Raw genomic sequence first — 115,343 nt, forward strand, 5'->3', positions numbered from 1 at the left:
ATTATGGGCCCGGTGCCTGCGTTGCAGGCTAAGCGCGGCGGACGCTATCGCTGGCAGCTGCTGTTGCAGCACCCGTCGCGTGTTCGACTACAGCAGCTGCTTAAAAGCAGTCTGCCGTTAGTTTCCACCCTGCCGCTGTCGCGTAAGGTGAAATGGACGCTGGATATTGACCCAACGGAAAGCTAACGCTCCCTGCTTGTAAGGTTTGCGAGCTGGATCGAAAAACCTCGAATAAGTCACATTTTTTATGCAATTAAGGTAACGGCACCTCATACAATCTGTTAAAAATGTGATGGCCGTCAGCTTTAATCGCAACAAGCGCAGCAGGCGACAGACGACATATTATTATTCAGGCCGGTGTAAGGAGATAAGCGTTGGAGCAGAACCAGGAGTCGACGGCAGCTACTATGAAAGATGTGGCTGAGCGTGCGGGGGTTTCAACCGCCACCGTATCCCGCGCACTGATGAACCCTGAAAAGGTCTCAGCGACAACCCGCCAAAAAGTTGAGCAGGCGGTAATTGAAGTGGGCTACTCTCCTCATGCTCTGGCGCGCAATGCCAAACGCAGCGAATCACGCACTATTCTGGTTATCGTTCCCGATATCTGCGATCCCTTTTTTAGCGAAATCATTCGTGGCGTTGAAGTAACGGCGGCCGCTGAAGGCTATCTGGTGCTGATCGGCGACTGCGCGCATCAGAATCAGCAGGAAAAAACCTTTCTGAGTCTAATGCTGACGCGCCAGATTGACGGCATGGTGCTGCTCGGCTCCCAGGTGCCTTTCGATACCGGCGTGGAAGAGCAGCGCGGTTTACCGCCGATGGTCATGGCCAATGAATTCTCGCCCGATCTCGAATTGCCGACGGTACATATCGATAACCTGACCGCCGCCTTTGAGGCGGTGAACCATCTGTGGCAGCTGGGCCATCGCCGCATCGCCTGCATTGCCGGCCCGGAAGAGATGCCGCTCAGCCACTACCGTTTGCAGGGCTATATCCAGGCGCTGCGCCGGCATGGACAGGCGATTGAACCACGCTACATTGTGCGCGGCGATTTTACTTTTGAAGCCGGCTCCGCGGCGTTTAAGCGGCTGATGGCATTACCGCAGCCGCCTCAGGCGCTGTTTTGCCATAACGATATTATGGCGCTGGGCGCGATGTCGCAGGCGAAAAGCATGGGGCTGCGCATCCCGCAGGATATCTCTCTGGTTGGTTTTGATGATATCGAACTCTCACGTTACAGTGATCCACCACTGACCACTATTGCGCAGCCGCGCTTTGCTCTGGGACGCGAAGCGATGCTGCTGTTGCTGGAGCAGCTGCAGGGACGCACCGTGAATAACGGCTCGCGCCTGCTGGAGTTTGAACTCAAACTGCGCGGAAGCACAATGCACGCCAGCTAAGCGCATCCACGCTCCTGATCGGTCAGTTTCAGCAGATTCTTAAACGACTCACCGCTGGTCAAACTTCCAGCCCTTGAGTAACATGGCGGGCTAATAGCTGGATAGCTAAAGCGTTGCGCTAACTTAGCGCGTTTTATCCAGCGGGCATTTTCTTCTTTGAATTAGCGGAACGATTAGTGGCACAAAAAGATTATGTAGGCCGCGGGCGTTCGACAGGGACGCGTCGCAAGAAAAGTAATAGCCGCAGCAAGAAACGCAACGGCAGCTCCGGCGTTTCAAAAATAATGATAGGGCTGGCGGTAGCGGTGCTGGTGGCATTCGCGGGCGGGCTGTGGTTTATCGCCCACCATAAAAAAGAAGAGACGCCGGTAATCCCGGATCATAAGGTCAGCGGCAACGGGCTGCCGCCGAAGCCGGAAGAGCGTTGGAAATATATTAAAGAGCTGGAAAACCGTCAGCTTAGCGTGCCCACACCAAAAGAGCCTTCCGCTGGCGGCGAAGTTCAGTCGCAGACTCAGCTTACTGATGAGCAGCGTCAACTGCTGGAGCAAATGCAGGCCGATATGCGCCAGGCACCGACTCAGCTAAACGAAGTCCCGTGGAATGAACAAACGCCGATGCAGCGCCAGCAGACGCTACAGCGTCAGCAACAGCAGCTGCAACAACAGCAGTTACAGCAGCAGCGCCTTGAACAACAGCAGCGCGCTCAACAGCAGCAGCGCCTTGAGCAGCAGCAACGTCTACAGCAACAGCGTGTTCAGCAGCAGCAAACTACTCAGCAAACCCATATGCTGCCGCAAAATGGATCTCAGTCGGTAAACGCGCCGAAGTCGCAGGATAACAGCCGCGTTAAACCGCAGGAAACGGCTAAAGCCAAAGCGGTGGAGAAAGAGAAGTCGCAGCGCTGGATGGTGCAGTGCGGCTCGTTTAAAGGCAGCGAGCAGGCGGAATCAATACGCGCCCAATTGGCCTTTGAAGGTTTTGAAAGCCGGATCACCAACGGCGGCGGCTGGAACCGTGTGGTTATCGGGCCTTACAACAGCCGCGCCAGCGCCGACAGCACGCTGAAACGCCTGCGCAGTTCCGGTCATTCTGGCTGTATTCCTCTCGCCGTTGGGGGTTGAAACCCTCCAAACCTGCCCCATATCTTGTTGCATTATGCTTCGCGCCACGCAGCGCGAAGCGCTTTTTCCACTGTAACAAGGGGTCTGCCCGTGACAACGATAGTAAGTGTACGACGCAACGGCCACGTAGTAATTGGCGGTGATGGCCAGGCTACGCTCGGTAATACCGTAATGAAAGGCAACGTCAAAAAAGTGCGCCGTCTCTACAATGATAAGGTGATTGCGGGTTTTGCTGGCGGTACAGCCGATGCCTTTACGCTGTTTGAACTTTTCGAGCGCAAGCTGGAAATGCATCAGGGCCATTTGGTTAAAGCCGCGGTGGAACTTGCTAAAGACTGGCGTACCGACCGCATGCTGCGCAAGCTTGAAGCGCTGCTGGCGGTGGCGGATGAAAACGCCTCTCTGATTATTACCGGTAATGGTGATGTCATCCAACCTGAAAACGATCTGATCGCGATTGGCTCCGGCGGCCCGTACGCTCAGGCGGCGGCACGCGCCCTGCTGGAAAATACCGAGCTTAGCGCTCGCGACATTACCGAAAAAGCGTTGGGTATTGCAGGTGACATTTGCATCTATACCAACCACAATCTGACTATTGAAGAATTAGCGTCCAAGGCGTAAGGATCGAAACTATGTCTGAAATGACTCCGCGCGAGATTGTCAGCGAACTGAACAGATTTATTATCGGCCAGGATGGCGCCAAACGTGCTGTGGCGATCGCCCTGCGCAACCGCTGGCGTCGTATGCAGCTGGACGAAGATCTGCGCCATGAAGTTACGCCGAAAAATATTCTGATGATTGGCCCGACCGGCGTAGGTAAAACCGAAATCGCCCGTCGCCTGGCCAAACTGGCTAACGCGCCTTTTATCAAGGTAGAAGCCACCAAGTTCACCGAAGTTGGCTACGTAGGTAAAGAAGTGGATTCTATTATTCGCGACTTGACCGATGCGGCGATGAAAATGGTACGCATGCAGGCGATTGAACGAAATCGCTACCGCGCAGAAGAGATGGCTGAAGAGCGCATCCTCGACGTGCTGATCCCACCGGCTAAAAATAACTGGGGCCAGCCGGAGCAAAATGCTGAGCCATCCGCCGCCCGCCAGTCCTTCCGTAAAAAACTGCGCGAAGGCCAGCTGGATGACAAAGAGATTGAAATCAATCTGGCCGCCGCGCCGATGGGCGTGGAAATCATGGCGCCTCCAGGCATGGAAGAGATGACCAGCCAGCTGCAGTCGATGTTTCAGAACCTGGGCGGCCAAAAGCAGAAGCCGCGCAAGCTGAAGATCAAAGAGGCGATGAAGCTGCTGGTGGAAGAGGAAGCGGCCAAGTTGGTTAACCCGGAAGAGCTGAAAGAAGAGGCGATCGAAGCGGTTGAGCAACACGGTATCGTGTTTATCGATGAGATCGACAAAATCTGTAAGCGTGGCGAAACCTCAGGCCCGGACGTGTCACGTGAAGGCGTGCAGCGCGATCTGCTGCCGCTGGTGGAAGGTTGTACCGTTTCTACCAAGCATGGCATGGTGAAAACTGACCATATTCTGTTTATCGCTTCCGGCGCCTTCCAGGTTGCCAGCCCATCGGATCTGATCCCGGAACTGCAGGGCCGTCTGCCGATTCGCGTAGAACTGCAGCCGCTCACCGTGAATGATTTCGAACGCATCCTGACCGAGCCAAGCGCTTCCGTTACCGTTCAGTATAAAGCGCTGATGGGGACCGAAGGCGTGAATATCAGCTTCACCGAAGATGGCATTCGCCGTATCGCCGAAGCGGCCTGGCAGGTTAACGAAACCACCGAAAACATTGGTGCGCGTCGTCTGCATACGGTACTGGAGCGTCTGATGGAAGATATCTCCTATGATGCCAGCGATCGCAACGGCGACAGCATTACCATTGATGCCGCGTATGTTTCGCAGCATCTGGATCAGCTGGTGGCGGACGAAGACCTTAGCCGCTTCATTCTGTAACCGCTGTTTTTTCTTAATAAGGAGGCTACGGCCTCCTTTTTTTATTTCCGCGATGCCCTCGTTAAACCACGCCGACTTGACGAAGATTAAGATGTTTTTCACCAGCCGCCGTAGACTCCTTCTACCCCTTTTTGATTAAACTCAGCGGCGGTCTCGCTTATGGAACATATTCAACGGGCAACGTTCTTTCACTTCCGCGCCTGGCTGGAAAGCCTGCGTTTACGCACTCTGCCGCTGGCTTTCGCCTCTATTCTCACCGGCTCCGCGCTGGCCTGGTGGCAAGGAACATTCAGCCTGCCTGTCGCCCTGCTCTGCTTCTTCACCAGCGGCCTGTTGCAGGTGTTATCTAATCTGGCTAATGATTATGGCGATGCGGTAAAAGGCAGCGACGGCAGCACGCGTCTGGGCCCGCTGCGCGGCATCCAAAAAGGCGCGATAACCTTAGCGCAGCTGCGAGCGGCGATGATTATCGCTACCGGGATGGCGCTGGTTTGCGGCATCTTACTGATTGGCTATGCCTGCAATACGCTAAGCGATATGTTTAGCTTTCTGCTGCTGGGCGCGCTGGCGGTTGTCGCGGCGATCGCCTACACCGTGGGCAAAAAGCCTTATGGCTACCTGGGCCTGGGCGATTTATCGGTGCTGATATTTTTCGGCTGGCTGGCCGTTAGCGGCAGCTTTTACCTGCAAAGCCACTTTATCGAGCCGCTGGTGCTGCTGCCTGCGACAGCCTGCGGCCTGCTGGCGGCGGCGGTACTGAATATTAATAACCTGCGCGATATTGAAACCGATCGTCAATGCGGCAAGATGACGCTGGCGGTACGTCTGGGGGCCGATAACGCCCGGCGCTATCATATTTTGCTGCTGAGCGGCGCACTGCTCTGTTTTGCCACCTTTGCCTGCCTGGGGCGCCCAGGCTGGGGAAGCTGGCTTTTCCTGCTCGCTGTGCCGCTGTTCTGGCAGCAGGGACGCTATATTCTGCGTGAAACCTCGCCCGTCGCCATGCGTCCTATGCTGGAGAAGACAGTCAAAGCGGCGCTATTAGCGAACGTACTGTTTTCTATAGGGATGCTGCTTTGATTGATGTACCGCAACTTTTCTACCGTTGATGATTTTGCCAACAACTTAAATAAAGCGATATACTTAGCGCTCCTGTGGCAAACAGACGAAAACCCTATGAAATACGATACTTCCGAACTCTGCGACATCTATCACGAAGATGTAAACGTGGTAGAGCCCCTTTTCTCCAATTTTGGAGGTCGCACCTCGTTTGGCGGCCAAATCACGACAGTGAAATGTTTCGAGGACAACGGCCTGTTATACGACTTGCTGGAAGAAAATGGCCGGGGTCGTGTGCTGCTGGTAGACGGTGGCGGATCGGTACGGCGCGCATTGGTTGATGCTGCGCTGGCGCAACTGGCGGTGCAAAACGAGTGGGAAGGCATCGTGGTTTACGGTTCGGTTCGTCAGGTTGACGATTTGGAAGAGCTGGATATTGGCATCCAGGCTATCGCCGCTATTCCGGTTGGCGCCGCGGGCGAAGGCATCGGCGAAAGCGACATCCGCGTTAATTTCGGCGGCGTCACCTTCTTTTCCGGCGACCATCTTTATGCAGACAATACCGGTATTATCCTGTCGGAGGATCCGCTGGATATTGAATAGTGGATTCCTACCCCGCTCCAGAGCTTTTCGCCAGGGCGGATAACGGACAGCAAAAACGGGTGCCTGGGCACCCGTTTTTTATGTTCGATGAAAGCAGCATCCGTGCGGATTAGACTTCTTCCATCTTACCTAACAAAGCCCGCAGGCGTTCCTGCCACTGAACCTGCTCTTCTTTCAGGTGCTGATTTTCACGCACCAGCGCTTCACTGTTTCCCGAGGCCTGCTGTACTTCATGTTTCAGGCTATTGTTCTGTTCTTTCAGCTCTTCAATTTCCATCTGCAGCAGCGTGATGGTATCAATCGCCTGCTGTACTTTTGCTTCCAGTTTCTCGAATACTTCAAATGACATTCTATGACTTCTCCTAATCGCAAGGCGTAGATGATGCCAGCCGCAGACGACGAGACATCACAAAAATTCGTAAAAGACCCTAACACTCCGATTGTAAGTAGCCACACAGCCCAAGTCCAGCGGCGAACCGTTGTGAAGCGCAGTATGTAACAATTTTCAGCATATGCCGAAAGCCGCGTAACGGTTAATCCGCAATAATGGCGCATTTGTTAACAAAACGAGCGTAACGCACGACCAGCGAGCGCAAAAACGCGATTAAATAGCGGGTAAAGACGCGAAAACGCGCATTTTTTTGATGCACCACACAGTTTTAACGTTCGCTATTTCTCGTTTATGCGCGTTAACGATAAATTCACAACAGCCCTACAATTGTTCGGGCAGCTCAATGGAATGAAAACAACGATTGATAAAATTTAACCTCGCCTTCAGGAATCTCATTATGAGTCAGACAGCAACGAGCACACTTAAAGGTCAGTGCATTGCCGAATTTCTTGGAACCGGCATGATCATCTTCTTCGGCGCTGGCTGTGTCGCCGCAATGAAGCTGGCCGGCGCCGCTTTCGGCCAGTGGGAAATCTGTATTATCTGGGGCCTCGCCGTTTCCATGGCTGCCTATATGACCGCAGGCGTTTCAGGCGCGCATCTGAATCCTGCTGTCACCGTCGCGCTTTGTCTGTTCGCCAACTTTGAAGGGCGCAAGGTCGTACCTTACATTGTGGCGCAGATCGCCGGTGCCTTTAGCGCCGCAGCGCTGGTGTACGGGCTTTATTACAATTTGTTTATCGATTATGAAGCCAGCCATCAATTAATGCGCGGCAGCGTAGAAAGCCTCGATCTGGCAGGTATTTTCTCCACCTATCCTAATCCGCATATCAGCGTAGGTCAGGCGTTTTTAGTTGAGATGGTGATCACCGCCGTCCTGATGTCGGTCATTATGGCGCTGACCGATGACGGCAACGGCGTACCGCGTGGCCCGCTCGCTCCGTTACTGATCGGCCTGCTGGTCGCCGTTATCGGCGGCGCGATGGGCCCGCTGACCGGCTTCGCGCTGAATCCGGCGCGTGACTTCGGCCCAAAAATTTTCGCCTGGCTGGCAGGCTGGGGCAACGTTGCCTTTACCGGTGGCCGTGATATCCCTTATTTCCTCGTGCCGATTTTTGGCCCGCTGGTCGGTGCCTGCCTGGGCGCATGGGGTTATCGCTCACTGATTTGCCGTCATCTGCCCTGCAACCTTAACATCACGCAGGATATTAAAGCGGGAAAGCCGGTCGCACGCGCTGAGCAACGTAAAGCGTAACAGTGTTCAATCTTTGCACATCAGGAATTGATTATGTCTACAGATAAAAAATATATTGTCGCGCTCGATCAGGGCACCACCAGCTCCCGCGCCGTAGTTCTCGACCATGACGCCAACATCGTAGCCGTCTCTCAACGCGAATTTACCCAGATCTACCCGAAAGCGGGCTGGGTTGAACATGATCCGATGGATATCTGGGCTTCTCAAAGCTCCACGCTGGTTGAAGTCCTGGCGCATGCCGATATTCGTTCCGACCAGATTGCCGCTATCGGCATTACCAACCAACGCGAAACGGCCATTGTCTGGGATAAAGAATCCGGCAAGCCGATTTATAATGCGATTGTCTGGCAAGATCCGCGCACGGCCGACTACTGTGAAAAGCTGAAAAAAGAGGGGCTGGAAGAGTATATCCAGCACACCACCGGTCTGGTCATCAACCCTTACTTCTCCGGCACTAAAGTAAAATGGATTCTTGATCATGTCGAAGGCGCCCGCGAGCGCGCGAAGCGTGGCGAACTGCTTTTCGGCACCGTAGATACCTGGCTTATCTGGAAAATGACTCAGGGTCGGGTGCATATTACCGACCATACCAACGCCTCACGTACCATGATGTACAACATTCATAAGCTGGAATGGGATCAGCGCATGCTGGATATCCTCGACATTCCGCGTGAAATGCTGCCAGAAGTGAAGTCTTCTTCTGAAGTGTATGGTCAAACGAATATCGGCGGTAAAGGCGGCACGCGTATTCCTATCGCCGGTATCGCTGGCGATCAACAGGCGGCGCTGTATGGTCAGCTCTGTGTGCTGCCGGGTATGGCGAAGAACACCTACGGTACCGGCTGCTTTATGTTGATGAACACCGGCGCCGAAGCGGTAACTTCTACGCATGGCCTGTTAACCACCATCGCCTGCGGTCCGCGCGGCGAAGTAAACTATGCGCTGGAAGGTGCGGTATTTATCGGCGGCGCAGCGATTCAATGGCTGCGCGATGAGATGAAGCTGATCAGCGATTCTGCCGACTCAGAATATTTCGCGATGAAAGTAAAAGATTCAAACGGCGTATATATGGTTCCCGCTTTTACCGGCCTCGGCGCGCCTTACTGGGATCCCTATGCGCGCGGCGCACTGTTCGGCCTGACGCGCGGCGCCAACGCCAACCATATTATTCGCGCGACGCTGGAATCGATCGCCTGGCAGACGCGCGACGTGCTGGAAGCGATGCAGAACGACGCCAATACGCGCCTGCAGTCGCTGCGCGTTGACGGCGGCGCGGTCGCTAATAACTTCCTGATGCAATTCCAGTCCGATATCCTCGGCACGCGCGTAGAGCGGCCGGAAGTGCGTGAAGTTACTGCGCTGGGAGCAGCTTATCTTGCCGGTCTGGCGGTGGGCTTCTGGAAAGATCTGGATGAAGTGCGTGCTAAAGCAGTGATTGAACGCGAATTCCGCCCCAGCATTGAAACCACCGAGCGTAACTATCGCTATGCCGGCTGGCGGAAAGCCGTGGCCCGCGCTCAGGCCTGGGAAGAACACGACGAATAATGCTGTAGGCCCGCGTCGCCGGTCGGCGCGGGCTTTTCTCTCCCCTTCTCCCCGCTGTGATACACTTTCGCCTCATTTGTTTTTTCAGAGGCTGGTCATGAAACGAGAACTCGCCATTGAATTTTCCCGCGTTACCGAAGCTGCCGCTCTGGCAGGCTATAAATGGCTAGGTCGCGGCGATAAAAATCAGGCTGACGGCGCCGCCGTCAATGCCATGCGCATTATGCTCAATAAGGTTAATATCGACGGTCAGATTGTCATCGGAGAAGGCGAAATCGATGAGGCCCCGATGCTCTATATCGGTGAGAAAGTCGGCACTGGCAATGGCGATGCCGTCGATATCGCTGTCGATCCGATTGAAGGCACGCGTATGACCGCCATGGGTCAGGCGAATGCGCTGGCGGTGCTGGCGGTCGGCGACCGCGGAACCTTCCTGCATGCGCCCGATATGTATATGGAAAAGCTAATTGTCGGCCCGGGCGCGAAAGGTCATATCGATCTTAACCTGCCGCTGGAAACTAACCTGAAAAACATTGCCGCCGCGTTAGGTAAAACGCTCGACGCGCTAACGGTGACTATTCTGGCGAAGCCGCGGCATGATGAGGTAATTAAGCAGATGCAGCAGCTGGGCGTGCGCATCTTCGCGATTCCTGACGGCGATGTCGCCGCGTCCATTCTGACCTGTATGCCCGATAGTGAAGTGGATGTGCTGTATGGCATCGGCGGCGCGCCGGAAGGGGTGGTATCCGCGGCGGTGATCCGTGCGCTGGATGGCGATATGCAGGGCCGTTTGCTGCCCCGGCATGAGGTAAAAGGTGAAAGCGAAGAAAACCGTCGTCTGGGCGAGCAGGAGCTGGCGCGTTGCCAGGAGATGGGTATCAACGCCCGTCAGGCGCTGACGCTGGATATGATGGCGCGCAACGACAACGTGATTTTCGCCGCTACCGGCATTACCAGCGGCGACCTGCTGAAAGGCATTACGCGCCAGGGAAATATCGCTACCAGTGAAACCTTGCTGATCCGCGGTAAATCACGGACCATCCGCCGTATCCAGTCGATTCATTATCTCGACCGTAAGGATACGGCGCTGCATCAGTGGATTTTGTAAAGATCAAACCGCCTGCGGTTCAGGGTCTTTGGACAGCGGCCACCAGCACAGCAGCATTAGCACGGCGGTCGCGCACATTAACATCCCCAGACTAAACTGGCTGTTTTGCGGCAGCATCGCTGACAGCCAGGCAACCAGCCCGGAGCCCAGGTTCTGCAGCCCGCCGATGAGCGCGCCAGCCGTACCCGCCAGCCAGGCGTAGGGCTCCATCGCACCGGATGTCGCCAGCGGAAACATCATTCCTGCGCCAAAGAAAAACAGTGATGCCGGCACCAACAGCGTCCAGATATTCATAATGCCAAACCAGGCGGGCAGCCACATCAGAACGCCGGCCAGCAGGCAGCTGTTTACCGCATACCACATCAGCGTATGGAAGCTTTTCTCATCACGTCCTGCAAACCAGGCGCCGAAAAAGGCCGCCGGGATCGGCAGAATAAACAGAATGCTGATCGTCATCGCATCCAGCCCCAGCACGCCGCCCATCAGGATGCCGCAGCTTGCCTCATAGACGGCAATTCCCGCCAGCGCGCCAATAAGCATAACCAAATAACGTACAAAGATGCGATCGCTCAGCAGCGGACGATAACGTGAAAATAACGGTCGCATCTCGCCCGTCGGAGGCCGGGTTTCCGGCAGCCAGCGCGCCATTGCGCCCGTTACCAGCAGACACAGCAGCAGCAGAAAGGCAAAGCAGGCGTGCCAGCCAAACAGATGCGTCAGCGTCGCGCCAATCATTGGCGCCGCCAGCGGGCTGACAAGAATCCCCATATTCAACAGGCTGTTTGCCTGACGCAGCGCGCTACCGGCATAGAGATCACGCGGCATGGTGCGCGCCATCACGCCCGCCACGCCGGTGCCTAAGCCCTGTAGCGCGCTGGCGGCAATCAGCCAGTCAACGGAAGGCGCCAACAGCGCACCCAGCGCGCCGAGCATAAAAATAGCCATGCCCGCCAGGATCACCGGCTTGCGTCCTACGCTATCGGAGAGCGGCCCGTAAATAAGTTGTGAACCGCCATATGTCATCAGGTATGCGGCCATGACGCGTTGCATTACGCCATCACGTACGTTAAAAGATGCAGCAATGTCAGCCATTGCCGGGACATAAATGGTTTGCGCCATTTGTCCTACCGCCACCAATACAATCAGCATCAGTAACAGATGTCCGTTTTCTATCTTTTTCATAGCCACTTAAAAGAAAGTTACAGGATAAAAGCCCACTATTCGGATGTTATGTAGCAAATTAGCAGGCATTACAGGTTTGATGGCGGCAAAAATACCAGTTTGCCTGAAGAAAGGAATCCGGCACGAATAAGTTTTTTTACCATTCTGCCAGCAGAAATTGCCCATCTTTGTAAAACTAACTATACGGCCGCACAAACTGATAGCGCCTTTTGTCGCTCAGAGCTTTTCTGAGTCCAGCAGGCTGGAAAAAGCGCCCCTGAGTGGCGAAGATAAGCGCAGAGCTAACTGGAAAGAGGATAAGTCATGGCTGAATGGGTTAACGGCAACGTTACGGAGGTTACACACTGGACGGACAGTTTGTTCAGCATCACGGTTAATGCTCCCGTCACGCCCTTTACCGCCGGCCAGTTCGCCAAGCTGGCGTTAGAGATTGACGGAGAACGGGTACAGCGCGCCTATTCCTATGTTAATGCGCCCGCTAACCCCGCGCTGGAATTTTACCTGGTGAACGTTCCGGAAGGTAAATTAAGCCCAAGGCTGCACGCCTTACAGCCCGGCGATCAGGTGATGGTAACCAAAGAGGCCGCCGGCTTTTTTGTGCTGGAAGAGATCCCCGAATGCCAAACCCTGTGGATGCTAGCCACCGGCACCGCTATCGGCCCTTATCTTTCGATTTTGCAACAGGGCGAAGGACTGGCGCGTTTCCAGAGTCTGGTACTGGTGCATGCCGCGCGCTACGCTGCGGACTTAAGCTATCTGCCGCTGATGCAGCAGCTGGAACAGCGCTATCAAGGCCAGCTGCGTATCCAGACGGTAGTCAGCCGTGAAGAGCGTCCCGGCTCGTTAACCGGCCGCATCCCGGCGTTGATTGCCAGTGGCGCACTGGAACAGGCGGTGGGGCTGCCGATGGATGCCGATAGCAGCCATATTATGCTGTGCGGCAATCCGCAGATGGTGCGTGATACCCAACAGCTGCTGAAAGAGACGCGAGCGATGAACAAACATCTGCGGCGTAAACCCGGCCATATCACCAGCGAACATTACTGGTGAGGGCTTTTTTCTGCGCCGCGCTTGCGAAAATAATTGACCCGCTGCGCGGCCTGGCCATAGCGGTTTTCCCCCGCCGAACCGCTCAGCAGGCCTAATTCGCAAAGCATGCCGATAAGGATAAGCGTCGGCACAAAGCGCCCCAGACCTGTATGCCAGCCCGTGCCCAGCACGCCCCAGTTACCTGCCAGCAATATCCAGGCGACCACCAGCAACAGCGCCCAATAGCCGCGTTTGTTACGATCGTGCAGACGCTTCACCAGCACGGCGCTGGCGGGCCACAATAAACAGACCACGCCGAAGGCCGCCATCTGGTTATCCAGTAGATCGTTTGCCGCCAGCGTAAAAAGCGCGGTCATGGTCAACAGCCAGACGATCTGCCAAATCCAGAAGTCTCGCCGTCCCAAACGACCACGATAAGAAAAACACCATTGCTGTAGCGTCATGCTTTCGTCCCGAGGAAAACTAAAAAGGGTTGCCGCAGTTTTTGACTTTGGCGGGTAAAAACCGTTCTAATCTGGGCTGAGTTTACTGGACGGGGCAGAAAAAATGAAGAAAGCGCCAGGCTCTTTGCTGACGCCCATCCCGATACTGTTGGCACTGTTGACGGGCACCGCAGCGCATGCCGTCGAGGTATCGTCGCGTAGTGAAGCGTTACCCACTGCGCCTTATTTGCTGCCAGGCGCGCCAACGTTTGATATGAGTATTGCGCAGTTTCGGGAAAAATATAATACGGCAAATCCTGATTTACCGCTTAGCGAATACCGGGCGATCGACAGCCGGCTGGATAAAAGCACCCTCACGCGGGCAGCCAGTAAAATCAGCGAAACGCTCTATGCTTCCACGGCGCTGGAACCCGGTACCGGGAAAATAAAAACGTTGCAGATTACCTGGCTGCCGATCCCCGGTCCTGAGGAAAAAGCGGCCCAGGAAAAAGCGCTGGCGTATATGACGGCGCTGATGCGCTTTTTCTCACCGACGCGTTCAGTCGAAGATAGCCGCAAGCGGTTAGATGAACTGCTGAGCAAAGGTAAAGGTGCGCGCTATTATGTGCAAACCGAAGGAGCGTTACGCTTCGTGGTCGCCGACAACGGCGACAAGGGGCTGACCTTCGCCGTAGAGCCGATTAAGCTCTCGCTTACGGTGCCGTAAGGGTTGCGCCAAAAATGACGAAAAGCAAAGCCATTCAGGGTTAACATCTCTATACTGTCTGGCAGACATCGCTGCCCTTCGGGCAGTGTACTTTACTGGTATTGCGTTACACGTGGAGGATATGATGCGACATCCATTAGTTATGGGTAACTGGAAGCTGAACGGCAACAAAAAGATGGTCAGCGATCTGATCGACGGCCTGCGTAAAGAACTGAATGCCGTTCAGGGTTGTGGCGTTGCCATCGCCCCGCCAGTGATGTATCTGGATCAGGCGCAGCAGGCGCTGGCCGACAGCCAGATCGTACTGGGTGCCCAGAACGTTGATGTTAACCTGTCTGGCGCATTTACCGGTGAAGTCTCTGCCGAAATGCTGAAGGATATTGGCGCTCGCTATATCATTATCGGCCATTCAGAACGCCGTACTTATCACAAAGAAAGCGATGAGTTTATTGCGAAAAAATTCGCTGTGCTGAAAGAAGCGGGTCTGATTCCGGTACTGTGCATCGGTGAAACCGAAGCAGAAAACGAAGCGGGTAAAACCGAAGAAGTGTGCGCTCGTCAAATTGATGCGGTGCTGGAAAGCCAGGGCGCAGCTGCCTTTAACGGCGCGGTGATTGCCTATGAACCGATCTGGGCGATTGGTACCGGCAAATCAGCTACTTCAGCGCAGGCGCAGGCGGTACATAAGTTCATTCGTGAACATATTGCGAAGAAAGACGCGAAAGTCGCCGAGCAGGTTATTATCCAGTACGGTGGCTCCGTTAACGATAAAAATGCCGCAGAGCTTTTTGCGCAACCGGATATCGACGGTGCGCTGGTTGGCGGTGCTTCACTGAAAGCTGACGCATTTGCCGTCATCGTCAAGGCCGCTGCCGCAGCGAAAGCCTGATGTTCAACGGGCGGCGCTGCCGCCCGTTTCCTGTGACGTCTTAATGCAAAATCGTACAGCTGTGATCCTGCAACTCCTCTGCTGAAGCTCGATTCATCCTCAGCCAGTCACGCTCAATTGCCATTAATGCCAGCCGTCCATCGGATAAGCTTGCCAGCGCCAAACCATATTTACCCATCTCCTGCTGCGCCTGCGGCACTTCCCGCATAAAACGAATAAAACTGCTCTGCTGCGCCAGTTCATCCGGCGTTATGGTGCGGATTAGCCAGCGATGCTGATGCAGCGTTTGCGGCTGCCAGCGCGCGTTCAGCTGCGGCGTTAGCCTGTCCAGCTGCTGTCGCGCCTCACGACTCAGGCAGGAAATATGAATATGTAGCTGGTTTTGCGTGCGGCCATACTCAGAATTAATGGTTAATGAGATCGCGCTATCGGGAACCGCGGCGCCGCGGCGCATCGTCAGCAGCTGACGCTGTTGCCAGGCCAGCGCAACAAAGTTGGGCGTAGCGGGATCCCCTAACGCCGGGCTTTCGATGCCGCAGATACGGGCAACGGGCATTAACAGATACTGTAAAGGACCGTTACGATCTTTCATCGTGACATAGCCAGCGGCCATATCAACGCGCTGACAGGGGCTGGGATCGTTTTTTTGCTGCTGACCCGGCACGCACTGCTGGCTAATGATCTGCCACAGCGCATTGCCGTTATGATGAAAACGCCACGCCGCGAAGGCCAGCGCGATAAGAATAAAGACGATAACAAGCGTAACAATTTTCCGAGCGCGTGCAGGCACTGGCATAGCGACTCCTCCTGATGACCGCTGACAATTCTCGTTACCTTAACGAGAATCGCCACGCTAAATCATCGGAGGATAACGTGCTAGCGTTTCATTACCTGGTCGTAGGTGCCGCCTTCAGCAAAGTGCGTTTTCTGCGCCTGCGTCCAGCCGCCAAACTTATTATCGATAGTGAACAGTTTTAATGGCGTAAAGGTGCTAGCGTATTTCTTCGCCACTTCGGCATCACGTGGACGATAGAAGTTTTGCGCGGCAATGGCCTGTCCTTCCGGCGAATAGAGGTAATTCAGATAGTCATTGGCCGCTTTGCGCGTGTCGCGGTCATCGACCACCCGATCGACAACGGAGACGGTCGGCTCGGCAAGAATAGACTCGCTGGGAGTAACAATCTCAAACTGGTCTTTACCCAGCTTGTTTACCGCCAGATAAGCTTCATTTTCCCAGGCGATCAACACATCGCCAATGCCGCGTTCAACAAAGGTATTGGTTGCGCCGCGCGCGCCTGAATCCTGAACTTCTACGTTCTTATACAGCGCTTTGACAAACTCCAGCGCCTTATTCTGATCGCCATGGTTCTGATCCAGGGCGTAGCCCCAGGCGGCCAGATAGTTCCAGCGGGCGCCGCCAGAGGTTTTGGGATTCGGCGTAATAACCGCAACGCCTGGCTTAAGCAGATCGGGCCAGTCGTGGATCTGCTTGGGGTTGCCCTTACGCACCAGGAAAACGATAGTGGACGTATAAGGCGCAGAGTTATTCGGCAGGCGTTTTATCCACTCTTTATTTACCCGGCCGCGTTCGGCAATAGCATCAATATCGGATGCCAGCGCCAGCGTCACCACATCGGCTCGGATGCCGTTGATTACCGAGGTTGCCTGTTTGCCAGAGCCGCCATGCGACTGGCGAATAACGATATTATCGCCGGTTTCCTGCTTGTAGTGCGCGCTGAACGCTTTGTTATATTGTTCATACAGTTCACGCGTCGGATCGTAAGAAACGTTTAACAGTTCGATATTTTTTGCCAGTACGTTGGTTGATGCCAGTAAAACGGCCAGCCCTACACTCCACTTATTCATCGCACGCTCTCCCGGAAGTTATTAACGAAAGCGTGACATAAAGCTTACGGTGTTTTAAAGAATTAAAAATCGGAGGTTATTACTTTATGGAATATAGGTGGGGAGAATAAGGCGCTGTGTGGACAGCGCCCTGAAAAGCATTAGTAGAGTTTTTTTGCGGTTTCCAGCCAGTCGCGCTTGAACGGGCGCTTCATGTTTTCAATGGCATCGATAATGTCGTGATGCACCATCTTCTCATTCTGGATACCCACGCAGCGGCCACCGTAGCCCTGCAGCAGCAGTTCAATCGCGTAGGCGCCCATACGTGAAGCCAGGATGCGGTCATAAGCGACCGGCGCGCCACCGCGCTGAATGTGGCCCAGCACCGTAGCGCGAGTTTCACGTTTAGTTTCCGCTTCGATATACTTCGCCAGCTCATCGATATCACAGATATGCTCGGTGATTGCCACGATAGCGTGCTTTTTACCTTTCTCAATACCGGCTTTAATTTCCTGTACCAGTTCTTCACGGGTATAAGGGATCTCCGGCAGTACGATAAACTCACAGCCGCCCGCAATCGCTGCCGCCAGCGTCAGGTCGCCACAGTAACGGCCCATCACTTCAACGATGGAAATACGCTGATGCGAAGAAGAGGTATCACGCAAGCGGTCAATCGCTTCAACGACCGTTTCCAGCGCAGTGAAATAGCCAATGGTATAGTCGGTGCCGGCAACGTCGTTATCGATGGTGCCCGGCAGACCGATACACGGAAAGCCCATTTCCGTCAGGCGTTTCGCCCCCATATAGGAACCGTCGCCGCCAATCACCACCAGCGCATCGATATTGCGCTTTTTCATGTTCTCAATCGCGACCTGACGGGTTTCCTCATTACGGAATTCCGGAAAGCGCGCGGAGCCCAAAAAGGTGCCGCCGCGGTTAATCATGTCAGAAACGCTGTAGCGGTCGAGGTTGATCATGCGGTCTTCATACAAGCCGAGATAGCCATCATAAATGCCACAAACTTCCAGTCCTTCACTCAGGGCGGAGCGGACTACACCGCGAATAGCTGCGTTCATCCCTGGGGCGTCGCCGCCGCTTGTCAGTACACCGATTTTCTTGATCATGGCTACCTCTGGACTCAATACTTAATGATGAATTCGTTACGCCGGAAAGGTTCGACGCCCGCTCAGTGTCCGATCTTACCGACTCATAATGGCAAATAGTATATCAAACCCCTGCTGCTGAATTGATTCAGGTCAGACTAGTTTCGGGTAAAATCTTTTACACAATGTGACTTTTCGCCTCGCTCAAAAGCCAGGCTGATATTATTTCACACTTCTGCCTATAAAAAACCCTGCGGCTCGGTACGAGCCACAGAACAGGGATCCTGATGGATAATGATATCAGAGCCAGGAAACTGCTTTAAAAGCGCTTGTTCAACCTGCTCCGCCACGCGATGCGCCTGAATTAATGGCAAATTGTCTTCTATTTCCAGATGGACCTGAATAAAGCGGGTCGGACCGGATTGTCGGGTGCGCAAATCGTGTGCGCCCTGCACGCCGGGCCAGGTGGTGATAATTTTAACAATCTCTTGCCGCTCCGCATCGGGCAACGCGCGGTCAAGCAAGGACTGTACGGCATCATAGCCCATCCGTAACGCGCTAAACAGAATCCAGGCGCCAATACCTAACGCAAAGAGCGCATCAGCGCGGGTAAAGCCATACCAGCTCAGGGCTAACGCCAGCAGAATGGCACCATTCATCAATACGTCAGACTGATAATGCAACATATCGGCACGGATTGCCTGACTTTGCGTTTTACGCACCACCCAGCGCTGGAAAGTGACCAGCAGCAGCGTGGAAACCAAAGCCACCAGCGTCACCACCATGCCGACCAGCGGCGCATGCAGCACACCAGGATTGGCTAAATGCTGAATACCGGTCAGGAACAGAAACAGGGCGGAGCCGGAAATAAACATGCTTTGCGCCAGCGCCGCCAGCGATTCTGCTTTACCATGACCAAAGGTATGTTCCGCATCCGCAGGCTGCAATGAATAGCGCACCACTAAAAGATTAGTTAAAGAGGCGGCAGTATCCACCAGCGAATCGACCAGCGCCGCCAGTACGCTAACCGAGCCGGTATACCACCAGGCGAATATTTTGATCAGTAACAGCAGCACTGCCAGCATCGTTGCTGCCAGCGCCGCCCGGTTAACCAGCCGCGCATAGGAAGCTATCATCCGCACCCCACTAAAAATAAAAGCTAAGTATAAGGGCTATAGCGCAAAAAGTGGCAGGATACCGACTCTGCCCTGACAGTCACTGAGGGTAAAGCCTGCGCAGGATTAAATAAATAAACCAAACTATTATAAGATTTTTGCTGATGACTGAAAAATCATCTTTGGATATTAACACCCATTCTGGCCACCCTTTTAAATCAGGCTAATCCGCCATATAAAAAGCGTTACTGCGTGTTATTCCTATCAGTAAAAGGTTTATCACGCAGCAATGCTATATACTCAAAATAGCATCTCTCGCAAAGCTCATCATCAGTGGCGGTTAAACGCGCCAGCAAACTCTGCATAACGCCGCAGCCAGGGCAATATTTCAGTGAAAGAAAGCGCATAAACTTAAGATGTCATCCATTTTTAAAATTAAGCTGTAACAGCGGCTATTTCATAGCGCTGGTTTATTTATGCCAACCTGCCAGCCAGCGTTAGTATAAATTTCACTAACCAATTGTTCTACGGCTGAAGAAACCGACTCAACTGAAATATCTTTTACCTGTTTCCCTTCATGCAGAAGGATATGTTTTACCCCTATAGGTTACCATCGTTTATATTTCTCCGGCCGTGATTCAAATAAAGCGACAACGGGAATTTGTAGTGCAGACGCAAAATGTACCGGGGCACTATCAGCAGAAACAATCAGGTTAAGATGGGTCATCGCCGCCGCCAGATCGGCAACAGTTGACGTTGTTACCCGCAGCACATTGTCACCATTCATCCAACTAAAAGAAAAGTGGTCCCGTGGCGCAAGGAAAATGATTACTTCATAAGTTCCTGCCAGTTTTTCTGTCAGCGCCTGCCACTTATCCCATGACCAGCGACGATCGGCGCTATTATTTGAGACAAACAATCCTATTTTGGGCTTTGAATTATTTTTAAGCCGCTTGCGCCAGAGAGTGATAAGATCAGTACGTGGATAAATGCGAAGATGTAGTCGGTCAGGATGGGGCTTCGTCAGCTCGGGTAAAAGATTAAAACCGGAAAAGGCTTCATGTTCCATCGTCCGGCTATCAATGTGATGTTGAACCCGATCGTCAAACTCGGTATCGGCATCATGCCATCGGCAATCCGGGACACGCAGCAGCTTAGCAAACCGAATAGAACTCTTGTTCATCCCTCCATTAGGTATAATAAGTAAATCGAACTTAAGTTTCCGCAAGGTAACAATCAGCTTGATTCTATCTATAATCGCGTTCAAAAAACCCGACCTGAGATTTTTTTGATGCTCCTTTGAGTAAACATAATAATGAATTTCGTCAATGTCATTATTATTATCGAGAACGTGCGCATTATATTTATTAGCAAGGACATGGATTTCTGCTTGCGGCCAACGGCTCCGTAAGGACTGTAGTAACGGTGTGGTGCAAATCATGTCACCGAGAAAATCAATGCGAATAACTAAAATCCTTCTTATCTCTTTTTGATCCATTAGGCTTCCTTTAATTACATTACCCATTGTCCTTATACGGCCACCTTAGATAAAACCTCTTACTCATTTATCCTTAGATGATTCAGGAATAACAGGTCTAAAACCGGAACAGGAATAACCGTCTCGGGCGTTTCTGAAAAATATAATTCTCTTTATACCTTATGAGCAAGTTAGTTATTGTAAAACCGCTCGCAAATTCACTTTAAAACCTTATTCACTAGTTACAGTGCAAAACGACAAAGTTTGTCATAATAATTAAATTATAAGATCACTATAAAGACCATTAGCTATAAAATTTATAACTTCTACGAAACATCTTCCTCATGATTTAACGTTCCCTGCCGACGTTATGCTGGCGCTAACGCCCAAAGTAACGGCTAATTTCAATCATTATGGATAAAGGGTATTTTTAAATATTATAATATTGGTGGCGTTTCCCAGAACAAGGGTAAATGGCAGGCGTTAATGGCATGCGCTAGTACTTTTGCAGAGTGAAACGGGTTGTTAAGTAGACAGAAGAAATTGATGTGATCAGGCAAAGCTCAACTGGATGATCCGTTCCTGCAATTCTGAGTCAGGCTTCATCCGACAGGTTATCAGGCGCCTGTGTTAGCCAGTTAGCCAGTTAGCCAGTTAGCCAGTTAGCCAGTTAGCCAGCGGGTAGTAAATCACGGGCAAAAAAAACCCCCTCATCATGAGGGGGAAGACAGGGATGGTGTCTATGGCAAGGAAAACAGGGATACTATGTTACTGGTTACTGCCGGCACTACTCACTTCATGCAGCGGTGAAACCTGCTGCAGATTCGTCAGCCTGCGCAACTCACTCATCCGTTGCTCATGCTTCTGTTGCAAAACAGCCTGTTGCTGCGGCGTTAGCAAGTGATACATCTGATTGCGAATCCGGGCCATCTCGACCTGCCGCGCAACCTGCTCCTGTGCTAACTTTTCTGCCTGAGCCTTTACGGCTGTTTCATTAAACTTTTCTGCAATGACCAGATTATGCAGAGTTTCTAAATCATTTACGTTTACGGGAGGGCGCTCATGTTGCGTTTGCTGCATTAGATCCCGCATCTGCTGACGCTGTTGTTCCGAAAGCTTAATGCCGTCAAACATATGGCTTTGCGAATTTTGCGCTATGCTGCCAGTCATTAATTCGCCCGGCGGATGCATCCCGTCAATCGTCGTAACGTCTGCTGCCCATGCGCTGGAGTAACTAAAAACCACCGAGGCTGAAGCAAAGACGACGGCGGTTACTTTGCGCATCGTTTACTCCCACATTCGTTTGCATCATTTGATTCAACGAGGTCCAGCCTACAGAGATAGCTGCAAACTAGCGTCAGGGGGTGTAAAACTACGTAAAGCGATGGAATGGGGTGGGCGATCACGCTATTTTGCCTGCGGAGGGCTTTAGAAAATGAATAAAATCCTGTTGGTTGATGATGACCGCGAATTAACTTCGCTGCTTAAAGAACTACTTGAAATGGAAGGGTTTAATATCGTTGTCGCCTCAGATGGAGAACAGGCGCTCAGCCTGCTTGATGACTCCATCGATCTGTTATTACTGGATGTCATGATGCCCAAGAAGAACGGCATCGATACCTTAAAAGAGCTGCGTCAGCAGTACCAGACCCCGGTCATTATGTTGACCGCGCGCGGCAGCGAGCTGGACCGCGTTTTAGGCCTTGAACTGGGTGCCGATGACTATCTACCAAAGCCTTTCAACGATCGCGAGCTGGTGGCGCGCATCCGGGCTATTTTACGCCGTTCCAGCTGGAGCGAACAGCAGCAACAGCATGACAACAGTTCCCCAACGCTGGAAGTTGATTGCCTGCGCCTTAATCCGGGCCGTCAGGAAGCCAGCTTCGATAACGTTACGCTGGATCTTACCGGTACTGAATTTACCCTGCTCTATCTGCTGGCGCAGCATCTGGGTCAGGTGGTATCGCGCGAGCACCTCAGCCAGGAAGTGCTGGGTAAACGCCTGACACCGTTCGACCGCGCCATTGATATGCATATCTCTAATCTGCGCCGTAAGCTGCCTGAACGCCGCGATGGACATCCCTGGTTTAAAACGCTGCGCGGCCGTGGGTATTTGATGGTCTCCGCGTCATGATAAGCAGCCTGACCACCCGCATCTTTGCCATCTTCTGGTTAACGCTGGCGTTGGTTCTGATGCTGGTGCTAATGCTTCCCAAGCTTGATTCGCGACAGCTCACGTCGCTGCTGGAAAATGAGCAGCGACAGGGCATCATGATTGAGCAGCATGTTGAGGCGGAGCTTATGCAGGATCCGCCCAATGATTTGATGTGGTGGCGTCGGTTGTTTCGCGCTATCGACAAATGGGCGCCGCCCGGGCAACGTCTGCTGCTGGTAACCAGCGAAGGTCGCGTTATCGGCGCTCAGCATAATGAAATGCAGATTATCCGTAACTTTATCGGGCAATCCGACAATGCCGATCATCCCCAGAAAAAGAAATATGGCCGCGTCGAGCTGGTAGGGCCGTTTGCCGTACGTGATGGTGAAGATAATTATCAGCTCTACCTGATGCGCCCGGCCAGCAGCTCCCAGCTGGATTTCATCAACCTGCTGTTTGATCGCCCGCTCCTGTTGCTGATTGTTACCATGCTGATCAGCTCCCCGCTGCTGCTGTGGCTGGCCTGGAGCCTGGCGAAACCGGCGCGTAAGTTAAAACATGCGGCAGATGAAGTCGCGAGCGGCAACCTGCGCCAGCATCCGGAACTGGAAGCGGGACCGCAGGAGTTTCTGGCCGCAGGCTCAAGCTTTAATCAGATGGTCAGCGCGCTGGAACGTATGATGACCACCCAGCAGCGTCTGCTTTCCGATATCTCTCACGAGCTGCGCACGCCGTTAACGCGCCTGCAGCTGGCCACCGCGCTGATGCGTCGTCGTTATGGCGAAGGCAAAGAGCTGGGGCGCATTGAGCTGGAGGCCCAGCGTCTGGACGGCATGATTAACGATTTATTAGTGCTGTCGCGCACCCAGCATAAAAATGCGTTAGTGAGCGAAGCGATGAAGGCCAACCATCTGTGGAATGGCGTGCTGGAAGATGCCAAATTCGAAGCGGAGCAGATGGGTAAAAAACTGGAGGTGCCCTATCCTCCTGGTCCGTGGCCGCTGTATGGTAACCCTCACGCGCTGGAAAGCGCGCTGGAAAATATAGTTCGCAATGCGTTGCGCTACTCTCACTCGCATATTTCCGTGAGCTTCTCGGTAGATAACCAGGGTATTACGGTTCATGTGGATGATGATGGTCCCGGCGTTAGCCCGGAAGATCGCGAACAGATATTCCGTCCCTTCTATCGCACCGACGAGGCGCGCGACCGCGAATCGGGCGGCACCGGCCTGGGCCTGGCGATTGTCGAAACGGCGGTTCAACAGCATCGCGGTTGGGTGAAAGCGGATGACAGCCCGCTTGGCGGTCTGCGGCTGACTGTCTGGCTGCCGCTGTACTCTGTGCGCTAATTTGTTATGCTTCGGCCCTCGTTATCGGGGGCCTTATGCTGAACATCGTCTTATTTGAACCTGAAATTCCGCCTAATACCGGCAATATCATCCGCCTGTGCGCCAATACCGGCTTCCAGCTGCATCTGATTGAGCCGCTTGGCTTTGCCTGGGATGACAAGCGTCTGCGCCGCGCCGGGCTGGATTACCATGAATTTACTGCAATTAAACGCCACGCCAGCTTCGAAGCTTTTTGCACCAGCGAAAAGCCTGAGCGTCTGTTTGCGCTGACCACGAAAGGTACGCCTGCGCACAGCGCGGTAAGCTATCAGGTGGGCGATTATTTGCTGTTTGGGCCTGAAAGTCGGGGATTGCCCGCCACGATTCTGGAAGCGTTGCCGCCACAGCAGAAAATTCGTATTCCGATGCTGGCGCAAAGCCGCAGCATGAACCTGTCGAATGCGGTTTCAGTGGTAGTATATGAAGCCTGGCGGCAGCTGGATTATCGCGGCGCCCTGCTAAAAAGCTGACGCCGTCGCAAGGCGACGTTAAATGCCGTCGCCGAACTCGAAACCGGGGATGGTGCCGTTAAAATGCTGATCCATATCCATGGATGGCTTATCGCTGGCCGGTTTGCCAACGATGCGTGCCGGCACGCCAGCAGCGGTGGTATGCGGCGGCACCGGCTGCAACACCACCGAACCGGCGCCGATTTTCGCGCCGCGACCGACTTCAATATTGCCCAGAATTTTCGCGCCAGCGCCAATCATCACCCCTTCACGAATTTTAGGATGGCGATCGCCGCTGGTTTTGCCCGTCCCACCCAGGGTAACCGACTGCAGGATAGAGACATCGTTCTCAACTACTGCTGTTTCACCTATCACGATGCCGGTCGCGTGGTCGAGCATAATGCCGCAGCCGATACGCGCGGCCGGATGGATATCAACGGCAAAAGAGACGGAAATTTCGTTTTGCAGATAGACCGCCAATGCACGACGGCCCTCGTTCCACAGCCAGTGACCGATACGATAGGCCTGCAGCGCATGGAAACCTTTCAAATAGAGCAGTGGCGTTGAGTATTTATCTATCGCCGGATCGCGCTGGCGAACGGCCAGAATATCGCGGGCCGCAGCGGCAATCATGGAAGGATCGTGGCGATACGCCTCTTCCACAATCTCGCGAATAGCAATGGCAGGCATAATGGCATTCGCCAGCTTGTTAGCCAGCATATAACTTAGCGCGCCGCCGAGGTTCTCATGTTTAAGCAATGTCGCGTGAAAAAAGCTGGCCAGCATGGGTTCACAATCTGCAAGGGCACGCCCTTCCGCTTTAATGTTATTCCAGACCAGTTGTAACTCTTCATCCGACATTGCTCTCTCCCGATAAAAAAATAGCGTCCGGTTCGCCCGAGACGCCACAGGTATTCAGCCGGGTCTCCCGCCTCAGCGACTGCCGTTTTCATCCTTGCGGGTACGTCCCAGCAGATTCAATGCTGCCTCGCGCGCCGATTTTTCGCAATACAATACCTGATAAATTTGCTCGGTTATTGGCATTTCAACGCCATAGCGTGCCGCCAACGCGCGCACTTCTTTGGTGTTGCGGTAGCCTTCTACGACCTGACCTATCTGCGCCTGAGCGCTTTCCACATCTTCGCCCTGGCCCAGCATGATGCCGAAACGGCGGTTACGAGACTGATTATCAGTACAGGTCAGCACCAAATCGCCCAGCCCCGCCATGCCCATAAAGGTAGTGGCATCGGCGCCTAGTGCCTCGCCAAGCCGGCTCATCTCCGCCAGCCCACGGGTAATCAATGCGGTACGCGCGTTCGCCCCAAAGCCGATGCCGTCAGAAATACCCGCGCCGATGGCGATAACGTTTTTCACCGCGCCACCCAGCTGCACGCCGATAAAGTCAGGGTTGTTATAGACGCGGAAGCTCTTGCCGCAGTGCAACAACTGTTGCAGATCGTCAGCAAACTGCGGATCGGTCGCGGCCAGCGCAATAGCGGTAGGCAGCCCCGCCGCCAGCTCTTTCGCGAAGGTCGGGCCGGAGATCACCGCCAACGGCAGCGTATCGCCAACGATATCGCGCGCCACATCCTGCAGTAAACGCCCGGTCTCGCGCTCCAGCCCTTTGGTCGCCCAAACAATACGCGAGTCGGCGCGCAAATGCGGCTTAATCTGCTGCAGCACGTCGCCAAAAACATGGCTAGGCACCACAATCAGCAAGTCACGGCTGGCGGCAACGGCCTGAGTGAGGTCGGGTTCGGTAGAAAGGGTGGCAGGAAAAGGCACGTCCGGCAGAAAAGCCACGTTGCAACGATCGGCTTCCAGCTGGGCCAGATGTTGAGGATTATGGCCCCACAACAGCACCTGGTGGCCGTTGCGGGCTAAGGTAATTGCCAGTGCGGTGCCGTATGATCCGGCACCGAGCACGGTAACTGCTGCGTTACGCGTATTCATCAGGCATCCTGACGAGGTTCGCCGCCTTCTTGCTGCTGCAGGTAGTTCATAAACAGCGCATCGAAGTTAACCGGCGCAAGGTTAAGCTGCGGGAAGGTGCCGCGTGAAACCAGACTGGTGATGCACTCACGGGCGTACGGGAACAAAATATTCGGGCAGTAAGCGCCAAGGCAATGCGCCATCTGGGTGCCTTCGATGCCGGAAATAGTAAAGATACCCGCCTGCTGCACTTCGCACAGGAATGCGGTTTCCGTACCGACGGAGGCGGTTACCGTTACGCGCAGCACCACTTCATAGATGCCTTCAGCCAGCTGGCTGGAAGCGGTATCCAGATCCAGTTTGACTTCCGGCTCCCACTCTTTCTGAAAAACCTGCGGCGCGTTAGGCGCTTCGAAAGAAATATCTTTCGTATAGATACGCTGGATCTGGAATGACATTTCGCTGGTGTTTTGTTCTGACATTGTTATTGAGTCCTGTAAGTTAAAAAAATCCATCGTGGCGCCAGTTAAGCCTTTATTTCAGCAAAGGATCAAGACCTTCGCGGCTATCCAGCGCATAAAGATCGTCACAACCGCCGATGTGTTGTGCGTCGATAAAAATCTGCGGTACGGTAGTCCGGCCGCTGCGTTTAATCATTTCTTCGCGTTTATCCGCATCGCCATCAATCGGGATCTCCTGGAAAACCACGCCTTTCTGAGTCAGCAGCGCTTTTGCCCGGTGGCAGTAAGGACAGGTTGCTTTGGTATAGATCTCTACATTAGCCATTTTCAGCACCTTTTAAAGTTATTTACCGCGTACCAGCGGCAGATTTTCACTGCTCCAGCCAGCAATACCATCTTTCAGTACGCTGACCTGCTCGAAACCTGCTGCGCTCAGCTGAGATGCAGCTTCAAAAGCGGAGGTCCCTGTCGCGCAGACTACAATTATGGGCTGAGCTTTATGCTTTTCCAATTCGCTGAAAGCGCCCTTTTTGATATCCGCCGCCAGAATATTATGCGCACCGGAAATATGACCTTTACGAAACTCGTCGCGGGAGCGGGTATCCACAACCACCGCATCTTCCTTGTTAATCAGGCGAGTCGCTTCGCCACGGCTGATGGTTTTAACTTTGGAAAACATGCCTTTAAACGTGGTCACGATCACCAAAACCAGCAATACGACCCATGCCAGACAAAGAATGGGGTGATTGCTTGCGAATTGCATAATTTCTTGCATGAGGGGTAACAACTCCCGACAGGGTTAATAAGCGAAAAATAGGTTTCTGAGTATACCTACGCCACCTCGCATGTACAGCCGCGAAGCGGTAAGAGTGTTGTTTTCTGCCGTATAAAACCGAAAAAATTTGCCGCGGCGCAAACAATACCTAAACCCGACCAAGAAAAGAGACGGCAAAGGCGGCAATTATCCGCTAATGTCCTTTTAATAAAGCGAATTGCGCCTCTCGCTACCCGTTATGCGGCGAAAGAAAGCGGTTTGAAACGAACAGAAACGCAAAAGCATTGCCCATCGCTGGCAAGCGGCTATTCATCATGGAATAATCGACGCCTTATGAGGGAAAAAGCATCAGTTTTACATTCATGGACTTCAGGTAACTTTATGGCCGGTTACGCGCCGTTACGCAGCAACCTGTCCGCACTCTCCGTCAGCCTGTTATGCGCTGGCGTACTGCTGTTGCCGCTGCATGCCAGCGCCGCGGATGATAATAAATCCCAGCTTAAATCTATTCAGCAAGACATCGCTGAAAAAGAGAAAAGCGTTCGCTTACAGAAAGAACAACGCAGCAAACTACTGGATCAGCTGCAAAGCCAGGAAAAAATCATTGCCGAAGCCAGCCGTAAGCTGCGGCAAACCCAGCAGCAGCTGACCCGCCTGAACAAAGAGATCGACGCGCTCAACCACTCTATCGCCCAACTGCAAAAACAGCAGACGCAGCAGGAAAACCTGCTGGCGCAGCAGCTTGATGCGGCTTTCCGTCAGGGCAAGCATAGCGGCCTGCAACTTTTGCTCAGCGGCGAAGAGAGCCAGCGCAGCGAGCGCATCCTTTCTTATTTTGGTTATCTCAACGAAGCGCGGCAAAAAAGCATCGATGAGCTGCAGAAAACGCGGCGCGATCTGGCGATGCAAAAAGCAGATTTACTGAACAAACAGAACCAACAGAAATCCTTGTTGAGCGAACAGCAAACGCAGCAGACCCGCCTGGAGCAGGCGCGTGTCGCGCGCAAGAAAACGCTCTCGACGCTGGAAAGCGCGCTGGAAAAAGATCAGGCCGACCTGGTTGAGATGCGTCAGAACGAAAGCCGCCTACAGGATAAAATTGCCCGCGCCGAACGCGAAGCAAAAGCGCGCGCCGAACGTGAGGCGCGTGAGGCGGAGCAGGTGCGTAAACGCCAGGCGCAGGCGAAAGCTAAAGGCTCTACCTATAAACCCACCGAAAGCGAGCGTTCGCTGATGTCGCGCACCGGTGGTCTGGGCCGTCCCGGCGGTCAGGCATTCTGGCCGGTGCGGGGCCATATTCAACATCGTTTCGGTGAAGCGCTGCAGGGCGAGCTGCGCTGGAAAGGGCTGGTGATCGATGCGCCGGAAGGTACCGAAGTTAAAGCCATCGCCGACGGGCGCGTGCTGATGGCCGACTGGCTGCAAGGCTACGGGCTGGTCGTGGTGGTCGAACATGGTAAAGGCGACATGAGCCTGTACGGCTATAACCAGAGCGCGTTGGTTACTACCGGCGCGCAGGTGAAGGCCGGACAGCCGATCGCGCTGGTCGGCACCAGCGGCGGCCGCGGCACGCCGTCACTCTATTTCGAAATCCGTCGTCAGGGACAGGCGGTCAATCCACTCCCGTGGTTAGGAAGATAAGTGTTGTTTTCAGTTAAAAAAATGGCCGCAGCGCTAAGCGGCCTGCTGTTCGCCTGCTCGGCGAATGCCGGTAAGCTGGCGATTGTGATTGATGATTTCGGCTATCGGCCACAGCAGGAAAATCAGGTGCTGCAGATGCCGAACGCCATTTCGGTAGCGGTGCTGCCCACAGCTCCGCACGCGCGTGAAATGGCGACCAAAGCCCACCAGCACGGGCACGAAGTGCTGATTCATCTGCCGATGGCGCCGCTCAGCAAGCAGCCGCTGGAGCGCGATACGCTCCAGCCGGAAATGAGCCCGGAGGAAATTGCGCGCATTATTCATAACGCGGTAAGCAACGTGCCTTACGCCGTCGGCATGAATAATCATATGGGCAGTAAGATGACCTCCAGCCTGCCGGGCATGCAAAAAGTGATGCAGGTGCTGGATCACTATAGCTTTTACTTTCTCGACAGCATGACCATCGGCAATAGCCAGGCCACGCGCGCTGCCGCCGGCACGCGGGTAAAAGTGATTAAGCGCCGCGTGTTCCTTGATGATAATCAGAACGAAGCGGAGATTCGTAAACAGTTTAATCGCGCGGTGCATCTGGCGCAGCGCAACGGTTCAGCGATTGCGATTGGTCATCCTCATCCCTCTACGGTTCGCGTTCTGCAACAGATGCTGCCCAACCTGCCTGCCGACGTGACGCTGGTGCGCCCCAGTCAGCTCTTGAATGAGCCGCAGTCGACGAGCCATAGCGCGCCTGCGCCAGCAGCGCCGAAAGCGATGCCGAAACCGCGTAATCCGTTCCGCGGCGTTGCGGTCTGCCGCCCGGCGCAGCCGTTAGCGCCAGTCCCGGCAACGCGCGCGCTAAGCGTGATTACTGAGAGCGTGGAGCAAAGCCCGGTGGTGAAAAAGATCGGCAGTCTGTTTTGATATATTGGCCATCGTCAGGACGGCAGTAAATCCTTATAATGCCGCCCTGATCATTTCCTCCTTCGTGAGCGTAAGGATATGGCGCGATGACGCAAGCTCGACAAAAAATCCTGTTGCTGGATAACGGCAGAGAATGGGGCGGCGGCACGAACAGTATGCTGGAGCTGCTGAAGCGCATCGATCGCGAGCGTTTCGATATTACCTGCTGTTTTTATTACAATTACCAGCGCGGCGAGGGTGAAACCATCGAGTCGGTGCTGAACGCCATCGGCATTCCGGTCATCTTTATTCCGCAGCGCAAACAGCCCGTTTCGGCCAAGCTGCAAAAAGAGCTGCTGCGCTCACTGCTGTTTTTCAGCCGCTCGCTGAAAAAGCGCGTGGTCGATATTATCGATCGCCGCTGGCGCGTTGCGCCTAATGCGCGCAGGCTGCGTGAACTGCTGCTTCAGGGCAATTTCACGACGCTGTATATGAATAACCAGCCCAGCACCAACGTCGAAGGTTATCTGGCGGTCGCCGATCTTCCTGTGGGTCTGGTGCAGCATTGCCGCATTGAGCCGCTGCTGACGCCGCAGCTGGTGCGAATGATCAATCAGCGGGTCGATAAGGTGATTGCCGTTTCTCACGGCGTTTGCCAAACGCTGCGTGCCAGCGGCGTGGACGCCTCCCGCTGCTTTACGGTTTCTAACGCCATTGATATTCATCAACCCCTGCCCGATCGTCATACGGTACGTGCTCGCCTTGGCCTGCCGGAAGACCGCTTTTTATTCGGCAGCATCGGCTCGCTGATTGTCCGCAAGGCAACGCACCATACCCTGCAGGCGCTGAGCGCCTTGCAATGCGCCTGCCCACAGATTAACTGGCATATGGTGGTGGTCGGGGCGGGTCCCGAGTTGAACAGCCTGCAACAGCTGGCGACGCGCGAAGGCATTGCCGATCGCGTAACGTTTACCGGCTTTCGCAATAATGCGCTTGATTATCTGGCGGCCATGGATGTTTTTGTACTGGCCTCTAAAAGTGAAGGCCTGCCACGCGTAGTGCTGGAGGCGATGCTGGTTAACACGGCAGTGATTGGCTCGAACGTCGTGGGCACCGCCGAGCTGGTCGATGATGGCCAGACCGGGCTGCTGTTTGAATATGGCGACACCGTGCGCCTTTGCGCGCATATGCAGGCGCTCAGTCAGGATAATGCTCTACGCCAGCAGCTGATTTCACAGGCGAATGCCAACGTTAAAGCCCACTACGCTATTGAAAACTATGTTGCGGGCGTCGAGGCCCTGCTGCAAAGCGTGGCAAAGGAATCTTTTTCTCATGTTTAATTTTTTGAATCCTCAATACCGTTATATCCAGTCGCGCCACAATATTCCCTATACGCAGGCGGATGTGCAGGGCGATATGCCGGTCACCTCGATTGTTATTCCCTGCACCGGCGCAGATTTTATTGAGGAGGCGGAGCTCAGCGCGCTGTTCGCTTCGCGCTATGCCAGCCAGGCAGAAGAGATTGTAATTGTCAGCGATCAGCCCGCCGCGCTTTTCCGCAATTTGCCACCGAAGGCGCGCGTGGTGACGCTGACGGTGCCGGATCGTGAAGAAAGTTATCGTTACCGACAAATCTATCGTAGCCGGTTGATCAAAATTCAGGCGCCCCTCTATGCAGCAACTGAAAATATTTTGATGATTGACTCGGATTTAAACTTATTAAAAATGCCGAATATTTGTCCGAAAGAGAGACATATTTATTCCAGTTTTCGACAAGGGAAAATGGCAGCCAAACTAGAGGTCGGAACAGCAGAAAATAAACCGACCTATTACCGAAACAGTATTCGCCCTTACCTGGTCGATCACGTTAATAGTGCTTTTCTCGTAGCAACGTGGAAAACCTGGAAACGGCTTTGTCCGTTATGGAAAGCTCTTTTTGACGATACATGGCATTTAATGGACGATACGCAGCCCCCTACCGATCAGTTACCATTAGCGCTGTTGCTTGATATGCTGGATTTAAAAACGGTCAATCTGGGAGACTGGGTAAACTGGCCGGTTTCCAAACGTATCGGCGGGCAAGAATCCGTCATCCCAAAAGAGGTAATTGGCGCGCACGGTGGATTCCCGCTGAGCGAATGGCAGAAATATCTTCAGTCTGCTGATGCGATGTTGCTATTTAAAGGACAGGACTATACGCGCAAAGTGCGCTACCTGACCGATGCGGAAAAGAAACAGTAAGCGTATGGCTGCCCGCCTTCTGCTGATGCGGGCAGCCATTAATGATTAATCCCAGCTCAGCACCACTTTGCCTGAGCGACCAGAGCGCATCTCATCAAACCCCTGCTGGAATTCATCAATACTGTAGCGGTGGGTAATAATCGGCTGCAGGTCGAGACCCGACTGGATCAGCGCGGCCATTTTGTACCAGGTTTCAAACATCTCCCGACCATAAATTCCTTTAATAAATAATCCCTTAAAGATGACCTGATTCCAGTCAATCGCCATATCGGACGGCGGAATGCCCAGCAGTGCGATACGTCCGCCGTGGTTCATCGCTTCCAGCATGGCGCGGAAGGCAGGCGGCGCGCCGGACATTTCCAGCCCGACATCAAAACCTTCAGTCATGCCCAGCTCGCCCATCACCTGCGACAGCGATTCACGGCTTACGTTAACCGCACGGGTAACGCCCATCTGACGCGCCAGCCCCAGACGATACTCATTGACGTCGGTAATCACCACGTGACGTGCGCCGACATGTTTACACACTGCCGCCGCCATAATACCAATTGGCCCGGCGCCGGTAATCAGTACATCCTCGCCGACCAAATCAAAAGAGAGGGCGGTATGCACCGCATTGCCGAAGGGATCGAATATCGCCGCCAGCTCATCGGAAATGTTATCGGGGATCTTAAAGGCGTTAAACGCCGGGATTACCAAATATTCAGCGAAACAGCCCTGGCGGTTCACGCCCACGCCAACCGTATTCCGACAGAGGTGCGTGCGCCCGGCGCGGCAGTTACGGCAGTGTCCGCAGGTGATATGCCCCTCTCCCGATACGCGATCGCCCACCTTGAAGCCTTTGACCTCCTGCCCCACCGCAACCACTTCGCCCACATATTCATGGCCGACAATCATTGGCACCGGAATAGTTTTTCGCGACCACTCATCCCAGTTATAAATATGGATATCGGTGCCGCAGATAGCGGTTTTACGGATTTTTATCAGCAAGTCGTTATGGCCCGGTTCTGGAATGGGCGCATCCGTTACCATCCATATCCCTTCCGTCGCCTTGAGTTTTGCCAATGCTTTCATCACGACTCTCCTCAGACGATGACGCCAAGCTGTTTACCAATGCGCGTAAAGGCATCAACCGCACGCTCAAGCTGCTGGCGCGTATGCCCGGCGGAAATTTGCGTACGAATACGCGCCTGTCCCTGCGGTACCACCGGATAGAAAAAGCCGGTCACGTAGATGCCTTCGTCCTGTAACAAACGCGCGAACACCTGCGCAACCTTCGCCTCGCCCAGCATCACCGGAATAATGGCATGATCGGCGCCAGCCAGCGTAAAGCCAGCATCGGTCAACGCCTGGCGAAAGTAGCGGGCGTTATCCCACAGACGCTGCCGCAGCCCGTCGCCATCGCTCAGCATATCCAGCACCCGCAGCGATGCGCTGACGATCGCCGGCGCCAGCGAGTTGGAAAACAGATAGGGGCGCGAACGCTGACGCAGCCACTCCACCACCTCTTTTTTCGCCGCCGTATAGCCACCGGAGGCGCCGCCGAGCGCTTTACCCAACGTGCCGGTTATGATATCCACGCGGCCCATCACCTCGCAGTATTCATGCGTACCGCGGCCGCCCGTGCCCACAACCCCCACTGCATGTGAATCGTCCACCATCACCAACGCATCAAACTCATCGGCGAGATCGCAAATACCGCGCAGATTGGCGATAACGCCATCCATAGAAAACACGCCATCGGTAGCGATAAGGATATGACGGGCGCCCGCCGCTCGCGCCTCTTCAAGCCGGGCGCGCAGCTCTGCCATATCGTTATTGGCATAACGGTAGCGCCGCGCCTTACACAGGCGTACGCCGTCAATAATTGACGCGTGGTTCAGCGCATCGGAAATCACCGCATCTTCCGCTGCCAGCAGGGTTTCAAACAGCCCGCCGTTAGCATCAAAACAGGAGGAATAGAGAATTGCATCTTCCATGCCGAGAAATTCAGCCAGCCGCTGCTCCAGCTGTTTGTGAATATCCTGCGTGCCACAGATAAAGCGCACCGATGCCATGCCGAAACCGTGGCTGTTCATCCCTTCCTGGGCCGCCAAAATTAATGCCGGATGATTGGCCAGCCCAAGATAGTTATTGGCACAAAAATTCACCACTTCCTGTCCCGCATCGAGGCGAATATCGGCCTGCTGCGCCGAGGTAATAATACGCTCTCGCTTGAACAATCCTTCCTGTTGCGTCTCTGTTAACTGTTGCTCGATTTGACGATAAAAATCCGCAGGCATTTTTATTCTCCGTTACCGGCTTATAGTCGGCACATCATACTGAACGCTTAATAAGCAAACGATATTTGCCGCAACAGAATGTCAATTTTGCAGCATATATCACGCCTGATAAGGGAGTTACATTTCGTTACGGACTCCTCTGGCTGCCTGTATGCCGATGAAATGTTATGATGATAATTATTTAGGTGTGGAACTCCCCGTTCCGCCTCACTGTTAAAGGTTAAGCACATGATTATTGTGACTGGCGGCGCCGGCATGATCGGCAGCAATATTGTTAAAGCGCTCAACGAGGAAGGTATTACCGATATTCTGGTGGTGGATAACCTAAAAGACGGCACCAAATTCGTTAATCTGGTCGACCTTGATATCGCTGATTACATGGATAAAGAGGATTTCATCGCCAGCATCATGGCCGGAGATGATTTGGGTGATATCGATGCGGTTTTCCATGAAGGCGCCTGCTCTGCAACTACCGAGTGGGATGGCAAGTACATGATGGAGAACAACTATCAGTACTCCAAAGAGCTGCTGCACTTCTGCCTGGAGCGCGAAATTCCGTTTCTCTATGCCTCCTCTGCGGCTACCTACGGCGGACGCAACGATAACTTTATCGAGGAGCGTCAGTATGAGCAGCCGCTGAACGTGTATGGCTACTCGAAAATGCTGTTCGATCACTATGTGCGTCAAATTCTGCCGGAAGCGGATTCTCAGATTTGCGGCTTCCGCTACTTCAACGTTTACGGACCGCGCGAAGGTCATAAAGGCAGCATGGCCAGCGTCGCTTTCCATCTGAATACGCAGTTAAACAACGGCGAAAACCCCAAACTGTTTGAAGGCAGTGATAACTTCAAACGCGACTTTATTCACGTTAGCGATGTCGCTGCGGTGAATCTGTGGTTCTGGAAACAGGGCGTATCCGGCATCTTTAACTGCGGAACCGGCCGCGCCGAATCGTTCCAGGCCGTGGCGGATGCCGCGCTGGCGTACCACCAGAAAGGTGCGATCGAATACATTCCTTTCCCGGAAAAACTCAAGGGACGTTATCAGGCCTATACCAAAGCGGATCTCACTAATCTGCGCGCGGCAGGCTATGACAAACCGTTTAAAACCGTGGCCGAAGGCGTGGCTGATTACATGGCCTGGCTGAACCGCGACGCATAAGGAAGGCGCACCCGGCATGAAAATACTGGTAATCGGCCCTTCCTGGGTCGGCGATATGATGATGTCGCAAAGTCTCTATCGCACGCTGAAGGCCGAGCATCCTGATGCCGAAATTGATGTGATGGCACCCGCCTGGTGCCGTCCGTTGCTGTCGCGCATGCCGGAAGTCAACGAAGCGCTGGCAATGCCATTGGGACACGGCGCGCTGGCACTGAGCGAGCGCTATCGTCTTGGCAAAGCGCTGCGGCATAAAAAGTATCAGCGCGCTTATGTGCTGCCCGGTTCGTTTAAATCAGCGCTGGTGCCTTTTTTTGCCGGCATTCCGCAACGTACCGGCTGGCGCGGTGAAATGCGCTATGGCCTGTTAAACGATCTGCGCGTGCTGGATAAGCCTGCTTTTCCGCTGATGGTAGAGCGCTATGTCGCATTGGCCTATGACGCCGGACGGATGAAAAGCGCCCGCGATCTGCCGCAGCCTTTACTGTGGCCACGCCTGCAGGTGGAAGAGCAGGAAAAAATCGAAACCGCAGCGCAATTTTCCCTTACCGCCGAGCGGCCGATAATCGGATTCTGCCCGGGCGCGGAATTCGGTCCCGCCAAGCGCTGGCCGCACTATCACTATGCCGCGCTGGCGCAGCAGCTTATCGCGGCCGGTTATCAGGTGGTGCTGTTTGGCTCGGCGAAAGATCGGGAAACCGGCGAACAGATCCGTCAAACGTTGGATGAAGCCGGACGCCGCTATTGTCATAACCTGGCCGGTGAAACCAAACTGGAACAGGCGGTAATTCTGCTGGCGCACTGTCATGCGGTGGTGACTAATGACTCCGGACTGATGCATATCGCCGCCGCGCTGAACCGCCCGCTGGTGGCGCTGTACGGGCCCAGCAGCCCTGATTTTACCCCGCCGTTATCGCAGCAGGCGCGCGTTATTCGCCTGATTACCGGTTATCATAAGGTGCGTAAAGGCGAGGCGGAACAGGGCTATCATCAAAGCCTGATTGATATCCAACCCACGCGCGTTATGGAAGAACTCACGGCGTTATTAAGCCAGCAGGAGCGTGCATGAAGGTACTGATTGTTAAAACCTCTTCAATGGGGGACGTACTTCATACGCTACCGGCGTTGACCGATGCCATGCGGGAAATTCCTGATATTCGCTTTGACTGGGTAGTTGAGGAAAACTTCGCCCAAATCCCCGCCTGGCACCCGGCGGTAGATCGTGTGCTGCCGGTCGCGATTCGCCGCTGGCGTAAACACTGGTTCGGTAGCCAGCAACGTGAAGAACGCGTCGCGTTTAAACGGGCGCTACAGGCTCGTGAATATGATGTGGTGATTGATGCGCAGGGTTTGATTAAAAGCGCAGCGCTGGTGACCCGGCTGGCAAAAGGCGTCAAGCATGGCCAGGATAGCCGCAGCGCGCGTGAGCCTTTCGCCAGTTGGTGGTATGACAAACGTCACGAAATAGATAAGCGTCAACATGCCGTAGAGCGTACCCGCGAGCTGTTTGCTAAAAGCCTTGGCTATGAAAAACCGCAAACGCAGGGCGATTACGCCATCGCCTCGCATTTTCTGGCCCATCCGCCGGCGGATACGGGACGTTATCTGGTTTTTCTGCATGCCACTACGCGAGATAATAAACACTGGCCGGAAAGCCACTGGCGTGAGCTGATTGCGCTTATTGAACCAACCGGTTTACGGATTAAGCTGCCCTGGGGGGCGGAGCATGAGCATCAGCGGGCACAGCGCCTGGCCGCCGGCTTTAGTCATGTAGAAGTCTTGCCGAAGCTGACGCTGGAGCAGGTGGCGCAAACGCTGGCAGGCGCGAAAGCGGTGGTGTCGGTGGATACCGGTCTGAGCCATCTCACCGCCGCGCTCGATCGGCCGAATATTACGCTGTATGGCCCAACTGACCCCGGCCTGATTGGCGGCTATGGGCTGAATCAACATGTATGCAAACCTGAAAATTCGACTGAAATGAAAGATATTAGTGCGGCACAGGTCGAAAGCAGGCTTAGGACGCTTATTTAATGGGGACTTTTTTTAAACAAATATATCGATACACGCATCCGCGTCGTTATCGGCACAATGAAAACCTTTGGCCCTATATTAAAATTAGTCGTGCCGAGCAAGGCCATATCGATAGTTTACGTTATCGAGGGCAGCCAGTGCCGCTGTATAATCTTTCATTGCTACGCGATGAAAGACCTGAAAAATTATTGATCGTTGCGACAGGTCCTTCGGTTAACCATACGGATTTTTCAGTACTTCAGCAACTACCGGCGATGGGCCTAAACGGAGCATGGTTTAAGCATCAGGAAATCGATTTCCACTATTATGTTATTGTTGATATGACCTTTCTGGACCGCCATATGGACATGGTTAAAGAAGTGGTCAGTCAATCTGAACTCATTTTTTTCACGACGATGCATGGCATTCTGAAAATTATCGATGCCATTTCTTTAGCACAAATAAAATGTCGGCTTGCTTTAATAGAAGATGCCTGTTTTAAAATTATGCAACCCCGAATTTTCCCGGAGGAAATACCCGACCAGTATAAAGAGATGGATGCTGTACATCTTGATGCGCGGCATCGACACATCGCTTTTTCGCAGGATATACGAACAGGTATTTTCGATGCAGGCACCGTTGCGTTTTGGTCATTACAAATCGCTGGGTTTATGCAGCCGAAAAAGATAATTTTTGCTGGGTTAGACATGAATAACTTTAATAACCCAAGATTTTATGAAACAAAACAAACGATGCTGCCATCTTTTCTGGAGGAAAAATTCACATCAATAGTATTACCTGCCTTTCAGCTTGCCAGTACCGTTCTGGCCAAAAAAAATATCTCTGTATATAATCTTTCAGCCATTAGCGCTATTCCTGATAATATTTTTCATAAGGTTTCTCCTGATGACGTCGTCAGTAGCTGATAAAATAACCAAAAGCCGCCAATTTATTTAACGCAAGGCATGTTCATTGTGGGGAACCCTGACATTTATTGGGTCATGTTCTGGCTTCCTTATGCCATTATCCTCACGCCCTACAGGCAACTTACCAAATAAAAACATGCGATGGCCTGGTTTGTTTATCAAGGCCATCGCTGATCTTAACGAATTAAACGGGCTTACGCTGCTTAATCATATAATATTCTGCCAGCGTCATCCCCTGGGTACGCTGCTGTAACCAGCTAAATAACGCGTCCAGATCGTCATAAAGCCGCTCAATATCGGCTTGCGTTTTAAACGTTGGGCTGCCATCCGGCATAAATTCTGATGAATGCAGCATAAACTCTACGTAATCGTTGCCCTGCGCCAGACTTAACTCCGCGACGCGCTTCATTGCCGCCAGATTGCCGCCGGAAGGGCGCAGCCAGTTAACCGACGGGCCGCGTTTTTTGCCGCGTAGGCGATCGTAACCCTGCTTTAACGTATTCATTAACGCCGAATGCTTGTACTGAATGCTCATCGGCACTTCCAGCAGCGTAGAATGACCGCTGCGTGAAATATCCTGCGGGTCCAAAAAATAAGCGTGCTGCGGAAAATGGCTATAGTCTGTGCCGCCCTGCCCCTGCGGCGCGCCAGGCGAATTGCGCCAGCTCACGCGCGGCGTGACTGAGCAATCAACCTGATAGCCCAGCTCACGCAGAACCGCGGCATAACGTTCATCAAACGCCCAACGACCAGCGCGGTGGCTGACCATTTTGGTTTGAAATTTTTCTTCCAGCAGGTCGGTCATAAATTTGACTTTGTCACGCAGCAGGGCATCCGGATATTCAATCAGATAGGGCTGCCAGCGCCAGTCATCATCGGTAAGCGGCGTTTCCGGCGGGCTGTTCCAGGCGTGCAAATGCATGCCCACCTCACCGTGACCGCGCTGAATCACATCGCTGGCGAACTCGACATAAGCGGGATCGCTCGCCATCTCATAGTTGGTCAACCAGGTCGGTTTAAACCCATATTTTTCACAGAGCGCCTGAAAACGCGGCAGGAAAAGCGTATTACGCGTGGTAATGGTCTGCCGATTGCGCCAAAGATTGTCGCCTTCGGTATCAATTGTGATGAGAAAAGCCGGTTTATTCATCTTACTTCCAACGCTCCATGAGTTAAGCCGCCATGTTACGCAGCCCCTTTAATCAGAGCAAAATTATTTCATTGCGTTAATTCCCCTTCTTTTGCTGACGATGGCAGGCTAAGCTTCGCTTGATTAAACATTAGCTGCGCTTTGTTACCTCTGATTAAACATTAGCTGCGCTTTGTTTCCTCATAAATAATGCTTCGCCCGGCTTCTGGCATCAGGTACTTAACTAACAACAAAATAACTCTTACACTTTTGCCAGTGACGTTGTTGCACACATAAGGATTTCCAAAATTGTCCAGGCGCATTTTGATGATCATTGATGGCTTGCCAGGGGGCGGCGCAGAAAAAGTTGTGCTGACGCTGGCCAAAGGCTTGCTGTCGCTGGGGCATCAGGTTTCGCTCTTTTCTTTACGCAGCGTATGCGACTATCCCTTACCGGCCGGGCTGGATTACCAGGTGATCGAGGATGGCTGCCGTAAGCCATGGCGTAAAATTACCGAACTGCAACGGCGGGCCCGCCTGTTGGATCGGGCGATCGTAAAATCAGAGCAGCAAAACGGTGCCTTTGATTTAGTGATTTCTCATTTGCACAAAACTGACCGCATCGTCAGCCGCTGCCGCCATCTCGATCCTGCTAAAACCTGGTATTGTCTGCACGGTGTGTTCTCCGCCTCTTATCTGGCGCGGCGAAAGGGGTTTTCCCGCTGGCTAAAGGTTCACAAAACCCGCCGGGTGTATCAGAACCGCAACATTATCGGCGTTTCTCAGTTTGTTATTAACGATCTGAAGCAGCACTACGGCATTAAGCCGGCGAAAGAGGCCGTTATCTACAACCCTTTCGATGTCGACTATATCTTGCAGCAGTCGCAGGAAGCGTGCGAGCTGGCAGGACAGGATTATTTACTGCACGTGGGCCGCTTTCATGCGACAAAACGCCACGATCGCCTGCTCCAGGCTTATGCTCATAGCGGGGTGCAGGCGCCTCTGGTGCTGATCGGCCAGGGCAACGATGCGCGTATTGCCGAATTAAAACAGCTGGCCGAGCAGCTGGGCATTGCCGATCGCGTCATTTTCAAAGGCTTTACCCATAATCCCTATGCATGGATAAATCACGCACGTATGCTAATCGTCAGCTCTGACAGCGAAGGCTTTGGCAATGTGCTGGTTGAAGCGCTGCTGTGCCAGACCTCGGTAGTCAGTACCCGCTGCCCAGGCGGCCCCGAGAGCATCCTGCAAGGCGAGCTGGCACGCGGACTGGCAGAAATGACCAGCGAATCACTGGCAGAAAGGATCCGGGACATTTATTATCAGCCGCTTAAGCTGCAGCAGCTTGATCTCTCGGTCTACCATGTCGAGACCATCTGTCAGCGCTATCTTGCCCTGATTGAGCGCTGACGATGATGCGCAATAATGGAATAATATTTTTAGCAGGGGATGGCTATGCTTTGCCCCGTTACCAGTATCACTGAGGAAACGGCGTGAATTACATTTTGATTTTTATCCTACTGTTGCCGATTAAATGGATCCGCAAGCTCTTCCAGAAAAAGGAAGGGCGTAATCTGGTGATCCAAACGGCTAAAATTGGCGACTTCGTTAATATCACGCCGTTACTGGCGCATCTGCAGCATAGCGATGCGCTGCTCAGCCGTACCGTTGCGCCGCTGGCACAGCACGATGATACACTGCAAAAAATTTGGTATATCGAAGATTATAAAAGCGGTCTGCTGGCTAAAATTCGTCTGGCGCTGCAGTTAATGAACCGCTACGACAACGTTTATCTGCTGCATCCCAACAACCTTAATCTGTTTTATGCGGCCTGCTGCAATGCGAATAATAAACGTTTTCTCTCGCACTATCGCCGCAAATGGTATCAGAGCCCGCTCTACTGGACAGCCGACGGCATAGTGCAGCACGAGAAAAACACGCTTACGCTGGAAAACTACCTTAAGCTGGCCGACCCCACCTTAACTAAGGATGCTTACCCGAAGCACGCCACGCATCCGCTCTATCCTCTCGCTCCGGTGCCCGCAGCACTCCAGCGTCAGGATGGCATTAAAATCGGTTTGAGTATCTCTGCAGGAAATCAGGCGAAAACCATTCCGCCTTCGGTGTGGAAACATCTGTTTGATCGTCTGGCTGACCTGCCCTGCCTGTTTTATATTTTTGGCGCTTCCTCGGAAATGCATCGCTTGCAGGAACTGTATAAGGTGGTAGGAGAGCGAGAGAACATTATCAGTCTGATCGGCTCGATTCCGCTTGAAGGTTTGCCGCATGCCATCAGCATGATGGATTTTTATATCGCTTCTGACTCCGGCAACGTTTATATCGCCGATGCCGTCGGCGTGCCGATTATATTGATTTATGGCCCCTGTTGTGTGGAAGAGCAACGGCCGCTGGGCGATGTTCTGTTGATTGGACCCGATCATATTGCGCCCTCTTCGTTTGTTTTTGCCGCGTTGTATCAGTTCCATCACCCGGCAGAGCAGCTTTATGCACTCGATAACCGCAAACTTGACGATATTTACGACTTTATTGCTGCCCGCCAGCCGGAGCGGCTGTGCCAAACCAAGCCTCATTAAACATGACTCAACAATCTGAAACCGCTGCGCCTTTACTGAGCGTCATTATCCCGATGTATAACGCCGGCAGTCTGTTCGACAGCTTTATGGCGTCGCTACTGGCGCAAACTTTTACCGATCTCGAAGTCATTATCGTGAATGACGGATCCACGGACGGCAGCGCTGAACGGGCCGCCGACTACGCGGCGCGCTATGAGCATATCCAGGTGATTAATCAGGAAAACGGTGGCGTTTCTCGCGCACGCAACGCAGGTCTGGCCGTGGCGCGCGGTAAATATGTGACGTTTCCCGATGCCGATGACACCCTGTCGCCGACCCTGTATCAGACGCTGGTCGAGATGGCCGAGCAGGACAATCTGGATGCCGCCCAGTGCAATGCCGAGTGCTTTTATGTCGGCAGCCAGCGTGTCAGGACGCTTATCCCGCACGATAGATTGACCTCGACCGGCGTACTGGACGGCGCAGCCTGGCTAAGTAAAGCATTGGCGACCCGGCGCTATTTGCATGTCGTCTGGATGGGGATTTATCGCTTATCGCTGATTAAATCGCGTGAGCTGCTGTTTGAGCCGGGGTTACATCATCAGGATATTCCCTGGACGACAGAATTTATGCTCAACGCCCGTCGGGTGCGTTATACCGACACTCCTCTGTATCGCTATTATGTACACGATCAATCGATCAGCAACCGTAAACGCACCGGGCAGCGTAACGTAGAGTATCAGCGTCACTACCTGAAAATCGCGCGGATGCTGGAAGAGATCAATCAGCGTTATCGCGGCAAGGTAAAAATTTATCCGCAGTTTCACTATCAGATAACGCATGAAGCGCTTAGCGTCTGTCACTCAGTACGTCGAGAGCCGGATGCCGATGCACGCCAGGCCATGATTGCGGATATATTTTCAACCCAAACCCACCGAAGAATGTTGCGCAATGCACGCGGCCTGAAACAGTGGTATCAGCTCCTGCTCTGGCTGAGCCGCATTTACCGCTGGCGTAAACACTAGGCGGACAGCGCCCGGGAAGAGACCGCAGACAGCGCTTTCGCCCCCGGCTGCTTTGTCCTAAGATCGGCTCACTTCATTCTAAGACAGGTTTTGTATGGTAAGTCAGATCCCTGCATCTTTTACTCCCCGCAATATTCTGGTGATTAAGTTACGTCACCATGGCGATATGCTGCTGACTACGCCGGTCATCAATGCGCTGCATCAGCGTTATCCCAACGCCGCGATTGATGTGTTGCTTTATCAGGAAACACGCCCGATGCTGCAGGCGCATCCGGCTATCCGTAAGCTGCATTTGATCGATCGTAAGTGGAAGAAACAGGGCATCTGGCATCAGGTTAAACAGGAGCTGAAGCTGGTTAACGCGATTCGGAACAGCCATTACGATGTAGTAATCAACCTGGCCGATCAGTGGCGCAGCGCGTTAATTACCCGGCTTTCTGACGCGCCGGTTCGTATCGGCTTTGCTTACAACAAGCGTAATAACCGCTTCTGGCATTACTGCCATAACCATTTAATCTCCACGCAAAATTTCGGTCAGCTACATACGGTAGAGCAAAACCTGCTGGCGCTGTCGCCGCTGGATGTGCCCACTAACGGCGCGCCGGTCTCTATGTACTATGCCGATGAAGACTGGCAGGCGGCGCAAAAGCAGTTGCAGGAGCAAGGCGTCAGTGGCCTTTATGTTGTTATCCAGCCCACTTCGCGCTGGACGTTTAAATGCTGGGAAGATGAGAAAGTCGCGGCGTTAATCGATCAACTGAATCAGCCTGGCCTGCAGATTGTCTTAACCGCGGCGCCAGACCCAAAAGAGATGGCGATGATCGCGCATATTCTCTCGCTGTGCCAGAATCCGCAGGTGACGACCCTTGCCGGACAGCTTAGTCTGCCCCAGCTGGCGGCGCTCATCGACCATGCCCGGCTGTTTATTGGTGTCGACTCCGCTCCGATGCATATGGCGGCGGCGCTGCAAACGCCCTGCGTCGCCCTGTTCGGCCCAACCAAGCTACAACAGTGGCGGCCATGGGGCGCTAACAACCGGGTTATCTGGGCAGGTGATTACGGTTCGCTGCCCTCTCCGGACTCGATTGATACTCAAACCGAGCAGCGCTATTTAAGCGCGATACCGGTTGAAGATGTGGTTGCTGCGGCAAGGAGCTATTTGGATGCGTAAAATACGGCTGGCGATTGTGCGCCAAAAATACCGGCCCGACGGCGGCGCTGAGCGCTTCATCGCCCGAGCGCTGGAAGCGTTAAACAGCGAGCTGCTCGATCTGAATATTATTACCCGCAGCTGGCAGGGGACGCCCAAACCTGACTGGCACCTGCATATTTGTAATCCGCCCAAACTGGGGCGCATATCCCGCGAGCGGGGCTTCGCCACGGCGGCGCGCGACTGCTGGCAGCGTGAACGGTTTGATATTGTTCAGAGCCATGAGCGCATCGCGGGCTGTGATATTTTCCGCGCCGGCGACGGCGTGCACCGTGTCTGGCTGGAACAGCGCGCGCGTATTGTTTCGCCGCTGCAACGGCTGAGCGCCTCGCTTAGCCCTTATCATCGTTACGTATTGAAGGCAGAGGAAGAAATGTTCCACTCTGCCGCACTGAAGAAGGTTATCTGTAATTCTGAGATGGTGAAGCGGGATATCATCCGCTGTTTTAACCTGCCTGAAGAACGTATTACCGTTATCTATAACGCCATCGATTCACAACGTTTTCAACCGGCGACTGAAGCCACCCGTGATGTTACCCGGCAGCAGCTGGCAATACCGCAACAGGCCGTCGCGCTGATCTATGTCGGCTCCGGATTTGAGCGAAAAGGTCTGAAGGCAGCGATTCAGGCGATGGCTAATAGCGATCGCTATCTGATCGTTGTAGGGCAGGATAAACATCAGGCACGCTATCAACAATTGGCGAATCAGTTGAACTGCCTGGACCGGCTGCGTTTTGTTGGCGTCCAGCAGGATGTGCAGCCTTTTTATCATGCGGCTGACGGCTTAATTTTGCCGACGCTGTACGATCCCTTCCCCAACGTTATTTTGGAAGCGATGGCCTGCGGCCTGCCGGTTATTACCAGCACCGGCTGCGGCGGCGCGGAATTTATCATGCAGGGTGAGCAGGGATTTGTTTGCGATGCGCTGGATATCAAAGCATTGCATGAAGCTGTACAGGCCATTCCTGCAAAAACGCAGAATTCAGCGATGGGCGATGCCGCACGCGCCAGAATAGAACCTTATACGCCGCAGCGGCTGGGTGCAGAATTGCATTCTCTTTATCAGCAGCTGCTCTCTGGCGCGGCGGAAGATAGATGAGTGCCGACAAGTTATCTGCTAACATGCCGTATTCCGCATATTTTGCTTAAGTTTGACGCATCAGTGTCGTAAAGATCGGTATGACAACGATTTACACCGCCCTGCTTTACCTCATACAGCCTCTGATCTGGCTGCGCCTTTGGCTGCGCGGCCGCAAAGCGCCTGCCTATCGTAAACGCTGGGCGGAGCGCTACGGCTTTTGTGAAGGTAAGGTCAGCCCCGGCGGCATCCTGCTGCATTCGGTATCGGTGGGTGAAACCCTGGCGGCCGTACCGTTGGTGCGGGCGTTGCGTCATCGTTATCCGACGCTGCCTATTACCGTGACCACCATGACGCCAACCGGTTCAGAGCGCGCGCAGTCCGCCTTCGGTAAAGATGTGCATCACGTCTACCTGCCTTACGATCTTCCCGATGCCATGAACCGTTTTCTGAATACGGTCGATCCCAGACTGGTCATCATTATGGAGACCGAGCTGTGGCCCAACTTTATTAAAGCCCTGCATGAACGTCAGGTGCCGCTGGTTATCGCTAATGCGCGCCTGTCGGCCCGTTCAGCGAAAGGTTATAAAAAGCTGGGAAAATTTATGCGCCAGCTGCTGCAGCGCATTACGCTCATCGCCGCACAGAATGAAGAAGACGGCGCGCGTTTTGTTGAACTGGGCCTGAAGCGATCTCAGTTGGCGATTACCGGCAGCCTGAAATTTGATATCTCCGTTACGCCTGAACTGGCGGCGCGTGCGGTTACGCTACGCCGTCAATGGGCGCCGCGCCGTCCCGTCTGGATTGCCACCAGCACCCACGAAGGTGAAGAGGCGATTGTGCTGGATGCGCATCGTCGCCTGCTGGCGCACTTCCCCGAGCTGCTATTGATTCTGGTGCCACGTCATCCAGAACGCTTCGATACCGCACGGGAAATGACGCAAAAAAGCGGCTTTAGCTATACCTTGCGCAGCAGCGGCGAAATTCCTTCCAGCAGCACGCAGGTAGTGATTGGCGATACCATGGGCGAGCTGATGCTACTGTACGGCATTGCCGATCTGGCCTTTGTCGGCGGCAGCCTGGTAGAGCGCGGCGGTCATAATCCGCTGGAGCCGGCTGCGCACGCTATTCCTGTGCTGATGGGTCCGCATACCTTCAATTTTAAAGATATTTGCAGCAAACTGAAGCAGGCCGATGGCCTGATTACGGTGACCGATACCGCCACGCTGGTACATGAAATAGGTAACCTGCTGATCGATGATGATTATCGCCGTTACCATGGTCGCCATGCCGTTGACGTATTGCATCAAAATCAGGGCGCCCTACAGCGTCTGCTTCAGCTACTTGAACCCTATCTGCCGCCACGGAATCATTAAATGACCGCACGCCAACGCCTGTCAGTGGTGATGATCGTTAAAAACGAAGCAGAACTGCTGCCGGATTGCCTGGCTTCCGTCAGCTGGGCCGATGAAATTATCCTGCTGGATTCCGGCAGCCAGGACGCCACCTTAGCCATAGCCCAACAGTATGGCGCAAAGGTTTTCCATTCCAGGGATTGGCCCGGCTATGGCCAGCAGCGCCAGCGGGCGCAGTCACAGGCCAGCGGTGAGATGATTTTGATGATCGATGCGGATGAGCGCGTCACGCCGGAACTGCGCGCCGAAATTGAACAGGTGCTTCAGGCGTCGCCGCAGCCGAATAAGGTCTACAGCCTTGGGCGTCTGAACCTGTTTTTAGGCCGCTTTATGCGCCACAGCGGCTGGTATCCCGATCGCGTGGTGCGCCTCTATCCGCGCACCTATCGTTATAACGATCATCAGGTGCATGAATCGCTGGAAACAGGACAGGCGCAGGTTGTGCCGCTGGCGGGACATCTACAACATCTGACCTGCCGCGATTTTAGCGCTTTTCAGCGTAAACAACTCGCCTATGCCGAAGCCTGGGCGCAACAGCGCCACCAGCAGGGAAAGCGCTGCGGCGTTTTCTCTATTTTTAGCCATACGCTGGGCGCTTTCGTCAAAACGCTGTTGCTGCGTGCCGGCTTTCTTGACGGCAGCCAGGGCTGGCTACTGGCGGTGGTAAATGCGCAATACACGTTCAACAAGTACGCGGCGCTGTGGGCGCTGGGTCAGTCAGCTAGCGGAGACAAAAAATGAGTACCAGAGCTATCTATCCCGGCACCTTTGATCCTTTTACCCTCGGTCATCTGGATATTTTGAGTCGCGCAGCGCTGATGTTTGACCATATTATCCTGGCTATCGCCGCCAGCCCGAGCAAGAAACCGCTATTCAGCCTGGAAGAGCGCGTCGCGCTGGCGCAGCAGGCCACTGCGCATTTACCCAACGTGGAAGTGACCGGTTTTAGCGATCTGATGGCGAATTTCGCCCGCGATCGCCAGGCCAACGTGCTGGTGCGCGGCCTGCGAGCGGTATCTGATTTTGAGTATGAAATGCAGCTGGCGCATATGAATCGCCATCTGCTGCCGTCACTGGAAAGCGTTTTTTTGATGCCTGCGGAACAGTATTCTTTTATCTCTTCTTCACTGGTAAAAGAAGTTGCCCGCCACGGCGGTGAAGTGAAAGCGTTTCTGCCAGAGCCGATTTATCAGGCTCTGCTGGCAAAGCTCGCCAGCTAACAGACTGGCGATTATTTCTGGCAGTGGCGGCAAAAAAAGGTGCTGCGCTGCCCATGCTTAGCGCTTTCAATTAACGTACTACATACGCGGCATGGCTCTCCGGCACGGCCATACACCTGCAGCTCCTGCGCGAAGTAACCCGGCTTGCCATCGCTCTGCAGAAAATCGCGCAACGTGGTGCCGCCCTGCTCAATTGAACGCAGCAATACCGCCTTAATTACCTTTACCAGCAGCGCGGTTTCTTCGTAGCTCAGCGACATCGCGGGACGATCGGGCAAGATCCCGGCAGCAAACAGCGACTCGCTGGCATAGATATTTCCCACGCCCACCACCAGCTTGTTATCCATCAGCCAGGGTTTGATCGCGGTACGTTTGCCGCGTGACTTTTCGAACAGGTAGTCGGTATTAAACTGTTCGCTTAACGGCTCCGGGCCCAGATGCGCCAGCACATTGCTGCCCTGCAGGTCATTACTCCACAGCCAGGCGCCAAAGCGGCGGGGATCGGTATAGCGCAGCACTTTGCCGTTGCTCATCACCAGATCGACATGATCGTGCTTCGCCGCCGGGATCGCCTCTGGCAGCACGCGTAGGCTACCTGACATGCCAAGATGAATAATGATCCAGCCTTCAGGCAGCTCCAGCAGCAGATATTTTGCGCGACGCTGCACGCTCAGCACCGGCTGGTCGCTCAGTGCATGAATCTCCTGTGATACGGGCCAGCGTAAACGCGGATTACGCACCACTGCGTGCAGAATGGTTTCTCCTACCAGGTGCGGTTCAATGCCGCGACGGCTGGTTTCTACCTCAGGTAATTCAGGCATGACAGCTCCTCACGTTTTACGGTTTCATAAAAACAAAAAACCCGGCCGAAGCCGGGTTTTTCGTGGAAGCCGCAATTATTTAATTTTAGCTTCTTTGTACATCACGTGCTGGCGTACAACCGGATCGAACTTTTTCAGTTCCAGTTTTTCCGGTTTAGTACGTTTGTTCTTCGTGGTGGTATAGAAGTGACCTGTACCAGCAGAGGAAACCAGCTTGATCTTCTCACGAATACCTTTAGCCATGATTCAGTTCCTTAGTACTTCTCACCACGGGCACGCAGATCGGCCAGAACCGTATCGATGCCCTTCTTATCAATTACACGCATACCTTTAGCAGATACACGCAGAGTAACGAAACGTTTCTCGCTCTCAACCCAAAAACGGTGAGAGTGCAGGTTCGGCAGGAAACGGCGTTTCGTCGCGTTCATTGCGTGGGAACGGTTGTTACCGGTCACCGGACGCTTGCCAGTTACTTGGCAGACTCGTGACATGTCAATTCTCCAAAAATCAAATCAGCTCGAGCTTTAAAAATTAGGTCTTGGCCGCCTCGTCAGGCTTGTAGCCCATCCAGGCGAGTTCCATGTGAACCCGCTGAGCAGGCCTAAACGCCAAACCCGAGATTCTCAAAGGTGGCGTAGTATACGCCTTGTATTGCCAGCGCTCAAGTCCCGAACAGATAAAGATCCCCATGGATCGCCGAAATAGTACAGAAAAGAGACAACTTTTGCCCTTAAAGCCAGCCGCGCTCGGCGAAAGAAACGTATTCTCCCTTGCCTATCACTAAATGATCGAGCACGCGAATATTCATCAGCAGGCAAGCCTGCTTAATATGCTGGGTAATATCCCGATCGGCGGCGCTCGGCTCCGCATGACCAGAGGGATGATTGTGCGCCAGAATCAACGCCGCGGCATTAAGCTTTAGCGCCGCACGCACAATTTCACGCGGATGCACCTCCACGCTGGTAATCGTACCGGTAAACATCTGCTGGGCCTGCAGCACCCGATGCTGATTATCCAAAAAGATCGCCATAAAAATTTCGCGCTCCTGATGCGCCAGCACGCTTTGCAAATACTGTTGCGTCAGCCGGGGATTCTCCAGCACATTTTCCCGCGCCAGCTGCGCCTGAAAAAAACGTCGTCCCAGTTCCGCCACCGCATGCAGTTGCGCCAGCTTGGCGTCGCCTACGCCTTTGATGGCGGCAAACGCACTCTTTTCCGCGCTCATCAGCAGATAGAGCGAGCCAAAGGTTTCCAGCAGTTCATGCGCCAGTTTCATAACCGGTTTGCCGCACGCGCCGGTACGTAAAAAGATGGCCAGCAGCTCTGCATCGCTTAGCGCCGGCGCGCCCATCTGTTCTAGCTTTTCCCGCGGTTTTAACACGTGCCTCTCCTACTGGCCGTTTTCGCTATCTGGTCGCTACTCTGCGCCTGGCGAAACGATACCGCCAGCGACTGCCGTTATCTTTTCGAGACGGCTCGCAAAGGTGGCGGGATGCTAAACGGCTTGACCCTAAGAATGTGTTAAAATCGCGCCATTATGGCGGACCTGGTTTATCAGAGGGTCAATAAGGGCAGAAGCGAATATGATGGGATTAACCGGTAAACATATTGTCTTGGGCGTCAGCGGCGGCATTGCGGCTTACAAAACGCCTGAACTGGTACGGCGCTTGCGCGATCGCGGCGCCGAGGTGCGCGTGGTCATGACCGAGGCCGCTAAAGCCTTTATCACGCCGTTAACGCTACAGGCGGTTTCTGGCTATCCGGTTTATGACGATCTGCTCGACCCGGCGGCAGAAGCCGCTATGGGTCATATTGAACTGGGAAAATGGGCCGACCTGGTAATTCTGGCGCCCGCCACGGCTGATTTAATTGCGCGCGTCACGGCGGGTATGGCTAACGATCTGGTGACTACGCTCTGTCTGGCGACCGCGGCGCCCATTGCCGTGGTGCCTGCCATGAATCAACAAATGTACCGCGCCCTGCCTACGCAGGAAAACTTGCAGCGCCTGTCTGGTCGCGGCGTCTTGATCTGGGGGCCGGATAGCGGTAGCCAGGCATGCGGCGATGTGGGCCCGGGCCGCATGCTCGACCCGCTGGCAATTGTCGATCGCGCCGTCGCCTGGTCAATGCCCGTCAACGATCTGCAACATCTCAACATTATGATTACCGCCGGCCCTACGCGCGAAGCGCTTGATCCGGTACGTTATATTTCCAATCACAGTTCCGGCAAGATGGGCTTCGCCATTGCCGCTGCCGCTGCCGCGCGCGGCGCCAGAGTTACGCTGGTGGCCGGCCCGGTCGCGCTGGCTACGCCTACGGGCGTGACGCGTATTGATGTTACCAACGCGCTAGAGATGGAAAAGGCGGTAATGTTGCATATTACGCAGCAAGATATTTTCATTGGCAGCGCAGCCGTGGCAGACTACCGCGCAGCAGAGGTAGCGCCAGACAAAATAAAAAAACAGGGTGATGAAATCACGCTGAGAATGGTAAAAAATCCCGATATTGTCGCGGGCGTTGGCGCGCTGTCCGAAGGGCGTCCGTATGTTGTAGGGTTTGCTGCCGAAACCCGTAATGTGGAAGAATACGCGCAACAAAAACGTGTGCGGAAAAATCTGGACCTTATCTGCGCCAACGATGTATCCAAATCCGGGCAAGGTTTCAACAGCGATACTAATGCTCTTCACCTTTTCTGGCAGGAGGGAGAAAAAGTTTTGCCTCTCGCAGATAAAACGCTCCTTGGCCAGCAGTTATTAGACGAGATTGTCAGCCGTTATGATGAAAAAAATCGACGTTAAGATTATTGATGCGCGCGTAGGCAAAGCATTCCCTCTGCCGACCTATGCTACCTCCGGCTCCGCAGGTCTGGATTTGCGCGCCTGTCTTGATGCCCCGCAGGAGCTGGCGCCAGGCGCCACCACGCTGCTGCCGACCGGCCTGGCGATTCATATTGCCGATCCTTCTCTGGCCGCCGTTATTCTGCCGCGTTCTGGCCTGGGCCATAAGCACGGCATTGTGCTGGGCAACCTGGTGGGGCTAATTGACTCTGATTACCAGGGGCAACTGATGGTTTCCGTATGGAACCGCGGCCAGGATAGCTTTACTATCCAGCCTGGCGAACGCATTGCACAGCTGGTTTTCGTGCCGGTCGTACAGGCAGAATTTAACCTGGTTGAAGATTTTGACGCCAGCGCGCGTGGTGAAGGCGGCTTCGGTCACTCCGGCCGGAATTAAACGCGCAGCAACACCCTCCGCAACCCGACTTGTTTATTTTTCAGCACCGTGAGATGCCTTCTCACGGATGTTGCGTGGGCCTTTGCCCGTTTATGATAAATCTCAGGGGTTTATAACGTCATGGCAGAAAAAAAGAGCGCGAAAAGGAATCGTCGCGATGAAATCCTGCAGGCTCTGGCACAGATGCTGGAATCCAGCGACGGCAGTCAGCGCATTACCACCGCTAAGCTGGCCGCCACGGTAGGTGTTTCTGAAGCCGCGCTTTACCGTCACTTTCCCAGCAAAACGCGCATGTTTGATAGCCTGATCGAGTTTATTGAAGACAGCCTAATCACCCGTATCAACGCGATTCTGAAAGATGAAAAAGAGACCATGACGCGTCTGCGCATGATCGTGCAGCTGATTTTAGGTTTTGGCGAGTTGAATCCTGGCCTGACACGTATTCTCACCGGCCATGCGCTGATGTTTGAACAGGACCGTTTACAGGGCCGCATTAATCAGCTTTTCGAACGTATCGAAGCCCAGCTAAGGCAGGTTATGCGTGAGCGCAGAATGCGTGAAGGGGAAGGTTTCGCCACTGACGAAACGCTGCTTGCCAGCCAGCTGTTGGCCTTCTGCGAAGGAATGCTATCGCGCTTTGTGCGTTCAGAGTTCCGCTATCTGCCGACGCAGGAATTTGACGTACGCTGGCCGCTGCTGGCGGCGCAGCTGGTATAAACGGCAAATTGTCCTCAGGCTGCCGGGCCAACATTAGCCCGGCGACGCTGCCTGGCGGTCGTTTAAATACCGTAGCTTTGGCGATAGCTGCGCACCGCGGCCAGATGATCGGCCATTTCTGGCTTTTCTTCGAGATAGTCGATCAAATCGCTCAGGGTGATAATCGCCGTCACGTGGCACTGGTAGTCGCGTTCCACTTCCTGAATCGCAGATATCTCACCGCGTCCACGCTCCTGACGATCGAGTGAAATCAGCACGCCAGCCAGACTTGCGCCGTTCGCCGCAATAATCTCCATCGATTCCCGGATGGCGGTACCGGCGGTAATCACATCATCTACCAGCATCACGCGCCCCTGCAGCGGGCTGCCGACTAACGTTCCGCCTTCGCCGTGATCTTTCGCTTCCTTACGATTAAAGCAGTAGGGGACGTCGCGCTGGTGGTGGTCTGCGAGCGCAACGGCGGTAGTGGTCGCGATGGGAATGCCTTTATAAGCGGGCCCAAACAGCAGATCAAAATCAACGCCGGAATCAACCAGCGCCTGCGCGTAAAAACGGCCCAGCAGCGCCAAATCACGTCCAGTATTAAACAGGCCGGCATTAAAGAAATAGGGGCTTTTACGTCCCGATTTCAGGGTAAATTCGCCAAATTTTAATACCTGCTTGTTTAAAGCGAACTCAATAAATTCACGCTGCCAGGCTTTCATCTTTACTCTCCTCGAAATTTAACGATAAAAAAGGCGACTCTCTGGTCGCCTGAAATAATTAACTGTTTAACGCCGCCTTCTGCGCCTGAATTAAGGTATCGATGCCGTCTCGCGCTAACGCCAGCAGCGTCAGCAGCTCTTCATGACTGAAAGGTTCGCCTTCGGCGGTGCCTTGTACCTCAATCATGCGGCCATCCTCCATCATCACCACATTCATATCGGTTTCAGCGGCGGAGTCTTCGACATACTCCAGATCGCATAGCGCTTCACCGTTAACAATGCCAACCGAGATAGCCGCAACCATGCCTTTCATCGGATTCTTCGCCAGCTTACCGGCGGCAACCAGCGCATTCAGCGCATCCGCCAACGCCACGCAGGCGCCGGTAATAGAAGCGGTACGGGTGCCGCCATCGGCCTGCAGTACATCGCAATCAAGAGTAATGGTGTATTCGCCCAGCGCTTTAAGATCGACAGCGGCACGCAGCGAGCGCGCAATCAGACGCTGGATCTCTAGCGTGCGTCCGCCCTGTTTGCCCTTCGCGGCTTCGCGCGCGTTGCGGCTGTGGGTGGAACGCGGCAGCATGCCATATTCGGCGGTAATCCAGCCCTGCCCCTGACCTTTAAGGAAGCGCGGCACGCCTTCTTCTACGGTCGCGTTACAAAGCACTTTGGTATCGCCGAATTCAACCAGTACAGAACCTTCTGCATGTTTGGTGTAGTGACGAGTCAGGGTAACGGGACGTACCTGCTGTGTGAGACGGCCTGCTGGACGCATGGTTTTTCTCCGGCTTGCTAATATTGGCTGCGCATTATACGGTTTTCAGCCTTGCCTGCCTACCGAACATGCTTTTCCAGCGCGCGAAGCGCGCATTAATCTTTTTATCGCCCATGATGATCAACGGCTATTTCCGTTAACCGGCGCTTATACCTGTTAAGGGAAGGCGCGCATCGCTATAATTCCCCTATCTTTCCTGAATACGGGTACGCAAAATGATCCGCAGCATGACCGCCTACGCCCGGCGTGAAACCAAAGGCGAATGGGGCAGCGCAGCCTGGGAGCTGCGTTCCGTGAACCAGCGCTATCTTGAAACTTACATTCGCCTGCCGGAGCAGTTCCGCAGCCTGGAGCCGGTTATTCGTGAGCGTCTGCGCAATCGCCTGACGCGCGGGAAGATTGAGTGCAATTTACGCTTCGATGCCGACCCAAGCGCGCAAAGCGCCTTAATCCTGAATCAACCGCTAGCCAAACAGCTGCTGGAAGCTGCGCAGTGGGTGAAACAGCAAAACGCCGATGGCGCGATTAATCCGGTCGATATTTTGCGCTGGCCTGGCGTGATGTCCGCTCAGGATCAGGATTTAGATGCGATTAACGCAGAGTTGATCGCTACGCTGGAGCTGGCGATTGATGACTTTATCGCCGCGCGTGAAAGCGAAGGCGCCGCACTGAAAGCGATGATTGAGCAACGCCTTGAGGGCGTTAGCGCTGAAGTGCAAAAAGTACGCGCCTGGATGCCAGAAGTGCTTAAATGGCAGCGCGAACGGCTGGTGACCAAGCTTGAAGAAGCGGAGCTGCAGCTGGACAACAACCGCGTCGAGCAGGAACTGCTGATGATGGCTCAGCGTATCGACGTTGCCGAGGAGCTGGATCGCCTTGAAGCGCACGTTAAAGAAACCTATAACATCCTGAAAAAGAAAGAGGCCGTTGGCCGCCGTCTTGACTTCATGATGCAGGAATTTAACCGTGAATCGAACACGCTGGCGTCGAAATCGATTAATGCGGATATCACCGCCTCGGCGATTGAGCTGAAGGTGCTGATCGAGCAAATGCGCGAGCAGATCCAGAATATCGAATAACACCCTCTGCGGGCGCTTACCCTCTTACGAAGCACGATGTAAACAATAAGGCCATGGATCCATCATGGCCTTTTTTGTTTTACCTGCGGTGATGATAAAGCCCTGCCCGTATGGCCGCTGACTCCGCAATAGCATCGCGGCATCGGCTCATGCGCTGATATCCAGCCGCGCGTCGCTCTCTTGCCCTAATATCGCCACGCCGCTTTTAAAACTCAGCAGGATGGAAAGCAGCCCGCCGAGACAGGCACCCAAAATCACCGCGTGACTGCCGTAAAACTGGGAAAGCACGCCGCCCAACAGCGCGCAGGCAGGCATAATACCCCAGGTGATAAAGCGGAAGCTGGCGTTAACACGTCCCAACAGCGGGCCAGGACAGACGCGCTGACGCATGCTCAGGATATTCACCACCCCAACTGACGACCCCCAACCGGCGAAAAACAGAAAAACGGCGTCCAGATAACGCATATGATGCGGAAAAAGATTGGGCAGGCAAATCGCCATAGAGAACAGGCCATAAACGATGCCGCCCAGCAGGATAGCGCGTCCGGCGCCCCATCTGTCACTAATCAGGCTCGCACACAGCGCACCGACCAGCCCGCCCAGCCCCTGAAAGGCCAACACCAGGCCGACCGAAGAGGCATCCAGCCCCACATCGCGGCTCAGATAAACCACCAGCTGCGGCGTGGCGGTACAGGCGAACAAATTCCACGCGGCGCCGATGATCGTCAGGCGGCGTAACGCGGGCAGTCCAAACAGCGTCGTCATGCCCTCTTTAATCTGCGCCAGGCTTGAAGGACGCTGCGTTTCGCTGGACGCCTGATGATTTTTCGGCAATCCCAGCAGCAGGCTGCTCCCCGCCAGAAACAGCAGCGCGTTAAGCAGCAGCGTGCCTGAAGCGTTGGTCAACTTGATCAATATGCCGCCCAGCGCCGGGCCGATCAACTCCCCCGCGCCGGCAATCGCCGCCAGCGCCCCGCTGGCGCGCGCGATTAAATGCAGCGGCACCAGGCTGGGCAGATAAGACCAATACGCCACTTCAAAGTAGACGTTAGCGCAGCCGACGATAAACACGCCCAGCAGCAGAAAGGGAATCGACAGATGCCCGCTCCAGGCGATAAGCGTCAGCGCCAGCAGCACGCTAAAACGCGCCATATTGGTCACCAGCAAAATGGCGCGCCGCTCCCGCCGATCCGCGGTGACGCCCGCCAGCAGCGTAAATAGCATAAAAGGCGCCCGCGCGCAGGCGGCGATCAACCCGATGTCGAACGGCGTCGCGTGCAGGACCGCAACGGCGATCAGCGGCACAACGATAAAGGTGATGGCCGACCCAAGCTGTGTCGCCACGTCGCCGCAGTAAAAACGGGTAAACTGCGGATGTTGGAATAAGCGTTCGCGGGCGAGCATCACCGTTCTCCTTTATGAGCGATCGAAATATTTCGCTGTTTCCAGTCCGGTCAGCGTATCCATCTCACACAGGAAGCGATGCCCTTTCTCTGCCACCGCCTCCGGCGACTCCGCCAGAATAATCACATGCCCCATAATGCTGAAGTTGCCGCCATAGCGCCCCACAAACTTATTCGCTTCGATATTCAGCGTGTTATGCGGGATCTCATAGGCCCTGAGCAGCGCCGTCAGCTGTTCCTGCCGGAAACGTTCGCTGATATGGCCGCCGTGTCTGGCCGCCACCGCCAGCGTAATGCCCGCATTATGGAACCCCGCTTCGCTGACCGTGACCGCCTCGCCTAAATGCAGGCGAATCAGATGCGCGAAGGCGTCTTCTCCGGTCTGGATCTGATACATAATCGGCGACACGCTGCCCATCATGCGCGCGTTTATTTCCACCAGCACCGGGCCTTCCGGCGTCATCAGCAGTTCAACGTGATAAAGGCCGATATCGATCTCCAACGCGTTGAAAACCGTCTGCAAATAGTCGCGGATACGCTCCCGGTCGGCGTCGGACAAGCCGGACGGCATGACCGCTGCCAGCTCCAATAGATCGTAATAATGCGCGCGGTAGCGGGTCGTGGTGGCGTACAGCATCACATTGCCGTCACGCACAATGGTTTCCGCCGAATGCAGCGTGCCGGTCACATATTCTTCAATAATGTAATCATGAGAAACGACGCTATCTATCAGACTGCTGTTGGCGCGATCGTCACGCAGGTTCTTTAAATAGGCGGCGAAGTCAGCGGGCGTATAGCAAATGGCGGAATACTGTTTGGCGAAGCCGCGAACCGGCTTAACCACAAAGGGATAGCCGATAGTTTGCGGGCCGGAGAATAGCGCCTCCTCGCTTAACACTTCAAAGCGAGGCGAGCGGATGCCATGGCGGGCCAGCGTTTCGCGCAGCTGATGCTTAAAGACCGCATTGCCGAGCTGCTGCGGCGAAGGATAGCGGGTATGCCATTTTTCCGCCGCACGCGCCGCAGGCATAATGCCGGTTTCGGCGGAGCTGATAATGGTATCGATGGGCGTTTCGCGATGCAGCCGCTCCAGCACAGGGAACAGGTCGGCATCCTCCAGCGTCTCCACCTCGATATAACGATCGACATCGCGCAGCTGGCCCTCCAGCTTTTGCGGATCTTTCGACATAATGCTGACGAAGCTTGAAGCCCGCGTCGGACGGATAAACGTGACCTGATGCCCCAGGCTGCGGGCGGTGCGAAAAGCGTTAAGCCCGGTAGGCGTGCTATCGATAAAAACAACGTGAGCCATAAACATCTCCTTGCCAACGGTAAGTTAAAACGATACCCACAGAGTGAGGCCGAACAGCAGCGTCATCCCCGGAATCAGCAGACGGTTCGCAGGCATCCGGATCGGGACGCAGGTAATCTGCAGCAGCGCGAAGAATGCGGACAGCGCCAGCACCGCGCCCTCTCCGCCTGGCAACCGCCCGGCCATTTGCAGCATCAGCAAAACCAGTACGATAAACGCGGCATAGGGCGTTTGCAGGCCAAAAGACGCTTCCGGCCCATCGCCGCTCTGCAAGGTGAAGTGCGAAAGGCGAACCGCGCCGCAGAACACCAGCAGCGCCGCCGCCATGCCGGCAAACAGGGGATACTCGCGGCACTGCGCGAATACCAGCATGGCGATGACCACGTTGAAGTTCACCAGATCCGCCAGCGTATCAAGCTGTTTGCCAAAGCCGCGCTTAAGGCTGTCATGCGCGTAGAAACGGCGCGCCAGGTAGCCGTCCAGGTGATCGAGCAGGATGGCGGAGAAGACCAGCAGCAACGGCAGAAAACGGTGCCCGCTGAAGATCAGCATCAACGCCAGCGCGGCGATCAACAGATTGAGCATTGTGACCAGGTTCGCGCCGTCCATATAGGCGAACGGCATCAGCCTCGTAGAAAGTGCTTTTTTCATGCCTGTTCTCCCCTGATGCGCATCGGCATCGCGCATTCAAGCCGCGCCAGCGCCTCGTCGAAAGTCGCCTCGTCGCAGCCCAGCACCAGCCGGATATGCTGCGCGCAGCTGGCGCCGTAGATGGCGCCGGGCACGGTCGCGATCTGCATTTCATGCAGCAGGTAATCCGCCACGCATTCGCCGGAGGTGGGGAAACGCCGCTGCTGCGCGGGGGTTAATGCCTCAAACAGCCGCTGCACGTCAGGAAACAGAAACATGCCGCCCAGCGGCCGATGCGACCAGGTAAAGCCTTTGTCGGGGGTGAGCCGCTGCAGGGCGCGCTCGACGCGCGCGCTCAGCATCAGGCTGCGCTGCTGCAGCCAGCGATCGCACTGCGGATCGCTGAGCATTCTGAGGGCGATGCGTTCGTACTGCTGATTGACGCTGAGAATCAAATAATCGTTCGCTTTACTGGCCGCCGCGATAAAGTCAGGATTGCCTACCAGCCAGCCGATACGTAAGCCCGGCGTGCCGAACTTTTTCGACAGGCTGTTAACCAGCACGGTTCGCTCTCCCTGCGGATCGAACAGCCGGGCCGGACGATGGCGTCTTCCAAACGACATGGTGTCATACACTTCGTCATGGATGATCCAGCTGCCCTGCTGCCGGGCCTGGCGCAGCAGGAGTTCCCACTCGTCATCGTCAAACACATAGCCAGAGGGGTTTTCCGGCGAGTTAACGATCAGCGCGGGCGAGGCCGGCAGGCTTTGCTGCGCGCCGTCGCTAAAGAAATTGCGATGAAGATGGTGGACGCGGCGCCCCAGCGCCAGCAGCGCGCGTTGATAAAGCATATAAGAAGGCTCGGTGACGACGACCGCCTCGCCCGGCTGGGAGCAGCAGAGGATCGCCAACGCCACTGCCTCAACGCCGCCGTGCGTAATCAAAATTTCCCGCTGCGAATCGATATGCAGCCCGTAACGGCGGCGATACCAATCCGCTATCGCCTCGCGCAGTTCGGGATTGCCGCCGGAAGGCCCGTAGTGTTTGGCGCTGGCGAGAAACGCCTCCGGGCTCAGATCGTCGCGCGCGATATCTGCCAGCAGATGTTCCGGCGGGCCGAAAACCGGTTCGCCGATGCTCATATTCAGGATGGCGGGATTCTCTTTCGCCGCCTGGGAAATCGCCTTTGAGGCGTAGACGCCCAGTGAGCTCAGGGTCGGATTCAGGCGCGGCGCGGCGCTGGAAGTAACGAGATGAGTCATGCGCGCGCCACCTCCTCGGCCAGCCTGGCGGCACGCGCCAGATCGGCGGCGTTATCCACTTCCACCCAGGGACGGCCCGCCGCATCCACCCATGAGGTCGTGAAGCGGGCGAAAGCGCGCTCGAAAATCGTGTAGAGTTGCATCGCGCCCTGGAAAGGCTGCTTCTCCAGCTCCGCTACGACAAACTGGCGCGCCGCCTCGCCCAGCTTCACCAGACAAATGAATTCGCCCAGCGCGCCGTCACCCTGCCGGCGCTCAGCCGTGCCGTGTTCGATAAAAAGCAGCCGTTCGATTTTGCCGTTGGGCGCCAGCACCAGCGTATCCATCGTCGGGTTGCGGCTCGTCGAGTCGAGCGCGATACAGATTTCCGCCGTATTGCGCGCCATATCTCGCAGCAGCGACGGCGGAATCAGCAGATCGCCTTCGTAATATAAAACCGGGCCGGGCTGCTGGCCCAGCGCGCAAAATGCGCTCCAGTCGAGGTTGCGCGCGGAAAAATCCGGGTTGTAGCAGAGTTCGAAGCCGCGATGCGGCTGCGATACCAGTAGCACCTGCACCAGCTCCGACGCGCCATGCCCTACCACAAAGGTGCGCTTATCGATGCCCGCCGCGTCGAAGGCGCTCAGCTGGTAATCGATCATTCGACGCGCGCCGACTGGCAGGCAGGCTTTATGTCGTTTTTCGGTCAACGGTAACAGCCGGCTGCTCAATCCCGCCATTAAACATGCAAGACGCATAATCTTCTCCTTGTTGAAAACCGGCTCGCTTGCCGGTCACTGTGTCAACAGCGCCTCCACAAAAGCGCCGGTAAACGTTAATCCGCGGCGCGCTCAAAACCGACGGTCCAGGTCGCCCCTTGCGCCCGGTTTACCGCCACGGCTTTGCCGTTAAAGGCCTCTTCCCTTGAGTAGATGCCAGCATACTTTCCGTCGAATATCAGCGGCCCGAGACATACCATACGCACATCTTCAGGCGTCATTGGCAGGGCGTAGCTCCATAAATCGCTGACCAGCGTTTGCAGGATCCAGCTGCCGCCCGCCGCCAGCTGCGTATCCAGCTCGGCCCGCCACGCCTGCTCGGTACAGGCGTAGCCGAACACTACTTTGTGACCGCACAACCCCAGACCCGGCTTGAGCACCAGTTGAGCACGCTCTTGCTGCGCGCGCGCCAGCGTCTGCTCGCTCAGCAGGAAGGTCGGCGGAATATAGCGTTGGGTAAGCGCGCGCTCTGAAGGGGTAAAGCGCGCGGCGAAAGCGGGATCGCTCAACAGCGCCAGGTTCGCTTTGTTGTCGTACAGCGCGCAGCTGGCGGGGATGCTAAAGACGTCCAGCTGCCGCTGCGCCTCCGCCTGGGCCAGCGCAGCGAAAAAGTCGCTGCTGATGCCGTGCTCCAGCTGTTCGGAAAAGACTAAATCGGTAAACACCACGTCGATTTTTTGCTGCCCGACATAGACGCCGTCCGGTTGAAAGCGCACATCAATCGGCCTGGCGGTGACCACCTGAAAACCGGCCTGCTCCGCCACCTGCAAAAAGTCGGGACGGGCGAAATTCTCTTCCGGGTTTTCCGCCGGGTCGTCGATAAGCTCCAGCATTACCGGCCGATGCGCGCCGCGCGCGCGGCGGTAGCGGTGCACCACCTCCCCCCAAATTTCCCCCATCGGCGGCGCCGCCAGCTCAAGCCCCGCCTGGCTCATCGCCTGACAGAGCGCGCTTTGTCGCCAGGTCTGCACATAGCGATCGCAGATGCCGAGGCCGCCTAACGAAGGCGTGACGTTCATCTCCACAACTTTCGGGCCGCTGTGGGTCAGCAGAATGTCGGGGCGCGCAAACAGTCGCGCCTTTTCCAGCAGATGAGGCGTGCAAAACGGCAGGACGTCGGCCTGCTGTTGCGACGTTAGACGCTGCGCCGTCAGCTGGCGGGCGATGTCGCCGCCGAACAGCCTTTCGGGCAGGCTGAAAATCAACGTCAACAACGCGGCGGCGGCCTCGCCCAGCTCCGTCAGGAAGCCCGGCGGATAAACGACGGGCGGAAAGGTGGCGCCCCAGTCGCCGGGATGCACGGCGCGCAGCTGCGCCGCGAAAGCTTCGCCATCGACATGGTCGCAACGTTGGTAAAAGGCGAGTATTGAGCGATCGAGCAACGTGTTCACAGAGAGGACTCCTTGCATTGCAGAGCAGCCAGGCGATTAATCGCCTGGCGGAAAACGGTTTCGCTGGCGCAGTTGGTCAATCTCAGATGAGGCTGACTTGCTGGGCCGTACGCGATGCCGGGCACCGTCGCGATCTCCAGCTCCTCCATCAAGTAGTTCGCCACCGCGCGGCCGGCATCGACGACGCCGTCGCGCCAGCGATGAGGCAGCGAATGCGCCAGACGGCTTACGTCGGGAAAAAGGAACATGCCACCCATCGGCTGTCGCGGCCATCGAAAGCCCTGCTCTTCGCCTAAGCGCGATAGCGCATACTGATTGCGCGTCGCCAGCATGTCGTTTTGCTGCCTCATCCAGGCGAGCGTTTGCCGATCGTTGAGCAAGCGGCAGGCGATGTTTTCGCTGAGGATATTGACGCCCAGACAAAGGCTTTCATGCACCCGGCTGGCGGCCTTGATAACGGCGGCCGGGCCGATAATCCAGCCAATGCGCAGCCCTGGCACGCCAAACTTTTTCGAGCAGCTGTTGATCAGCACGCTGTTTTCTCGCAGCGCCGGGAAGCACCAGGCGTTAACGTGGCGGCGCGTATACGCCAGCGTATCGTAGACCTCATCGTGAATAACCCAGGCTCCCTGTTCGGCGGAAGCCTGGGCGACCGCCTGCCAGTCCGCCTCGCTCATCACGTAACCCGTCGGGTTTTCCGGACTGTTGATCAGCAGCGCCGGCGCGGCGACAGGCGCGCGCGCCAGCGCCTCCGCGTATTCGTCGACGCCTGGCGCGCGCGGCAAAATATGGCATCGGCGGCTGGCCAGCTGGATGGCCCGTTGATAAAGCGTATAGGAGGGATCGGCGATCGCGACGCTGTCCCCGGGCTGGGTGAGCGCCAGCAGCGCTACGTTAAACGCCTCTATACCGCCGTGCGTAACCAGCACTTCTTTTTCCGCATCGATAAGGAGGCCGTAACGCTGGCGATACCAGCCGGCAATCGCCTGGCGCAGCGACAGCGCCCCCAGCGAATGCTCGTAGCGCTTCATCGCGTCGATGACGCGATCGACGCCCAGGTCCTCCTCGCAGAACGCTGCCAACAGATGCGGCGGCGGGCCGAAATCAGGCTCGCCCATGCTGAGGTTAAGGATCTGCGGGTTGGCTTTCGCGCGCTGCGACACCGAGCGGGAAGAGAGCGGATTCAGCTGTTGCAGCCACGGATTGATTATCGGCATAGCATTTATCCTTTGCGGTTGGCGCGTAAGGTTAGGCGGCCCACCAGGGCCAGCAGACGATCGTGATTCAACGTCAGCGTGGCGAGCGTCATCGCCAGCAGCATACTGACTGGCCATTCGCCGCTCAGCGCCGACTGCATCAGGAAAGCCAGCAGCGGAATCAGTGAATTCATAAAGGTAAACACCGTTACGCCGACCCACTGCAGGCAGGTTTGAGAAAGGAAAGAAGGCAGCACCATGTTCGCCACGATCAGCACCAGCACGCTGTGCAGGTTTTCCTTCGAAAGCGCCAGCGCGGCAACGCCCTGTTGTTCCATGAGATAGAACGCGCAGCAGGCAAGCAGCAAATAGCAGCGCAGCGAGACGACCGATACCGGCCCCAGTCCGCTTTGCTGGCTAAAACGCACCGAGCTGAGGTAGTAAATGAACATAAAGGCGCCCGCCAGCAGCGAGGTGATCAGAGCGATAACGTCCACGCCGGACAGCCACCAGACGGTGGTCAGCGCGCTGACGATGGCGACGCCTTTTACCAGGCGGCGGTCGCGAACACAGCTGCACAGCGCCGAAGAGAGAAAGAAGACGGCGATAAAAAAATCGGCTGGCGCATGAGTGACGCTATACCAGGAGCAGATCCAGTTCAGCACGAAGGCGACCGACATCGCCGTCCAGGCGGGCCAGTAGCGGCAGAGCGCCGCATGGTTGCGCCTTATCCGACGGGCCTCCCACAGGTTAAAGATAAGGCTGGCGGCGGCGGCCATATAAAACAGGCTCACGGCGGCGGGAAGACCCGCGCCGACATGGTTGAGAAACACCTGCGAGGCGGCGGTCAGGGCGATATAGATCAGCGTCAGCGCTTGTCCGCGCGCCATCTCGCCTTCCGGATGCGGGCCGGATGCCAACGCGATGCGGGAATCGGGCGCGCTCATGCCTCCTCCTGCTGCCAGAGCGCAGAATAAAGCGACAGCGGCTGGCAACCCAGCCGGGCTTTGATGCGTGGATTGGTGCGCCCGACTTCAACGCGCGACAGCCCCTGGCGCAGCGCATGCTGTACGCCTGCGGCGACCATAATCGAATACGGGCTCCATGCGGAGTGCGAGTAGTCGGCTCCGCCCGCCCAGAGATGCAGGCAGCCCGGCTCGTTCAGGCAAATAATTGCCGAGACCAGCTTGCCCTGATATTCCACCTGCACCACGCTGATCAGTTCGCCGCAGGCGGTAAGGAATTTTTCAAACACGCCACGCGGATAGTAATCGGGCGTGCCATTCTTCGCGCTGGTGCGCTGCGCGAGTGCCACCGCGCCGCTTAAATCGGCTTCTTTACCCGGCAGTACGCGGATCGTGCCTGCCGACGCGGCGAACCTGCGCAGCTGGCGGCGCATCTCGTGGCGTCCATCGCGCGGCAGACGGGCAACATAATCATCAAAGGCGCTAAAGCCGCGCAGATCGATGGCAAAGCGATGGTGCATAAAGGACGTTTTATAGCCTGCCGCGCGCGCCACGTTAAGGGCCGCGTCGTCGGGCAAATTAAGCAGGCCGCAGCCGGGTAAACGGGCCGCGCGCGCGATCGCCGCCAGCTGTTCCAGCAACGCCACCGCCGCCGCATGCGCGCCCGGCAACAGCAGTATGCGGGTATCGTAACAGTGCGCGATATGTCCCAGCAGACCGCCTTCCGGCGGGGCGAAAACGATGCCGGTGCTCTGCGCCAGCGTGCCGAACGGATCGGGCTGTACCTGTTGCCACGCCACCAGGAAGGCGCACAGCCGATCGCCCTGCCAGGCGCTGAGGTAGTGCGCGCCGACTATCGGCAACAGGGGAAACTGCTCCGCCGCCGCTAAAAAGCCGGGATGATAGAAGGCGGGAGAGCCGTTTTCCGCCCACAGCCGCAAATACGCTTCCGCCGGGACAGCAGCAAAATGTTCATCGTGGACAAGGCGATAGTTCATAGCGCGTTACCCTGAAAAGCCGGCGTCTGCAGCGACGGCGCGCCGGTGATAAACGTAGAAAACGCGGCGAGCAGATCGTCGATGTCCGCCAGGCTCAGCTCGCCCATGACGCCAACGCGAAACGAGTTGGGATTACTGTGTTTGGTGGGATAGATCACCAGCTGGCGATCGAACAGGTAGTCGTTGAGTTGGGAAATATCGCAGCGCACCGCGGACTGCGGTGCCAGCGTCACGATCAGCGGCGCGCGGTGCGCGGCGTCGATCACCGGTGTAAATCCCAGCGCCGCCATGCCCTGCAGCAGATGCTCCATGCGCTGTTGATAGACCTCATAGCGCGCAGCGCGCCCGCCCTGCTCATGAAACTCAACGATCGCCTGCTGCAGCGCCAGCATAATTTGCAGCGGCGGGGTAAAACGCCACTGCCCGTCCTGCTCCAGCGCCTCAACCTGCGCTTTAAGATCGAGGCTCAGAGTACGGGCGGGCATGTTACGACTGAGCACGGCGCTGCGCGTCAGCACAAAAGCCAGACCCGGCAAGCCATGCAGTCCTTTGTTTGACGACAGCGCCACGGCAATCAGCGAGGGCGATGTGACATCAAGCGGCAGCACGCCGAAGGTGCTGATGGCGTCCACCAGCACCTCGCGCCGGTAGCGCTGGGCCAGCGCGGTAAGACCGCTGATATCGTTAAGTACGCCGAGCGCGGTTTCAAAGTGCACGGCGGCGATATGCGTTATTTCCGGATGCGCCTGTAGCGCTGCCTCCACCACCGCCAGATCGAAGCCCTGCATGGCATCAAAACTCAGCACCCGGTGTGGAATAGCGTGCAGCGCGCAGATTGACGCTATCCGCTGACTGTAGACGCCGTTTTCCAGCACCAGCACGCTCTCCTGGGGGCCGATCAGGGAACAGAGCATCGCCTCGACGGCGAAGGTGCCGCTGCCCTGAAGCGGGACGGCGCACCACTGCTCGTCGCAGCCTGCAATCCCGGCGACGGCGCGCCGCAGCTGCGCGCTCAGCGCCGTCGCCACAGGGCTCCGCGAGCCCAGATCTCTGCCTGCTGCCTGGCGCACGCGTTCGGACGTGTTGAGCGGGCCGGGGGTAAATAAACGCAAAGGACGCATAAAGTAGCCTCAACGATTACTGGGGGCGGGTGACAGTGCTGTCGGTTTCATGACTGGCGCGATGCAGCGTCGGCGTTGATACATGGAACAGCGGATCATCCGGCGCCGCCCACTTGCGCTGATAGTACTGATGATAAAAATCGCCTTCACTGGCGAGGTTGAAAGTGAAAAACAGGATGCGCCGCGTAGATTGCGAGCTGTTAGGACGTGAGCGATGGGTATATAAGAATCGAACAGCACAACATCGCCCGGCGCTGTATCAATACGCCGCCACTGCATCGTTTGACTCAGCCGATCGCTGATATCGCCGTTGCGCGTGCCGCCCTGGTAGCGGGGAAGCAAAGGCTGCTTGCCGCGCGGCGTTGTCACCCACTCCCCTTCATTGTTGCCGCAACCCCAGATATGAGCCATTTCCAGCGCGCCGTTGGTTTCATTTGCCGCATCGAGCATCACCGCCGCGGTCACCTGATAGTCCGAGCCAAAGGGGCGATAAGCCACTACGTCCTGATGCGGCGTAAAGCCGCCGCCGCCCGGATGCTTGAAATTACATTTGTCTTTGAACAGATTCACGGCCTGGCCAATCTGCCGTTCAATCAGCGTTTTTAACTGTGGCACCAGCACGTCAGCGAAAAAGGCGTCGCTGCCGGCAAGATATTCAATACGACAGAGCAGGTCTGGGTTGTTTGCTTCGAATACGCTCACGATGCCCGGGGCGCCCCTGTTTTCACTACGCGCCCGGTCGCAAAGCCGGCCCAGCGCCTGCTCAATGGCGGGCATATCCAGTGGGCACGCATGACGCGGGAAGTGAATAAAGCCTTGCTGCATGAAAAAGTTATCTTGCGATCTCATCCTATCTCTCCAGGCTAAAAGGGCGGCAAAACGCGCCGCCACAGGAAAACCGCTACACCATGCGCTTAAGCGCGTTTTCAAATACGTCATCCGGCGTGCAGAGCACCAGGCGGATATGGTTATCGCCCTGCGGGCCATAAACGGATCCGGGCACTACGGCGACGCCCCGCTCTTCAAGCAGATACTGGGCGACGACATCGCCAACGGGTCGGCCGGGCTGACGATATTGCTCCGGGAGCTGGTGGTAAAAGAGACTGACATCGGGGAACAGGAACATGGCGCCCAGCGGCCTACGCGGCCAAAGGTAGCCCTTCTCTTGAGTTAAGGTGCTGACGGCTTTGGCGCAGCGCGCCGCCACGCCGTTCGCCATATTCTCCAGCCAGGCGGATTTACCGGGATCGCTAAGCAGGCGCTGGGCGATGCGCTCATACTGAATATTGACGCCAAGATAGAGGTAGTCATGGGCTTTGGCCGCTTCATCGATAATGGCGGCGGGTGCCACCATCCAGCCGATACGCAAGCCAGGCAGGCCGAATTTCTTTGAAAAGCTATTGATAATGATAGCGTTTTTCGCCAGAGAAGAGACCATGCGCGCCGGCTGATGCGGACGCTCGAAATGCATCGCATCGTAAACTTCATCATGAATAATCCAGGTGCCGCTTTTGGCCGCGGCTTCGCCTATCGCCGCCCAGTCTTCCGGGCTAGCGACGTAGCCGGTCGGGTTTTCCGGCGAGTTGACAATCAGCGCCGAGACGCCTTCCAGCGAGCCATGCTCCGCCAGCATGCGCACATACTCATGATTGCCTGCGGGACGGGGAATACGCAGGGCGCGGCGCTCCAGCGTGTTAATCGTGCGAGCGTAGAGCATATAGGAGGGATCGCTGATGGCGACCCGATCCTGTGCTTTGGTGGTGACCAGCAGCGACAGTGTGATCGCTTCTACGCCGCCATGGGTAACCATGATCTCTTTTTCCGCATCAAGCTTCAGCCCGTAGCGGTCCTGGTACCAGGCAGCGATCGCCTGGCGCAGCGCCAGGCTGCCGCGTGGATCTTCATAACGTTTCGAAGCGTCCATAAAGGCGGCCAGTGATAGATCCTGCTGCTCAATAGTATTCAACAAGTGTTCCGGCGGCCCGAATACCGGCTCGCCAAAACTGAGGTTCGCAATCGAGGGATCGGCTTTGGCCTTGAGCGAGATGGCTTTTGAGGCGTAAATATCCATCTCCGTCAGAACGGGATTCAGAGCGTTCGATGGGGCGTCATCAAGAATGTTCATGGATCGGTTCTCATTTGCAGGGTTTAACGAAGCTGGGCAGGTTGCCGTGCCCTCTGGGTAAGTGCCTGATGATGCGGGCGAGGTCGCCAACAGATTGCGCAGACGGCGCGCCACCTGAAACGGACTCAGCGTGGGCCTGCCAAGCTGCGCCATAGAGCCGGAACGAATCGGCACATGCAGCAACAGCGGCCCATTAACCGGCGAGGTCAGCGCCTGAGCAAAACTTGTCATATCGCTACAGCGACGCGCCCGCGCATAGCCGCTGGCCTCGGCGATGCGAACGAAATCCACCCCTGGCGACGCCGTGGGTTGCGCGCCGGTGGAGTCGTAGCTGCCGTTATCGAGAATGATATGGATAAGGTTGGATGGACGACTGGCACCGATGCCCGCCATATTGCCAAGATGCATCAGCGCGGCCCCGTCGCCGTCGATGACATACACCTTGCGCTGTTCGCAGCCCAGCGCGATGCCGGCCGCCAACGCGCTGGCGTAGCCCATTGATCCCACGCAGTAGAGATGTTCCGGCCTGTCAGAGAGCGTAAACAGCTCGCGCCCGGTTTTGCCGGTCGTGGCGACAAGTACTCCCTGCGGATCGGCATGTTCGCGCAGTACGGCCAACGCCTCCGCGCGTGTCGCGCCTATTTCCGGCGCCGCAGGGCCTGGCGCGTCGGCGGAGAACTGATCGCCCGTCATCACCAGCGCATAAGGACGCTGTGTTTGACGCATATAGTCACCCGCCTCTTCAAGCGCCTGAAGAGCCCGTTCTTCATCATCGGGCAGCAACGCCCATTTCACGCCTGCAAGCGTCAGCAGCTGCGGCGTGATTTCCCCCATCAGCTTGTGCTGCGGTTCATCCTTCTTGCCGGGCTGACCGCGCCAGGTCACCAGTAACAGCACCGGAATGGAAAAAGGCGCGTTCAGGGACGTTAACGGATTAATTAAATTCCCCAGTCCAGAGTTCTGGCATAACACCACCGCCGTCTGATGAGACAGCCAGAGGCCGGATGCCAACGAAAGCGCTTCTCCCTCATTTGAGGCGAGAATATAGCGCGTTTCATTGCGGGCGATAACATCGTTTATAAGCGGCGTTAAATAGGAACAGGGAACGCCAGTGAAAAAGTGAGTACCTTGCCGAATAATTTCATCAACGAAACGTTTTACATTAATCATTTTTTTCTCGCACAGGAAAGTGGAGCTAAACACAATTAAATAGATAAATACTTTTTCTCTGCCTGTTGCACTTCATATTCGTTGGTAAGCTGAAATACATCATCCAACGTCGCAATTTCTCTTTCTATATGCGCCACGCTGTTATTCAGGCGAATTTTCTGCGTAATATCTCGCATAGCGGCAATCGAAGCGCGCAGGCTGTGATTGGCCCAAATAACCGTAGAGACGCCGACGTCACGAAACGCATCGGTTTCGGTGTTGTAATACTTAGTAGGCACGATGACCACCGGGCAGGCGTTATTCCACTGACGGCAGAAAGATAATATTTCTTCGCCATCCGATTTTTTTGAATGAATTAATATCGCATCCGCCCCGGCGCGATGATATGCATCCGCGCGCTTTAGCGCTTCATCCATTGGGCAGCCGCTGATCAGTGCCTCGACGCGCGCCACGACGCAAAAATCTTCCTCCAGCTGGCTATCTTTAGCCGCCTGGATTTTTCCGCAAAATTCATTGATATCCGCCAGATCCTGACCGGCGCCGATAAAAGAATTTACCTTAGGAAATAGCTTATCTTCGAGGCAAACGCCCGCCACGCCTCTTTGCGACAGTTTTTTTACCAGGCGTCTGACGTTATTAAAATTGCCGAATCCGGTATCGCCGTCTAACAGGATAGGTATGGCGGTGTTATCCACCATAAAGTCGACCACATCCATAACCTGGGTCCAGGAAGCTTCATTACGATCGCTCAGGCCCATCGAGGCGGAAATAGAAAGCCCGGATGCCCATAGACCTTCAAAACCGCTTTGCTCGGCGATTTTAGCGCTCATCGCATTATGCGCTTCCATTAAAAATGCCATTTCTTTTTTATTCAGCAATGCCTTTAAAGCAGATGACTTTTTCATTTTCTACCTCAATTACAGTTATTACTAGTGGGAAAGCAGAGAAGTAAAAACCTACAACCAGACACTAAATAAATATAATTAAAGCAAGACGGTAACAACCCCGATATATTGCCTGTCGGGGCATCTGCATAAGTTAATTAAACCAATATATCTTTCAGGCTAACGTTTTAAGTCTGGCGAGCAAATGATCGTAATAATCATTAACCGTATTCAGCCGTAGATTCGCGCCCAGCCATATTTCCCGCATCGCCTCCGGTGTTTTTTTAACAACGGGCAAAATGACATTATTCAGCCAGCCGTCGGCATGAACGACATCTACGCTGATATGCTCTGCGTAGTAGTGCAGATCGCGATCGGTCAGACCAAGACGTTTACCCGCGAAAACCAGTTTTTCATACTGGCTGGGATCAAGCAGTTCGGTCATCGCCAACGCGCCGATCAGCTTATAGTAATGCTGCCGGTTGAGCCCGCTGAGCAGGAAGAGGTTATAGCCCGCCAGTCCCTGCCAGGTCAGCAGGTGCGCGTAGTCATCGCTGGCGGCTTCAATGGCGTTACGTTCAAGCAGGTCGCGGTAAAGCGTCGTGTGCGTATGGCTGTCGCTGCCCATGCCGCTTTCATCCCACATATTGCGGCTTAACTCACCGCGCACTTCCTGCCGCGAGCCGATCATCGCCATCGCGATAAGGTCGAAAAAGACCAGGTTAAGCGCGCTGTCGCTTTTGAAAAAGTAACGCAACTGATTGATAGTGGCCTGGTTCGCCAGATAATCGTAAAGGGGATGGGCGGCGGAACGATGCTCAGACCAGAGCGTTTTAAGCTGCTGGTTAAAAATGTCTGCCGTCGTCATGTCCGGCAGCGGCAGATTACGCTGTGCTTCAAAACGAAGCCAGTTCTGCTCAATGAGCGTTTTGATCCGCAAAATGGCTGGGTTAAATTGATTGCGGCTTTCGTTAGAAAGCGGCTCGGCCAATGCCGTTTGGTAAATGGAAAATAATGTTTTTTGTATTGTGTACAGGCTTGCAGCATCCCGCTCTTCGCCCCATGCCCGTTTTATGGCGTTTTCACATAGCGCGAAAACTGCTGCTGTGATTTCGGGCTGCGCTTCCTGAAATTGCTCAAGCCGTTCACTTGCCAGCCAGTGCGTAATGCATTCATCAAGGGAGTGCTGCGTTGCGGCAGGATGCCAGGCCTTATACGAGTCTGCGGTTTCTGCGTTTGCCATAAATACCCCCGAAAGAATAGATGGCCTAACGCTAAGCAATACCGATCGGTATTGCAATATTAATATTACATAAATGTTTCATTCCGCATTAACTAATTGATTTTAATATAATTAAAAATTGTGATGCAATTCAAATTGCAGAGTGAGCATGCTCTGGATAGTGGGAAATTACAGATTTATATATAAGCAAAAATGATATTATCTTTCTGTAGGGTTTTAAAAAACCTTGAGTGGCAAGGCACTCTTTATCTGATCTAATAAGGGAAATCCTAAAGGTTAAATAGCCACGCCTTCTGTCGCCAGTAAGTTTTTAGCTGTAGACCAGGCTATATCGGCTGGAGAGTATTCACTTTCTTTGCCCCACGTCACTTGAGACATAATGGCGCCGTCAATCAACATGTTGCATGTGTAAGCGATACGCTGCGCAGGCTTGCGCTTAAGCCAGTGACGCAAAATTTGACTGAGCAATGCAATCAGCTCTTCACGCAGCCCGCGGTTTATCGCCAACAGCGCCTGCGATTTTTCGCCAAATTCCAGTACCGAATTCATAAACATACAGCCCCGGAAATCGTCGCTTTGAAACCAATTTTCATAGTAAGCGAAAAAAGCCTGCAGCTGCGCTTTCGGCGAATCCTGCTGCGCCAGCGCCGCGTTGAGATCCGTTAAAAACTGGCTTTTCCTTTGTTCCAGCACGCTCTGAATCAACGCTTCCTTAGACGGAAAATGGCGATATAGCGTTAATTTGGAGACGCCTGCGGTCGTGATGATTTTATCCACGCCGACCGCCTGATAACCCTCTCGATTAAAAAGCTCGGTCGCCGTATCCAGAATTACTTGTTTTCTGTCGCTCATCACTTGTCTCTACGCATTCAGGTCATGCTTAATATTATCACAGACGCAAAACATACCACGCTAACTGTTTGCAGGCTAATCTTGCGCCGGACGCCCACAACCGGGCCTCTGACGCAGACGTATTTTCGCCATTGCATCGCCGACAGGCATTTAGCCCAGGCTCCCATTCCTTTATGCGTCGCACAATGCTTAAATCATTTCAGGCCCAATTCCGGAGGTATTATGCTGCCAACACATACGCTAAGTCTGTCCATTACACGTCACTGGCTGGATCTCTATGAAACTATCTGGAAGCCAGAATATTTTCCAAAGTGGGTTTCCCAACTCGGTGAAGCGCCGTTGCAGGCAGAAGGAAGCTATTGGAAAGCCAAAGGCCCGGATGGCACCTTAAAAGTGCGCTTTTCCGAGCACAACAGCTATGGGGTTATGGACTACTGGATTGATAATGGTTTCGGTAAAGAGATCTATATGCCGATGCGCATTGTTCCCAATCAGGAAGGGGCCCAGGTGCTGCTGACGCATTTTCGTCAACCCTTTACCTCTGATGAAATATTTCAGCAGGAGTTAGCGATATTAGAGCAGAACCTGCAGCGGCTTTACCAGCGGGTAACGTCCTGAATATACAAGCGCCGGCGCGAGACCGCGCGGCGCTGTTTCCGTGGCGTCCAACAGTGCATGCCGTTGAAGTCTGTTATCAGCTTAAAAGCAGGATGTTTGCCGCTACTTTTTCCGTATTATCAGGTAAGTACCCAGCCGTATTCAGGCTGCCTGCCGGAAATCCGTTGAGGTCTGTTCGGATCTGATAAAAAAGTAGCATGAAAAAAGGGTGCAGAAAGTTTACGCATTTTTGTGCAGACAACCAGCTTATTTTAAGTTAATTTAATGTAATTATGCGTAAGCACCCTTACAAAAAAACTCAATTTTACATTAATAATCAGTTAGTTAATATATACACCTTCTTAAAAAACCTTCAAAGATGCTTAAATAACATTAGCCAGATTATACGTTTGCGTTAATCCAGTTTTCGATCCATTCATTTTTTACATCCATTTATTATTATAATATTAATTTCAGATATTTCTTATGGTGATTCTTCTGAGTAAAAAAGCTATAAATCTACCTGCACACAGCAATTTCTAATAATCAGACCTTCCAGGAATTTTCTATGGAACGCATATCTCTGCAAGACTTTACCGAGCAAGAGTTTATTAATTTTGCACGTAAAATACTGTTAGCTGAGTTTGAAACGACTGAAGGATTATTAAAAGCAATAACGGAATTTGTGTTATTAGCGGGTCATCCGGCGGGTACCGATCTTATTTTATATCCGCAGGATTTTAATATTAACACGCCGCAAAATATGGTGGATGTGATAAAAACCTGGCGAAATCAGCACGGACTACCCTGCTTCAGGGATGATTATCTCGCTGTTGCTTTATAATTAAATAATTTCACCTGCTATAAAAATCAGAATAATAAGGGTCAGGATGACCCTCAAGCCAATACTGCTTTCCTTTTCACCACGGGTATACTATGTCTTTGAAGCAAAAAGCAATTAATGGTGCGAAATGGTCAGCCATTTCGTCAGTTATGACGATTGGATTGGGTATTTTACAATTAACCCTGCTCGCCAGGATGATTGATCCGAAACAATTTGGTTTACTGACCATTGCATTAGTTATTTTAACGCTGGTGGATACGCTTTCTGATTTTGGTTTATCCAATTCAGTGATACAGCGCAAAACCATGTCTGAAACAGAGTTATCTACTTTATACTGGCTGAATATTTTTGTTGGCCTGGCGGTTTTTGTCGTTATCTATTTTAGCAGCCATGCTATCAGCGCATTGCTTCATCAGCCCGAGCTGAATGACTTGATTCAGGCTCTCTCTGTTGCCTTTATTATCATTCCTCAGGGGCAGCAATTCCGAGCGTTATTGCAAAAAGAGCTGGCGTTTACACAAATTGGCCGTACCGAAGTGCTGGCCGCCTTATCCGGGTTTGCGGTTACACTAATTTCCGCCTTATGGACTCCTTCAGCGCTTTGCGCTATCTGGGGATACCTGACGATGATCTCTGTACGCACGCTGCTTTTTTGTTATTACGGCGGGAAGATTTATCGCCCTCAGTTTGTTTTTGAGCTGAAAAGCGTGCGCAGTAATTTACGCTACGGGGGTTATCTGACCGCAGACAGTTTAATTAATCAGCTGAGTATGAACATGCCGACTATGCTGCTTTCACGCCTGTTGGGTGCGGTGGCTACCGGGGGATATAACCTTGCTTATAATCTCGCCGTTATGCCGCCGGCGAAGATCAATCCCATCCTGTCGCGCGTGTTATTCCCGGCCTTTGCACAGATGCAGGACGATCGGCCACGTTTGCGTCATAACTTCTATAAGATGTTATCGATTATGAGTCTGCTGAATTTCGTTGCGCTACTGGGTATGTTTGGCGTTGCTCATAATTTGGTATTAAGCCTGTTTGGCGAACGCTGGCTGTTTATTGCTCCGGTGCTGCAGGTGCTTTGTATCGCAGGCATGATGCGGGCTATTAATAACCCCGTCGGTTCTCTGGTGATGGCAAAAGGCGCCGTTGATATCAGCTCAAAGCTTAATGCGCTTCGTCTGGCGCTTTCTGTACCGGTTATCTGGCTGGGCGCGCAATGGGGCGGGCTTATGGGCGCCACCATCGGATTCACGGCGTTACAGGTGTTCACTCTGCTGACGAACTATTTCGTATTGATCCGCCCGCTACTGGGCGCCAGCAGCAAGGCCTATTTAGCCAGCCAATGGATGCCGCTGCGCATGGCATTGCCTACGCTTTGGATCAGCTATGCACTGGGTTATGCGCTGGACGGCATGATGCCGGTCGCTCTTACGCTTACCTTACAAATTGCCGCCGGTGGGTTGGTATGGGGTTTGATGCTCCTGAGTAGCCATGAGCCGCTGGTGCTGGAAATCAAACATATTGTGCTGCGTAAAACAGGTTCAGCCGTAGCGTTAAATGAGCAAAAAAAATTAATCTAATAATAAAAGCTGTAATGGGTGGATAAATGCCTGTAACCAGGTATTTTTATTAAGCGCGCTGCTATAGCGCGCTTTTTTTATGGTTTTTCAGGCAGTCTTTTGCCGCTTCGCATAAACAGAGCTAATCCGGATGCGAATGCCTTAGAAATTTTCACTCGTCTACAATCAGAGAAGCGCTGTAGGCTTGCCACCGTTTTCCTGGAGCTGGCTATGTTACTGACCGTACTCTATATCATAGGTATTACTGCCGAAGCGATGACCGGCGCACTGGCGGCCGGCCGGCGTAAAATGGATCTCTTCGGCGTGATTATCATCGCGTCGGTAACCGCTATTGGCGGAGGGTCGGTGCGTGACATGCTGTTAGGACATTATCCGCTCGGCTGGGTCAAGCACCCTGAATACATCATGATTGTCGCCGCCGCTGCTGTAGTTACGACAGTTGTTGCGCCTTTGATGACCCATCTCCGTAAGGTGTTTCTGGTGCTGGATGCATTAGGGTTAGTAGTTTTCTCGATTATTGGCGCTCAGGTTGCGCTTGATATGGGGCACGCTTCTATTATCGCGGCCATTAGCGCAGTCATTACCGGCGTCTTCGGCGGCGTACTGCGCGATATGTTTTGCAACCGTATCCCGCTGGTATTTCAGAAAGAGCTATACGCCGGAATCGCCTTTGCCGCAGGATGGCTCTATATCTTGCTGTTAAAAACCCCGCTCTCGCATGAAACGGTCATTCTGATCACCTTACTGTTTGGCTTTCTTTCCCGTTTGTTGGCGCTGCGGTTTAGGCTGGGACTGCCTATTTTTAACTATCCGCATCCGGAGCATTAATCGCCCTGCTTTCCAACGGCGGGGGTAACACCTGAGATTCGGTTGTTTCAGCATATGGCAACGGGGCGGAAGCCTCCTCTTTTCGTGCCGCTTGCCACTGCTGGATAAAACCGATCATTTCTCTGACCTGCTGATCCTTCAGCCAGACATCGATGCGCTGCGCCAGCGTTGCGCCAACGCCAGGTAACTGCTGCCAGCTTTGCAGGCTGCGATCCAGCAGCTGAGACCAACTGTTATCCGACAGGGCATTAAGCGCAGCGGCGGGCAACGGAACGCCAAGCGCTTTTACCCAGCGGCGAAACGGCTGATGCTGCACCCGGTTAAAATAATGCATTATTTGCCTGGCTTTTGATGGCGAGATGCCCGGCACTGCGGAAAGCTGCTCACTCTGCATATCAAGCCAGGAAAAGAGATGCAGAAAGTTGGGATGTTGCAGCAGGCGTTGCCAGGTGCTGCGCTGCATCCCCGGCAGATCGAGCGCCTCCCGCTGACTTAGCCAACTTAAACGGGAAAGAAGCTGTTTGCGGCAGCCCGCGCTGTTATAAAAGCAGCTCAGGCTATGATAATTTTGCGCGACAGGCGGCTCAGGTCGGTTGCGCTGCACCACTCGCCAGACCACATCTTCAAAATGCGGGATGCCCTGACCTGCCAGACTGATCGCTACCTGATCGCCGGGTACGATATCCAGCGCACGCCAGCGCGCCAGAGAACCCAGGCTGACACGCCGCACGGTTTTATCATCCAGCTGCACGGGCGCGACATTAAGCACCACAGCAATTTTCCCGGTGCGCCCTATCGGAAAATCAACCGACTGCACTTCACTGCTGATCACCGGTGGTGCATATTTCCAGGCGGCGACCTCTTCGCTGCTGCCAGGCATCCATTGCTTACCGGCCGATCGACGTTCCTGATGGATCACTACGCCATCGGTCACAAAGGGCAGCGGCGCGTGAAACCAATGCTCACGCCACCGGGCCACCTCTTCTTCATCGCTTACCGGCTGCGTCCAGGCGTAGGCTACCCCAAAACCTAATTGTTTAAGCGCAGTCTGCCGCTGGGCCATGGTTTGCGGTCCATCGGGCCATGCCCAGATAAAAAGCCCCAGCTGTGAAAGCAAGGGCGAAGGCTGCTGACGCATGAGCGCGCCCGCGACCTGAGCACGTGCGTTTTTACCGCCATCGATCGCCTGCCGATGAGCGTTCATGGCCAGGAATAATTCGCCCTGCAATACCAGCATGTGTCTTTTATCCGGGATGTTTTGCGGAAGGGTGGGAATATACGCGGCTTTATCCAGCCAGTTCTGTCCCTTCAGGCCATCGCCACGACTGATCAAGGCGGTCAGTTTTCCCTGCTGATAAACCAACGTTACCGCTACGCCGTCTACTTTCGGCTGTACAAATAGCGGCCCTTTGCCCTGCATCCAGTACGCCACCGCCAGCTTATCCGGCAGTTTTCTTACACCGGTATGCGCCACAGGATGATCGACCGTACCATTATCCCCCCAGGCGGAGCTATCTGCCGTCGCCGTGGGTTGAAAACAGTGCTGCCATTGCCGTAACCGTTGTTGCAGACTGTCATACAGCGCATCATCAATCAGCGTCTGCCCGTCACGATAGTAGGCCCGGTCCCAGTTGCGCAGCTGGCGCTGAAGGTGCGTTATCTCTTCCGTAGCGCGCGCCGGCGTCCAGCGTGGGCATAACGCCTGCGCCGCGCCGGCAAACAGGCACAGCAGCCATAACATCCTTTTTCCTGGCATAGTTCCTCCTTATTCTCCGCTGCCGCAGTAAAGCGGATTAAAGGCGGCGCAGCGAGAAGCAAGGAACTAAACGGGAAAACCGATCGCAAGTTTTTATTGCAAGGCCTGCAAACCGCCACGCTTCAGGCGGCTTACTTTCCATAAAAGAAGAAAAACCACAGCGGAACGGCGCAAACGCTGCATGGCGGCGGCAAGCCGTGTATACTGTGCAGGAAACAGACTCCGCTCTTTTACACACTTCAAGAACTATCATGGCTCAAGGCACGCTTTACATTATTTCCGCCCCCAGCGGCGCAGGCAAATCCAGTCTGATTCAGGCTATGCTGAAAACGCAGCCGCTTTACGATACACAGGTATCTATTTCGCATACGACGCGCGGAATGCGTCCCGGCGAACAGCATGGCGAGCACTACTACTTCGTTTCTAAGCAAGAATTCGAAACGATGATTGAGCAGGATGCTTTTCTTGAGCATGCTGAAGTGTTTGGTAACTACTACGGCACGTCACGCATGGCGATTGAACAAGTACTGGCGACCGGCGTTGATGTCTTCCTGGATATTGACTGGCAGGGCGCGCAGCAGATCCGGCAGAAAATGCCGTCGGCACGCAGTATCTTTGTTTTACCGCCCTCGAAAGAGGAGCTCGATCGCCGCTTACGCGGTCGCGGTCAGGATAGCGAAGGGGTTATCGCTCGCCGCATGGCTCAGGCCGTTGCAGAGATGAGCCACTATGCCGAGTACGACTATTTAATCGTTAATGATGATTTTGATCTGGCGCTGTCGGATCTCAAAACCATTATTCGCGCTGAGCGTCTGCGTATGGGCCGTCAAAAATCCCGGCATGATGCATTAATCAGCAAACTATTGGCAGACTGAAGCCACTTTCAGTATTATGCCCAGTCATTTCTTCACCTGTGGAGTAGCACAATTATGGCACGCGTAACCGTTCAGGACGCAGTAGAGAAAATTGGTAACCGTTTTGACCTGGTTCTGGTCGCTGCACGTCGCGCACGTCAGATGCAGGTGAGCGGTAAAGATCCGCTGGTACCGGAAGAGAACGATAAACCGACCGTTATCGCTCTGCGCGAAATCGAAGAAGGCCTGATCACTAATCAGATCCTTGATGTACGTGAGCGCCAGGAACAGCATGAGCAAGAAGCCGCCGAGTTGCAGGCCGTTACCGCTATCGCTGAAGGTCGTCGTTAATTAGCCGGAAGGCTCGCCCTTGTATCTTTTTGAAAGCCTCAATCAGCTGATTGAAAAATACTTGCCTGAGGAGCAAATCAAGCGCCTCAAGCAAGCTTATCTTGTCTCACGTGATGCTCACGAGGGGCAGACTCGCTCCAGCGGTGAGCCCTATATCACCCATCCCGTCGCCGTCGCCTGTATTCTGGCGGAAATGAAGCTCGACTATGAAACCCTCATGGCCGCGCTGCTGCATGACGTGATTGAAGACACGCCCGCCACCTATCAGGACATGGAACAGCTGTTCGGCAAAAGCGTCGCCGAACTGGTTGAAGGCGTATCCAAGCTGGATAAGCTGAAGTTCCGTGATAAAAAAGAGGCGCAGGCGGAAAACTTCCGCAAGATGATCATGGCGATGGTGCAGGATATCCGCGTCATCCTGATCAAGCTGGCCGACCGTACGCACAATATGCGCACGCTGGGTTCGCTGCGGCCGGATAAACGGCGGCGCATCGCGCGTGAAACGCTGGAAATCTACAGTCCGCTGGCGCACCGTCTGGGTATTCATCACCTGAAAACCGAGCTGGAAGAGCTGGGCTTCGAAGCGCTCTACCCTAATCGTTATCGCGTGATTAAAGAAGTGGTGAAAGCCGCGCGCGGTAACCGTAAAGAGATGATCCAAAAAATCCTTGCGGAGATTGAAGGGCGTTTGCAGGAGGCTGGCATTCCCTGTCGCGTCTTTGGCCGTGAGAAACACCTTTATTCCATCTACTGCAAAATGCATCTCAAAGAGCAGCGCTTCCATTCCATTATGGATATCTACGCGTTTCGCGTGATCGTCCGTGATGTGGATACCTGCTATCGCGTATTGGGTCAGATGCACAGCCTGTATAAGCCGCGTCCGGGCCGGGTGAAAGATTATATCGCTATCCCGAAAGCGAACGGCTATCAGTCGCTGCATACCTCGATGATTGGTCCGCATGGCGTGCCGGTTGAAGTGCAGATCCGTACGGAAGATATGGATCAGATGGCGGAAATGGGGGTTGCGGCGCACTGGGCTTATAAAGAACAGGGCGAGAGCGGCACCACCGCGCAGATTCGTGCGCAGCGTTGGCTGCAAAGCCTGCTGGAGCTGCAGCAAAGCGCCGGCAGCTCCTTTGAATTTATCGAAAGCGTTAAATCCGATCTGTTCCCGGATGAGATTTACGTTTTCACCCCGGAAGGGCGCATTGTCGAGCTGCCCGCGGGCGCGACGCCAGTGGATTTCGCCTATGCGGTGCATACCGATATTGGTCATGCCTGCGTGGGCGCGCGCGTCGATCGGCAGCCCTATCCCCTTTCGCAGCCGTTGGCCAGCGGCCAGACGGTGGAAATCATTACCGCGCCCGGCGCTCGGCCTAATGCCGCCTGGCTTAACTTTGTCGTCAGTTCGAAAGCGCGCGCCAAGATCCGTCAGCTGCTGAAAAACCTTAAGCGCGAAGACTCGGTCAGTCTGGGTCGCCGTCTGCTAAATCATGCGTTGGGCGGCAGCCGTAAACTGGCTGAGATCCCGCCGGAAAGCATTGAACATGAGCTGGAGCGGATGAAGCTGGCGTCGCTGGATGATCTGCTGGCGGAAATCGGTCTGGGCAATGCGATGAGCGTAGTGGTGGCGAAAAACCTGCTGGATACCGCAGGCGGCACCTCTTCCAGTGCCGCATCGCGCAGCAAACTGCCGATTAAAGGCGCTGACGGCGTGTTGATTACCTTTGCGAAGTGCTGCCGTCCGATTCCTGGCGACCCGATTGTAGCGCACGTCAGTCCTGGCAAGGGGCTGGTGGTTCACCATGAGTCGTGCCGTAATATTCGTGGCTATCAGAAAGAGCCCGAGAAATTTATGGCGGTGGAATGGGATAAGGTGACCGAGCAAGAGTTCGTCGCTGAGATTAAAGTCGATATGTTTAACCATCAGGGCGCGCTGGCGAACCTGACGGCGGCGATTAACACCGCCCGATCGAATATTCAAAGCCTGAACACGGAAGAGCGTGACGGCCGCGTTTACAGCGCCTTTATTCGTTTGACGGCACGCGATCGCGTTCATTTGGCGAATATTATGCGCAAAATTCGTGTAATGCCGGACGTCATCAAAGTTCACCGTAACCGAAACTAACGCATGAATGCTCAACGTTTTGCTCGTATACGCGAGATGCTGGCCGCGCGCCAGCATGACCTTACCGTATGCATGGAGCAGGTACATAAACCCCACAACGTGTCCGCGATTATTCGTACGGCGGACGCGGTGGGCGTTCACGAAGTTCACGCCGTCTGGCCCGCTAACCGCATGCGTACCGTGGTTTCATCTGCTGCCGGCAGCAACAGCTGGGTGCAGGTAAAAACCCACCGTACCATTGCGGATGCGGTAACCCATCTGAAACAGCAGGATATGCAGGTCCTGGCGACCAATCTTTCCGCCAAAGCGGTCGATTTTCGTGAAATCGACTATACGCGCCCAACCTGCATTCTGATGGGTCAGGAAAAAACCGGAATTACTCAGGAAGCGCTGGCGCTGGCCGATCGGGACATTATTATCCCGATGGTGGGCATGGTGCAGTCACTGAATGTTTCGGTCGCCTCCGCGCTGATTCTGTATGAGGCGCAGCGCCAGCGGCAAAACGCTGGCATGTACCAACGCGATATCAGTACGCTACCGCGTTCTGAACAGCAGCGTTTGCTGTTTGAGGGCGGTTATCCGGTACTGGCGCGCGTGGCTAAACAGAAAGGCCTGCCCCGCCCTGAGATTGACGACAACGGCGAAGTGGTTGCCGATGCCGAGTGGTGGGCCGCAATGCAGTCAACGGCTAAACGATGAAAGGCCGCCTGCTGGATGCCGTTCCGCTCAGCACTCTTTCCGGCGTAGGCGCAAGCCAGGCCGGGAAGCTGGCGAAGATCGGGCTGCATACCGTGCAGGATTTATTGCTGCACCTGCCGCTGCGTTATGAAGATCGCACGCAGCTCTACCGGATTAACGATCTGTTGCCTGGCATCTGGGCGACGGTCGAAGGCGAAGTACTGCACACCGATGTCACCTTTGGCCGCCGCCGGATGCTGGTCAGCCAGATTAGCGATGGTTCCGGCGTAGTAACGCTGCGCTTTTTCAACTTCAACGCCGGGATGAAAAATGGGCTGTCGCCCGGTGCGCGCGTGACGGCTTACGGCGAGATCAAACGGGGCCAGCGCGGCGCAGAGATGATCCATCCTGAATACCGCATTCAGGGCGAGCACAGCGTTACCGAGCTACAGGAAACGCTGACCCCGGTTTATCCCACTACCGAAGGGATTCGTCAGGCCACGCTGCGTAGCCTGACCGATCAAGCGCTGAAATTACTGGATACCTGCCCGATTGCCGAACTGCTGCCAGCAGAATTAAGCGGCGGCCTGCTTAGCCTGCCGGATGCGCTGCGCACGCTGCATCGGCCGCCACCGGATATGCAGCTGGCCGATCTGGAAAGCGGCCGCCATCCGGCCCAGCGCCGTTTGATCCTTGAAGAGCTGTTGGCGCATAACCTGAGTATGCTGGCGGTGCGCGCTGGCGCTCAACGCTATCATGCGTTGGCCATGTCGCCGCGCCATACGCTGCGCGATCGGCTACTGGCGGCACTGCCGTTTAAGCCGACCGCCGCTCAGCAGCGAGTAGTTAAAGAAATTGAGCAGGATCTTACCCATGATTACCCCATGATGCGGCTGGTGCAGGGTGATGTCGGCTCGGGCAAAACGCTGGTTGCGGCGCTGGCCGCACTGGATGTGATCGCGCACGGTAAGCAGGTGGCGCTGATGGCGCCGACCGAACTGCTGGCCGAGCAGCACGCTAACAATTTCCGGCAGTGGTTTGCGCCGCTAGGCATCGAGGTTGGTTGGCTGGCAGGCAAGCAGAAGGGTAAGGCCCGTCTGGCGCAGCAGGAAGCCATTGCCAGCGGCCAGGTTTCCATGGTGGTCGGCACGCACGCGATTTTCCAGGAGCAGGTGCAATTTAATGGCCTGGCGTTGGTGATTATTGATGAACAGCACCGCTTCGGCGTTCATCAGCGTCTGGCGCTGTGGGAAAAAGGCGAAGAGCAAGGTTTCCATCCGCATCAGCTTATTATGACCGCAACGCCCATCCCACGGACGCTGGCGATGACCGCCTATGCCGACCTGGATACCTCGGTTATTGATGAGCTGCCTCCGGGACGTACGCCGGTGACTACCGTCGCCATCCCTGACTCGCGGCGCGCTGAAATTATCGAGCGGGTAAAAAGCGCCTGCCAGACGGAAGGGCGTCAGGCTTACTGGGTGTGTACCCTGATTGAAGAGTCAGACCTGCTGGAAGCGCAGGCGGCGGAAGCGACCTGGGAAGAGTTGAAGCTGGCGCTGCCTGGTTTACGGGTTGGCCTGGTTCATGGCCGTATGAAGCCGCAGGAAAAACAGGATGTGATGCAGGCTTTTAAACAGGGCGAGATGCAGCTGCTGGTTGCGACGACGGTTATTGAAGTGGGCGTGGATGTGCCTAACGCCAGCCTGATGATTATCGAAAACCCGGAACGCCTCGGCCTGGCTCAGTTGCATCAGTTGCGCGGACGCGTAGGTCGTGGCGCGGTCGCCTCGCACTGTGTGCTGCTGTATAAATCTCCGCTGAGCAAAACGGCGCAAAAGCGTCTGCAGGTGCTACGCGATAGCAATGACGGTTTCGTTATTGCCCAGTGCGATTTGGAAATCCGTGGACCCGGAGAGCTGCTGGGTACGCGACAAACCGGCAACGCTGAATTTAAAGTGGCCGACCTGCTACGCGATCAGGCGCTTATTCCTGAAGTGCAGCGCATCGCGCGCCATATTCATCAACACTATCCGCAACAGGCGCAGGCGCTGATTGAGCGCTGGCTGCCTGAAACCGATCGCTACACCAACGCCTGACACCCCTCTTCTCTTTTTGATCCAGAATAAATAGCTGCCAAATAATTCGGGGTGCATGCAGGCGGCTACGCCACGCCTCTCCGGACGCTTTTATGAAGGAATAATGGTAAATAAGCGGGAAAAGCTAATACATCTGTCGTCAGATTGCTATCCCAGGCCAGATGGTTAAAACAGTGACCAGAAAGAGCAAACGATTGCTTTTGCGTTGCAGTGAATTACAATCGCCACTTTGTTTCTCAGGGAACCCAAATCATGTCCGCCAATCCTCATGAAATCGCCCCGTCCGCTACCGGCGCGACGTCGAAGAGCGAACTTATTTACCGTCTGGAAGATCGTCCTCCGCTACCGCAAACGCTCTTTGCCGCCTGTCAGCATTTGCTGGCAATGTTCGTGGCGGTCATTACCCCCGCCCTGTTGATTTGTCAGGCGCTTGGCCTGCCGGCTCAGGATACGCAGCACATTATCAGCATGTCGCTGTTTGCCTCTGGCGTCGCGTCGATTTTACAGATTAAAACCTGGGGCCCAGTAGGATCGGGACTGCTTTCCATTCAGGGCACCAGCTTTAACTTTGTCAGCCCGCTGATTATGGGCGGCCTGGCGTTAAAAAATGGCGGCGCCGATGTGCCGACTATGATGGCTGCTCTGTTCGGTACGCTGATGGTCGCCTCCTGTACTGAGATGGTAATTTCCCGCTTCCTGCATTTGGCACGCCGCATTATTACGCCGCTGGTGTCCGGTATCGTGGTGATGATCATTGGCCTGTCACTGATTCAGGTGGGATTAACCTCTATCGGCGGCGGCTTTGCCGCGATGAACGATCACACCTTCGGCGCGCCGAAAAATCTGCTGCTGGCCGGCGCAGTGCTGGTAGTCATCATTATCCTGAATCGTCAGCGTAACCCTTACCTACGCGTCGCCTCGCTGGTGATTGCGATGGCGGTGGGCTATTTACTGGCGTGGGCGCTGGATATGCTGCCGGAAAACCCTGCGCCGACCAACAACGCGTTGGTGGCCGTTCCGATGCCGCTCTATTATGGCCTGGGCTTTGACTGGAACCTGCTTATCCCGCTAATGCTGGTATTTATGGTGACCTCGCTGGAAACCATCGGCGATATTACCGCCACTTCTGATGTCTCAGAACAGCCGGTTAGCGGGCCGCTTTATATGAAGCGGCTAAAAGGCGGCGTGTTGGCTAACGGCTTTAACTCTTTTGTCTCTGCGCTGTTTAACACCTTCCCAAACTCCTGCTTCGGTCAGAATAACGGCGTTATCCAGCTAACCGGCGTAGCCAGCCGTTATGTCGGTTTTGTGGTGGCGCTGATGCTGATTGTGCTGGGCCTGTTTCCTGCGGTAAGCGGCTTTGTGCAGCACATTCCAGAACCGGTGCTGGGCGGCGCAACCATTGTGATGTTCGGCACTATCGCCGCTTCCGGGGTGCGTATTGTCTCGCGTGAGCCGTTAAATCGTCGGGCCATTATGATTATGGCGTTATCGCTGGCGGTGGGACTGGGCGTGTCGCAGCAGCCGCTGATCCTACAGTTTGCGCCAGACTGGTTAAAAACTTTGCTCTCCTCTGGTATCGCCGCTGGCGGCATTACCGCCATTGTGCTGAATCTGTTTTTCCCGCACGAGAAGTAACTCTTGCAGGGCGGGCCACGGCTCGCCCTCCTCCACGTATTTATTCCGGCTTTACAACCAGGCGGTTGAGCTATGCCTGTAATTAGGGCATAACAGGCGATACCGGAAATTCATACGGAAGGATGCAAATGAAATTTGTCGGAAAGTTAACGCTTTCGCTGTTGTTGCTACTGTTACTGACGTTGGTAACGATCTATCTTTTGCTGCAAACCCGCTGGGGTGCGGAATGGACCAGCAGGCGCATAAGCGACGATACGGCCTGGCATCTTTCCATCGGTAAAATTGAGCATAACTTTTCCAGCCCGGCGTTGCTGACCTTACGCAATGTGAGTTTCGGTCATGATGGCCAACCTGCGGTGATGGTGGCAAAAACCGTTAATCTCGGTTTAACCTTCTCTCTGTTTAACGATGCGCTGCACTTTACCCGCATTGAGCTACAGGACGGCTCACTGAACGTCGCCAATATGGCGGCGGATATGGCCTGGCCATTACAGGCCGATCGCCTTCAGCTGCGTAATATGGCGCTGAATAGCCCCCGACAGGCCATCAATGCCGTGGCGGTAAACGGCGGTGTGATTCCCTGGCTGCCGCGTGCGGGCAATATTCTGGGCACGAATGCCAGTTTTCAGGCCAGCGCAGACCGCATGACGCTACAGGGGCTGGACGTGACCAACGCATTGGTTCAGGGAAGAGTCAGCGATAGACTGCTGATGCTGAATAATTTCGGCGCCGATCTGGCGCGCGGCTCGGTGACCGGCAGCGCTCAACGCGATGCGCAGGGCAAGTGGCAGGTGCCGGCGCTGCGCCTGAATGATATCCGTCTGCAGACGGATAAATCGCTTAGCGCCTTCTTACAACCGCTACGCAATCTCTCTTCGGTGCATTTTTCACGCCTGGATATAACGGATGCGCGCTTACAGGGACCGGACTGGGCGGTAACCGATCTCGATTTGCTGCTAAAAAACCTGACGATAAGCAACGGCGACTGGCAAAGCGAAGATGGCTCGCTGGCGCTGAATGCCGACAGCTTTATCAACGGCCAGCTGACATTAAACGATCCTATTCTGAATCTCGATTTCTCCCCGCAGGGCATTGCGGATGCGCGATTTAGCTCTCGCTGGGTTAACGGTTTAATCCGTGCCCAGGGCAACTGGCAACGTCAAACCAGGCAGCTGACGCTGGATGAGTTGGTACTGGCGGGGCTGGAATATACGTTGCCGGAGAACTGGCGTGACCGCTGGATGGCCACGCTGCCGGCCTGGCTCGACAGCGTGCGGGTGAAAAAGCTGAGCGGTAACCGCAACCTGATTATTGATGTGAACCCTCAGTATCCGTTTCAGTTAACCGCGCTGGACGCCAGCGGTTCTGACCTGCTGCTGGCGCGTCATCGCCAATGGGGGATCTGGCAGGGCGACCTTAACCTGAATGCGGCAGAAGCCACCTTCAACCGCACCGATGTTCGCCACCCTTCGCTAACGTTGAAGGCCGATGCCGAACAGATTGCGGTAACGGAAATGAGCGCCTTTGTGGATAAGGGTATGCTGGAAGGCCTGGCTACGCTGGATCAAACGCCGGCGCGTCAGCTTTCATTAACGCTGAACGGCCGGGGCGTCGCGGCAGATGTGTTAAAAAACTGGGGCTGGCCTGCGCCGCCGCTCACCGGTCAGGCTACGTTGCAGCTACAGCTACAGGCGCGCCTGGCGGCAGAAGCCGCATTGAAAAACAGCGCTAACGGTACCTTAACGCTGACGGCGGACGGGCAAACCCTGCAGCAAACCATGACCAGGGGTGAAGTCAGCACTCAGCCATGAGGCTCCAGCGGCCCGTCGGGATCGGCGGGCAGCACAATATAAACGCCGCTAAATACCGCACCGCTCTCTTCACCGCCGAACAGCTCCACCTCCAGCTGCACGCGTGCTTTACGCCCACGCGCCAGGCGATCAAGGTCGCCACTTAGCGAACCAAGATCGGCAGAAGCGCTGGGCTTGCCGCTAATAGGCTTACTGTAACGAATATGGGCGTCGGCCAGAATAATGGTACCGCCTAAATGGCGCTCGCGCAGCAACAACCAGATCAAGCCCCAGCCGGTCAACGTGGCAAGAGAAAACAGGCTGCCCGCAAATAGCGTATGGTGCGGGTTCTGATTGCCGGTTTCCGGCATGGTAGTCATGAACTTCTGCCCGGTATACTGCGTAATACGCACGCCCATCTTTTCGCTGAGTGGGATATGCTCATACCAGGCCTGTTGCAGTTGCCCGCACCAGTCGGCGCGATGCAGGATGTCATCCAGGGTGATAACCGGTTTAATCATTAAAAAGTGGCGTACCGGTGTGGTAAGCGGCGCAGTAATCTCCCCCTGATTGACATAGCCCAGCTTGGCAAAGAACTCGACCGCATCCTCACGCGCGCTACAAACCACCCGTTTAACGCCTTCCTGACGCGCCACAGACTCCAGCGTCATCGCCACCAGCGTACCTAATCCTTTACCCTGTACCGTCGGATGCACCGCCAGAAAACGAATAGAGGCTTCATTATCCGCATTGATATAAAGGCGGCCTGCGGCGACAGGCTTACCCTGCTCATCCACCACCATTTGGTGATGCGCCATGGCATCCCAGGCGTCCCGCTCTGAACCCTGCGGCTGACGCAGCGGCTTACGTAACATTTCCCAGCGGAACTGGTAATACATCTCCAGCTCTTCGGCAGTTTCCGGCACTCGTAGGTGATACATAAAAGGATTCTCTCGTTCGGCGTGGGCGTGGTTGTTCCGGGCGGCGGCTACCGGCATCATACCTGTAGCCAAAAGGTTACCGGCCCATCATTCACTAAGGCGACCTGCATATCTGCGGCAAAGCGCCCGTTTTCCACGGGTAGATCCTTCTGACGGCAGCAGTCGCTGAAATAGTGATAAAGGCGCTCCGCTTCCTGCGGTTCAGCGCCGCGGGAAAAGCTGGGCCGCATCCCCTTTTGCGTGTCGGCGGCCAGCGTAAACTGCGAAACCACCAATACGCTTCCCCCAGCCTGCTGGACATTCAGATTCATTTTGCCGTTTTCATCGCTGAAAATCCGATAGCCCAGCACCCGATCGCACAGGCGCTGCGCTTTCTGTTCATCATCCTCTTTTTCCACGCCCAGCAATATCAACAAACCGGGACCAATCTTTCCCACCGTTTCATCTGCCACCGTAACACTGGCGCTGAGCACCCGCTGAATTAATGCAATCATGCTTCCTCACTGCCTTTCTCTTGTTGTTGTCGCTGACGATACTCGCCCAGCGTGACGGTTATCTCCGCCCCTAATAATACGATACACCACGTCCAGTAAACCCACAGGAACAGAATCGGGACAACGGCCAGCACGCCGTAAATCAACTGGTACGATGGGAACATGGTGATGTAAAGCGCGAACGCCTTTTTCCCCAACTCAAACAGCAGGCCTGCCACCAGCGCCCCGATTAATGCATCGCGCTGCGGCACCCGTGTGGTAGGGACCAGACTGTATAACAGCCAGAAAGCCAGCCAGGAAAGCAGCAACGGAAAAAGACGTAGCGCCTGATCGATAAGTCCGGTCACGCCGCTGACCGCCACCCATTTTAACGATAAAAGCCAGGTGCTAATCGCCAGGCTGGCGCCGGCCAATAGCGGTCCCAGCGTCAGGATCATCCAGTAGACGGCGAAAGAGTACACCAGCGGACGCTTTTTCTGGCTGCGCCAGATGGCATTCAACGCGCTGTCGATGGAGTGCATCAGTAGCAGCGCAGTGACAATCAGCCCAACTGCGCCCACCACCGTCATTTTATTCACGTTGGCTACAAAGCGATCGAGGTAATCCTGCACCACATTGCCCGCCGCCGGGATGAAGTTATTAAAGATAAAATGCTTTAGCTGCACGCTGATATCGGAGAATACCGGAAAGGCGGCGAACAGCGAGAAGACCACCGCCACCAGCGGGACCAGCGCCAACAGGGAGACAAAGGCCAGGTTACCCGCCTCGGTCGTCATGCCATCATGATTGTTACGATGCCAGAGGAGCTTGAGCCAGGCGCCCGCTGTACGGATGCGTCGACGTAAAGAGAACGGCGCCATCAGTTATCCACGATGTGCAAACCAGTCCGGCACCACCTGTGCATCGGTCACATGTACGGCGGTTATCCCCAACTGGCGCGCCGCCTCGATATTCTCCAGGTTATCGTCAAAGAAAACGGCGTCGGCGGCGCTAACGCCCTCTTCTTGCAGCACCCGCTGGAAAATGCGCGCTTCCGGTTTACGCATGCCTAAATCCTGCGAAAGATAGAGCTTATCCGCGGCCTGCTGCACTTCCGGATACTGTGATGGCCAGTAGTCGCAATGCAGTCGGTTGGTATTAGAGAGGATAACTACCCGTTCGCCGCGCACGCGCAGCTGTTGCATCAGGGTGATGACTTCAGGACGCAGGCCGACGAATACCGCCTGCCAGCCCGCGGTAAATTGTTCATAGCTGAGCGCCACATCCAACTCGGCGCAGAGGTTAGCCGCGAACTGCTCATCGCTGATTTCGCCGCGCTCATGCTGTTCAAAGTTTTCGCCCATCTGAAAGCGGCTTTTTAACATCGCCAGCGGGACGCGGCCAAGGTCGCTCCAGACGCCTAAAACCCGGCTAAAGTCGATATCTACAATGACGTTACCTAAATCAAAGATATACAGCATGGTCATCTCCTTTCGTCCCGTTGAGCTATTCACTCTAGCGATAAAACAGCAGGCTGAACAGGGCAGGAAAGAAAGGATAAAACAAATGAGAGACGGGCGCCCACAACATGAGGAAAAATAAGAAATTATAAGGCGGAAATGAAAATGGCCCCGTAAGGGGCCATTTAACGGCGTTTATGCGCGTTAGCGTAACGTTAAACGTCTTTGCTGCCGCGTGAAGCGCGTTTACGATCGTTTTCCGTCAGGTGACGTTTACGAATACGTACGGAGGTCGGAGTAACTTCAACCAGTTCATCATCATCAATGAACTCGATTGCCTGCTCCAGCGTCATCTTGATCGGCGGTACCAGCGTCGTCGCTTCGTCCGTACCGGATGCACGCATGTTGGTCAGTTTTTTACCGGTCAGACAGTTTACGGTCAGGTCGTTAGAGCGGCTGTGAATGCCGATAATCTGCCCTTCGTAAACTTCCGCACCGTGGCCCAGGAACAGCTTGCCGCGATCCTGCAGACCAAACAGTGCGAAGGCAACAGCCTTGCCCTGGCCGTTAGAGATCAGCACGCCGTTCTGACGCTGACCCACTTCGCCCGGACGGACGTCGTCGTAGTGACTGAAGGTGGAGTACAGCAGACCGGTGCCTGAAGTCATGGTCATGAATTCATTACGGAAACCGATCAGGCCACGGCTTGGGATCACGTAGTCGAGACGTACGCGGCCTTTGCCATCCGGGTCCATGTTTTTCATGTCGCCTTTACGTTCGCCCATCGCCTGCATAACCGCGCCCTGATGCTGTTCTTCGATATCCAGCGTCACGTTTTCAAACGGTTCCTGCTTACGACCATCCACTTCGCGGAAGATAACTTTCGGACGGGATACCGCCAGCTCAAAGCCTTCACGACGCATGTTTTCGATCAGTACGGAGAGGTGCAGTTCGCCACGACCGGAAACACGGAACGCATCCGCATCTTCGGTTTCTTCAACGCGCAGCGCAACGTTATGTACCAGCTCTTTCTTCAGACGATCCAGGATCTGACGTGAAGTAACGTATTTACCTTCTTTACCGCAGAACGGTGAGGTGTTGACGTTAAAGAACATGGTTACGGTCGGCTCATCCACGCTCAGCGGCGGCAGCGCTTCGACATTCTGCGTATCGCAGATGGTATCGGAGATGTTCAGCTCGCCCAGACCGGTGATAGCGATGATGTCGCCCGCTTCAGCCAGATCGGTATCGATACGCTCCAGGCCAAGGTGACCCAGCACTTTGCCGACTTTCGCGTTACGCGTTTTGCCGGTGCTATCGATGATCGTTACCTGCTGGTTCGGTTTCACCTTACCGCGCTTGATACGACCGATGCCGATAACGCCCAGGTAGTTGTTGTAGTCCAGCTGAGAGATCTGCATCTGCAGCGGGCCGTCCAGGTCAACATTCGGCGCCGGAACGTGTTCAACAATCGCCTGGTACAGCGGGGTCATGTCGTCGGCCATATCGGTATGGTCAACGCCAGCGATACCCTGCAGTGCAGAAGCGTAAATAATCGGGAAATCGAGCTGCTCGTCAGTCGCGTCCAGGTTTACGAACAGGTCGAACACCTGATCGACAACCCAGTCAGGACGTGCGCCCGGACGGTCAATTTTGTTGATAACCACGATCGGTTTCAGGCCATGAGCAAAGGCTTTTTTGGTCACGAAACGCGTCTGCGGCATTGGGCCGTCCATCGCGTCGACAACCAGCAGCACTGAATCAACCATGGACATAACGCGCTCAACTTCACCACCGAAGTCGGCGTGTCCCGGGGTATCAACGATGTTGATACGATAGTCGTTCCATTTGATGGCGGTATTTTTCGCGAGGATGGTAATCCCACGCTCTTTCTCCAAATCGTTGGAGTCCATTACACGCTCGGTTGCTTCAGTACGGGCATCAAAAGTACCAGACTGTTGCAACAGTTTATCAACCAGGGTGGTTTTCCCATGGTCAACGTGCGCAATAATGGCGATGTTACGCAAATTTTCGATCACAGCTTTGCCTCAGGCATTAGAAATAGCGCGCTATTGTACACGGATTAATCGAAGGACTGAACAGGATCACAAATATCAAAGAAAGAATGCTGCAAGGCTTGCCTTAAACACCGCTTTCAGTGCAAAAAATGCACCTGATTGATCAACTGCACCATAACAGTGCCCAAACTCTACTCAATTGCACTATAATGGTGCGCGATATCCATCATGGTGCATCCCTCGTTTCACGAGAATGCGTATAATAGCGCTTTTTGGCCCGAATAAAAAAGTTGGCACAAAATTCGCTTTAATCTGTTCAAGCCAAAACGACAGTTTCCACAACGGTTGATAGCTTGTCTGAGTACTTTGTTGCCCGCTGTACGCACATCTTTACGCGCCTGCCAGCATGAAGTTCTCTTTCCACGACGACAATGACAATTACCAGGAGAGTTGAGTATGTCTGCTGAACACGTTCTCTCGATGATGAACGAACACGAAGTGAAGTTTGTTGACCTGCGTTTTACCGATACCAAAGGTAAAGAACAACATGTGACCATTCCGGCGCATCAGGTTAACGCAGACTTCTTCGAAGACGGCAAAATGTTCGATGGTTCCTCCATCGGCGGCTGGAAAGGCATTAATGAATCAGACATGGTACTGATGCCGGACGCGACCACAGCCGTGCTTGATCCCTTCTTTGAAGACTCTACGCTGATCATCCGTTGTGACATCCTTGAGCCAGGCACCATGCAGGGCTATGACCGCGACCCGCGTTCCATTGCTAAGCGCGCTGAAGATTTTCTGCGCTCTTCCGGCATCGCTGATACCGTGCTGTTTGGACCAGAGCCGGAATTCTTCCTGTTCGACGATATCCGTTTCGGCAGCAGCACGTCCGGCTCTCATGTTGCTATCGATGATATCGAAGCGGCATGGAACACCGGCAAAGAATATGAAGGCGGCAACAAAGGCCACCGTCCGGGCCTGAAAGGCGGCTATTTTCCGGTACCGCCGGTTGACTCCTCACAGGACATCCGTTCCGCCATGTGTTTAACCATGGAGCAGATGGGTCTGGTGGTTGAAGCGCATCACCACGAAGTGGCGACCGCTGGTCAGAACGAAGTGGCAACCCGTTTCAACACCATGGTGAAGAAAGCGGACGAAATTCAGATCTACAAATATGTGGTGCATAACGTGGCGCACGCCTACGGCAAAACCGCGACCTTTATGCCGAAGCCGATGTTTGGCGATAACGGTTCCGGCATGCACTGTCATATGTCCCTGTCAAAAGGCGGCACTAACCTGTTCGCTGGCGACAAGTACGGCGGCCTGTCTGAAATGGCGCTGTTCTATATCGGCGGCGTAATCAAACACGCTAAAGCGATCAACGCCCTGGCTAACCCTACTACCAACTCTTATAAGCGTCTGGTTCCGGGTTACGAAGCGCCGGTTATGCTGGCTTACTCTGCGCGTAACCGCTCTGCGTCAATCCGTATTCCAGTGGTTTCCAGCCCGAAAGCACGCCGTATCGAAGCGCGCTTCCCGGATCCGGCGGCGAACCCGTACCTGGCGTTCGCTGCGCTGCTGATGGCTGGCCTGGACGGCATCATCAACAAGATCCATCCTGGCGATGCCATGGATAAAAACCTGTATGACCTGCCGCCGGAAGAAGAAGCTGAGATTCCAAAAGTGGCCGGTTCGCTGGAAGAAGCGCTGAACGCGCTGAACGAAGACCGCGAGTTCCTGACCCGTGGCGGCGTATTTACCGATGACGCCATCGATGCTTACATCGAGCTGCGTAAGTCTGAAATGGAACGCGTGCGCATGACGCCGCATCCGGTAGAGTTCGAGCTTTACTACAGCGTTTAATTGGTTTGAGTTTTTTGTTGCCGTGGAAACTTTCAGCCCATCTTCGGATGGGCTTTTTTCTCCACCTTGCCAACGGTCGGAATGTCGCGTTATCAATGCCGAAACTATAATGCACTAATATGGTGCAGGAGAACGCTGTATGGCAACTGGCCTGTTGCCCGATGCCGGGCAGATTCTCAATTCCCTGATTAACAGCATCCTGCTGGTTGATGACGAGCTGGTTATTCATTACGCCAATCCAGCGGCACAGCAGCTGTTAGCGCAAAGTTCCCGCAAGCTTTTTGGCACGCCGCTGCCAGAGCTGATGGGTTATTTTTCTCTGAACATTACCGTTATGCAGGAAAGCCTGGCCGCAGGTCAGGGATTTACCGACAGCGAAGTGACGCTAGTGGTGGATGGACGCGCCCATATTATGTCGCTGACGGCGCAGCGCCTGCCAGATGGCCTTATCCTACTGGAAATGGCACCGATGGATAATCAACGCCGTCTCAGCCAGGAGCAGATCCAGCATGCGCAGCAGGTGGCGGCGCGCGATCTGGTGCGGGGCCTGGCTCATGAGATTAAAAACCCCCTGGGCGGGCTACGCGGCGCAGCACAGCTATTGGCTAAAGCATTGCCCGACCCGTCGCTGACGGAATATACCAAAGTCATTATTGAGCAGGCCGATCGGCTGCGTAATTTAGTAGACCGTCTGTTAGGACCGCAGCAGCCCGGTATGCACGTCACGCAGAGCATCCATCAGGTTGCGGAACGTGTGGTGAATCTGGTCAATATGGAGCTGCCGGAGAATATCGCCCTGGTGCGCGATTACGATCCCAGCCTGCCGGAGCTGCCTCATGACCCCGATCAGATAGAACAGGTGTTACTGAATGTGGTGCGTAATGCGTTACAGGCGCTGGGCGAAGCTGGCGGCACCATTACTTTGCGCACCCGTACCGCTTTCCAGCTAACGCTGCACGGCACCCGTTACCGGCTGGTGGCGCGGATTGACGTGGAGGATGACGGGCCGGGCATTCCTGCAAAGCTTCAGGATACGCTGTTTTATCCCATGGTCAGCGGAAGGGAGGGCGGCACGGGATTAGGGCTTTCCATCGCTCGCAGCCTGATCGATCAACATTCTGGAAAAATAGAATTCAGCAGTTGGCCAGGCCATACCGAATTTTCGATTTACCTGCCGATTCGTAAGTAGAGGTTTCTATGCAACGAGGGATAGTTTGGATCGTCGATGACGATAGCTCCATCCGCTGGGTGCTTGAACGTGCACTTACGGGAGCCGGTTTAAGCTGTGCCACCTTTGAAAGTGGCAATGAGGTGTTGGAAGCGCTCGCGAGCAAAACCCCAGACGTTTTACTGTCAGATATTCGTATGCCTGGCATGGATGGTCTGGCGCTATTAAAACAAATTAAACAGCGGCATCCGATGCTGCCGGTCATCATTATGACCGCTCACTCCGATCTGGATGCGGCAGTGAGCGCTTATCAGCAGGGCGCTTTCGATTACTTGCCCAAGCCGTTTGATATTGATGAAGCCGTCGCGCTGGTGGAACGCGCCATCAGCCATTATCAGGAGCAGCAGCAGCCGCGTGACAGGCCGGTCAGCGGCCCGACTACCGATATTATTGGCGAAGCCCCGGCGATGCAGGATGTATTCCGCATTATCGGCCGCCTGTCGCGCTCTTCAATTAGCGTGCTGATTAATGGCGAGTCCGGTACCGGCAAAGAGCTGGTGGCGCATGCGCTGCATCGTCACAGCCCTCGCGCTAAAGCGCCTTTTATTGCCCTGAATATGGCGGCGATCCCGAAAGACCTGATTGAGTCTGAACTGTTCGGCCATGAAAAAGGCGCGTTTACCGGCGCAAACCAAATCCGTCAGGGACGCTTTGAACAGGCGGACGGCGGTACGCTGTTTCTGGATGAAATCGGCGATATGCCGCTGGATGTGCAAACCCGCCTGCTGCGTGTGCTGGCGGACGGGCAGTTTTATCGTGTCGGCGGCTATGCGCCGGTAAAAGTCGATGTGCGCATCATTGCGGCAACGCACCAAAATCTGGAGTTGCGCGTGCAGGAAGGAAAATTCAGGGAGGATTTGTTCCATCGCCTGAATGTGATCCGTGTTCATCTGCCGCCGCTGCGTGAGCGACGTGAGGATATCCCACGGTTGGCGCGTTATTTCCTGCAGGTGGCCGCGCGCGAGCTGGGTGTGGAAGCCAAAATTCTACATCCGGAGACCGAAGCGGCGCTGACGCGTTTGCACTGGTCCGGTAACGTGCGTCAGTTGGAAAATACCTGCCGCTGGCTGACGGTAATGGCTGCCGGCCAGGAAGTCTTGATTCAGGATCTGCCGCCAGAGCTGTTTGAAAACACCACCAGCGATACGGCGGTACAATCACTGCCTGACAGCTGGGCTACGCTGTTAGCCCAGTGGGCCGACAGAGCGCTGCGTTCCGGTCATCAAAATTTGCTGTCTGAAGCGCAGCCGGAAATGGAGCGTACCTTACTGACCACCGCGCTGCGTCATACGCAAGGGCATAAGCAAGAGGCGGCGCGCTTACTGGGCTGGGGACGCAATACCCTGACGCGTAAGCTGAAAGAGCTGGGAATGGAGTAAGCAAAAAAGCGTGTTTTTTGCACAATTTTTTGCGCATTGCTCTTTACACCTTGATGCCGTTCAGTATCATTTTGAGCGGTTATCGGGAGGCTTATCATGCTCGAATCGCTGTTGGTTTCGTTGAGCGCTGCAGGTAATGCAGCTATCGGCCATTCACCGCAAACTGCGTTAGCCGCGGTGCTGTGTGCCGTAATGGTTAATTTTTTCAGTTAACAAAAAGGCCGGTCTGCACCGGCCTTTTTGTTGTTCCGCATCGTTAGATCACCCGGGAAAACTGCTGCTGCCGCGCTTTCTGCCGCATATACACATCGAAGCACATGCAGATATTACGAATCAGCAAACGCCCTTTCGGCGTCACCTGTAGCCCATCCTGCTGTATCTCCAACAGCCCATCGGCGGCCAACGGCGCCAGCAAAGCCAAATCTTCGGCAAAATAGTCGGCAAAGGTTATGCTGCAGACAGCTTCTATACTGCGGAAGGAGAGGGAAAAATTGCAAATAAGCGATTTAATCACGTCACGGCGCAGGCAGTCGTCCTGACTTAGCGTCAGACCGCGCCATAGTGCATTGCCCTGCTGTTCTACGCTGGCATAGTAAGCCTTCAGATCTTTTTGATTCTGTGCGTAGCAGTCGCCCAGCATACTGATAGCCGAGACGCCCATTCCCAGCAGATCGGTCTCGCCCTGCGTGGTATAGCCCTGAAAATTGCGATGGAGTTTCCCCTCGCGCTGGGCGATAGCCAGCTCATCATCTGGGCGGGCAAAATGGTCCATGCCGATATATTGGTATCCCTGCGCGGTCAGGGTCGCGATCGTTTGTTGCAGGATAACCAGCTTTTGCGCCGGGCTGGGCAGTTCTTCGTCTTTGATTTTTCGCTGAGCGGCAAACAGCGTCGGCAGGTGCGCATAATTGAATACGCTCAGGCGATCGGGCCGTAAAGTCGCGACTTTTTGCAGCGTATAGTCGAAGCTTTCCGGCGTTTGCATTGGCAAGCCGTAAATAAGATCGATATTGCTGGAGGTAAAGCCCAGTCGGCGTGCCCGCTCGATCAAGGCAAAAATAAAGGTCTCATCCTGAACGCGGTTAACGCGCTCCTGTACCACTTTATTAAAGTCCTGCACGCCCATGCTCAGTCGATTAAAGCCCAGCGCGCGCAGATGATCAAGGACATCTAATTCCAGCTCGCGCGGGTCAATCTCAATAGAGATCTCCACCTCGCTGTTGAAATGAAAGCATTCTCGCAGCACCGCCATTAAACGGCTCAGCTGCGCCTTGCTTAACCAGGTCGGCGTTCCTCCGCCCCAGTGCATCTGGGTAACGGTTCTGTCGCGAAAGAGCGCAGCGCGCTGGCGGATCTCCTGCTCCAGCACCGTTAGATAACGATCGCCCTTGTGCAGCTGGCGCGTTACCTGCTTGTTGCAGCCGCAGAAATAACAGAGGCGATGACAGAAAGGAATATGGATATAAAGAGAAAGAGGCCGCGAAGGATAGCGCTGAGCGGCCTGCTGAAATGCTGCTTCGCTCCAGCCTTCGGTGAACTCCAGCGCGGTGGGATAAGAGGTATAGCGCGGCCCCGCATAATTATATTTCTCAATCAGGGCCTGATCCCACTCGGTTAACGGCAATGACATGTTCACTCCTTCCATTTACGACGCCTTATGGGCCGCGTCAAGGGCAAGGAGGCCTGGCGCTGCCGGTTAGCGGTAGCACGGCGCAACCGGGATTTCAGCTGCGTCAGGCGGCGTAGTTTAACAAACAGCCAAAACAGATAACACGCTAATAAAATGGCGATAATTGATCCAGGCCAAAACATACTCAAATACCTGACTGACGGGAAAGCAGCCGGCGCCCGTTCCCGTCAATTGAGAGCGGTGCGCTTATTTTTCGCCTTTCAGCAGACGGTACATATCTTCATCCGCTTCATCTTCTTCGTCATCATCCAGATCAATGCCCAGCTGCTCCATCAGCACATCAATACGATCCAGCGTCTGATCGAGCCATGCCTGATCTTGCGCTGACAGGACTTCGCCGTTTTCCAGACGATCCAGCAATGCATCAAGGCGCTCATCATTTTCCAGCATCGCCAGCTCGTCTGCCGGCTCCATTAAGGGCTTCTGTTCAACCGGTGCTTTTTTCACAGGTTTCGCAACCACTACGCCTTCTTTTAATAACGGCACCGGTTTTTTACTGCCGATACGCGGATCTTTCTCTTTAGCCGCACCCGCATTACCACTTTGTGGCATCACAGGATTCGCGCGGCTCCCTGCTGCATGGCCGCGACGCTTTTTCTCGCGCTTACGATCGCGCGCTTCCTGATTTTTATCTTCGTGCGATTTGCGTTTCACTTTTGGCGCAGCGCTACTTTGTGGCTTACGTGCAGGTTTCATGATCGTTTATCCGGGGTTTTTCTTTAGTATAGAATTGCGGCGGAATCTAGCAGAAAGCGCACAAAGAAAAAAGGCGGCAGGTCACCCTGTCGCCTTTTTTCGTACCTTCCGTAGAAGGACAACCTTCCTTTACATCCCTATCGCAGTCAACATCCCGGTTTTTCCGTATGCTTTACGCTCTCATCCTGAGCGTTTCCTTTTCCGTAACGGCGCATTCCGGTACACCTTGTCCTGTTCCCAGCTCTTTGCTTTCCTAACCGCTCCCTGAGCGCTTCATCCTGAAGTGAGCCATCCAAACTCTGTGAATTACTTTAGACGAATCAGTAAAACTAACAAGGTACCTAAAGTATTTCTTAAGCCCTTTTTTATGAAGTTCCAAATAACAGACTGAATAAAAAGATAAAATTAATTAGGGGCGCGCTTAAAAGCGTCAATAACTGGCAATATTTATGGCAAATATCTTACAATTTTTTTAGCCAACCGTACCAGGAAGCGCTTTGCGCGCTTTAAGGGTATAATCACGCCATTAAACTCAATGAACTCTCCAGGAGTGACTATTTTGTCTGGCTGGAATTATCACGTTACCCATTTCGTTACCAGCGCCCCCGATATTCGTCACCTTCCGGCTGACGTAGGTATTGAAGTGGCATTTGCAGGCCGTTCTAATGCAGGTAAATCCAGCGCCCTGAATACGCTGACTAACCAAAAAAGCCTGGCGCGCACCAGTAAAACGCCTGGCCGTACGCAGTTGATTAACTTGTTTCAGGTTGCTGAAGGCATACGTCTGGTCGATTTACCAGGTTATGGATACGCTGAAGTCCCGGAAGAGATGAAGCGTAAATGGCAGCGCGCGTTGGGCGAATATTTGCAGAAGCGCGAGTGCCTGAAAGGTCTGGTAGTACTAATGGATATCCGTCATCCGCTGAAAGATCTTGATCAGCAGATGATTGAATGGGCGGTGCAGAGCCAAATACCGGTTCTGGTGCTGCTGACTAAAGCCGATAAGCTGGCATCCGGCGCGCGTAAAAGTCAGCTAAATATGGTGCGCGAAGCGGCGCTGGCCTTTATGGGCGATGTGCAGGTAGAAGTTTTTTCTTCTCTGAAAAAAATTGGCGTTGATAAGCTGCGGTTGAAGCTGGATAGCTGGTTTAGCGCACAGAAAGAAGCGCCATCTGCAGAAGAAGAGCAATAACCCCAGTGGATGCGTAGCGGGTTACGCATCCAGGTTTTTAAGCGCACAATAAAAAACGCCCCAGTCATAAAATGACTGGGGCGGCTAATATTCAGCCAAATCCGATTACGTGAAGTAAAAGGTCTGAAAGATAGAACATCTTACCTCTGTACCCTACGCCGTAAACTTTACCTGATTTTTTCTGACCGACAAAGAATTTTTTGTAGTTAATTTTCATAAAATAGCCGTTTTTTCTTAACAGCCGTCACATAAACAACGCATGGGTGTAGCTTAATTACCAAAAAAGTGGTTAAGCGCCATAGCGTTAGCCTTTAAGCCACGCTATGGCATCATCGGACTCGCTCCCCGGCATAGCGGCCATAGCTGAAGAGCATTTCGCGTCAGTACGATCAGTGCGCCTGATCCCAGTTATCGCCTACGCCAACATCCACACGCAGCGGAACATCCAGTTTCATGCTGTTTTCCATCAGCTGGCGGATTTTTGCACTTGCCGTCTCCACGTCCTGCTCTTTGATTTCAAAGACCAGTTCATCGTGAACCTGCATAATCATTGTGACCTGCGGTGCATCAGGCTCCTGCAGCCAGGCATCGACATCAATCATTGCCCGTTTGATGATATCAGCCGCCGTGCCCTGCATCGGTGCATTAATCGCTGCGCGCTCTGCGGCTTTACGACGAATCGCGTTAGCTGATTTAATATCCGGCAGCCACAGACGGCGTCCATCCAGCGTAGAGACGTAACCCTGTTCAGACGCCTGTTGACGCGTGGTTTCCATATACTTCAGCACGCCCGGATAGCGCTCAAAGTAACGATCCATATAGACTTTAGCTTCGCCCGCGCCAATGTTCAGCTGGCGGGATAAGCCAAACGCGCTCATGCCGTAAATCAAACCGAAGTTGATTGCTTTCGCGCTGCGACGCTGCTCATTGGTCACGTTATCCACGCTGACGCCAAAGACTTCCGCCGCCGTGGCGCGGTGGATATCCTGTCCCTCGGCAAAGGCGGCCAGCAGCCCTTTATCCTGAGAGAGATGCGCCATGATGCGCAGCTCGATCTGCGAATAGTCAGCCGCTACGATGCGGCAGCCTTCTGGCGCGATAAAGGCCTGACGGATTCGCCGTCCCTCTTCGTTACGCACCGGAATATTTTGCAGGTTGGGATCGGTCGAAGAGAGACGGCCGGTTGCCGTCACCGCCTGTTGATAGGAAGTATGTACGCGCCCCGTCCGCGGATTAATCATCTGCGGCAGTTTATCGGTATAAGTCGATTTCAGCTTGGACAGCCCGCGATGCTCCAAAATCACTTTGGGCAACGGATAATCCAGCGCCAGTTCCGCCAATACCTCTTCGCTGGTTGATGGCGCACCGCCCGGCGTTTTTTTAGTCGGCTTAATACCCTGTTTTTCAAACAGGATGGTTTGCAGCTGTTTGGTTGAGGAAAGGTTAAAGGGTTCGCCCGCCAGCTCGTGCGCTTTCTCTTCCAGCTCTTTCAGACGAGCGGTTAGCTCCTGTGAGTGTTTCGCCAGAATATGTTGATCGATCAAGACGCCGTTGCGCTCGATACGCGAAATCACTGTTAACAACGGCATTTCGATTTCTTCAAATACCTTTTTCGGCCCCGCCTCTTTTTCCAGCTCCGGCCACATTTTTAAATGTAGCTGCAGCGTGACGTCCGCATCTTCAGCCGCATAATGCGCTGCCTGCTCCAGCGCGATCTGGTTGAAGGTAAGCTGGTTTTTACCTTTCCCGGCAATTTCAGTAAAGGTTACCGTTTTATGGTTAAGCCAGCGTGCGGCCAGGCTATCCATATCATGCTTACCGACTACGGTATTCAGCATATAAGATTCGAGCATGGTATCGAATTTGATCCCGGCCAGCTCGATATCATAATTTTTCAGTACGCTACGATCGAACTTAAGGTTCTGCCCCACCTTCAATGCGTTTTTATCTTCCAGCAGCGGTTTGAGCTGCGCCAGAACAGCATTACGATCCAGCTGATCGGGCGCATCCAGATAATCATGGGCAACCGGCAGGTAGGCGGCTTCGCCCGGCGCCACGGCAAAGGATAAACCGATAATATTGGCGGTTAAGGTATCCAGCGAATCAGTTTCCAGATCGAAGGCAAAGAGCGCGCTTCGCTTCAGCTTCTCCAGCCAGCTGTCGAACGTTTCCTGATCGAGGATGGTGACGTAGCCATCAGAAGAAAGCACGCTACTGCTTTCCGGCTGCGGCGCTGCCTCTTCTACCAGCGCCGTTTGCGCGCCGCTGTTACTTTTCCGTCCCTGTAACCATTTCCCCTCTTGCAGATCGGTAATCCAACGGCGGAACTCATAGTGGCGGAACAGGCCAAGCAGCGTTTCGACATCCGGCTCGTTAACCGTCAGTTGTTCACAGCCGATCTCAAGCTCGACATCCGTTTTGATAGTCGCTAACTGATAGGAGAGCAGCGCCACCTCTTTGTTCTGCTCCAGCTTAGCCGCCATGGTTTTCGCGCCGCGGAAGCTCAAATCGGCGATTTTATCCAGATTGTCATAAAGCGTATTAATGCTGCCTAAACCCTGTAGCAGCGCCTGCGCGGTTTTTTCACCCACGCCCGGCACTCCCGGGATGTTATCGGACGAGTCGCCCATCAGGGCAAGAAAATCAATGATCAGCTCAGGCGGAACACCAAATTTCTCTTTGACTTCATCCGGCCCGAGGATGGCGTTGTTCATGGTATTGATCAGCGTGATATTTGGCGTAACCAGCTGCGCCATATCTTTATCACCGGTGCTGATTAATACCGCGCGTCCCTGTTTTTCCGCCTGCAGGGCCAGCGTGCCGATAACATCATCCGCTTCTACGCCAGATACCGCCAACAGCGGCAAGCCCATGGCGCGCACCATATTGTGTAAAGGCTCGATTTGCGCACGAAGATCGTCCGGCATTGGCGGACGGTGAGATTTATAATGCTCGAATAACTCGTCACGGAACGTTTTGCCCTTCGCATCGAAGACCACTGCAACATGGCTGGGTTGATACTGCAACAGCAAGCTACGCAGCATGTTCAGCACGCCGTACATCGCTCCGGTGGGTTCCCCAGCACTATTGGTAAGCGGCGGAAAAGCATGGTAAGCGCGATAAAGGTAGGAAGATCCGTCTACCAGAATCAAAGGATTTTCTGCGATTTGAGCCATAAGTTTCACGTTCCAGGATGATCGTTGGTATGGCATAAGGATGCCACATGATACGGACAAATATGAAATAACCTGGACGGAAGTTTAGGGATCGCTCGGAAATTACTAAGCGGGATTTGGCTGGCGACCTGTGGATAACTTTGTGCGCAAAAATGCTAACGTATTGTTATTTACGTAAATGTACAATATATCGTTAGAATTAATCTTTTTTAATCAATGATTTGTATCGAAGAAACGATCATGACGCAGGGAAAATCAAAATCGATCAAATGTGGATATAAATATCAGGGATCCTTTTTTGATCGCTGCCGCCTTATTAATTTAACCACGAAAGCATCCGGCGCATGTCGGTTATTTTTTCACCAGACACTACGGGGAAGTATACGACAGGAATAAAAAACGCCGGGATAACCCGGCGCCTTTTTTAGCGTTTTTTTACTTCTTTTCAACCAGGAATTTTACGACGTTGGCATACTGCTGAACGAAGTTATCCATTGAGCTGGTATCCAGGCCGCCGTTGTTAACCATATATTTGCCATTAACAAACATTGCCGGTACGCCACGCAAATCAACATCCGCTGCCGCTTTTTGCTGCTGAGCAACCAGCGCTTTTACCGCAAAGCTATTCCAGGCCGCATCGTAATCTTCCGGCTTAATGCCTGCCGCCTTCACAAAGGCCTCTTTCAGGCTGGCGGGATCGGTAATGGTTTGGGTTTTCTGGATCCCTTCGAAGATAGGTGCGGTTACCTGATCTTCAACGCCAAGCGCCATCGCTACCGCCCACGCGTGAGTAACGATCGGGCCTAAGTCGCCGCCAAGAAAATCGACGTGATATTTAGTGATCTTAACGCCTTCCGGCAGCGTTTTCTTTACGGCATCGCCAACGTGATAGATTTCTTCAAACTGATAGCAGTGCGGGCAGAAAAAGGAGAAAAACTCCATTACCTGAGGCTTACCGGCCACCGGTTTATCCAACGTAACGTACTGCTGACCATCGGTAAACTGCGCAGCTGAGGCACTGAACGCCAGAACCAGACCTACCAGCGCAAGCCATAATTTTTTCATTTCGAGACTCTCTCCATAATCAAACATCAATATTCAGGCATTAACCGCAGTGGCGGTTGCTGTAATACGGTATTTTGCTCTCTGAAGGACGCGATTTGTCTGCGCCAGAAATCTTCTTCCGTCATCCACGGAAAGCTACGCGGAAAAGCAGGATCCTGCCAACGACGAACAATCCACGCCAGATAATAAACCATGCGCATAGCGCGTAAAGGTTCAATTAATGACAATTCATTAATATCAAAGTCTCTGTATTCGTTATACGCCTCCAGCAGGATATCCCACTGGATACGTTGCTGCTGACGATCCCCGCTTATCAGCATCCAGAGATCCTGCACCGCAGGCCCGTTGCGCGCATCGTCTAAATCAACGAAAAGCGGCCTGTCACGCCACAGGATATTGCCGGGGTGACAATCACCATGCAGGCGTAGTGGCGTCCAGCTGTTGTGCCAGCACTGCTGCAAAGTTTTACTTAGCGCCGCGATGCTCGCATTTAATTCATCCTGCAACGTAGAAGGAACCAGCCGGCACTGTCGCAAGATTTGCGCCGGTTCGTCGATATATTCCTGCAGCCCAATGTCAGGACGCGCCGTAAACAGCTTTCGCTCACCGGTTTGATGAATACGGCCCAGGAAACGCCCTACGCTCTCAAGTTGATCTTCATTATCCGTTTCGTATTGTCGGCCGCCCAGGCTGGGGAAGACGGCAAACCAAAAACCATCATGCTGATGTAATGTGCTGCCGTTGAGCATCAGCGGCGCAGCAAGCGGCACCTCATCCTGCTGAAGCTCCAGTGCGAATTGATGCTCTTCTTCAATCTGCGTACGGCTCCAGCGCTGCGGACGATAGAATTTAACGACATAGCGTTGCCGCTCCTCATCGGAAAACTGGTAGACACGGTTTTCATAGCTGTTAAGCGCGGTCAGCCCAGAATCGACACGCAAGCCGGTGTCCCAAAGCGCATCAACAATCGTATCGGGATTGAGGGTGTGAAAGTGAAAGGCGGTATTTTCCATCGTGCATCTCTGCTCAGTGCCAGAAGCGGGTAAGAATAACACCGATCGGTCAGCACGATAGAAAGCGTGAGGAATTAATCTTTAATTATCCCACGCGCACGCAGCAGCGCCGTTTTGAAATCTTCCTCGTAATCTTTTTTGAGACCGGGAATGGCTTCCTGCTTATCTGCGCCACGCATTTTTAGATGATAGATCAGAATATCGTCGGTTAAGGTAGACAACGGGCCGTCAAAACCTGACTCTTCCGCCAGTTTTTGCAAAAATTGCAGTAGGTTAAGATCCGGCTCGCTTTGCCAGGCCGGCTGTAGCAGTTCCAACAGTTCATTCAGTCGATGGTATTTCATAATAGTTATCCACAATGGTTTACTGAAGGCTACGTTAGCAGGGTTATTCCCACAATAAAAGAGAGGGTTTCAGCGTGAGCGAGCAACGGGAAATCATATCCGGCGTGATTCTGGCCGGAGGACGCAGTAGCCGCATGGGTGGTGAGGATAAAGCGCAACTCGTGCTGCAGGGTAAACCCTTATGGCAGCATGTCTGGCGACGGCTGGCTCCGCAGGTAGAGGATGTCAGTATTAGTGCGAACCGCAATCTGACGCTTTATCAACACAGTAAGTTGCGCACCATTAAAGATGTTTTGCCCGATTATCCCGGGCCGCTTGCCGGTATGCTAAGCGCGTTTCAGCAGATCGATAGCCCATGGATCGCCTTTTCCGCCTGTGATACGCCATTCATTCCTGAAGATTACGTTTTGCGTCTCTGGCAGCAAAGAGAGCAGGCGCCTGCTGTTTGGGTACGTTCAGCTGAGCGCGACCATCCTGCGCTGGCTTTAATGCATCGTCAGATTATGCCGGAACTGGCTCGTTATCTGGCCAACGGCGAACGCAGGGTCATGCATTTTTTGCAGCGGGTTGGCGGCCATGGGGTGTTGTTTAACGATAGCGAACAGGCTTTCGTTAATATTAATACGCCAGAAGAATTGGCGCGCTATGAGGAGAAACGCTAAATGTTGCCGATACTGGCTATTGCCGCCTGGAGCGGGACCGGGAAAACCACTCTGCTCAGGCAGCTAATCCCTTTATTAAAAGCACAAGGGATCCGTCCAGGACTTATTAAGCATACGCATCATGATATGGATGTAGATAAACCGGGCAAGGATAGTTATGAATTACGCAAAGCGGGCGCCGATCAGGTATTAGTCGCCAGCCAACAGCGTTGGGCATTAATGACTGAGACAGCAGCTAACGAGACGCTAGATTTTAATTTTCTGATAAGTCGAATGGATGCACGTTCGTTAGATCTCATTCTGGTGGAAGGTTTTAAAGATGAGCCGATCCCACGCATTGTGTTATGCCGCGATCGTAACGAGGAAGAGATAAAAGAATTACTGGATGAACATGTTATCGCCGTAGCCAGCGATCGCTCGCTCGAGGTGGCGGTGCCGCGCTTAAACCTCAACGATCCGCCACAAATTGCGCATTTTATTATGCAGTGGCTGAAAAGCGCTTCCTGAACAATATTAACGGGCGTCAACAGGCGTCCGGTGCGTAAACCGCAGACACGAAAAAGCCCCAGCTTTCGCTGAGGCTCTGTCGTTTGTTTGATGCCTGGCAGTTCCCTACTCTCGCATGGGGAAGCCCCACACTACCATCGGCGCTACGGCGTTTCACTTCTGAGTTCGGCATGGGGTCAGGTGGGACCACCGCGCTCTTGCCGCCAGGCAAATTCTTTGTGCACGGAACGGCTCTTTTGCGCTGCTGCTGCGTTGGCTGCTCTCGCATAACTCAGTTACATACTTCTGTATGCGCCTTCGTTATGTCTCGCTGGCCGCCTGGCTTCAGCACAAAATCTTCCGTTCCCGCAAATATCTATCCGGTGAACAAAGCTGAAAATCTCTCAACTCAAAACGCCTGTGGCGTTGTAAGGTTAAGCCTCACGGGTCATTAGTACCGGTTAGCTCAACGCATCGCTGCGCTTACACACCCGGCCTATCAACGTCGTCGTCTTCAACGTCCCTTCAGGAGACTCAGGGTCTCAGGGAAGACTCATCTCGAGGCAAGTTTCGTGCTTAGATGCTTTCAGCACTTATCTCTTCCGCACTTAGCTACCGGGCAGTGCCATTGGCATGACAACCCGAACACCAGCGGTGCGTTCACTCCGGTCCTCTCGTACTAGGAGCAACCCCTCTCAGTCTTCCAGCGCCCACGGCAGATAGGGACCGAACTGTCTCACGACGTTCTAAACCCAGCTCGCGTACCACTTTAAATGGCGAACAGCCATACCCTTGGGACCTACTTCAGCCCCAGGATGTGATGAGCCGACATCGAGGTGCCAAACACCGCCGTCGATATGAACTCTTGGGCGGTATCAGCCTGTTATCCCCGGAGTACCTTTTATCCGTTGAGCGATGGCCCTTCCATTCAGAACCACCGGATCACTATGACCTGCTTTCGCACCTGCTCGAACCGTCACTCTCGCAGTCAAGCCAGCTTATGCCATTGCACTAACCTCACGATGTCCGACCGTGATTAGCTGACCTTCGTACTCCTCCGTTACACTTTGGGAGGAGACCGCCCCAGTCAAACTACCCACCAGACACTGTCCCCACGCCGGTTCACGGCGCCAGGTTAGAACATCAAACATTAAAGGGTGGTATTTCAAGGATGGCTCCGTGCGAACTGGCGTCCGCACTTCACAGCCTCCCACCTATCCTGCACATCAAGGCTCAATGTTCAGTGTCAAGCTGTAGTAAAGGTTCACGGGGTCTTTCCGTCTTGCCGCGGGTACACTGCATCTTCACAGCGAGTTCAATTTCACTGAGTCTCGGGTGGAGACAGCCTGGCCATCATTACGCCATTCGTGCAGGTCGGAACTTACCCGACAAGGAATTTCGCTACCTTAGGACCGTTATAGTTACGGCCGCCGTTTACCGGGGCTTCGATCAGGAGCTTCTCTTGCGATAACCCCATCAATTAACCTTCCGGCACCGGGCAGGCGTCACACCGTATACGTCCACTTTCGTGTTTGCACAGTGCTGTGTTTTTAATAAACAGTTGCAGCCAGCTGGTATCTTCGACTGGCTTCGGCTCGGGGAGCAAGTCCCTCCACCTACATGCCAGCGTGCCTTCTCCCGAAGTTACGGCACCATTTTGCCTAGTTCCTTCACCCGAGTTCTCTCAAGCGCCTTGGTATTCTCTACCTGACCACCTGTGTCGGTTTGGGGTACGATTCGTTGTTACCTGATGCTTAGAGGCTTTTCCTGGAAGCAGGGCATTTGTTGCTTCAGCACCGTGGTGCCTCGTCGTCACGCCTCAGCCTTGACTCTCCGGATTTGCCTGGAAAGTCAGCCTACACGCTTAAACCGGGACAACCGTCGCCCGGCCAACATAGCCTTCTCCGTCCCCCCTTCGCAGTAACACCGAGTACGGGAATATTAACCCGTTTCCCATCGACTACGCCTTTCGGCCTCGCCTTAGGGGTCGACTCACCCTGCCCCGATTAACGTTGGACAGGAACCCTTGGTCTTCCGGCGAGCGGGCTTTTCACCCGCTTTATCGTTACTTATGTCAGCATTCGCACTTCTGATACCTCCAGCATGCCTCACAGCACACCTTCGACGGCTTACAGAACGCTCCCCTACCCAACAACACACAGTGTCGCTGCCGCAGCTTCGGTGCATGGTTTAGCCCCGTTACATCTTCCGCGCAGGCCGACTCGACCAGTGAGCTATTACGCTTTCTTTAAATGATGGCTGCTTCTAAGCCAACATCCTGGCTGTCTGGGCCTTCCCACATCGTTTCCCACTTAACCATGACTTTGGGACCTTAGCTGGCGGTCTGGGTTGTTTCCCTCTTCACGACGGACGTTAGCACCCGCCGTGTGTCTCCCGTGATAACATTCTCCGGTATTCGCAGTTTGCATCGGGTTGGTAAGCCGGGATGGCCCCCTAGCCGAAACAGTGCTCTACCCCCGGAGATGAATTCACGAGGCGCTACCTAAATAGCTTTCGGGGAGAACCAGCTATCTCCCGGTTTGATTGGCCTTTCACCCCCAGCCACAGGTCATCCGCTAATTTTTCAACATTAGTCGGTTCGGTCCTCCAGTTAGTGTTACCCAACCTTCAACCTGCCCATGGCTAGATCACCGGGTTTCGGGTCTATACCCTGCAACTTAGCGCCCGGTTAAGACTCGGTTTCCCTGCGGCTCCCCTATACGGTTAACCTTGCTACAGAATATAAGTCGCTGACCCATTATACAAAAGGTACGCAGTCACCCCATAAAGAGGCTCCCACTGCTTGTACGTACACGGTTTCAGGTTCTTTTTCACTCCCCTCGCCGGGGTTCTTTTCGCCTTTCCCTCACGGTACTGGTTCACTATCGGTCAGTCAGGAGTATTTAGCCTTGGAGGATGGTCCCCCCATATTCAGACAGGATACCACGTGTCCCGCCCTACTCATCGAGCTCACAGCACATGCATCTTCGTGTACGGGACTGTCACCCTGTACCGTGCGCCTTTCCAGACGCTTCCACTGACACACATGCTGATTCAGGCTCTGGGCTGTTCCCCGTTCGCTCGCCGCTACTCAGGGAATCTCGGTTGATTTCTTTTCCTCGGGGTACTTAGATGTTTCAGTTCCCCCGGTTCGCCTCATGCCACTATGTATTCATGACATGATAGTGCAACGGATTGCACTGGGTTTCCCCATTCGGGTATCGCCGGTTAATAGCGGTTCATATCACCTTACCGGCGCTTATCGCAGATTAGCACGCCCTTCATCGCCTCTGACTGCCAGGGCATCCACCGTGTACGCTTATTCGCTTAACCTCACAACCCACAGACGTCTTCCGACACCTGAGGTGTGAGCATTGAGAGAATCGTGAACAACATAACGTTGTTCCGTTTTCAATTTTCAGCTTGTTTCCGGATTGTTAAAGAGCAATATCTTAAAGCCGACTTCTCAGTCAGTTTTAAGATATTTTGGCAGGTGACTTTCACTCACAGACCAGCAAGTGGCGTCCCCTAGGGGATTCGAACCCCTGTTACCGCCGTGAAAGGGCGGTGTCCTGGGCCTCTAGACGAAGGGGACACGAAATTTGCTGTGCGAATCACCGATTCGCTAATTTCGTGTAAGGGCGAGATTTTCTTAAGAAAATCGAGCGACAATATCTTTTGTCACTGTACCCCCTACGCGTAAACGCCTTGCTCGTTACTTCTATCAGACAATCTGTGTGAGCACTTCACGGGCGGGATTCAGCATGGTAAGGAGGTGATCCAACCGCAGGTTCCCCTACGGTTACCTTGTTACGACTTCACCCCAGTCATGAATCACAAAGTGGTAAGCGCCCTCCCGAAGGTTAAGCTACCTACTTCTTTTGCAACCCACTCCCATGGTGTGACGGGCGGTGTGTACAAGGCCCGGGAACGTATTCACCGTGGCATTCTGATCCACGATTACTAGCGATTCCGACTTCACGGAGTCGAGTTGCAGACTCCGATCCGGACTACGACGCACTTTATGAGGTCCGCTTGCTCTCGCGAGGTCGCTTCTCTTTGTATGCGCCATTGTAGCACGTGTGTAGCCCTGGCCGTAAGGGCCATGATGACTTGACGTCATCCCCACCTTCCTCCGGTTTATCACCGGCAGTCTCCTTTGAGTTCCCGGCCGAACCGCTGGCAACAAAGGATAAGGGTTGCGCTCGTTGCGGGACTTAACCCAACATTTCACAACACGAGCTGACGACAGCCATGCAGCACCTGTCTCACGGTTCCCGAAGGCACTTCCGCATCTCTGCAGAATTCCGTGGATGTCAAGGCCAGGTAAGGTTCTTCGCGTTGCATCGAATTAAACCACATGCTCCACCGCTTGTGCGGGCCCCCGTCAATTCATTTGAGTTTTAACCTTGCGGCCGTACTCCCCAGGCGGTCGACTTAACGCGTTAGCTCCGGAAGCCACGAGTCAAGCTCACAGCCTCCAAGTCGACATCGTTTACGGCGTGGACTACCAGGGTATCTAATCCTGTTTGCTCCCCACGCTTTCGCACCTGAGCGTCAGTCTTCGTCCAGGGGGCCGCCTTCGCCACCGGTATTCCTCCAGATCTCTACGCATTTCACCGCTACACCTGGAATTCTACCCCCCTCTACGAGACTCTAGCCTGCCAGTTTCGAATGCAGTTCCCGGGTTGAGCCCGGGGATTTCACATCCGACTTGACAGACCGCCTGCGTGCGCTTTACGCCCAGTAATTCCGATTAACGCTTGCACCCTCCGTATTACCGCGGCTGCTGGCACGGAGTTAGCCGGTGCTTCTTCTGCGGGTAACGTCAATGAATAAGGTTATTAACCTCACTCCCTTCCTCCCCGCTGAAAGTACTTTACAACCCGAAGGCCTTCTTCATACACGCGGCATGGCTGCATCAGGCTTGCGCCCATTGTGCAATATTCCCCACTGCTGCCTCCCGTAGGAGTCTGGACCGTGTCTCAGTTCCAGTGTGGCTGGTCATCCTCTCAGACCAGCTAGGGATCGTCGCCTAGGTGAGCCGTTACCCCACCTACTAGCTAATCCCATCTGGGTTCATCCGATGGTGTGAGGCCCGAAGGTCCCCCACTTTGGTCTTGCGACGTTATGCGGTATTAGCCACCGTTTCCAGTGGTTATCCCCCTCCATCGGGCAGATCCCCAGACATTACTCACCCGTCCGCCACTCGTCAGCAGAGCAGCAAGCTGCTCTCTGTTACCGTTCGACTTGCATGTGTTAGGCCTGCCGCCAGCGTTCAATCTGAGCCATGATCAAACTCTTCAATTAAAAGTCTGATGCTCGAGAAAAACGTCGTAATGAATTACGTGTTCACTCTGAGACTTGATACTGCAATTATTTTTGCGATATCCCGTCCGTGAGTGCCCACACAGATTGTCTGATAAATTGTTAAAGAGCAGTGCGACCGGCGTTTCGTGCCGTTGTCGCGAGGTGGCGTATATTACGCTTTCCTCTTTCAGAGTCAACCCCTTTTTCAGAAGTTTTTCTCCGGCGATTCAGACTTCGCTGAACCGCCTGACTCGACGCTGCGTAAGCCGCTGTGCCGTGTCAGTGGAGGCGCATTATAGGGAGTTCTCAGAACCTCGCAAGCCCTAATTTAAAAAAAATGACCAAGCGTTTCTTTTTTCGCCAAACGGCTAAATAACCCGCGTCAATTGGTCAGCTATTAGGCTAAAAGCCGTTTTCCGTTGCCCGCTTTTGTCCACATGCCCGGCTTCGGCTGATGCTATTCTCTATTGCTCTGCTGACTTTTGTTTTTCTCCACGTAAACAATAAAGAAGAAGGATGCTTAATGATCAAATCTGCGCGCAGTATGGCCGGCCTTCCCTGGATTGCTGCGATGGCTTTTTTCATGCAGTCGCTCGACGCTACGATATTGAATACCGCCCTTCCGGCGATCGCCGCCAGTCTCCAGCGCTCCCCACTTGCGATGCAGTCTGCGGTTATCAGCTATACCCTGACGGTGGCGATGTTAATTCCAGTCAGCGGTTGGCTGGCCGATCGTTACGGCACACGTAAGGTTTTTATCGTAGCCGTTTCCCTGTTTACCTTTGGCTCGTTGATCTGCGCGCTTTCCGGCTCGCTAACGGTACTGGTCGTCTCGCGCGTTATTCAGGGCGTTGGCGGGGCAATGATGATGCCGGTGGCGCGCCTTGCTTTATTACGTGCTTACCCACGCAGCGAGCTGTTGCCGGTACTGAACTTTGTTACCCTTCCCGGTCTTGTCGGCCCAGTAGTAGGTCCAATGCTTGGCGGCATTTTAGTTACCTATGCCTCCTGGCATTGGATCTTCCTAATTAACATCCCTATCGGCATTCTCGGTATCGCCTACGCGCGTAAATATATGCCGGACTTTACCACGCCACGTCGTCGCTTCGATCTGTTGGGCTTTATGCTGTTCGGTTTTGGCCTGGTGCTAATTACCTGCGGCATTGAACTGTTCGGGGAGAAAATCGTCGCCAGTACTATTGCCGCCACCGTTCTGCTGGCTGGCATCATTTTACTGCTTCTTTATATAGCGCATGCGCGCCGTCACCCCACGCCGCTGATTGGCCTGCCCATGTTTAAAACGCGCACCTTTTCTATCGGCATCCTGGGGAATATCGCTTCCCGGCTTGGCACCGGCTGCGTTCCTTTCCTTATGCCACTGATGCTGCAGGTAGGATTTGGTTATTCTGCGATTATTGCTGGCTGTATGATGGCACCGACAGCGATTGGCTCGATGCTGGCTAAATCGACGGTCACCAGCGTGCTACGCAGGCTGGGCTACCGTACAACACTAGTCGCGATTACGATGATTATCGGTTTGTTTATTACCAGCTTTGCGCTGCAGTCGCCCGGCGAGCAGATTTATATCTTGCTGCTGCCGCTATTCCTGTTGGGAATGGCGATGTCAACGCAGTTTACCGCCATGAATACCATTACGCTGGCTGACCTTACCGACGAGAACGCCAGCAGTGGCAACAGTATGCTGGCGGTAACGCAGCAGTTGGCAATCGGTTTTGGCGTGGCGGTCAGCGCTGCGGTGCTGCGTTTCTATGAAAACTTTGGCGGCACGACGGTTGAGCAGTTCCATTCCACTTTCCTGACCATGGGCGTAGTCACCGTTCTGTCGGCGCTGGTCTTTATGCTGTTAAAGCCAGGCGATGGCCGTCATCTGATTAGCGATCGTGAAAAGCGCCGTAAAAAGGCCTAACGCTGCGCGACCGAATGACGTTCAATCAGCTCCGGCGTCAGCACCAATCTTTGCTGGCTGCCGCCGGGCGATTTAAGACGATGAATTAACGTATCAATAGCCAGCTCGCCCAGTTCATCTTTTGGCTGATGGATGGTGGTCAACGGCGGCGTCATATAACGCGCCAGCTCAATATCGTCATAGCCCATCACCGCCATATCATCAGGAACGCGCAATCCTGCCTGATATAACGCGTGATAGGCGCCAACGGCCATCGCATCGTTGCTGGTAAACACCGCCTGCGGACGCGTTTTACAGGTCAGCAGCGCATTCATGCCGTTATATCCGCCCTGAAATTCGAAATCGCCATCAATGACATACTCTGGCGGTAATGGCAGATCGGCGGCGGCCATCGCCTGTTTAAA

At 54.3% G+C, this 115,343-nt stretch carries 106 protein-coding genes, 1 tRNA gene, 3 rRNA genes and 1 pseudogene (2 of these 111 running past the window's edge); 55 read left to right on the forward strand and 56 right to left on the reverse strand.

Annotated elements, in window-relative coordinates; all coding sequences use genetic code 11:
* From priA to rraA, 7 genes are all read left to right on the forward strand, one after another.
* A protein-coding gene (priA, locus tag K6958_RS19510; protein WP_249892630.1) for a primosomal protein N' crosses the window boundary here: on the forward strand, positions 1 to 186 show its final stretch. 2,010 nt of this gene lie to the left of the window's left edge; the window shows 186 of its 2,196 coding nt (coding positions 2,011-2,196); the start codon falls outside the window, past its left edge; the stop codon is at positions 184 to 186.
* A 188-nt stretch (positions 187 to 374) separates the two neighbouring features.
* Positions 375 to 1,400, forward strand: coding sequence for a DNA-binding transcriptional regulator CytR (gene cytR, locus K6958_RS19515; RefSeq protein WP_249892631.1), 1,026 nt, complete (start codon positions 375 to 377; stop codon positions 1,398 to 1,400).
* A 176-nt stretch (positions 1,401 to 1,576) separates the two neighbouring features.
* Positions 1,577 to 2,524 carry a cell division protein FtsN gene (ftsN, locus tag K6958_RS19520; RefSeq protein WP_249892632.1) on the forward strand — a complete coding sequence of 316 codons (948 nt, stop codon included), beginning with the start codon at positions 1,577 to 1,579 and terminating at the stop codon, positions 2,522 to 2,524.
* A 90-nt stretch (positions 2,525 to 2,614) separates the two neighbouring features.
* Positions 2,615 to 3,145: an ATP-dependent protease subunit HslV gene (gene hslV, locus K6958_RS19525; protein WP_103060717.1), complete on the forward strand. Its 531-nt coding sequence runs from the start codon at positions 2,615 to 2,617 to the stop codon at positions 3,143 to 3,145.
* Positions 3,146 to 3,156: 11 nt separating this feature from the next.
* Positions 3,157 to 4,488, forward strand: a complete 1,332-nt coding sequence (gene hslU, locus K6958_RS19530; RefSeq protein WP_249892633.1) for an ATP-dependent protease ATPase subunit HslU — start codon at positions 3,157 to 3,159, stop codon at positions 4,486 to 4,488.
* A gap of 159 nt (positions 4,489 to 4,647) precedes the next feature.
* Positions 4,648 to 5,568, forward strand: a complete 921-nt coding sequence (locus K6958_RS19535; RefSeq protein ID WP_249892634.1) for a 1,4-dihydroxy-2-naphthoate polyprenyltransferase — start codon at positions 4,648 to 4,650, stop codon at positions 5,566 to 5,568.
* 96 nt (positions 5,569 to 5,664) lie between these two features.
* Positions 5,665 to 6,150, forward strand: coding sequence for a ribonuclease E activity regulator RraA (rraA, locus tag K6958_RS19540; RefSeq protein WP_085072261.1), 486 nt, complete (start codon positions 5,665 to 5,667; stop codon positions 6,148 to 6,150).
* Positions 6,151 to 6,259: 109 nt separating this feature from the next.
* Here the strand turns inward: rraA and zapB are convergent, their stop codons facing one another.
* Complete coding sequence (gene zapB / locus K6958_RS19545; protein ID WP_085069362.1) at positions 6,260 to 6,499, reverse strand: cell division protein ZapB; 240 nt, start codon at positions 6,497 to 6,499, stop codon at positions 6,260 to 6,262.
* A gap of 439 nt (positions 6,500 to 6,938) precedes the next feature.
* On the opposite strand from zapB, the gene K6958_RS19550 reads away from it, so the two are divergent.
* From K6958_RS19550 to glpX, 3 genes are all read left to right on the forward strand, one after another.
* Positions 6,939 to 7,796, forward strand: coding sequence for an MIP/aquaporin family protein (locus tag K6958_RS19550; RefSeq protein ID WP_249892635.1), 858 nt, complete (start codon positions 6,939 to 6,941; stop codon positions 7,794 to 7,796).
* A gap of 30 nt (positions 7,797 to 7,826) precedes the next feature.
* Positions 7,827 to 9,341: a glycerol kinase GlpK gene (gene glpK / locus K6958_RS19555; RefSeq protein WP_249894741.1), complete on the forward strand. Its 1,515-nt coding sequence runs from the start codon at positions 7,827 to 7,829 to the stop codon at positions 9,339 to 9,341.
* Positions 9,342 to 9,438: 97 nt separating this feature from the next.
* Positions 9,439 to 10,449 (forward strand): class II fructose-bisphosphatase, encoded by a 1,011-nt coding sequence (glpX, locus tag K6958_RS19560; protein ID WP_249892636.1) that lies wholly within the window; start codon positions 9,439 to 9,441, stop codon positions 10,447 to 10,449.
* 3 nt (positions 10,450 to 10,452) lie between these two features.
* On the opposite strand, the gene emrD is transcribed toward glpX, so the two are convergent.
* Positions 10,453 to 11,631 (reverse strand): multidrug efflux MFS transporter EmrD, encoded by a 1,179-nt coding sequence (emrD, locus tag K6958_RS19565; RefSeq protein ID WP_249892637.1) that lies wholly within the window; start codon positions 11,629 to 11,631, stop codon positions 10,453 to 10,455.
* 303 nt (positions 11,632 to 11,934) lie between these two features.
* On the opposite strand from emrD, the gene fpr reads away from it, so the two are divergent.
* Positions 11,935 to 12,681, forward strand: a complete 747-nt coding sequence (gene fpr / locus K6958_RS19570; RefSeq protein ID WP_249892638.1) for a ferredoxin--NADP(+) reductase — start codon at positions 11,935 to 11,937, stop codon at positions 12,679 to 12,681.
* On the opposite strand, the gene K6958_RS19575 is transcribed toward fpr, so the two are convergent.
* Complete coding sequence (locus K6958_RS19575; RefSeq protein WP_249892639.1) at positions 12,672 to 13,124, reverse strand: DUF805 domain-containing protein; 453 nt, start codon at positions 13,122 to 13,124, stop codon at positions 12,672 to 12,674. The genes fpr and K6958_RS19575 overlap by 10 nt on opposite strands.
* Before the next feature lie 103 nt (positions 13,125 to 13,227).
* Between K6958_RS19575 and K6958_RS19580 the strand changes: the two genes are divergently transcribed.
* Both K6958_RS19580 and tpiA read left to right on the forward strand, forming a co-directional pair.
* Complete coding sequence (locus tag K6958_RS19580; protein WP_249892640.1) at positions 13,228 to 13,830, forward strand: DUF1454 family protein; 603 nt, start codon at positions 13,228 to 13,230, stop codon at positions 13,828 to 13,830.
* A 124-nt stretch (positions 13,831 to 13,954) separates the two neighbouring features.
* Positions 13,955 to 14,719 carry a triose-phosphate isomerase gene (gene tpiA / locus K6958_RS19585; protein ID WP_249894742.1) on the forward strand — a complete coding sequence of 255 codons (765 nt, stop codon included), beginning with the start codon at positions 13,955 to 13,957 and terminating at the stop codon, positions 14,717 to 14,719.
* A gap of 40 nt (positions 14,720 to 14,759) precedes the next feature.
* On the opposite strand, the gene K6958_RS19590 is transcribed toward tpiA, so the two are convergent.
* From K6958_RS19590 to cpxP, 6 genes and pseudogenes are all read right to left on the reverse strand, one after another.
* Positions 14,760 to 15,515 (reverse strand): CDP-diacylglycerol diphosphatase, encoded by a 756-nt coding sequence (locus K6958_RS19590; RefSeq protein ID WP_249892641.1) that lies wholly within the window; start codon positions 15,513 to 15,515, stop codon positions 14,760 to 14,762.
* Between the two features lie 80 nt (positions 15,516 to 15,595).
* A complete protein-coding gene (locus tag K6958_RS19595; protein WP_249892642.1) occupies positions 15,596 to 16,585 on the reverse strand; it encodes a sulfate ABC transporter substrate-binding protein in 990 nt (329 codons plus the stop codon).
* A gap of 140 nt (positions 16,586 to 16,725) precedes the next feature.
* The gene (pfkA, locus tag K6958_RS19600; protein WP_085069343.1) at positions 16,726 to 17,688 is read right to left on the reverse strand and encodes a 6-phosphofructokinase; all 963 of its coding nucleotides are present in this window, start codon (positions 17,686 to 17,688) and stop codon (positions 16,726 to 16,728) included.
* Positions 17,689 to 17,906: 218 nt separating this feature from the next.
* Positions 17,907 to 18,803 carry a CDF family cation-efflux transporter FieF gene (fieF, locus tag K6958_RS19605; RefSeq protein WP_249892643.1) on the reverse strand — a complete coding sequence of 299 codons (897 nt, stop codon included), beginning with the start codon at positions 18,801 to 18,803 and terminating at the stop codon, positions 17,907 to 17,909.
* Positions 18,804 to 19,239: 436 nt separating this feature from the next.
* A pseudogene (locus tag K6958_RS19610) lies at positions 19,240 to 20,265 on the reverse strand (glycosyltransferase family 9 protein).
* Between the two features lie 762 nt (positions 20,266 to 21,027).
* Positions 21,028 to 21,543, reverse strand: coding sequence for a cell-envelope stress modulator CpxP (gene cpxP, locus K6958_RS19615; protein ID WP_249892644.1), 516 nt, complete (start codon positions 21,541 to 21,543; stop codon positions 21,028 to 21,030).
* 151 nt (positions 21,544 to 21,694) lie between these two features.
* Here cpxP and cpxR point away from each other — a divergent pair, with 151 nt between their 5' ends.
* Genes cpxR through trmL form a run of 3 tightly spaced genes read left to right on the forward strand, consistent with a single transcriptional unit; the run spans position 21,695 to position 24,272 of the window.
* Positions 21,695 to 22,393: an envelope stress response regulator transcription factor CpxR gene (gene cpxR, locus K6958_RS19620; RefSeq protein ID WP_249892645.1), complete on the forward strand. Its 699-nt coding sequence runs from the start codon at positions 21,695 to 21,697 to the stop codon at positions 22,391 to 22,393.
* Positions 22,390 to 23,763, forward strand: a complete 1,374-nt coding sequence (cpxA, locus tag K6958_RS19625) for an envelope stress sensor histidine kinase CpxA (RefSeq protein ID WP_249892646.1) — start codon at positions 22,390 to 22,392, stop codon at positions 23,761 to 23,763. Before cpxR ends, cpxA begins: the two co-directional genes overlap by 4 nt.
* 35 nt (positions 23,764 to 23,798) lie before the next feature.
* Positions 23,799 to 24,272 carry a tRNA (uridine(34)/cytosine(34)/5-carboxymethylaminomethyluridine(34)-2'-O)-methyltransferase TrmL gene (gene trmL / locus K6958_RS19630; protein ID WP_249892647.1) on the forward strand — a complete coding sequence of 158 codons (474 nt, stop codon included), beginning with the start codon at positions 23,799 to 23,801 and terminating at the stop codon, positions 24,270 to 24,272.
* Positions 24,273 to 24,290: 18 nt separating this feature from the next.
* Here trmL and cysE read toward each other — a convergent pair whose 3' ends face one another.
* From cysE to K6958_RS19655, 5 genes are all read right to left on the reverse strand, one after another.
* Entirely contained in the window at positions 24,291 to 25,112 is an 822-nt protein-coding gene (gene cysE, locus K6958_RS19635) for a serine O-acetyltransferase (protein WP_085069332.1), read from the reverse strand.
* A gap of 72 nt (positions 25,113 to 25,184) precedes the next feature.
* A complete protein-coding gene (gpsA, locus tag K6958_RS19640; protein WP_249892648.1) occupies positions 25,185 to 26,204 on the reverse strand; it encodes an NAD(P)H-dependent glycerol-3-phosphate dehydrogenase in 1,020 nt (339 codons plus the stop codon).
* Positions 26,204 to 26,665 (reverse strand): protein-export chaperone SecB, encoded by a 462-nt coding sequence (gene secB / locus K6958_RS19645; RefSeq protein WP_249892649.1) that lies wholly within the window; start codon positions 26,663 to 26,665, stop codon positions 26,204 to 26,206. Before secB ends, gpsA begins: the two co-directional genes overlap by 1 nt.
* 52 nt (positions 26,666 to 26,717) lie before the next feature.
* A complete protein-coding gene (gene grxC, locus K6958_RS19650) occupies positions 26,718 to 26,969 on the reverse strand; it encodes a glutaredoxin 3 (protein ID WP_085069326.1) in 252 nt (83 codons plus the stop codon).
* A gap of 18 nt (positions 26,970 to 26,987) precedes the next feature.
* Positions 26,988 to 27,419 carry a rhodanese-like domain-containing protein gene (locus K6958_RS19655; protein ID WP_249892650.1) on the reverse strand — a complete coding sequence of 144 codons (432 nt, stop codon included), beginning with the start codon at positions 27,417 to 27,419 and terminating at the stop codon, positions 26,988 to 26,990.
* Between the two features lie 333 nt (positions 27,420 to 27,752).
* Between K6958_RS19655 and envC the strand changes: the two genes are divergently transcribed.
* The 4 genes from envC (at position 27,753) to K6958_RS19675 (ending at position 32,198) form a co-directional block, all read left to right on the forward strand.
* Positions 27,753 to 29,060, forward strand: coding sequence for a murein hydrolase activator EnvC (gene envC / locus K6958_RS19660; protein WP_256470560.1), 1,308 nt, complete (start codon positions 27,753 to 27,755; stop codon positions 29,058 to 29,060).
* Positions 29,061 to 29,081: 21 nt separating this feature from the next.
* Positions 29,082 to 29,978, forward strand: coding sequence for a divergent polysaccharide deacetylase family protein (locus tag K6958_RS19665; RefSeq protein ID WP_249894743.1), 897 nt, complete (start codon positions 29,082 to 29,084; stop codon positions 29,976 to 29,978).
* Positions 29,979 to 30,064: 86 nt separating this feature from the next.
* Complete coding sequence (locus K6958_RS19670; protein WP_249892652.1) at positions 30,065 to 31,297, forward strand: glycosyltransferase; 1,233 nt, start codon at positions 30,065 to 30,067, stop codon at positions 31,295 to 31,297.
* Complete coding sequence (locus K6958_RS19675) at positions 31,290 to 32,198, forward strand: hypothetical protein (protein ID WP_249892653.1); 909 nt, start codon at positions 31,290 to 31,292, stop codon at positions 32,196 to 32,198. Before K6958_RS19670 ends, K6958_RS19675 begins: the two co-directional genes overlap by 8 nt.
* 45 nt (positions 32,199 to 32,243) lie before the next feature.
* Here K6958_RS19675 and tdh read toward each other — a convergent pair whose 3' ends face one another.
* Together tdh and K6958_RS19685 are read right to left on the reverse strand one after the other, a co-directional pair.
* Positions 32,244 to 33,272: an L-threonine 3-dehydrogenase gene (tdh, locus tag K6958_RS19680; RefSeq protein ID WP_249892654.1), complete on the reverse strand. Its 1,029-nt coding sequence runs from the start codon at positions 33,270 to 33,272 to the stop codon at positions 32,244 to 32,246.
* Positions 33,273 to 33,283: 11 nt separating this feature from the next.
* Positions 33,284 to 34,480, reverse strand: a complete 1,197-nt coding sequence (locus tag K6958_RS19685) for a glycine C-acetyltransferase (protein ID WP_249892655.1) — start codon at positions 34,478 to 34,480, stop codon at positions 33,284 to 33,286.
* Positions 34,481 to 34,708: 228 nt separating this feature from the next.
* Here K6958_RS19685 and rfaD point away from each other — a divergent pair, with 228 nt between their 5' ends.
* From rfaD to K6958_RS19705, 4 genes are read left to right on the forward strand one after another with little or no spacing between them, the layout of a single operon-like run.
* Positions 34,709 to 35,641 (forward strand): ADP-glyceromanno-heptose 6-epimerase, encoded by a 933-nt coding sequence (gene rfaD, locus K6958_RS19690; protein WP_249892656.1) that lies wholly within the window; start codon positions 34,709 to 34,711, stop codon positions 35,639 to 35,641.
* A 16-nt stretch (positions 35,642 to 35,657) separates the two neighbouring features.
* Entirely contained in the window at positions 35,658 to 36,707 is a 1,050-nt protein-coding gene (gene rfaF / locus K6958_RS19695) for an ADP-heptose--LPS heptosyltransferase RfaF (RefSeq protein ID WP_249892657.1), read from the forward strand.
* Positions 36,704 to 37,669 (forward strand): lipopolysaccharide heptosyltransferase RfaC, encoded by a 966-nt coding sequence (gene rfaC / locus K6958_RS19700; RefSeq protein ID WP_249892658.1) that lies wholly within the window; start codon positions 36,704 to 36,706, stop codon positions 37,667 to 37,669. The genes rfaF and rfaC overlap by 4 nt, the downstream gene beginning before the upstream one ends.
* Complete coding sequence (locus K6958_RS19705) at positions 37,669 to 38,574, forward strand: WaaZ-like lipopolysaccharide core biosynthesis protein (protein WP_249892659.1); 906 nt, start codon at positions 37,669 to 37,671, stop codon at positions 38,572 to 38,574. The genes rfaC and K6958_RS19705 overlap by 1 nt, the downstream gene beginning before the upstream one ends.
* A gap of 184 nt (positions 38,575 to 38,758) precedes the next feature.
* Here the strand turns inward: K6958_RS19705 and K6958_RS19710 are convergent, their stop codons facing one another.
* Complete coding sequence (locus K6958_RS19710) at positions 38,759 to 39,724, reverse strand: polysaccharide deacetylase family protein (RefSeq protein WP_249892660.1); 966 nt, start codon at positions 39,722 to 39,724, stop codon at positions 38,759 to 38,761.
* Positions 39,725 to 40,030: 306 nt separating this feature from the next.
* On the opposite strand from K6958_RS19710, the gene K6958_RS19715 reads away from it, so the two are divergent.
* The 8 genes from K6958_RS19715 to coaD all read left to right on the forward strand — a co-directional run bounded on the left by K6958_RS19715 (position 40,031) and on the right by coaD (position 48,227).
* Positions 40,031 to 41,116 (forward strand): glycosyltransferase, encoded by a 1,086-nt coding sequence (locus K6958_RS19715; RefSeq protein WP_249892661.1) that lies wholly within the window; start codon positions 40,031 to 40,033, stop codon positions 41,114 to 41,116.
* An 83-nt stretch (positions 41,117 to 41,199) separates the two neighbouring features.
* Positions 41,200 to 42,300: a glycosyltransferase family 9 protein gene (locus K6958_RS19720; protein ID WP_249892662.1), complete on the forward strand. Its 1,101-nt coding sequence runs from the start codon at positions 41,200 to 41,202 to the stop codon at positions 42,298 to 42,300.
* 53 nt (positions 42,301 to 42,353) lie between these two features.
* Complete coding sequence (locus K6958_RS19725) at positions 42,354 to 43,304, forward strand: glycosyltransferase (RefSeq protein WP_249894744.1); 951 nt, start codon at positions 42,354 to 42,356, stop codon at positions 43,302 to 43,304.
* Between the two features lie 94 nt (positions 43,305 to 43,398).
* Positions 43,399 to 44,475 carry a putative lipopolysaccharide heptosyltransferase III gene (rfaQ, locus tag K6958_RS19730; protein ID WP_249892663.1) on the forward strand — a complete coding sequence of 359 codons (1,077 nt, stop codon included), beginning with the start codon at positions 43,399 to 43,401 and terminating at the stop codon, positions 44,473 to 44,475.
* Positions 44,468 to 45,613 carry a glycosyltransferase family 4 protein gene (locus K6958_RS19735; RefSeq protein ID WP_249892664.1) on the forward strand — a complete coding sequence of 382 codons (1,146 nt, stop codon included), beginning with the start codon at positions 44,468 to 44,470 and terminating at the stop codon, positions 45,611 to 45,613. The genes rfaQ and K6958_RS19735 overlap by 8 nt, the downstream gene beginning before the upstream one ends.
* An 80-nt stretch (positions 45,614 to 45,693) precedes the next feature.
* On the forward strand, positions 45,694 to 46,968 hold the full coding sequence (gene waaA / locus K6958_RS19740; protein WP_249892665.1) for a lipid IV(A) 3-deoxy-D-manno-octulosonic acid transferase: 1,275 nt from the start codon (positions 45,694 to 45,696) through the stop codon (positions 46,966 to 46,968).
* Positions 46,969 to 47,748, forward strand: coding sequence for a glycosyltransferase family 2 protein (locus K6958_RS19745; protein ID WP_249892666.1), 780 nt, complete (start codon positions 46,969 to 46,971; stop codon positions 47,746 to 47,748). It abuts the gene before it with no gap.
* Complete coding sequence (coaD, locus tag K6958_RS19750) at positions 47,745 to 48,227, forward strand: pantetheine-phosphate adenylyltransferase (protein ID WP_249892667.1); 483 nt, start codon at positions 47,745 to 47,747, stop codon at positions 48,225 to 48,227. The genes K6958_RS19745 and coaD overlap by 4 nt, the downstream gene beginning before the upstream one ends.
* 11 nt (positions 48,228 to 48,238) lie before the next feature.
* Here the strand turns inward: coaD and mutM are convergent, their stop codons facing one another.
* From mutM to radC, 4 genes are all read right to left on the reverse strand, one after another.
* A complete protein-coding gene (mutM, locus tag K6958_RS19755; RefSeq protein ID WP_249892668.1) occupies positions 48,239 to 49,048 on the reverse strand; it encodes a bifunctional DNA-formamidopyrimidine glycosylase/DNA-(apurinic or apyrimidinic site) lyase in 810 nt (269 codons plus the stop codon).
* Positions 49,049 to 49,123: 75 nt separating this feature from the next.
* Complete coding sequence (gene rpmG, locus K6958_RS19760; protein ID WP_013094893.1) at positions 49,124 to 49,291, reverse strand: 50S ribosomal protein L33; 168 nt, start codon at positions 49,289 to 49,291, stop codon at positions 49,124 to 49,126.
* An 11-nt stretch (positions 49,292 to 49,302) separates the two neighbouring features.
* Entirely contained in the window at positions 49,303 to 49,539 is a 237-nt protein-coding gene (gene rpmB / locus K6958_RS19765) for a 50S ribosomal protein L28 (protein ID WP_038629143.1), read from the reverse strand.
* 239 nt (positions 49,540 to 49,778) lie between these two features.
* Positions 49,779 to 50,399 (reverse strand): RadC family protein, encoded by a 621-nt coding sequence (radC, locus tag K6958_RS19770; RefSeq protein ID WP_249894745.1) that lies wholly within the window; start codon positions 50,397 to 50,399, stop codon positions 49,779 to 49,781.
* A 232-nt stretch (positions 50,400 to 50,631) separates the two neighbouring features.
* On the opposite strand from radC, the gene coaBC reads away from it, so the two are divergent.
* The 3 genes from coaBC to slmA all read left to right on the forward strand — a co-directional run bounded on the left by coaBC (position 50,632) and on the right by slmA (position 52,999).
* Complete coding sequence (gene coaBC / locus K6958_RS19775) at positions 50,632 to 51,846, forward strand: bifunctional phosphopantothenoylcysteine decarboxylase/phosphopantothenate--cysteine ligase CoaBC (protein WP_249892669.1); 1,215 nt, start codon at positions 50,632 to 50,634, stop codon at positions 51,844 to 51,846.
* Positions 51,824 to 52,282: a dUTP diphosphatase gene (dut, locus tag K6958_RS19780; protein WP_249892670.1), complete on the forward strand. Its 459-nt coding sequence runs from the start codon at positions 51,824 to 51,826 to the stop codon at positions 52,280 to 52,282. The genes coaBC and dut overlap by 23 nt, the downstream gene beginning before the upstream one ends.
* A 120-nt stretch (positions 52,283 to 52,402) precedes the next feature.
* Complete coding sequence (gene slmA, locus K6958_RS19785) at positions 52,403 to 52,999, forward strand: nucleoid occlusion factor SlmA (protein ID WP_103060673.1); 597 nt, start codon at positions 52,403 to 52,405, stop codon at positions 52,997 to 52,999.
* Positions 53,000 to 53,061: 62 nt separating this feature from the next.
* Here slmA and pyrE read toward each other — a convergent pair whose 3' ends face one another.
* Both pyrE and rph read right to left on the reverse strand, forming a co-directional pair.
* Positions 53,062 to 53,703 carry an orotate phosphoribosyltransferase gene (gene pyrE / locus K6958_RS19790; RefSeq protein WP_249892671.1) on the reverse strand — a complete coding sequence of 214 codons (642 nt, stop codon included), beginning with the start codon at positions 53,701 to 53,703 and terminating at the stop codon, positions 53,062 to 53,064.
* 58 nt (positions 53,704 to 53,761) lie between these two features.
* Entirely contained in the window at positions 53,762 to 54,478 is a 717-nt protein-coding gene (gene rph, locus K6958_RS19795; protein ID WP_103060671.1) for a ribonuclease PH, read from the reverse strand.
* Between the two features lie 215 nt (positions 54,479 to 54,693).
* On the opposite strand from rph, the gene K6958_RS19800 reads away from it, so the two are divergent.
* Positions 54,694 to 55,557, forward strand: a complete 864-nt coding sequence (locus K6958_RS19800; RefSeq protein WP_249892672.1) for a YicC/YloC family endoribonuclease — start codon at positions 54,694 to 54,696, stop codon at positions 55,555 to 55,557.
* A gap of 147 nt (positions 55,558 to 55,704) precedes the next feature.
* Here the strand turns inward: K6958_RS19800 and K6958_RS19805 are convergent, their stop codons facing one another.
* The 15 genes from K6958_RS19805 to K6958_RS19875 form a co-directional block, all read right to left on the reverse strand.
* Positions 55,705 to 56,961: an MFS transporter gene (locus tag K6958_RS19805; RefSeq protein WP_249892673.1), complete on the reverse strand. Its 1,257-nt coding sequence runs from the start codon at positions 56,959 to 56,961 to the stop codon at positions 55,705 to 55,707.
* Positions 56,962 to 56,973: 12 nt separating this feature from the next.
* A complete protein-coding gene (locus K6958_RS19810) occupies positions 56,974 to 58,272 on the reverse strand; it encodes an ATP-grasp domain-containing protein (RefSeq protein WP_249892674.1) in 1,299 nt (432 codons plus the stop codon).
* Between the two features lie 24 nt (positions 58,273 to 58,296).
* Positions 58,297 to 58,923 carry a CDP-alcohol phosphatidyltransferase family protein gene (locus K6958_RS19815; RefSeq protein WP_249892675.1) on the reverse strand — a complete coding sequence of 209 codons (627 nt, stop codon included), beginning with the start codon at positions 58,921 to 58,923 and terminating at the stop codon, positions 58,297 to 58,299.
* On the reverse strand, positions 58,920 to 60,164 hold the full coding sequence (locus K6958_RS19820) for a pyridoxal phosphate-dependent aminotransferase (protein ID WP_249892676.1): 1,245 nt from the start codon (positions 60,162 to 60,164) through the stop codon (positions 58,920 to 58,922). The genes K6958_RS19815 and K6958_RS19820 overlap by 4 nt, the downstream gene beginning before the upstream one ends.
* A complete protein-coding gene (locus K6958_RS19825; RefSeq protein ID WP_249892677.1) occupies positions 60,161 to 60,901 on the reverse strand; it encodes a sugar phosphate nucleotidyltransferase in 741 nt (246 codons plus the stop codon). Before K6958_RS19825 ends, K6958_RS19820 begins: the two co-directional genes overlap by 4 nt.
* Before the next feature lie 77 nt (positions 60,902 to 60,978).
* On the reverse strand, positions 60,979 to 62,313 hold the full coding sequence (locus K6958_RS19830; RefSeq protein ID WP_249892678.1) for a hypothetical protein: 1,335 nt from the start codon (positions 62,311 to 62,313) through the stop codon (positions 60,979 to 60,981).
* Complete coding sequence (locus tag K6958_RS19835) at positions 62,310 to 63,530, reverse strand: pyridoxal phosphate-dependent aminotransferase (RefSeq protein ID WP_249892679.1); 1,221 nt, start codon at positions 63,528 to 63,530, stop codon at positions 62,310 to 62,312. The genes K6958_RS19830 and K6958_RS19835 overlap by 4 nt, the downstream gene beginning before the upstream one ends.
* Positions 63,531 to 63,535: 5 nt before the next feature.
* A complete protein-coding gene (locus K6958_RS19840; protein ID WP_249892680.1) occupies positions 63,536 to 64,456 on the reverse strand; it encodes a hypothetical protein in 921 nt (306 codons plus the stop codon).
* Positions 64,453 to 65,472: a GNAT family N-acetyltransferase gene (locus K6958_RS19845; RefSeq protein ID WP_249892681.1), complete on the reverse strand. Its 1,020-nt coding sequence runs from the start codon at positions 65,470 to 65,472 to the stop codon at positions 64,453 to 64,455. The genes K6958_RS19840 and K6958_RS19845 overlap by 4 nt, the downstream gene beginning before the upstream one ends.
* Positions 65,469 to 66,593 (reverse strand): 2-aminoethylphosphonate aminotransferase, encoded by a 1,125-nt coding sequence (locus tag K6958_RS19850; protein ID WP_249892682.1) that lies wholly within the window; start codon positions 66,591 to 66,593, stop codon positions 65,469 to 65,471. The genes K6958_RS19845 and K6958_RS19850 overlap by 4 nt, the downstream gene beginning before the upstream one ends.
* 9 nt (positions 66,594 to 66,602) lie before the next feature.
* A complete protein-coding gene (locus K6958_RS19855; RefSeq protein ID WP_249892683.1) occupies positions 66,603 to 67,442 on the reverse strand; it encodes a phytanoyl-CoA dioxygenase family protein in 840 nt (279 codons plus the stop codon).
* 52 nt (positions 67,443 to 67,494) lie between these two features.
* Positions 67,495 to 69,888 carry a phosphonopyruvate decarboxylase gene (gene aepY / locus K6958_RS19860; RefSeq protein WP_249892684.1) on the reverse strand — a complete coding sequence of 798 codons (2,394 nt, stop codon included), beginning with the start codon at positions 69,886 to 69,888 and terminating at the stop codon, positions 67,495 to 67,497.
* Positions 69,889 to 69,923: 35 nt separating this feature from the next.
* On the reverse strand, positions 69,924 to 70,793 hold the full coding sequence (gene aepX, locus K6958_RS19865) for a phosphoenolpyruvate mutase (protein WP_249892685.1): 870 nt from the start codon (positions 70,791 to 70,793) through the stop codon (positions 69,924 to 69,926).
* Positions 70,794 to 70,947: 154 nt separating this feature from the next.
* Entirely contained in the window at positions 70,948 to 72,015 is a 1,068-nt protein-coding gene (locus K6958_RS19870) for an iron-containing redox enzyme family protein (protein ID WP_249892686.1), read from the reverse strand.
* A gap of 276 nt (positions 72,016 to 72,291) precedes the next feature.
* A complete protein-coding gene (locus K6958_RS19875; protein WP_249892687.1) occupies positions 72,292 to 72,867 on the reverse strand; it encodes a TetR/AcrR family transcriptional regulator in 576 nt (191 codons plus the stop codon).
* A gap of 222 nt (positions 72,868 to 73,089) precedes the next feature.
* Here K6958_RS19875 and K6958_RS19880 point away from each other — a divergent pair, with 222 nt between their 5' ends.
* From K6958_RS19880 to K6958_RS19895, 4 genes are all read left to right on the forward strand, one after another.
* The gene (locus K6958_RS19880) at positions 73,090 to 73,485 is read left to right on the forward strand and encodes a polyketide cyclase (protein ID WP_249892688.1); all 396 of its coding nucleotides are present in this window, start codon (positions 73,090 to 73,092) and stop codon (positions 73,483 to 73,485) included.
* A gap of 547 nt (positions 73,486 to 74,032) precedes the next feature.
* Positions 74,033 to 74,308, forward strand: a complete 276-nt coding sequence (locus K6958_RS19885) for a bacteriocin immunity protein (protein ID WP_249892689.1) — start codon at positions 74,033 to 74,035, stop codon at positions 74,306 to 74,308.
* A gap of 92 nt (positions 74,309 to 74,400) precedes the next feature.
* Positions 74,401 to 75,891 carry an MOP flippase family protein gene (locus K6958_RS19890; protein ID WP_249892690.1) on the forward strand — a complete coding sequence of 497 codons (1,491 nt, stop codon included), beginning with the start codon at positions 74,401 to 74,403 and terminating at the stop codon, positions 75,889 to 75,891.
* Between the two features lie 210 nt (positions 75,892 to 76,101).
* Positions 76,102 to 76,719 (forward strand): trimeric intracellular cation channel family protein, encoded by a 618-nt coding sequence (locus K6958_RS19895; protein WP_085069264.1) that lies wholly within the window; start codon positions 76,102 to 76,104, stop codon positions 76,717 to 76,719.
* Here the strand turns inward: K6958_RS19895 and ligB are convergent.
* Entirely contained in the window at positions 76,694 to 78,475 is a 1,782-nt protein-coding gene (ligB, locus tag K6958_RS19900) for an NAD-dependent DNA ligase LigB (protein ID WP_249892691.1), read from the reverse strand. The two genes, K6958_RS19895 and ligB, sit on opposite strands and share 26 nt — an antisense overlap.
* A gap of 251 nt (positions 78,476 to 78,726) precedes the next feature.
* Here ligB and gmk point away from each other — a divergent pair, with 251 nt between their 5' ends.
* From gmk to K6958_RS19935, 7 genes are all read left to right on the forward strand, one after another.
* The gene (gene gmk / locus K6958_RS19905) at positions 78,727 to 79,350 is read left to right on the forward strand and encodes a guanylate kinase (protein WP_249892692.1); all 624 of its coding nucleotides are present in this window, start codon (positions 78,727 to 78,729) and stop codon (positions 79,348 to 79,350) included.
* A 54-nt stretch (positions 79,351 to 79,404) separates the two neighbouring features.
* A complete protein-coding gene (gene rpoZ / locus K6958_RS19910) occupies positions 79,405 to 79,680 on the forward strand; it encodes a DNA-directed RNA polymerase subunit omega (RefSeq protein ID WP_085069262.1) in 276 nt (91 codons plus the stop codon).
* A 19-nt stretch (positions 79,681 to 79,699) separates the two neighbouring features.
* A complete protein-coding gene (gene spoT, locus K6958_RS19915; RefSeq protein WP_249892693.1) occupies positions 79,700 to 81,808 on the forward strand; it encodes a bifunctional GTP diphosphokinase/guanosine-3',5'-bis pyrophosphate 3'-pyrophosphohydrolase in 2,109 nt (702 codons plus the stop codon).
* Between the two features lie 3 nt (positions 81,809 to 81,811).
* On the forward strand, positions 81,812 to 82,507 hold the full coding sequence (gene trmH, locus K6958_RS19920; RefSeq protein ID WP_249892694.1) for a tRNA (guanosine(18)-2'-O)-methyltransferase TrmH: 696 nt from the start codon (positions 81,812 to 81,814) through the stop codon (positions 82,505 to 82,507).
* Positions 82,504 to 84,585 (forward strand): ATP-dependent DNA helicase RecG, encoded by a 2,082-nt coding sequence (recG, locus tag K6958_RS19925; RefSeq protein ID WP_249892695.1) that lies wholly within the window; start codon positions 82,504 to 82,506, stop codon positions 84,583 to 84,585. Before trmH ends, recG begins: the two co-directional genes overlap by 4 nt.
* Before the next feature lie 252 nt (positions 84,586 to 84,837).
* On the forward strand, positions 84,838 to 86,223 hold the full coding sequence (locus K6958_RS19930; RefSeq protein WP_249892696.1) for a nucleobase:cation symporter-2 family protein: 1,386 nt from the start codon (positions 84,838 to 84,840) through the stop codon (positions 86,221 to 86,223).
* A 128-nt stretch (positions 86,224 to 86,351) separates the two neighbouring features.
* A complete protein-coding gene (locus K6958_RS19935; protein WP_249892697.1) occupies positions 86,352 to 88,034 on the forward strand; it encodes an AsmA family protein in 1,683 nt (560 codons plus the stop codon).
* Here the strand turns inward: K6958_RS19935 and fabY are convergent.
* The 5 genes from fabY to typA all read right to left on the reverse strand — a co-directional run bounded on the left by fabY (position 88,025) and on the right by typA (position 92,926).
* Complete coding sequence (gene fabY / locus K6958_RS19940; RefSeq protein ID WP_249892698.1) at positions 88,025 to 88,954, reverse strand: fatty acid biosynthesis protein FabY; 930 nt, start codon at positions 88,952 to 88,954, stop codon at positions 88,025 to 88,027. The genes K6958_RS19935 and fabY overlap by 10 nt on opposite strands.
* A gap of 56 nt (positions 88,955 to 89,010) precedes the next feature.
* Positions 89,011 to 89,448: a D-aminoacyl-tRNA deacylase gene (dtd, locus tag K6958_RS19945; RefSeq protein WP_249892699.1), complete on the reverse strand. Its 438-nt coding sequence runs from the start codon at positions 89,446 to 89,448 to the stop codon at positions 89,011 to 89,013.
* A complete protein-coding gene (locus K6958_RS19950; protein ID WP_249892700.1) occupies positions 89,445 to 90,308 on the reverse strand; it encodes a virulence factor BrkB family protein in 864 nt (287 codons plus the stop codon). The genes dtd and K6958_RS19950 overlap by 4 nt, the downstream gene beginning before the upstream one ends.
* A 3-nt stretch (positions 90,309 to 90,311) precedes the next feature.
* On the reverse strand, positions 90,312 to 90,908 hold the full coding sequence (yihX, locus tag K6958_RS19955; protein ID WP_249892701.1) for a glucose-1-phosphatase: 597 nt from the start codon (positions 90,906 to 90,908) through the stop codon (positions 90,312 to 90,314).
* Positions 90,909 to 91,102: 194 nt separating this feature from the next.
* Positions 91,103 to 92,926: a ribosome-dependent GTPase TypA gene (gene typA, locus K6958_RS19960; RefSeq protein WP_249892702.1), complete on the reverse strand. Its 1,824-nt coding sequence runs from the start codon at positions 92,924 to 92,926 to the stop codon at positions 91,103 to 91,105.
* Positions 92,927 to 93,361: 435 nt separating this feature from the next.
* Between typA and glnA the strand changes: the two genes are divergently transcribed.
* The 4 genes from glnA (at position 93,362) to K6958_RS19980 (ending at position 97,591) form a co-directional block, all read left to right on the forward strand.
* A complete protein-coding gene (gene glnA / locus K6958_RS19965) occupies positions 93,362 to 94,771 on the forward strand; it encodes a glutamate--ammonia ligase (protein WP_249892703.1) in 1,410 nt (469 codons plus the stop codon).
* A 139-nt stretch (positions 94,772 to 94,910) separates the two neighbouring features.
* Positions 94,911 to 95,960: a nitrogen regulation protein NR(II) gene (gene glnL, locus K6958_RS19970; protein WP_249892704.1), complete on the forward strand. Its 1,050-nt coding sequence runs from the start codon at positions 94,911 to 94,913 to the stop codon at positions 95,958 to 95,960.
* Positions 95,961 to 95,968: 8 nt separating this feature from the next.
* Positions 95,969 to 97,378, forward strand: coding sequence for a nitrogen regulation protein NR(I) (gene glnG, locus K6958_RS19975; protein ID WP_249892705.1), 1,410 nt, complete (start codon positions 95,969 to 95,971; stop codon positions 97,376 to 97,378).
* 96 nt (positions 97,379 to 97,474) lie between these two features.
* Entirely contained in the window at positions 97,475 to 97,591 is a 117-nt protein-coding gene (locus tag K6958_RS19980; protein WP_249892706.1) for a YshB family small membrane protein, read from the forward strand.
* Positions 97,592 to 97,634: 43 nt separating this feature from the next.
* Here K6958_RS19980 and hemN read toward each other — a convergent pair whose 3' ends face one another.
* Together hemN and yihI are read right to left on the reverse strand one after the other, a co-directional pair.
* Positions 97,635 to 99,008: an oxygen-independent coproporphyrinogen III oxidase gene (hemN, locus tag K6958_RS19985; protein WP_249894746.1), complete on the reverse strand. Its 1,374-nt coding sequence runs from the start codon at positions 99,006 to 99,008 to the stop codon at positions 97,635 to 97,637.
* A 246-nt stretch (positions 99,009 to 99,254) separates the two neighbouring features.
* On the reverse strand, positions 99,255 to 99,767 hold the full coding sequence (gene yihI / locus K6958_RS19990; protein WP_434085228.1) for a Der GTPase-activating protein YihI: 513 nt from the start codon (positions 99,765 to 99,767) through the stop codon (positions 99,255 to 99,257).
* 556 nt (positions 99,768 to 100,323) lie between these two features.
* On the opposite strand from yihI, the gene yihA reads away from it, so the two are divergent.
* Positions 100,324 to 100,956, forward strand: coding sequence for a ribosome biogenesis GTP-binding protein YihA/YsxC (gene yihA / locus K6958_RS19995; RefSeq protein ID WP_249892708.1), 633 nt, complete (start codon positions 100,324 to 100,326; stop codon positions 100,954 to 100,956).
* A 91-nt stretch (positions 100,957 to 101,047) separates the two neighbouring features.
* Here yihA and spfP read toward each other — a convergent pair whose 3' ends face one another.
* The 5 genes from spfP to K6958_RS20015 all read right to left on the reverse strand — a co-directional run bounded on the left by spfP (position 101,048) and on the right by K6958_RS20015 (position 106,554).
* On the reverse strand, positions 101,048 to 101,095 hold the full coding sequence (spfP, locus tag K6958_RS21395) for a small protein SpfP (protein WP_071892919.1): 48 nt from the start codon (positions 101,093 to 101,095) through the stop codon (positions 101,048 to 101,050).
* A 250-nt stretch (positions 101,096 to 101,345) separates the two neighbouring features.
* Positions 101,346 to 104,132: a DNA polymerase I gene (polA, locus tag K6958_RS20000; RefSeq protein ID WP_249892709.1), complete on the reverse strand. Its 2,787-nt coding sequence runs from the start codon at positions 104,130 to 104,132 to the stop codon at positions 101,346 to 101,348.
* Between the two features lie 435 nt (positions 104,133 to 104,567).
* Positions 104,568 to 105,197, reverse strand: coding sequence for a thiol:disulfide interchange protein DsbA (gene dsbA / locus K6958_RS20005; RefSeq protein ID WP_249892710.1), 630 nt, complete (start codon positions 105,195 to 105,197; stop codon positions 104,568 to 104,570).
* Between the two features lie 26 nt (positions 105,198 to 105,223).
* A complete protein-coding gene (locus tag K6958_RS20010) occupies positions 105,224 to 106,210 on the reverse strand; it encodes a serine/threonine protein kinase (protein ID WP_249892711.1) in 987 nt (328 codons plus the stop codon).
* A 74-nt stretch (positions 106,211 to 106,284) separates the two neighbouring features.
* Positions 106,285 to 106,554, reverse strand: coding sequence for a YihD family protein (locus tag K6958_RS20015; RefSeq protein ID WP_249892712.1), 270 nt, complete (start codon positions 106,552 to 106,554; stop codon positions 106,285 to 106,287).
* A 134-nt stretch (positions 106,555 to 106,688) separates the two neighbouring features.
* Here K6958_RS20015 and mobA point away from each other — a divergent pair, with 134 nt between their 5' ends.
* Positions 106,689 to 107,216, forward strand: coding sequence for a molybdenum cofactor guanylyltransferase MobA (mobA, locus tag K6958_RS20020; protein WP_249894747.1), 528 nt, complete (start codon positions 106,689 to 106,691; stop codon positions 107,214 to 107,216).
* Positions 107,217 to 107,723 (forward strand): molybdopterin-guanine dinucleotide biosynthesis protein MobB, encoded by a 507-nt coding sequence (mobB, locus tag K6958_RS20025; protein WP_249892713.1) that lies wholly within the window; start codon positions 107,217 to 107,219, stop codon positions 107,721 to 107,723.
* Positions 107,724 to 107,815: 92 nt separating this feature from the next.
* Here mobB and rrf read toward each other — a convergent pair.
* From rrf to K6958_RS20045, 4 genes are all read right to left on the reverse strand, one after another.
* A 5S ribosomal RNA gene (gene rrf, locus K6958_RS20030) occupies positions 107,816 to 107,931 on the reverse strand.
* 201 nt (positions 107,932 to 108,132) lie between these two features.
* Positions 108,133 to 111,035 (reverse strand): 23S ribosomal RNA (locus tag K6958_RS20035).
* A gap of 186 nt (positions 111,036 to 111,221) precedes the next feature.
* Positions 111,222 to 111,297, reverse strand: a tRNA-Glu gene (locus K6958_RS20040).
* Positions 111,298 to 111,470: 173 nt separating this feature from the next.
* A 16S ribosomal RNA gene (locus K6958_RS20045) occupies positions 111,471 to 113,012 on the reverse strand.
* The 16S, 23S and 5S rRNA genes sit together here with 1 tRNA gene alongside, the layout of an rRNA operon.
* A gap of 523 nt (positions 113,013 to 113,535) precedes the next feature.
* On the opposite strand from K6958_RS20045, the gene mdtD reads away from it, so the two are divergent.
* A complete protein-coding gene (gene mdtD, locus K6958_RS20050; RefSeq protein WP_249892714.1) occupies positions 113,536 to 114,939 on the forward strand; it encodes a multidrug transporter subunit MdtD in 1,404 nt (467 codons plus the stop codon).
* Here the strand turns inward: mdtD and rbsR are convergent.
* Positions 114,936 to 115,343, reverse strand: the 3' portion of a protein-coding gene (gene rbsR / locus K6958_RS20055) for a ribose operon transcriptional repressor RbsR (RefSeq protein ID WP_434085179.1). Its footprint extends 594 nt past the window's final position; only the last 408 of its 1,002 coding nucleotides appear in the window; the start codon falls outside the window, past its right edge — the gene reads right to left on this strand; it ends in the stop codon at positions 114,936 to 114,938. The genes mdtD and rbsR overlap by 4 nt on opposite strands.

The sequence above is a fragment of the Mixta hanseatica genome (assembly GCF_023517775.1).
Taxonomy (GTDB): Bacteria; Pseudomonadota; Gammaproteobacteria; order Enterobacterales; family Enterobacteriaceae; genus Mixta; species Mixta hanseatica.

Coding starts and splice junctions, on each gene's coding strand:
- glnL (WP_249892704.1), top strand. CDS start 94,911: ATGGCAACTGGCCTGTTGCCCGATGCCGGGCAGATTCTCAATTCCCTG.
- K6958_RS19875 (WP_249892687.1), bottom strand. CDS start 72,867: ATGAGCGACAGAAAACAAGTAATTCTGGATACGGCGACCGAGCTTTTT.
- emrD (WP_249892637.1), bottom strand. CDS start 11,631: ATGAAAAAGATAGAAAACGGACATCTGTTACTGATGCTGATTGTATTG.
- mobB (WP_249892713.1), top strand. CDS start 107,217: ATGTTGCCGATACTGGCTATTGCCGCCTGGAGCGGGACCGGGAAAACC.
- cysE (WP_085069332.1), bottom strand. CDS start 25,112: ATGTCGGATGAAGAGTTACAACTGGTCTGGAATAACATTAAAGCGGAA.
- K6958_RS19575 (WP_249892639.1), bottom strand. CDS start 13,124: ATGACGCTACAGCAATGGTGTTTTTCTTATCGTGGTCGTTTGGGACGG.
- K6958_RS19675 (WP_249892653.1), top strand. CDS start 31,290: ATGTTTAATTTTTTGAATCCTCAATACCGTTATATCCAGTCGCGCCAC.
- K6958_RS19950 (WP_249892700.1), bottom strand. CDS start 90,308: ATGGCGCCGTTCTCTTTACGTCGACGCATCCGTACAGCGGGCGCCTGG.
- glpX (WP_249892636.1), top strand. CDS start 9,439: ATGAAACGAGAACTCGCCATTGAATTTTCCCGCGTTACCGAAGCTGCC.
- K6958_RS20010 (WP_249892711.1), bottom strand. CDS start 106,210: ATGGAAAATACCGCCTTTCACTTTCACACCCTCAATCCCGATACGATT.
- rraA (WP_085072261.1), top strand. CDS start 5,665: ATGAAATACGATACTTCCGAACTCTGCGACATCTATCACGAAGATGTA.
- dtd (WP_249892699.1), bottom strand. CDS start 89,448: ATGATTGCATTAATTCAGCGGGTGCTCAGCGCCAGTGTTACGGTGGCA.
- K6958_RS19885 (WP_249892689.1), top strand. CDS start 74,033: ATGGAACGCATATCTCTGCAAGACTTTACCGAGCAAGAGTTTATTAAT.
- rfaQ (WP_249892663.1), top strand. CDS start 43,399: ATGGTAAGTCAGATCCCTGCATCTTTTACTCCCCGCAATATTCTGGTG.
- cpxP (WP_249892644.1), bottom strand. CDS start 21,543: ATGCGCAAAGTAACCGCCGTCGTCTTTGCTTCAGCCTCGGTGGTTTTT.
- pfkA (WP_085069343.1), bottom strand. CDS start 17,688: ATGATCAAGAAAATCGGTGTACTGACAAGCGGCGGCGACGCCCCAGGG.
- rpoZ (WP_085069262.1), top strand. CDS start 79,405: ATGGCACGCGTAACCGTTCAGGACGCAGTAGAGAAAATTGGTAACCGT.
- glnA (WP_249892703.1), top strand. CDS start 93,362: ATGTCTGCTGAACACGTTCTCTCGATGATGAACGAACACGAAGTGAAG.
- K6958_RS19895 (WP_085069264.1), top strand. CDS start 76,102: ATGTTACTGACCGTACTCTATATCATAGGTATTACTGCCGAAGCGATG.
- K6958_RS19705 (WP_249892659.1), top strand. CDS start 37,669: ATGGGGACTTTTTTTAAACAAATATATCGATACACGCATCCGCGTCGT.
- K6958_RS19745 (WP_249892666.1), top strand. CDS start 46,969: ATGACCGCACGCCAACGCCTGTCAGTGGTGATGATCGTTAAAAACGAA.
- K6958_RS19735 (WP_249892664.1), top strand. CDS start 44,468: ATGCGTAAAATACGGCTGGCGATTGTGCGCCAAAAATACCGGCCCGAC.
- rfaC (WP_249892658.1), top strand. CDS start 36,704: ATGAAGGTACTGATTGTTAAAACCTCTTCAATGGGGGACGTACTTCAT.
- K6958_RS19855 (WP_249892683.1), bottom strand. CDS start 67,442: ATGAGATCGCAAGATAACTTTTTCATGCAGCAAGGCTTTATTCACTTC.
- K6958_RS19935 (WP_249892697.1), top strand. CDS start 86,352: ATGAAATTTGTCGGAAAGTTAACGCTTTCGCTGTTGTTGCTACTGTTA.
- K6958_RS19590 (WP_249892641.1), bottom strand. CDS start 15,515: ATGCCAGTGCCTGCACGCGCTCGGAAAATTGTTACGCTTGTTATCGTC.
- rpmG (WP_013094893.1), bottom strand. CDS start 49,291: ATGGCTAAAGGTATTCGTGAGAAGATCAAGCTGGTTTCCTCTGCTGGT.
- K6958_RS19880 (WP_249892688.1), top strand. CDS start 73,090: ATGCTGCCAACACATACGCTAAGTCTGTCCATTACACGTCACTGGCTG.
- K6958_RS19710 (WP_249892660.1), bottom strand. CDS start 39,724: ATGAATAAACCGGCTTTTCTCATCACAATTGATACCGAAGGCGACAAT.
- glnG (WP_249892705.1), top strand. CDS start 95,969: ATGCAACGAGGGATAGTTTGGATCGTCGATGACGATAGCTCCATCCGC.
- K6958_RS19715 (WP_249892661.1), top strand. CDS start 40,031: ATGATCATTGATGGCTTGCCAGGGGGCGGCGCAGAAAAAGTTGTGCTG.
- zapB (WP_085069362.1), bottom strand. CDS start 6,499: ATGTCATTTGAAGTATTCGAGAAACTGGAAGCAAAAGTACAGCAGGCG.
- dut (WP_249892670.1), top strand. CDS start 51,824: ATGATGAAAAAAATCGACGTTAAGATTATTGATGCGCGCGTAGGCAAA.
- K6958_RS19980 (WP_249892706.1), top strand. CDS start 97,475: ATGCTCGAATCGCTGTTGGTTTCGTTGAGCGCTGCAGGTAATGCAGCT.
- radC (WP_249894745.1), bottom strand. CDS start 50,399: ATGGGCGCGCCGGCGCTAAGCGATGCAGAGCTGCTGGCCATCTTTTTA.
- envC (WP_256470560.1), top strand. CDS start 27,753: ATGAGGGAAAAAGCATCAGTTTTACATTCATGGACTTCAGGTAACTTT.
- rfaD (WP_249892656.1), top strand. CDS start 34,709: ATGATTATTGTGACTGGCGGCGCCGGCATGATCGGCAGCAATATTGTT.
- K6958_RS19850 (WP_249892682.1), bottom strand. CDS start 66,593: ATGCGTCCTTTGCGTTTATTTACCCCCGGCCCGCTCAACACGTCCGAA.
- slmA (WP_103060673.1), top strand. CDS start 52,403: ATGGCAGAAAAAAAGAGCGCGAAAAGGAATCGTCGCGATGAAATCCTG.
- K6958_RS19825 (WP_249892677.1), bottom strand. CDS start 60,901: ATGCGTCTTGCATGTTTAATGGCGGGATTGAGCAGCCGGCTGTTACCG.
- tdh (WP_249892654.1), bottom strand. CDS start 33,272: ATGAAAGCATTGGCAAAACTCAAGGCGACGGAAGGGATATGGATGGTA.
- K6958_RS19870 (WP_249892686.1), bottom strand. CDS start 72,015: ATGGCAAACGCAGAAACCGCAGACTCGTATAAGGCCTGGCATCCTGCC.
- trmL (WP_249892647.1), top strand. CDS start 23,799: ATGCTGAACATCGTCTTATTTGAACCTGAAATTCCGCCTAATACCGGC.
- polA (WP_249892709.1), bottom strand. CDS start 104,132: ATGGCTCAAATCGCAGAAAATCCTTTGATTCTGGTAGACGGATCTTCC.
- K6958_RS19670 (WP_249892652.1), top strand. CDS start 30,065: ATGACGCAAGCTCGACAAAAAATCCTGTTGCTGGATAACGGCAGAGAA.
- K6958_RS19665 (WP_249894743.1), top strand. CDS start 29,082: ATGGCCGCAGCGCTAAGCGGCCTGCTGTTCGCCTGCTCGGCGAATGCC.
- dsbA (WP_249892710.1), bottom strand. CDS start 105,197: ATGAAAAAATTATGGCTTGCGCTGGTAGGTCTGGTTCTGGCGTTCAGT.
- mdtD (WP_249892714.1), top strand. CDS start 113,536: ATGATCAAATCTGCGCGCAGTATGGCCGGCCTTCCCTGGATTGCTGCG.
- K6958_RS19655 (WP_249892650.1), bottom strand. CDS start 27,419: ATGCAAGAAATTATGCAATTCGCAAGCAATCACCCCATTCTTTGTCTG.
- coaD (WP_249892667.1), top strand. CDS start 47,745: ATGAGTACCAGAGCTATCTATCCCGGCACCTTTGATCCTTTTACCCTC.
- K6958_RS19805 (WP_249892673.1), bottom strand. CDS start 56,961: ATGCTCGCCCGCGAACGCTTATTCCAACATCCGCAGTTTACCCGTTTT.
- rpmB (WP_038629143.1), bottom strand. CDS start 49,539: ATGTCACGAGTCTGCCAAGTAACTGGCAAGCGTCCGGTGACCGGTAAC.
- aepY (WP_249892684.1), bottom strand. CDS start 69,888: ATGATTAATGTAAAACGTTTCGTTGATGAAATTATTCGGCAAGGTACT.
- tpiA (WP_249894742.1), top strand. CDS start 13,955: ATGCGACATCCATTAGTTATGGGTAACTGGAAGCTGAACGGCAACAAA.
- K6958_RS19580 (WP_249892640.1), top strand. CDS start 13,228: ATGAAGAAAGCGCCAGGCTCTTTGCTGACGCCCATCCCGATACTGTTG.
- cpxR (WP_249892645.1), top strand. CDS start 21,695: ATGAATAAAATCCTGTTGGTTGATGATGACCGCGAATTAACTTCGCTG.
- yihX (WP_249892701.1), bottom strand. CDS start 90,908: ATGCTGTATATCTTTGATTTAGGTAACGTCATTGTAGATATCGACTTT.
- mutM (WP_249892668.1), bottom strand. CDS start 49,048: ATGCCTGAATTACCTGAGGTAGAAACCAGCCGTCGCGGCATTGAACCG.
- K6958_RS19685 (WP_249892655.1), bottom strand. CDS start 34,480: ATGCCTGCGGATTTTTATCGTCAAATCGAGCAACAGTTAACAGAGACG.
- recG (WP_249892695.1), top strand. CDS start 82,504: ATGAAAGGCCGCCTGCTGGATGCCGTTCCGCTCAGCACTCTTTCCGGC.
- waaA (WP_249892665.1), top strand. CDS start 45,694: ATGACAACGATTTACACCGCCCTGCTTTACCTCATACAGCCTCTGATC.
- K6958_RS19890 (WP_249892690.1), top strand. CDS start 74,401: ATGTCTTTGAAGCAAAAAGCAATTAATGGTGCGAAATGGTCAGCCATT.
- K6958_RS19595 (WP_249892642.1), bottom strand. CDS start 16,585: ATGAATAAGTGGAGTGTAGGGCTGGCCGTTTTACTGGCATCAACCAAC.
- fabY (WP_249892698.1), bottom strand. CDS start 88,954: ATGTATCACCTACGAGTGCCGGAAACTGCCGAAGAGCTGGAGATGTAT.
- fieF (WP_249892643.1), bottom strand. CDS start 18,803: ATGATAGCTTCCTATGCGCGGCTGGTTAACCGGGCGGCGCTGGCAGCA.
- aepX (WP_249892685.1), bottom strand. CDS start 70,793: ATGAAAAAGTCATCTGCTTTAAAGGCATTGCTGAATAAAAAAGAAATG.
- gmk (WP_249892692.1), top strand. CDS start 78,727: ATGGCTCAAGGCACGCTTTACATTATTTCCGCCCCCAGCGGCGCAGGC.
- coaBC (WP_249892669.1), top strand. CDS start 50,632: ATGATGGGATTAACCGGTAAACATATTGTCTTGGGCGTCAGCGGCGGC.
- rph (WP_103060671.1), bottom strand. CDS start 54,478: ATGCGTCCAGCAGGCCGTCTCACACAGCAGGTACGTCCCGTTACCCTG.
- trmH (WP_249892694.1), top strand. CDS start 81,812: ATGAATGCTCAACGTTTTGCTCGTATACGCGAGATGCTGGCCGCGCGC.
- K6958_RS19820 (WP_249892676.1), bottom strand. CDS start 60,164: ATGACTCATCTCGTTACTTCCAGCGCCGCGCCGCGCCTGAATCCGACC.
- pyrE (WP_249892671.1), bottom strand. CDS start 53,703: ATGAAAGCCTGGCAGCGTGAATTTATTGAGTTCGCTTTAAACAAGCAG.
- K6958_RS19800 (WP_249892672.1), top strand. CDS start 54,694: ATGATCCGCAGCATGACCGCCTACGCCCGGCGTGAAACCAAAGGCGAA.
- K6958_RS19725 (WP_249894744.1), top strand. CDS start 42,354: ATGTATAACGCCGGCAGTCTGTTCGACAGCTTTATGGCGTCGCTACTG.
- K6958_RS19930 (WP_249892696.1), top strand. CDS start 84,838: ATGTCCGCCAATCCTCATGAAATCGCCCCGTCCGCTACCGGCGCGACG.
- grxC (WP_085069326.1), bottom strand. CDS start 26,969: ATGGCTAATGTAGAGATCTATACCAAAGCAACCTGTCCTTACTGCCAC.
- K6958_RS19815 (WP_249892675.1), bottom strand. CDS start 58,923: ATGAAAAAAGCACTTTCTACGAGGCTGATGCCGTTCGCCTATATGGAC.
- hemN (WP_249894746.1), bottom strand. CDS start 99,008: ATGTCATTGCCGTTAACCGAGTGGGATCAGGCCCTGATTGAGAAATAT.
- K6958_RS20015 (WP_249892712.1), bottom strand. CDS start 106,554: ATGAAATACCATCGACTGAATGAACTGTTGGAACTGCTACAGCCGGCC.
- K6958_RS19550 (WP_249892635.1), top strand. CDS start 6,939: ATGAGTCAGACAGCAACGAGCACACTTAAAGGTCAGTGCATTGCCGAA.
- gpsA (WP_249892648.1), bottom strand. CDS start 26,204: ATGAATACGCGTAACGCAGCAGTTACCGTGCTCGGTGCCGGATCATAC.
- secB (WP_249892649.1), bottom strand. CDS start 26,665: ATGTCAGAACAAAACACCAGCGAAATGTCATTCCAGATCCAGCGTATC.
- K6958_RS19835 (WP_249892679.1), bottom strand. CDS start 63,530: ATGCCGATAATCAATCCGTGGCTGCAACAGCTGAATCCGCTCTCTTCC.
- cpxA (WP_249892646.1), top strand. CDS start 22,390: ATGATAAGCAGCCTGACCACCCGCATCTTTGCCATCTTCTGGTTAACG.
- fpr (WP_249892638.1), top strand. CDS start 11,935: ATGGCTGAATGGGTTAACGGCAACGTTACGGAGGTTACACACTGGACG.
- K6958_RS19810 (WP_249892674.1), bottom strand. CDS start 58,272: ATGGCTCACGTTGTTTTTATCGATAGCACGCCTACCGGGCTTAACGCT.
- ligB (WP_249892691.1), bottom strand. CDS start 78,475: ATGCCAGGAAAAAGGATGTTATGGCTGCTGTGCCTGTTTGCCGGCGCG.
- K6958_RS19535 (WP_249892634.1), top strand. CDS start 4,648: ATGGAACATATTCAACGGGCAACGTTCTTTCACTTCCGCGCCTGGCTG.
- K6958_RS19840 (WP_249892680.1), bottom strand. CDS start 64,456: ATGAGCGCGCCCGATTCCCGCATCGCGTTGGCATCCGGCCCGCATCCG.
- mobA (WP_249894747.1), top strand. CDS start 106,689: ATGGGTGGTGAGGATAAAGCGCAACTCGTGCTGCAGGGTAAACCCTTA.
- rfaF (WP_249892657.1), top strand. CDS start 35,658: ATGAAAATACTGGTAATCGGCCCTTCCTGGGTCGGCGATATGATGATG.
- K6958_RS19845 (WP_249892681.1), bottom strand. CDS start 65,472: ATGAACTATCGCCTTGTCCACGATGAACATTTTGCTGCTGTCCCGGCG.
- hslU (WP_249892633.1), top strand. CDS start 3,157: ATGTCTGAAATGACTCCGCGCGAGATTGTCAGCGAACTGAACAGATTT.